Genomic DNA, 115,343 nt, shown 5'->3' with positions numbered 1-115,343 from the left:
TGCCATGGCTTGATTGATATTGCTGAATCGCCGTACGGGTATTATCACCAATGATACCGTCCACTTCGCCAATATCGTAGCCTGCATTTAATAATCCTTGTTGGATATCTTTAGATTGCTGACGGCTAATACCAGGGTCGTCCGTCGGCCAGGCAGTGACAAAGTCGGTTTTGCTGCTGTCTTCACGCGCGATTAAGTCTGATAAGTGGGCAATTGCTAAAGCATAATTTTCTGAAGCGTTATACGAATAAAACGTGTCGAAGTTTTTACCCACCAAGAATGCTGGGCCATCAGTGCCGGCTGGTAATAATAAACCTGCGCTGCCCAAGGTAGAAGGCAGAGGGCTGCCGTTCGCCAATGTCAGCCCTTGATTGCGCCAATGGCTGATAGATTTTTTGTCTTTACGGTTTGATGCGCCCCAAAAACCACTCGGCAGTTTGACTTCATAACCCCATGGCTCGCCGGTACGGTAACCACGTTTGTCCAAAAAGTTGGCAGTAGAGGCGAGCGCATCAGGGACGCTATTAACCAAGTCGCGGCGGCCATCACCATCGAAATCGACAGCCAGTTCTAAAAAGGTACTTGGCATAAACTGCGTTTGCCCAAATGCACCTGCCCATGAGCCGGTCATATCACTAGGTGCGATATCGCCATTTTGCACAATTTTTAGCGCATTGGCATATTCGCCTTGGAAATAGCTTTGGCGACGATCAAAACATGACAGCGTCGCTAAAGATTCAAACAAGGGCTTTTTACCCAATGTCTGACCAAAGTTTGACTCCACGCCCCATACGCCCAGTACATGCTCAGCTTTGACCCCATAGCGCGATTCAATGCGGCGCAAGGTATCTGCCCATTGGTGCTTAGCGCGAATACCATCTTCGACCCGCTCTTTATCTACCAACGAAGACAAATAATCCCAAACGTCCTTTTGAAATTCAGGCTGGTAATTGAGTGACTGAATCACACTAGGGTCAGGCTGGCTTGGACGATAGTTATTAAACGTATAGCTATCGACGCCGCGGAATTTACTAGAGTTTTTTAAACCATCTAAGCACTGTTGAAACTGGCTATTAGATAAGTCTGGTGCTGGTGGTTTGGCCGCTTGCGCAGTACTGGCAAAGCTGAGGCCAACCGCGATGCTAAGTAGCGATAACGTAGAGGTCGAAGAAAAACGCATGGAAATATCCTATAAACATCGAAATAGTCATTGAAAGAGAACAAAGCTGAATTAAGCAGTATGAACTTAGAGTAACCAATCTCAATAGTAAAGAAAAGGTATCGAAGCACTCAGTTACTATAAATTGACGCGAGCGTGAGGTTAGAAGAGGGTTTGGCTATCATGCTTAAGCAAGATTTAGCGCTTTTTCGTGGTTTAGCTCCAGTTAATGAGTAAATGAAGGATTTAATAACCAAACATGTTCAGTTACGGCTAGCTCAGATGCCGCATTAAGGGTTGATGACTGGCTTTCAAGCTCGATAATTTTATAGTCGGCATCATAATACTGCTGTAACTGCTGCTGACTAATCGAAAAAGGCGGGCCGTCTTTTTTACTTTGATCGTAGCTTAGGGTGATTAACAGTTGTGGTGCATGATTGCTAAGCTTAACTATTTGCGCACTATAATCAGCACGCATCGTTGCTGGCAAGGCTATCAATGCTGCTCTATCATAAACAGCATTAATCTCGCCTATATCTGTTGCGCTCAGAGCAAAAATATCTGCTGCCCATAAAGTAATGATTTGCCCAGCTAGCTGACCCTGATAGCGTTTTAAAATAGATTTATCCGTAGCGCTCGTAAATTCAGTGATAGTAGGAATAACCTTTTGTTCAGCAAAGAACGCTTGCACAGCGGTTTCGATAAGCTCGACGCCAACGACATCGTAGCCTGCGTGCGCAAGCCATACCATATCAACCGATTTACCGCACAAAGGTACCAAGACTTGGCCACCGATGGGCACTGCCAGTTCAGAAAAATACTTGATTAGCTGAGGATTGACGTCAGACTTATGAAAGCCAATACGGCCGTCTTGCCAGCGCTGTTGCCAAAATTTAGAATCCATACCTTTATTCCTAACCTATCTATACTTTAGATGTTTGGTATTATCATACCGCTAAACGCAATAAAAAAGCCAAGCGTCTTAACCCTTGGCTTTGATAGCGTATAAAATTCACGTTACCGGTTTAGTTCACCATATACTGACTAAATTCTTTGCGCAATTTGGCAAGTTTCGGCGGAATAGCAAAGTTACAATAAGCTTGACCCGGGTTTCTATTATAGAAGTCTTGATGGGCGTCTTCAGCTTTGTAAAATTCCATAGCGGGATGGACTTCTGTCACCACATTGAGGCCCATGTCGCGTAATTTGTTAATGGTACGGTCGACCGTTGGTTTTTGCGCCTCATCGGTATAGAAAACCACGCTGCGATATTGGCTGCCGACGTCGTTGCCTTGACGATCCATGGTGGTGGGATCATGCGTGGCAAAAAACACATCAAGAACCACTTCTAATGGTACGATAGATTCGTCAAACTCAACCTTGATTACTTCAACGTGTCCGGTATCACCGCCGCAGACCGCTTCGTAGTTGGCAGAAACGGCATCGCCGCCCATATAGCCTGACACCACAGATTGCACGCCTTTTACGGATAAAAATACTGATTCGGTGCACCAAAAGCAGCCACCGCCTAAGATAATGGTTTGCATAATTGTTCCTATTATTATAGATGTTGTCATAGAGATGCGCTAAGTGCTTTATCTGGTTGTAATATTTCATCTTTCAATACTGCTTTTATGTCTCAAGATTACTTTTATAAAGGATTAGCGTTACCTATTTAGCTTAGCAGGGCAACTGGTCGCGATAAGTAACAAACAGTAATGTTATAATGGGCTTTTGCTATCTTTAGCTGTCTTTAAAGCATTGAGTAATGCACTATTTAATTAACGTTTTATTTTTAAAGAATCAAAGTCTCATTATTAAAAAACGAGCCATTATCAAAAAACGACCCACCATCAAAAAACGAGTAACCTCATGAGCCAAACTAAGCCTGCTAACCTGACTAATGACACCGTGAAGCACGATACCTTATTTACCACGCCACTCGATAAAGCGGCGCGTTTTTCTTTTGATGAGCAAGTGGTGGCGTGTTTTCCTGATATGATTCGCCGTAGTGTACCCGGTTATGGTCAAGTGCTGGCGATGTTGCCGATATTCGCTCGTCGTCACTGTAAATACCGCCAGCAAGATGATAGCGGCCAGCGTGTCAGCCGTGTCTATGATTTAGGGTGCTCACTGGGTGCGGCAAGTATGGCGTTGGCAGGCGAGTTTGAGTCGCAAGATTTACAGATTAAGGCGATTGATATCTCACCCGCGATGACCAATGAGGCGAGTACGTTATTAACGGAGAATTATCCGGCGCATACTATTGAAGTCATTACTGCTGATATTCGTGATGTCGAGCTTGAGCCATGCGATATGGTCATTCTGAATCTGACGCTGCAATTTCTGCCCGCTGCCGATAGAGTGGCAGTGCTTGAGAAAATTTATGCTGCATTAAGTGAGGGTGGTATTTTGGTATTGACCGAAAAAACCCATGCTTTTGATGAGCAGTATGATGCATGGTTGGTTGAGCGTTATTATGATTTTAAACGCGCCAATGGTTATACCGAGATGGAAATCAGCGGCAAACGCAATGCCTTAGAAAACGTTTTGATTACCGATACCTTGGATGAGCATCATATGCGTCTAGCGCAAGTTGGCTTTGAGCGTCATTTGACCTGGTTTCAATTTTTAAACTTTGTCTCTATTGTGGCCTTTAAATAATATTTAAACGCGATAGTAATAACGGCTCGACTTTTAATATAAATTTTTACTCTATCTTTTTACCGACATGGCAATCTGTTTTTATGCTTAACGACACCATTATTCTCGCTGAACGCGAATTATATTTAACCTTGCTGTCATTGGCGCAGCAGCAGCCGAGCGCTTATGAGTGGCTGACGCGCTTGCCAACGTGGCTTAATGATATCAAAGATAAAGCCAATTACGCGCACGCGCCCGCTTACCAAGCGTTGGTAGCACGATTGCCAACAGTAGCGGCTGATAAAGTAGATTTGGACAGTGATGTATTAACTATTGCCGCCAATCTCAGCGACTCTGAGCGCAAACAAACCTTAGCGCTACTAAAGCAGCTAATGCCGTGGCGCAAAGGGCCTTTTCAAATTGGTAGTGATAAAGACTGTTCGATATTTATCGATACCGAATGGCATAGCGATTGGAAATGGCAAAGGGTCGCACCGCATTTAGGCACGTTAAAAGGACGACGAATATTAGATGTGGGCGGTGGCTCGGGTTATCACGGTTGGCGAATGGCAGGGGCAGGCGCGGAGACGGTCATCATCATTGACCCATCATGTTTGTTTTATCATCAATTTATGGCGATTCGTCATTTTGTTGGCGCCGCTGATCATTATAAAACGCATTATATCCCTGTACCGCTTGAAGCCTTGCCGGAGCACAGTCAGCTATTCGATACGGTTTTTAGTATGGGCGTGCTCTATCATCGCCAGTCACCGTTTGAGCATTTGCAACAGCTAAAAGGGCAACTGGTTAAAGGTGGCGAGCTGGTGCTTGAAACATTGGTTATCGATGGCGATGCCAATACCGTACTTGTGCCGCACGACCGCTATGCGCAGATGAATAATGTCTATTTTTTGCCATCGGTCGATGCACTTATTGGCTGGCTAGAAAAAGCGGGGTTTAGCGAGGTACGCTGCGTCGATGTAGCGGTTACATCGACTGAGGAGCAGCGCAAAACCGAATGGATGACGTATCATTCATTGGCGGATTTTTTAGACCCTAGTGATGCCAGTAAAACCATCGAAGGGTATCCTGCGCCGAAACGAGCAACCTTAATTGCAAAAAAATAGCGCTGGTTAGTTTGCGGTTGGCAAAGAGAGGTTGGTTAAATAAACCAGCGTTTAAATGCCATCTCTATCAATACTTTTAGGATAAAACCGATAAAACCCGCACCTAAGGCCAAAAACATCCAAAAAGTACCAGCGCGCCCAGCGTTAGACTGTTTTGATAAATCCCAAATGATAAAGAATAAGAAAGCAATAAAAATGGGCAATAAAATATACATGCCCCAACTGGTGACGGTACTAGAAGCAATGGCAAACATGGTTTTGTCCTGTCAATGAAAGTGTAAAGTGCTGCGTTTTCTATGGTCTGTTTTTATATATGGTTATAAATGGCATCAGCATTTATAGCAGTAATAGATTAATGTTGCCATTATAACGCGGAATGAGGTTGCTATAAATGTTTCACCAACGTCAGACAACAGTAACGCTACAATCCGCCTAAATAGACTTGTATTGGCAGCCTATAATAGCCGTTACCTTGTCACTTGCGCATATCTAGTATAATAGCGGTGATTTTAATGCTATTTTTGGTTCAAATAGTGCAATAGCAGCTAAAGGTTGTTATATTTATAGGTTACTTATTTTTTCTGCCTTATCTTATATTACCCCAATTTTTTGTTCATTTATCTGAGTTTATAGTCCTATGTCACAAGCCCAAATCGATACGCTCGCCTCACTGTTTGACAGTGCCATTGAAGTCCTAAAAACGAACGGCGAACTACCGGCTGATTGGCAAAACAACAGCCAAATTACGCGTACTAAAGATACCAGTCATGGTGACTTTGCGAGCAATATCGCCCTAACGGCTGCCAAAGCTGCGAAAGCCAATCCGCGCCAGCTTGCTGAAAAAATCGTCAACGCCTTGCCTGAAAATCAAAATATTCGTCAAGTAGAAATCGCAGGCCCCGGTTTTATCAACGTCTTTTTAAATACCGAAGCCAAATTTGCGGTGTTAGAAGATATCTTTAAGTTGCAAGAACGCTTTGGTTTAAGCAAGCAGTTTAAAGGTCAAAAAATCCAAGTTGAATTTGTCTCGGCCAACCCTACGTCTAGCTTACACGTCGGTCATGGACGCGGCGCTGCCTTTGGCATGAGCGTGGCAAATTTGCTTGAAGCCATCGGTTATGACGTCACGCGTGAGTATTATGTCAATGACGCCGGACGCCAAATGGACATTTTAGCGACCAGTACTTATTTGCGTTATCTAGAGGCCAACGGCGAGGCAGTCACCTTCCCAGTCAATGGCTATCAAGGCGATTATGTCAGTGATATCGCGCAAACGCTAAAAAGCCAGCATGGCGACAGCTACGTTCATAGTTTTGCTGACATTGCAAAGGACGTAGCAGCAGATGCGCAGTTTGAAATAAATAATGATGGCGAAAAAGTACTGCTATCAGGCGATAAAGAAGCCCATATCGACGGACTGATTGCTAATAGTAAAGCCTTGCTTAGTGATGGCTACGAGCTGTTTTTAAATGCGGCATTGAGCAGTATTTTGGCTGATATCAAAGACGACTTAAACGACTTTGGTGTCCGTTATGAGTGCTGGTTTAGCGAAAGATCCATCGATAGCGAGATTGAGCCTGTTTTACAAATCCTCGATGAAAAAGGCTATTTATACGAAAAAGACGGCAATATCTGGTTTAAATCGACTGATTTTGGCGATGAAAAAGACCGTGTGGTACGCCGTGCTAATGGTCAAAGTACCTATTTTGCCTCTGATATCGCTTATCATAAAAACAAGTTCGATCGCGGTTTTGATAAAGTCATTAACGTTTGGGGCGCTGACCATCATGGTTATGTGCCGCGCGTAAAAGCGGCATTGACGGCGCTCGGTATCGATGCCGACCGCCTTGATGTGGTATTGGTACAGTTTGTTGCCTTATGGCGCGGTAGTGAAAAAGTGCAAATGTCATCGCGCTCGGGCAAATTTGTTACCTTACGTGAGCTGCGCCATGAAGTCGGTAACGATGCTGCGCGTTTTTATTACGTCGCTCGTAAGCCTGAAGTTCATGTTGATTTTGACTTGGAGCTGGCCAAATCGCAAAGTAAAGACAACTTGGTTTACTATATTCAGTATGCGCATGCCCGGGTTTGCCGTGTGTTAGAAAAACTAGAAACCAGTGGTCTGCAAGTAGACGATATTACTGGCGCTGAAAAGCAAGCGTTACTAGTCGCACCGAGCGAAGAAGAGTTGATTAAATTATTGGCCGCTTATCCGGCAACCTTGCTACGCTCAGCGACAGGCTATGAACCGCATATCTTAACCAACTATCTAAAAGAGTTGGCGGCGTTATTTCATGGTTGGTATGATGGCAATCGCATCTTGCCGGTCAGCCTAACTTCAGGTGAAACGCCAAGCCAAGATGAGACGGATTTGATGCAAGCGCGTTTACGCTTATCTAAAGCCGTACGTCAAGTATTGGCCAATGGATTGAGCTTATTAGGCTTGTCTGCACCGTCTAGCATGTAGTATAAAGGAAGACGGCTGTAGCCATTATTTGATGATAATTCTTCAATTCTAATCTAATCGACAGTGCTGATTCGATAAAGACAATTCGATAACGATAACTCGACAACGACAGATAATTCAGTAGGGAGAACGAGATCCATGTTAGCCAAAAAACCAAAAGGTGCCACTGAAAAACGCAAAACCAGTAGTGTGTCAGGCTTATTATGGATGTTTGTTGGGGCAGTATTGACGCTCATGATCGGGGTGTTTTTATACCTCTCACCCTTGTTTAACTTTAGTCCTGCGGGCAGCGGTGAGGGCACCGATGCTGATAGACAAGTTCAGCAACGGGTCGATACCGATACCGACAATGGTGATTATGAGTTCTATGATATTTTGCCCAATCAAGAAATGGCGACCATCCCTGATGAGGACTTCGGCGAAGGCAGTAGTAGCCAATCCGGTCAAATCACTGATTTTGAGCCAGATGTAGTCGTCAATCAGCCAGAAAACACCACGCCAAGTAATAATGATGCGGGTAACTTTGGTATTTCTGAGAGCACCACGATTGAGCCTAGTCGTAGCAACAATACGAATAATGCAGCAAACAGCAGTAATGACGACGATATTGTCATCGTCGAAGAAGATGCGACTTATGATGGTACACCAGCTGCCAATAATACAGGCGCGAATACAGGCGCGGCTGCAAACAGAGCTAATACAGCGAACGCTAGCAATGCTAGTATTCAGCCAGCGAAGCCTGCGGCGACTTATATTTTGCAAATCAACAGCTTTGGCGATGCCGATGAAGCAGACCGTCGGCGAGCGCAAGTTCTGATGGCTGGTGTCGATGCTAGAGTGGTGAAAAACACTACCGGTAACGGCCTGCCTATTTATCAGGTGATTTCACGCCCGATGAATAATCGTCAAGCGGTTGCTACTGCCCAGCAGCGCCTGCAAAATAACGGTATTGATTCTATTATCGTTGAGCAGCGCCGTTAAACCTAAAGCATTGATAAAGAAAGCGTCAGAGGACGCTTTTTTTATCCCTTTTTTTTTGATATGTTTTTTAGCTCCTTTCGGCAAACTCAATATAAGAGCATCATGATGACTGTGACTCCTTCAGAAACTGCGCCCGTTGGTATGATGAAAGCTTTTTTTCAAAAGTATTTTATCGATGCTTTTACCGGCATGGCGTTAGGGTTGTTTGTGACCCTTATCGCTGGTCTTATCATCTCGCAAATTGGTGGTTGGTTAAGCCTGCCAGCCTTGGTAGCAGTCGGCAAACTGGCGTCAGTATTAATGGGCGCAGGTATCGGTGTTGGTATCGCCTACTACCTAAAAGCACCAACTTTGGTGATGCTAAGCTGCTTGGTTGCAGGGATGCTTGGCGCGCATTCTGAAGCTTTGATGGCGGGCAATTTATTTATCGCGCAAGAGGCAGGTCCGGCAACTTTCGCTGCGGTGCCCGGTAATCCAATTGGTGCTTATTTGGCTTCAGTATTTGCTTATCGCGCTGGTACTTGGATCGCTGGCAAGACCAAGCTCGATATTTTGCTGATACCTTTAATGGTATGTACGGTGGCACTCATCGTCTGTGCGCTACTTAATCCTCCAGTTGTCGCTACGGTCAACGCCATTGGTCAGGGTATTCAAGCAGCGACTGAATTACAGCCGCTTCTCATGGGTGTCGTGATAGCAGTGGTGGTCGGGATTTTATTGACGCTACCGACCTCAAGCGCGGCTATCTGTATCGCTATTGGACTTGGCGGCTTAGCAGGTGGGGCAGCGGTAGTTGGCTGCGCGGCGCATATGATTGGCTTTGCGGTGGCCAGTTTTAAAGACAACGGCGTCAGTGGTATCATATCCCAAGGACTTGGTACCAGTATGCTACAGATTCCTAATGTCCTTAAAAAACCGCTCGTACTATTGCCTGCTGTGATTGCTAGCGCCATCGTTGGTCCTATCGCAACCGTTGGCTTTGGGCTAGCTTGCACAGCCACTGGCGCTGGTATGGGCACGGCAGGACTGGTTGGGGTGTTTGGCGTCATTGAAGCATCACAAGAAATCATGAGCAGTGCTCAGTTGTGGACGGCGATTATATTATTGATGTTCATTTTACCTGCTCTCATTGCTGGTCTGGTCGCTTACGTGATGCGCCGCCTTGGCTGGTTGGTCGATGGCGATATGAAATTGCCCTAAATGAATAGTAAGGCTAAAGCTAAAGCACGCCAATTTTCCTAACTATTTGTCTTAACTATCTATGATAAAAAAGCCCAGCTATTCAATAACTGGGCTTTTTTATGGTCTAACTCATAAGTTTTTCAATTAACGACGCACATCTTTTGGTGCATCGCCATTTGGCCAATCTTTGTCTTTATTGGCTTTGACAGGGCGCGGCAAATGGGTAAAGTAGGCGGCAATATCGACCGCTTCTTGATCGCTTAGTGTATTGCCCTGACCGAACGGCATTTTACCTTTAATAAAGGCCGCGGCGGTATATGTACGCGCCATGCCTGCGCCATCATTAAAAGACTTGTCGCCTGCGACTGCTGGGTAAAGGTAAGTACCATCATCATTGTATTGACCTTCGCCATCAGCACCGTGGCAAAAGCTGCATTTTTCTGCAAACAGCTTTTTGCCGGTTTCAGGGTTTGGCTCTAACTCTTTATTCACTTTTACAAAACCGCGACCTTCAGGTGATACCCCAAATGGCATATCTTGCGACAACCAGCTCATATAAGACACCATCGCATTCATATCATCTGAATCAAGATCGAGTGCTTTACCATTCATCGAACGCTCAAAACAACCGTTAATACGCTCTTGAATGGTATTGACGCGACCTGCGCGTGAGCGATAAATCGGGTAAATACTTGGCATATTGTTCCAAGGTGCAGCATACGCTTCTGAGCCATTGCCTAGGTGACAGCTGGTACAGTTAAGCTGGTTACCAACGTTATTCGGCAGCTCTTTATAAGTATGGTTGGCAAGCTGTAGACCGCGGCGTACGGCAGCGCCATACTCATCATCTGGAATGGTCGATTCGTCTGGCATCTTAATGGACGGTTTACCGCTTGCAGCATCAGCGCTGCCTGCAGTTATATCATTGGCAGCAGGCATGTTACCTTTTAAGGTGTCTGCACGTGCCTCAAGATCCTTTACGCGTGCTAGGGCTGCTGCCTCTTCAACGCGATCAACTGCCTTAGTTTCACTACTATTATCACAACCTGTGATAACAGTTGCACCAAGAGCAAAGATAGACGCTACTAAAATAGAAGACTTAGTGCGTAAAAACTTTCTCATTGGAATGTCATTATCTTAAAATATAATATATAAAAATCTATCGATGTGTCAATTTAGAAGCAATGATGGCAGAACTTATGCTGTGGTTTAGATAAAAACGACAGCATGACTTTGCGTATACGCTCCACTTTGTTCATCAAAAACTACGGGGTAATCAATCAGTAACATGATGGTATCAAATACAAATACGTAAAGTGATTTTAAATTGAAAATAAAACATAACGTGACAAACCAAGTTAAAGAAAGCTGAAGCGCAAACCACAGTATCTATAGTGAGTGGGAAGTAATATCGATATATCAGCAATACCGTCGCGTTTTTAGGATATTTTGACTATATGTTGTTTTCTACTAAAAAGCGCGTGAATAGCGAAGTATTCATGCGCTTTTTGCTAAGGATGTTTGTTTAATAGTTTAACTTATCGTCGTGTATTTGCCGCTATATTAATGAGTAGTTACCGCTTTACGGTTGGCACTTTTCGCGCGCTTTTTGCCTTTTAATTTACGCGATAATTTGTTGATATCATTGAGTACCTGACCATAACGAGACGGGAATACGCGCTGGACGGCATCCATCATTTTGGCATCGTTGCCAATCAAACAGCGTGGCTGGTTGGTGGCGGCGGCTTGTAAGATAATCCAAGCCGCTGCGCTGGCATCGAATTTTAAAAATTTATTAAAGCTACTGATGGCTTTGCTACCGCTACGCATACCGAGGTCGCTGATACTGTCGTTACCGCGTGCGCTATTGGCAATATTGGTCTTAATACCGCCGGGATGCACACAAGTTGCCGACACGCCGCAGCGCTGAATGTCTAGCTCTTGGCGCAGGCTTTCGGTAAAGCCGCGTACCGCAAATTTACTGGCGTTATAAGCCGATTGTGACGGCTGCGCGGTCAAACCAAACAGGCTTGAGATATTAATGATATGACCATGCTCGTTAAAATGGCGCGCCTTGTTATCTTTTTTACCAGTATTAATTTCGCTTTCTTTGACGCTATTTTTAATCAGGGGTAAAAACGCCTTGGTGCCATAAACCACGCCCCAAAAATTGATATCCATCACCCATTCAAGCTCGCCAATGCTGCTGCCTTCAACGGAAGAGTAGAGCGCCACGCCTGCATTATTAAAGATAAAATTCACTTTACCATGTTCCGCCATCACGCTATCCGCCCACGCTTCGACGGCTTTATTGTCCGAGACGTCGAGTACGGTGGTGGTAACTTTGACATCATAGCCGACCAGTAGCTCCTTGGTCTGCGCCAATTGTTCAGGATTGATATCCGATAACGCCAGATGGCAGCCCATTTTTGCCAAATGCAGGGCAAGCTCGCGTCCCATACCAGAACCTGCACCGGTGATAGCGGCAACATGATTGGCATAGTAAGGGGTAATATCGTGGTCTTGCTGCGAGGAAAAAGGCAGATGTTGGCGTAGAGAGTTTGCTACTGCAGAGACATTGCTAGAAACGTGATTAAGCATGATAAACAGTCCTTTGTATCATTGATTTGAAAAGTGTGGTCGTCGATAAGGATAACGTATCAAAGTCGCTTTACCTTAGCATGATTTCTCCCTTTGGCTGCTATCGATTGATAAACGCAGCTGTCATTTTTAAACAGATTATAATGATAAAATACAGATATAAAAAAGCGCCTGAATAACTATCAGACGCTTTTTAAATCAATAGCCTGTTAAGCATATAGCCCGTCAAACATGATGAAGTGCTTTTATCCAATCATCACTTATGCAATTTTAGGGGTTTTGCCTTCGTTAATCACTTGCTCATCAACCAATACTGTTTTGGCATTTTTCATCGATGGTAGCTCATACATGGTTTCAAGCAGAGCGTTTTCGACGATAGAGCGCAGACCACGCGCACCGGTTTTACGTTCCATGGCTTTTTTGGCAATCGCATCAAGCGCTTCTTTGGTAAACTCAATCTCAGCGCCTTCCATTTCAAACAGATATTTATACTGTTTTACCAAGGCGTTTTTCGGTTCTGTCAAAATCTGTACCAAAGCTTCTTCATCAAGCTCTTGAAGCGCAGCCAATACAGGCAGACGACCAATCAATTCAGGAATGAGACCAAATTTGATTAAATCTTCTGGCTCGACTTGCTGCAATAAATCTGAGCTGCGGCGGCTGTCATCTTTGGAGCTGACATCGGCGTTAAAACCAATACCGCCTTTTTCCGTACGCTGCTGAATGACTTTATCAAGACCGGCAAACGCACCGCCAACGATAATCAAGATATTGCTGGTATCGACTTGGATCAGCTCTTGCTGTGGATGCTTACGACCACCATGTGGCGGGATAGCGGCAACCGTGCCTTCGATAAGTTTCAGCAACGCTTGCTGTACGCCTTCGCCCGACACGTCGCGAGTGATAGAAGGGTTGTCGCCTTTTTTACTGATTTTATCAATCTCATCAATATATATGATGCCTTGCTCAGCTTTGCTAACATCATAGTCGGAGGCTTGCAAGAGCTTTTGCACGATGTTTTCAACATCTTCACCGACATAACCGGCTTCCGTTAACGTCGTCGCATCTGCCATCGCAAACGGCACATCAAGCAAGCGTGCGAGTGTTTGCGCAAGCAAGGTTTTACCAGAACCCGTTGGGCCAATCAGCAAGATATTACTTTTTGCCAACTCAACCATGGCGTCATCAGCGCCGATTTTGGCTTTTTTGCTATCTCTAGCCAACGTTTGGCTGACTTTTAGGCGTTTATAATGGTTATAAACTGCGACCGCTAAGGCTTTTTTCGCCGCATCTTGGCCGATGACATATTCATCAAGCTTGGCACGTAGCTCTTTTGGCGTTGGCAGTTTTTTATTGACCCAAGAGGTATCAATGTCGCTGTCGTCGTCGCCATCTTCGGCGCTATCAGCAATCAGGTCCGTACATAGCTCGATACATTCATTACAGATATTGGCGTCGTCAGCGGCAATCAGCTGCTTTACTTCACTTTTTTCTTTGCCGCAAAACGAACAATGCGGGGTGTTATCTTCTGCCATATACAGGCACTCCTAAAATTTAATGCTTATCAATGTTTTGATTATGGACATCAGCGCCAAAGCGTAGGGCAATGGATATATTCTCACTTACCTTAGCGCATTTAGGCCACTGATGTTTTAAAGTCCTTTAAACGTCTATTATCAAAGCTTATAAAGAAATTAAAGCTTATAAAGAATCAGGGCGACGCTCTAATACTTCGTCAACCAAGCCGTATTCTTTGGCCTCTTTAGCATCTAACCAATAGTCACGCTCAACGTCTTTTTCGATTTTTTCAACCGGTTGACCAGTACGCTCAGCCAAAATCTCGTTCAAGCGAGCACGGGTTTTTAGGATTTCACGCGCATTAATTTCGATATCGGTTGCTTGACCTTGCGCGCCGCCTGAAGGCTGATGAATCATCACGCGCGAGTTGGCTAGGGCATAACGTTTGCCTTTTTCGCCCGCTGCCAGTAAGAATGAGCCCATGCTATACGCGCCGCCCATACAAATGGTTGAGACTTCAGGTTTGATAAAGTTCATGGTATCAAAAATAGCCAAACCTGCACTGACTGAACCGCCTGGCGAGTTGATATATAAATGAATGTCTTTATCAGGGTTTTCTGCTTCTAAAAATAATAGCTGCGCCACGATAAGATTGGCCATGTGGTCTTCAACTTGACCGGTCAAAAAGATAACGCGCTCACGTAATAGGCGTGAGAAAATATCAAACGAGCGTTCACCGCGCGCTGATTGCTCAACCACCATCGGAACCAATGCGGCTTGAGTCGTGCTTTGTACGTTGTCATGCGCACTCATCAACAAATCAAAATGTGGGTTAGCAGTAATGCGATCATAATCTGTCATAGAGATGTCCTGTTTATAAGTCCATAAAATAAAAAATAGAAGCTAGCTGTTGGCTACATTGTTATTGATGATTATCATTGTAAACATTATCGCTTGGTAATAAAACCTACTAGAAAATAAAACCTATTCACGCATACATTTTATTTTATTAAATTAATCCGGCGCCAAAATATACTCAATCAAGCAGATTGGCTCTGCCTGCTAAAATAGTGGCTAATAAATATTGGTCGCCGCTAGAAATAAGTGAGCCAATGGTAACTTTTTTATCACAGCAATAATAACGCTTTAATGTGACAAATGATAAACGACTCCCTATTAATAAGGCGTCTGTGCGCACTTATCAAGGGCAGCATGAATAATCTGTTTATAAAAAATGCTATATTCAAAATATCTTAAAAACGCTACGGTATTGCTGACATCAATTTTTTGTAGTCTCTGTCTGCGCAGGCACAGCAAGCAAGAAAAATTGATATCAGCAGTGTGTGATGTATCAATAGTACTTTTCACTCACTATATTAAGAAAGTAGTTTATAACCAAGCAATAAAAATGCCCTAACAAATGTGTCAGGGCATTTTTATTGCTTGGTATTAAACCAGCCAATATCGACTGGCAAAACGCTAAATTACATTATTACATCGCTTGTTGCTGCTGAGCGGCTAGTAGGTCTTGGTAGCTCACTTCTTTGTCCGTTACTTTGCCTTGCTCGATTAAATAATCGACCACTTGGTCTTCTAGCACTACTGACTCAATGTTAGCGCGTTGCTGCTTATCATTGGTGTAGTATTCTATGACTTCCGCTGGGTCTTCGTAGTTTTCAGCGGCTTCTTTGATAAAGCTTTCAACACGCTCTTGGTCAACTTCTAAGCCTTTGGTGTCGATAACACGAGCAACGATGATGCCAAGACGGGCAGCACGTAGCGCCTGCTCTTCAAACAGCTCATTTGGCAGCATGTCTTTATCGAAACTATCAGCATTAGCACCAAACTGCTGAGAAAAACGTTGCATCATCATGTTGCGTTGACGATCGATTTCTTGCTCTAGCATAGCGTTTGGTACGTCAAACTCGTTCTTTTCTAGTAGCGCATCAAAGGTCGCTTGCTTTACTTGGCTACGCGCGGCATTTTTGATTTCGCGTTCCATGTTTTTACGCACGTCTTCTTTTAATTTCTCAACGCCGCCTTCTTTTACGCCGAATAGCTCTAGGAACTCGTCGTCGATTTCAGGAAGTTTTGATTTTTCAACCAATTTCACATTGATTTTAAATTGTGCTTCTTTACCAGCCAAGTTTTCAGCTTGGTAATCTTCTGGGAAAGTCACATCGATGACTTTTTCTTCGCCCGCTTTCATACCTTTGATGCCATCTTCAAAGCCTGGAATCATCTGATTGCTACCGATAACCAATTTGAAGTCTTCAGCAGAGCCGCCTTCAAATTTTTCGCCGTCGATTGAACCTTCAAAGTCAAAGGTCACTTGGTTGTCTTTGGCCGCTTTACCTTTTTTCTCAACGAACTCTTGACGCTGCTTTTGTAGGTTTTCGATCATGGTGTCAACGTCTTCGTCGCTGACGGTCGCTGTGTGGCGCTCAACTTCGATTTCATCGATACCTTGGACGTCGATTTCTGGGAAGATTTCAACAGTCGCTTGATAAACCAAGAAGTCGTCTTCTAGTTTTACGTCGTCGATGTTTGGCATACCAACAGCACGGATGTCTTCAGATTTGATCGCTTCAAATACAGTATCACGGATCACATCGTTGATGACTTCTTGCTGAATGCCAGCACCGTACTGTGAACGGATATGCGACATCGGTACTTTACCTTTACGGAAACCGTCAATCTTGGCGGTTTTCGCCACTTGGCTGATACGGCCTTCAACTTTGTTTTGAATTTTTTCAACGGGTACTTTAACCGTTAGCTGAGTTTCTTTGTTAGACAGCTTGTTGGTTGTGACTTGTAAATCTGTAGCCATATTCGTTACACCTTTAGGATTAAATAGAAATAGACAACCAGGCTGCAAAATACGCGTGTGCTACTGGTTGCCGTTGGAATAAATAGGGGATATTGCTAGCGCGCGATTTCGCAATCTGTGAGCGTAGCAATCGCTGACGGCACAAAAATATGAAACGCTTTATTCTAAATAAACGCTCTCAGATATCAATATTAACTGCTAATCGCCCGCATAATAACGCTTTTTGCTCAATTATACAGACAAATAACGGCTTTCAACAAAATTTTAAAAGTAGAACAGTATAATCTATCTGTTTATCAAAGTAAAAATTATCTGTTTAATCGCCTCGTCGAGAATTTATAGGTTTAGCTATCATTGTAATAGCCTACTTATTAAAAAATACGCTTATAGCGGCAATTGCGCCATTAACTGCTCAATGGCCTGACCACGATGACTGATGCTGTTTTTGTCCTCAGCGCTAAGACTTGCCGCCGTCGCTTGCAAATCTGGCAACCAAAACAGCGGGTCATAACCAAAGCCACCATCACCATACGGCGTGTCTAAAATCTCGCCGTGCCATAAACCTTGGGCGATAATCGGTAGCGGGTCATCGGCATGACGCACCATGGCCAATACGCAAACAAACACGCCTTTAATGAGGGTGTCTGGCTTGGCTGCACGAATAGGCTGCAAGTCAGCGATAAGCTTGGCGTTGTTTTTGGCGTCATTGCCATGCTCGCCGGCATAGCGGGCAGAGTAGATACCGGGCGCGTTGCCCAATACGGGTACACAAAGCCCTGAATCATCCGCAATCGCCGGCAGGCCACTTGCTCGGCTGGCATGCCGTGCTTTGATAATGGCATTCTCAACGAAGCTCAAACCGTCTTCGATGGCATCAGCGATATCAAGCTGACCTTGCGGGACAATCGTCACAGCCAAATCTGCCGCTGCAAATAAGCGTTTAAACTCAGCAAGTTTGCCTTTATTATTACTGGCAAGCACCCATTGATTGGCGAGCTTTGTTTGCGTTAAATGCTCTTGTGGAGTCAGGTTTGCGCTGCTGGCTTGGGTCATATTTTTTGTCCGTCATTAATTCGCTGATACTGCTATATTCTAGGCTAGCATGAGCTAAATTACCAATTAGCATAACGAATCGTTGATTCATAACATTTGGTAACTGATATTTGTCACCACTCTTGCTATAATAGGCGACAAGCTACAGTGAATTATATCTTATAGCTTGTGAACTTTTAATTAATAATTCTTATAAATATTTATCATGGTTTTTGCCCATTATATATTTATAAGTACATTAACTAATAAGTGATGCGCGCTTAAGATAATTTTAGCATGCAAGCCTTTTGGGTTTACCGCAATATGTTTAGCATATTGAGTAATGACTTTCACTAACAATAAACTAAGCCAATTTAGTCCAATAATTTATAGCGTTGATTTAAGCTATACCTAATACTAATGGCTAAACCAGCAAGGATAAAATAACTATGTCAAATATTACTTTACCAGACCTACCTTATGCAAAAGATGCGCTCGAGCCACATATCAGTGCTGAGACGCTAGAATACCATCATGACAAGCATCATGCCGCTTATGTAAACAAGCTAAATGAATTGCTACCGGGTTCTGGTCTAGAAGACAAAACATTGCCAGAAATCATCGTAGCGACTGCGAAAGATGACAGCAAAAAAACCATGTTTAACCAAGCAGCGCAAGTATGGAACCACACGTTCTACTGGAACTGCATGACACCTGACAATGGTGGCGGCGAACCTACTGGTGATTTGAAAGCGAAAATCGAAGAAGATTTCGGTAGCTATGACAAGTTCCGCGAAGAGTTCAAAAACGCAGCAACTTCACAGTTTGGTTCTGGTTGGGCTTGGCTAGTGGCTGATAAAGTTGGCGGTAAACTATCAATCGCTAAAACTGGCAACGCTGATAACCCATTGGCGCATGGTCAAGTCGCGGTATTGACTTGTGACGTATGGGAACATGCGTACTACATCGATTATCGTAACCGTCGTCCTGACTATGTTGACACCTTCCTAGACAAGCTAGTGAACTGGGACTACGCCAATGCGAAATATAAAGGTCAAGATGCTGGCGTTGAAGAGTAATCTTTAACTTCTAAGTATTTGATTAATAAAAAAGGACGCTGAGAGGCGTCCTTTTTTTTGTGCTATGTTTTAACAGTGTCAGTACAATTCTATTTTATGATGAGTAATTACACTTTCTGCTTAGAACTATCAGCTATTAGATTTTTTATTTCAGGGATTGATAATGTCTTGTCTTTCTTTCTATGGACGACAGAGTGGCAGTTTGCGCATAGAGGGATTAGGTCGGTTTCTGGATCTATTTCTTTAGGTGTTTCAAGTTCTGACACAGGAACTATATGATGAATATGAATAAAGCCTTCTGCATATTCTCCATAAAAATTTCCAAAGTTAAATCCACAGGCAGCACAAGAGTTACCATGAATAGCAATCGCTTGCTTCCTGTATCTAGGATTTCTTTCGTATGTAGTTACATGGCGTTTTAATTTTTTCCCTTCACTAAAAGACTCAAGCGAATCCTGATAGTTTTCTGCAATTTCATCTGAGGTATAAGCCGTCTTTTGCTCTGAAACTTTATTAGGGCTGACTTTAGATATAATAAGATGATAAGTATCTTCGTCGATAGCTCTTACACCGTCGCGCCAGTAATTGGTTTTTCTAGAATCAGGAATTGTTTCTAGGTATTTTGAATTGTCTTTTGCTAAAACTGCCTCTTCAAAGGGTATAAAATCAATAATGGTAGCAAAAAAGTCGTTTTTACTACTTTCTTTGTCGGGATAGGTTTTGCCTATTTTAGCGATAGCGAAATAGTGAGGGGCATCGGATAATCTATTTTTTGAGAAAGATTTATTTTTGAGACCTCCTTTGTAGTAAATAACATTCGTGCCTGGCTCTAAGAATTTTAAATACCTTTTAGGAAAGTGGTAAAGGGCACCAGTTTCATCGGCCCAAGCAGACTCATCGTTTTCAGTTATTATTGTATACACCTTATGTCCTTGTATTATAAATCTAGCCGTAGTATGACCTTTATATGAATAGACCAGTTTTCAATTAGGTTAATAAAATCTGTTATAACACTTCAAACCCAAACTTACTCAACGCTGCCCTCAGCATTGCAATATTATAATAAGCATGCGCATTGACGGTATTTTGGAAGAAGATATAGAGCGTATCAAAGTGCTGACGCTGATTGGCAATCGCTTGCGCCCAGTCCTGCATTTCAGCCTCAGAGTAGCGATAATCATGGCGGTCAGCAGCGCTCATCGCATCCCACCAGTTTAGATTATTGCCATGCATACGCAGATAGCCCGTGCGCTCGGTAAATATCAGCCGTGACGGCGGTAGACCACTTACTTTGGGATAATCGACGCTACACCAAATCAAACCTTGCTCGATAAAGCTATCGACTACTTGCGGCGTGTGCCAGCCATTATGACGAAACTCAACCGCTAACGGATAGTCTTTAAACCAACTCACAAGATTTGCTAAATAAAGACGATGCTCGCGAGTACGATCAAAGCCATGTGGGAATTGTAGTAGTAATGGCGCGAGCGCATTGGCTTCGATAAGTGGCGTTAGAGCAGTAATAAAAGCTTGCGCATGCTCGCTTGTGCCTTTACGCGCATGAGTAAAATCTTGATGCAGTTTGACGGCAAATTTCAATTCACTGTCTGCTTGCACGTAGGCTTTATCAACCATACCGGCAAAGGCTTTTTGTCCGATGGGTGCGTAGAAGGTACTGTTAATCTCCACCGCGCCATATTGCTTGGCGTATTCGCGTAAGAAGTCGGTTTTTTTGGTGCCGGTCGGATACAGCGTACCAAGCAGATCGGTATCGCTATAGCCGCCGGTGCCGAGGTAAATACGCTGAGTAGGGGTACTATCCATGTTGACCACCCTTTATCATTTTTAATGTTTATTGATACGCTTATTTTTTACGTGACCATAGCCATTCAATGAGTGCCAATAAGGCGTTGGTGTTCTTATTAGCGCTTAACTCACGACTATTTAATTCACGATTAAGCGCTGCACGTCCGTCATTAAATAGCGATTGCGCATAGCGGGTCGCTTGCTCGACGCCCATCAGTTTCACATAGGTAGATTTGTCTAACTTTTCATCGCTGCCCGCAGGTTTGCCAAGGGTATCGGTGCTGGTGGTCACATCTAAGATATCGTCTTGGACTTGAAAAGCAAGGCCAATATGCTGCGCGCAATCTTGTAGGGCAATACGCTGCGGCGCCGTCGCACCTGCACAGATACCGCCCATTAACATAGCTGCTTCTATCAATGCACCAGTTTTGTCACGGTGGATGGCTTCCAATTCGTTCTGTGAAATGTTGACGCTGGCTTCGGCATTCAGGTCGAGCATTTGCCCAGAAACCATGCGTCTGGCACGCGGCGCAAATATCGCGATAAGCTGGCTTGCGATAGCAGAGTCATAGGGCGCAAAGGTTGGCAGCTCAGCGGTTAGTACTTCAAAAGCAAGTGTTTGTAGCACGTCACCGGCGAGCAGGGCGGTCGATTCTGCAAAGACGATATGGGCAGTTGGCTGACCACGGCGCAGCTCATCATCGTCCATACAAGGCAAGTCATCATGCACCAGTGAATAGGTATGCAACAGCTCTACCGCCAATGCTGCACGGCGCGCCATATCGTAATCGGAGTCGTTTTCTAGTAGTGATTCTAAATCGCTATTTTGCTGAATTTGCTTAGCTTCTTTATCAGTGCTTTTATCGACATATTCATCAGCCCTATTAATATCGTCATTCGCATTGCTTTGATTGACACTATCAAAGGCACTGGCGACCAATAACGGCCGTACCAATTTACCAGTACCTGTCATCACATAACGGCAGGCATCAAGCAGCGGACTTGGCAGCTCAGCGTAAGCAAATAGCATCTCGATATCTTGCGCCAGTTGCGCGCGCACGGCGCTATGAAATTGCTCAGTATTATTATTAAAGCTCGCAAAAGGCACCGTTGTTGAAACAGTGTTTGAAGCCGTTGTTGAAGACATAGGGCTTGGCATAGAAGTAGAAGCAGGGGAAACAGTCATAATCCAACCATTAATCAGGTGAATAATAAAAATAGCGCTAGTGTAGCATGATAGATTATATTCCTTATGCTACGAGTATTATCAATGACGCATTTTTGGCGGTTTAATGTTAAAAACTGGTGTAAAAAAACCCGTTGAATAGGCGTAATAATGCAACAAACCCTTGTTACCTATTATTGATTTAACTTGGCGGTTAGATGTGTTTTGATAATAAAGGCTAATTCCTATCTTAAATCTTAGTATACAGGCGGACACCTAAAGCACCTTGGCCGCAAGGTAAAGGGTTGGTGTCGACTTAAGAGTGACTTGCGAGTATGGTATTAGCTTGTGACAGTCGGGGGCATAATCCCCTACACTAATTGGCGTGAAAATGGTCTGGCACTTAGCACATAGGTTTTTAGCCTGATTTAAGTGACTCATCATCTCAATGTTCAGTCAGTGTTTATAACATCAGTACCGGTAACAAACGTATATAAATGAAGCGCCGTATTCATATTTGCTATTACCTGATAGCGTTGCAAAAAATGAATACAAACATGAGCGCTGGATAATAAAGACATCTGCACTGCTCATATACTGACTTTTAAAGCAGTATATGAGCAGTGTTATTACTCGTTTTACTAACAATAACTGACTATGACCTTTAATTTTAAAGCTTTTAATTTTAAAACGTAGCTTTCGTTATATAGCAAGGAGTTTCAAATGGTATACCAAGGAAATCGCATTACGGTGACAATGCTAGAGGATGGCATCGCCAACATGCAATACAACGCCGAAAATGAGAGCGTGAACAAGTTTGATGCTGAAACCAATAAGCAATTTGCTGAAGTTGTGACAGCGCTAGAAAAAGCGGATGACGTGAAAGGCTTAATCGTCACCTCAAGCAAAGGCGTATTTATCGCTGGTGCGGACATCACAGAATTCGTCGGTTCATTTAAGAATCCAGAAAACGAAATCAAAGATTGGGTCATTAATATCAATGACGCTTTCAACCGTTTTGAAGACCTGCCATTTCCAAAAGTAGCGGCCATCAATGGCGCCGCGCTTGGTGGTGGTTGTGAGATGACCTTGGTTTGTGAATACCGTGTCATGAGTGACAAAGCCATTATCGGTCTACCAGAAACCCAACTCGGTATCTTCCCAGGTTTTGGTGGTACGGTGCGTAGTACGCGTGTGATTGGTATCGACAATGCCCTTGAGCTAATTGCCACTGGTACGCCAAAAAAACCACTTGATGCGCTAAAATTAGGCTTAGTTGACGCAACCGTGCCTGCCGATGACTTGCAAGATGCCGCCATTGACCTAGTCAAAAAATGTATCTCAGGTGAGCTTGATTGGCAAGCGAAGCGTGAAGAGAAGCTGAATCCTGTAAAGCTAAACCAGCTTGAGCAAGCGATGGCGTTTAACAGTGCCAAAGGTATGATCTTTGCCAAAGCCAATCCTAAGCAGTACCCAGCGCCAGCAATCGCTATCGAAACGATTGAGAAGCACGTCAATTTGCCACGTGATAAAGCAATCGAAGTCGAAGCCACTGGTTTTGCCAAAGCGGCGAAAACCCCACAAGCAGAAAGCCTGGTCGGTCTGTTCTTAAACGATCAATTGGTGAAAAAACTTGCCAAGCAGCACAGCAAAAAAGCACATGAAATCACTGAAGCGGCCGTACTAGGCGCCGGTATCATGGGCGGCGGTATCGCGTATCAGGCAGCCAGCAAAGGCTTGCCAATCATCATGAAAGATATCAAGTCTGAGCAATTAGACCTTGGTATGGGCGAAGCCAGCAAGCTACTTGGCAAAATGGTCGAACGCAAAAAGATGACCCCAGCGAAAATGGGTGAAACCTTAAGCCGTATCCGTCCAACTTTGAACTATGGTGATTTTGCTGAAACTGATATCGTTATCGAAGCAGTCGTAGAAAATCCAAACGTCAAGCGTGCGGTACTAAAAGAAGTTGAAGGTTTGGTTAAAGACGATTGTATCTTAGCGTCAAACACCTCAACAATTTCTATTACTTATTTAGCAGAAGCACTTGCGCGTCCAGAAAACTTCGTTGGTATGCATTTCTTTAACCCAGTACATCGTATGCCACTCGTTGAAGTTATCCGCGGTGAAAAATCATCAGAAGAAGCGATTGCGACTACGGTTGCGCTAGCGTCTAAAATGGGTAAAGTGCCAGTTGTGGTCAATGACTGCCCAGGATTCTTAGTAAACCGTGTATTGTTCCCATACTTTGGTGCCTTTGATTTGCTGCTTAAGCAAGGTGCGGATTTTGCTCATGTCGATAAAGTCATGGAAAAATTCGGCTGGCCAATGGGTCCTGCTTATCTAATCGACGTGGTTGGTTTAGATACGGGCGTACACGGCGCAGAAGTGATGGCAGAAGGTTTCCCTGATCGCATGAAGCCTGATTATAAAGGTGCTATCGAGCATCTATATGAAAACAAACGCTTAGGTCAGAAAAACGGCGTTGGTTTCTATAAATATGAGACTGATAAGCGCGGTAAGCCAAAGAAAGTGGCTGACGAAGCGACTTATGAGCTATTAAAAGCGACCACGGATAGCGACAAGCAAACCTTTGATGATCAAACCATCATCGACCGCACTATGCTGGCGTTCTGTAATGAAACGGTTCGCTGCCTAGAAGACAACATCGTCAGCACGCCATCTGAAGCCGATATGGCGATGATTATGGGCGTTGGTTTCCCGCCATTCCGCGGTGGCCCTTGCCGTTATATCGACCAAATGGGTCTAGATAACTACTTGGCACTATGCGAAAAATATGCGCACCTTGGCAAAGCCTATGAAGCGCCGCAAAAGATTCGCGATATGGCAGCCGCAGGCGAGACTTTTTACGCCACTGCGTAATGGTCGGTCATTACTAGGATGAAGTGCCGTACCCATGCTCGATAAGGTTGTTGATGATTTATTTATTATGAATAATCTTTTACATAAAATATGACGAGCATTGTGGTACTGCCACTGACAATAAAAATTGAAAAGGAAGATAGTATGACAACTTTAAGTCCAAAAGACGTGGTCATCGTAGATGGCGTACGCTCAGCAATGGGTAAATCTAAAAACGGTATGTTCCGCCACGTTCGCGCTGATAGCATTTCTGCTGAATTGGTTCGTGCCTTGGTTGAGCGTAACGACTTTGACCCACGTGACGTTGAAGACATCATCTGGGGCTGTGTAAACCAGACTTTAGAGCAAGGTTTAAACATCGGTCGTAATATCGGCTTGCTAGCTGATATTCCAAAGACTGCTGGCGGCCAAACGGTGAACCGTCTATGCGGCTCATCTATGCAGGCGCTACACACAGCTGCTGCGCAAATTATGACCAACCAAGGTGAAGTATTCATCATCGGTGGTGTTGAGCATATGGGTCACGTTGGCATGATGCATGGCGTTGACTTAAACCCTGAAGCTTCAAAACATTATGCAAAAGCATCAAACATGATGGGCTTGACCGCTGAAATGCTGGGCCGTATGAATAACGTCAGCCGCGAAGAGCAAGACGCCTTTGGTCTTGAGTCGCATCGCCGTGCATGGGCTGCCACCACAGAAGGTCGTTTTGACAATGAAATCATCGGTATCGAAGGGCATGATGCCGCCGGTCGTTTGCAACTATGTACCGTCGACGAAGTGATTCGCCCAGACGCTACGATGGAGCAAATGCAAAAGCTACGTCCAGCCTTTGATCCAAAAGGCGGTACAGTCACTGCAGCAACTTCATCAGCTCTATCTGACGGTGCGTCAGCGATGCTCGTCATGAGCGCGCAAAAAGCCAAAGATTTGGGTCTAAAACCACGTGCGCGTATTCGCAGCATGGCAGTTGCTGGTTGTGATGCGGCTATAATGGGTTATGGTCCAGTTCCTGCGACCCAAAAAGCCCTAAAACGCGCTGGCATGAGCATCGATGATATGCAAACCATCGAGCTTAACGAAGCGTTTGCAGCTCAAGCACTATCGGTACTTAAAGCCTTGAACTTGACCGACAAGCAAGACATCATCAACGTCAATGGTGGCGCAATTGCCCTAGGTCATCCACTCGGTTGTTCTGGTGCTCGTATCACAGTTACTTTGCTAAACGCTATGGAGCAAATGGATACTGAAATCGGTCTTGCCACTATGTGTATCGGTCTAGGTCAAGGTATCGCGACTGTAATTGAGCGTGTTTAAGCGTTTTAATAAATCTTTTTAGTTTTATATCTTTAAAAAAACCCCTAGTCATGAAGACTAGGGGTTTTTGTGTTGGTCAATTAAAAACTGGTTTTATAATATCCTGTTCATAATTGTTAATAAGATTTATCTTCATTGACCCGCTTAGCAAACTATGACTAAATAAGAATAAGAACAATAACGAAAACACCCATGATAAATCTAACATAGCCTTTAATAATAAGGTCAGTCGTACAAGGAGTGTACTATGTCTACCATGATTACCGATCGCACTTATCGTATCGCCCGCGAAAATACCCAAGCGATGATTATCGATATTCAAGAACGCTTGACGCCACATATCTATGACCACGAAAATATCGTCAAAAAAACCGTCACTCTGATTAAGGGTTTGCAAGCGCTCGATATTCCTATCATGCTCAATGAGCAGTATAAAAAGGGACTTGGCGATACCTTGCCTGAAATACGCGATGTATTAGAAGGTGACAATGCCAAAAGCTTTGAGAAAGTGACGTTTAGCGCCTGCGATAACGATGATTCGTGGCATTATTTAGCCCAGCAAAATCGTAGTATCGTTTTATTGTTTGGGGTAGAGGCGCATGTTTGCGTGATGCAAACAGCGCTTGATTTACTCGATAATGGTATGCAGCCCGTGATTATTGGTGATGCGGTCGGCTCACGCTTTCCTTATGATAAAAAGCAAGCGATTCGCCGTATTCGCCGCGCTGGTGGGGTCATTAGCACGGTAGAATCCATTCTGTTTGAATTATGCCGCAGCAGTAAAGACCCAGCGTTTAAAACCATTAGTAATTTGATTAAGTAGCCTAATTAAGCATCATGCTTAAGCAAATTTAATTATTAAAAATAGTTTCTTAATAACTCTCAAAAATAAAATAGCGCTCAATACTATCGGCGCTATTTTTTTATCGAAAAATTATATTGAAGCAAGTTGTTTACGGTTTTTATAACGGCTATCAATGCCGCAGTGCTTAAATATTTACTATAATATCTGCCTTTGCGTGAAAAGACAGCGCTCAAATTTATCAGTTATTTAGAGAGAATCATGACGTTACCCTATTCTAATGGTGTCAACCATACACCGTTGACCGACCCTGCGACTGCTGCAAATATTGATATTGACGATGTAACGCATTTTTTATTAGAGTTGGATGCGCTAAAACGCGTCAATCGGTGCAGTTATGTGACGAAAACAAATCGGTTGGAGAATTCCGCCGAGCACTCTTGGCATTTGGCGATGGCTTGTTGGTCAATTGCTGAACAGTTTGAGATTGATGTTAATCATGAAAAATTGCTGAAGATGGCATTAATACATGACTTGGGAGAAGTTGATGCCGGTGATACATTTTTATTTGCCAATAGTAGAGCTGACGCTCACGCTGGAGAGCGCGAGGGCATCGCTCGATTACGAGCTGAGCGCGGCAATGGTATCAAAAACTTAAGTGAGATTTGGGAAGCGCAAGAAACGGGCAGGAGCAAAGAGGCTGAGCTGCTGAGAGTGATTGATCGAATTTTGCCATTTTTGTTAAATTTAAATACGGGCGGGAAAACATGGAGTGATCATGAGGTGACACGCTCGCAAGTGACTGGCGTCCTAAGATTTATTAAAGACAGCTTTCCGAGTATTCATCAATGGCTATTGGAACAGGTTGAGTATGCGACCGAGCAAGGCTGGCTGATTGATAGATAAGTGGTTAAAAGTTTTTTTTGCCTGTCAGCTGTTTACAAATTACTCATTATCTTCCTGCACTAAAGCCTTTATATTAGGGACAATCACGCAAAGAGACGGTCACATGAAAATAGCTGGTACTTATAAAACATTCGCGAAATCACTGGTTTTTCTTGGCGTACTAAGTTTAGCGCAATTGGCGCAGGCGACCGAGTCTGTTGGTAAGGGCGATAAATTGGCCTATGATGCCAAAAAACAGATAGGTGTGACCACCAGCTATGACCCTACCTATCGTCAGCTGGATTTTCCGCGTGGCGATGTACCGATAGAAACCGGCGTTTGTACCGATGTTGTCGTACGGGCATACCGCCTGCAAAATATCGATTTACAGCAATTGGTCAATCACGATATGAAGTCCAATTGGTCGGCCTATCCAAAGACGTGGGGACTAAAATCAACCGATAAAAATATCGATCATCGCCGTGTGCCGAATCTTGAGGTGTTTTTTGCCCGTCATGGTCAAACATTATCTACCACTGATAAATCTAGCTTTCAAGCCGGTGATATAGTGACGTGGCGGTTGCCAAACGGCAATTTACCGCATATGGGCATCGTTTCTAATAAAGTCGCCGCTGATGGCTCGCCGTTGATTATTCATAACATCGGACGCGGAACGCAAGAAGAAAACATCTTATTTGCGTATCCTATTCACAAGCACTTTCGGTATTAGATTGAATGCGTCTAATAAAAAACCTAGCTAAGCTGAGTGGCTTAACTAGGCTTATACGTAGAGGTTTTTAGGGTCTTTATACAACTGCTATTTATTCGCAACACCCAATAGCTGTCCCATTTTTACCATACTGTTGGCTTGTAAGCTGTCTTGCCAATCGGCTTTTGCGCCTTTTGGTAGAACGACAATCGCCGTTGAGCCTAAATAAAAGCGTCCAAGCTCATCGCCTTTGGCAAAGCTCATATTGTGAACCATTTCTTGGATATCCTCAGTGCGGCTGATTTTTCCCGTCGCGACGGTTTCGATACCAGCGACAATCATCGCTCCAACCATGACCACCGCCGCTTTGCCGTACTCTGTGTCAAATAAACAGACCAAACGCTCATTACGGGCAAATAAATCCGGCACGTTTGCCGCCGTGACATTATTGACAGAAAATAGGGTACCCGGTATATAACGAGTCTTGGTCAAGGTACCCGCAAATGGCATGTGCACGCGGTGATAGTTACTCGGCGCAAGATACACGGTGGCAAAGCTACCATCAGCAAAATAACTGCCATCTTCGCTATCAGCGAGTAGTTGACCGATGTCATAATGACGACCTTTGGCTTGCAGTAATTTATGGTCGCGGATTTGCCCTAATTGCGAGATAACACCATCAGCAGGGCTAACAATTCCATTTGCGCGGCTATCGATGAGACGCGCGTCGTCTTTTAGCTCACGGGTAAAAAAGTCATTAAAGCTTTCATAAGCATTGAAACTTTGGCGCTCGTATTCGTCTAAGCTGACATTGTAAGCTTTGGCAAAGCTACGAATAAACGCACGCTTGACATAAGGGTGGCGGCTGGCTGCTAGACGTCCAGCGACTTTACTCAGCTGCTGCTGCGGTACAAATTGTTGAAGGGTGGCAAATAAATTCATAATAAGGTTACCAAAATAGGGTTCGATGTAATTATTAATAGGCAAGTTAATGGCGGTATTTTATCATGGTCAGGGTATGATTGTATGACCATAAACTGTAAGCGATTTATAAATAAGGAAGGCTGTAAATGAGAGCACTGATACAAAGGGTGGAGCGCGCCAGCGTCACTGTCGATGCGCACTGCGTTGGTGCGATTGAGCATGGAGTCTTGGCTTATATTGGCTTGGGTCATGAGGATAACTTGCAAAGTGCGCAGCGTATGATTGATAAAATCCTCACTTATCGCATTTTTGAAAATGACGATGAGCCTGCTAAGTTTGGTAAATTGGATAAAAATGTCCAGCAGGTAGGCGGCGGTTTATTACTGGTGTCACAATTTACCTTAATGGCAAAAACCGATAAAGGTCGCCGTCCTGACTTTGGCGGGGCGATGGCACCCGATGCTGCAGAGGTATTGTTCGAGCAACTAATTACTTATGCCAAAACCCAACATCCCCATGTAGCAACTGGTGAGTTTGGCGCTGATATGCAAGTGGCGAGTATCAACGATGGGCCGTTAAATTTTATATTGGAAGTTTAAGGTCTTATTTTTAAAAGGGTCAGGTTTTAAAGGCCAAAAATTCAAACGCTAGCTATCAGGCTTTTGCAAAAGTGGATAAGGGTTGACCGCGCTGCCATTGATATAAATCCCATAATGGACGTGCGGCGGCGTACCTTTGGCATTTCCGCTGTCGCCGACGTAACCGATGATATCGCCAGCATTGACCCAGTCGTTCGGGCTGATATCGGCATAATCCTCTAAATGGGCATAATAATGTCCAGCGCCGCCCGGGCCAATGATGACCACCACGCGCCCGCCTAAGCTGTTTTCGCCAACTTTGCTAACGATGCCTTGCGTCGTTGCTTGTATCGGCGTACCTCGCTTGGCAAATATATCTATGCCTTCGTGAGAACGACCTTGGCTACGCGCAGCGCCCCATGTATCCGTTAAGTGTCGTTCGGGCAGTGGGCTAGGTAAGCTATTTTCTGTCGGTAATTCTTGTTGTAATAAACTGAGCTGTTGCCATTTTGCCAGTACAAACGACTGAGTTTGCTTGCTGATACTCGGTAAGAGCTTGTCAAAGACAAATAACAGCATCAGTAACACCGCCGCCTTGATGAATACACTTAGTACACGGCGTAAAAGGTTTGGCTTTTTACTTGGGCTTGGCTGCGGATTATTGCCATCTGCTAGCATTGATATCTCTTTATTTTTTTTGAGTTAACTCTAATGGGTAGTATAAGAGTTAACGTTTCTATTGTTTGTATGCCATTGTTATCTTTAGCTTTTATCCCCATAAATACATTGTTGCTTTTAAAGCTAACCTGTTTTTTAGGTCTATGTAGAAAACTGTTATTGCTACCTATTTTTAAATAACGATGGCCAAATCTTTATGACCGACATTGCGCTGATTATCGATACCGAAACCGACCAAGGCCGTGATCCGCGTCCGATTCAAGTGGCGACGATCAATGTAGCGACAGGATTTGAGTGGATGAAATACTTTAATAGTGGACGCTCGATATCGCCCGTCGTGATTAGAATCCATGGTATCACCGATGACGATGTCGCCGGTCTTGAGCGCTTTGAGCTTGGGCAATTTGAGTTGCCGCAGTACTTGATTGGCCATAATGTGCGCTTTGATTGGCGGGTGATTGGTAGTCCGTCCGCCAAGCTGATATGTACGGTGCGGCTGGCGCGCGTGGCCTTTCCAGAATGGAGCGCTTATGGGCAATCGAAATGTATCGAGCAATTATTAGGTAAAGGCGAGGCAGGTAAAATGACGATTGCCGCTCATGATGCGCTGGGTGATGCGCGCATGTGTTATCTGCTGTATCAGGCCTGCTGCGAGCGCCTAGCAATTGCGCCGACAGATTTTGCCGCAGCACACGCTATCGCCAATAAAGCCAATCCACTGAGCAAAATGCCCTTTGGTAAACATAAAGGCATGCCGATTAAAGACGTGCCAATTAGCTACGTAAAATGGATGCTAGGCAACATTCATAATATGCAGCCGTCGCTGTATTCTGCGTTGACCAAGCGTGTGCAAGCAGAACAAGCAGCAAAAATCACGCAAGACTAAATAGACTTGCGCTTGAAAGGCCTGCGCTTAAACGACTGCCCTAAACAAAACTTATTGCTGCTTGGCTAGCCAATCGACTGCCATTTGCCAAAGCTGCGGGGCTTTAGCATTGGTTTTGCTGCTAAAATAGCGCATATGACCGATACTGTTTAAGCCAAATTCTTCGGGGTCAAAATAGTATTTTTCGACTGGCATTTTGCTGAAGACGCGAATCATATCATCGATATTTTTGCTATTGGCAATCTCATCATCGCTAAAGCCGAGCCACAACGCAGGCATATCAATCTCATCGTAAAAATGGGTATGAATACTTTTACCAAAAGCGGTTTTAATATAGCCTGCGCCATTGCACCACTCGCGCCATTGACGAGCGACGCCGCGTGGTAGTGGCTCTCCCATGCCGATTTTATCCGCTGGCGTATAGCCTAGCGTTAAGTTGGTGAGCGGGATAAAGGCGTCCATAAAACCCATCGCTTTGAGCTTATAAGGCATGTCCATATTTTTAATTTGCCCTGATGAACAAGCGACGTTAAATACTGAGGTAAGCGCCTTATAATTTGGCATCAGACCAATCAGCTGACCGCCAGCGCTATGTCCAATTAAATGATAAGTGGCATCAGTAAATTCGTCTTGTAAGGCATCAAGGACGGCTGGCATGTCATGACGCCCCCAACTGATTAAAGAAGCATCACATTTTGCCAAATCGGTGCTAAGTGATTCGCCGATACCTTCGTTATCAAAGGTTAAGACCCCAAAGCCACTGGCTGCTAAATAAGTGGCAAAATTATGATAGAACTGGCGTTTTATACCAGTAGCCGGCGCGATCATAACCGCGGCTTTCACCTCGTCTGTAGGACGATAAACGGTCGCTGCCAATGCTCGATTGCGCTCAGTCATGATGCTTAGGGTATAAATATCTGTTTGATTGTGCGGATTTTCCATGGTTTAACCTTCATGTATTTTTGTCATTTTTATGAGTAAAAGTTTTTTTATCAATCAGTATTTTGGGTCAATAAAAACGCTTGCTAGGCGCTCAGCGTTTAAAAACCAGCGTTTAATAATCAATATTAAGCGTGCAGTCATTAAGCCGTGATTGGTTGCTTACTTTATAGCCTAGCTGGCGATAACCGCATGATGACTTTGCAGTAACACTGCTTATGGTAAAATAAATCTTAGTGAGGAAGGTAGGCGAAAATGACTTCTAAGTTCTATGAGCAAGCTCGACGTTGTATATTTTGAGCGCTATTTTTCAGCAATATTTTAATTATTATCGATTAAGCAGTATGTATTTTGACCAAATAACACATATCAATAAACTACTATGCATGAATAAACGTGTTTTAATAGCTAAGTATTTAATAAGAACAATGTATATAAAATTAAGGAAACTCTATGCAAATGAAAATTAACAATGACACCTATGAAGTTATTACCAGTCAAGACATTACCAATATTGAAAAAGCTGTGGATAAATCAGCGCTCACCATGCCGCTGGTCGCGGTTTATTGTGGCTCGCGTTTGGGCAATAATGACGTTTATGAGCAGGCAGCGCGTGAGCTTGGTAGTGCGCTTGCCGATAATGGCATGGGTTTGGTCTACGGCGGAGCGAGCATCGGGCTGATGGGCGCAGTCGCTGATGAGGTCATCCGAGGTGGCGCGCAAGCGGTTGGTGTGATTCCAACCTTTATGCTCAAGCACGAAATTGCCCATGAGCAGCTGACCCGCCTGCATTTGACCGATACCATGCACACCCGTAAAACGGTGATGGCAGAGTATGCCGATGCCTTTATTACCTTGCCGGGCGGGCTTGGGACGCTAGAAGAAATCATGGAAATCGCCACCTGGCGTCAGCTATATCAGCACGAAAAACCGATGATTATTCTTAATATTAATGGTTTTTATGACTGTATGATTGAACATTTACAATATACCGCTGAGCAAGGCTTTATGAAGCAACAAGACCTTGAGCGTTTGGTCGTTTGTAATACCATTGACGAGGCGATTGCCATGCTAAAAACCGTCGTAAAAATAGATGACGCCGTTGATACCGAGAAAATGGCGGGAAACTAGCAGCGGTTATCTTTATCAATAACTAAATATAAAAAAGAGAGCAAGGCTAACATTAAGCCTTGCTCTCTTTTTTGCTTTGACTTTATTAACATTTAAATCATTTTAATTAGTCTCATGAATACCATGATTTACGCCCGCCATTGCCAATGGAAAGCCGCGCTCTTGCGCCAAATGACGCGCGACTTTATCAATCGCCACGCTATCATTTTGTGCCAAATACGCCCATTCATGCGCATAACGCTGACGGTTTTCTGGTGCCTCAAAATCAACCAAACCAAGCGTCGTCAATTCATCAACGATTTGATCAGCAGCAATCAGCGTCGATGAGGCTTTGACGTTTTCTGCCCGCGCATAGCGAATATTAGAGTATAAGCTCACATCGGCAACGCGCAGCGTATCGTCTTGCCCCGGTATTTGCTGCCCGCCATAGAGCGCATTGCCAACTGTACGCGCGCTATGAAAGGTTGGGACGAATTCAGCCACGTAATCAATGGCTTGCTGGCTGCGCGCTTGCAGCGGCGCTTTATCCCAACCGTCCTCGATATAATGCAGGTATTGCGATGGCAATTTCGGTTGCGCGCTATTTTTGTTAGAAGCAACCAAACCATCATCAAATAAGGTGATAAATTTACTCATGCCATGTATCTGAAAATAACCATCAGGGTAGGGCGTTAGTTGCGCCATGCCCTCAGGGGTGCCGCGCTCACCATAGACGATGATTTCTGGTATTTGCCCGCCCGTATCGTCCCAATAAGTGATATAAGAGGATTTAAACTCGACCATACGCGTGACTTTGACCCCGACCATATCATCGATGATGCCAGTACGAAAACCACAAGCGTTGATTAAGTAATCAACTTCGATAGAATCCGTTTTGGCTTCAAATTCGGTTTCAGTATCAGAGCGCGCTGCTTGTTGATAATCAATGCGCCATCTGGTCACATGATGGTCAGCATTTGAGCAGTTTTCACAATTGACTGGCATCACTTGCTTCACCTGCGTATCGGTAAACACGTGCGCGTGCTCATAGCCTTCTAATGCCAATTGTGCAGACGCTGCCAAACGGAAGATATTCCAGCCATATTCTTGTACGACAATTAGCGGAAATTTAACCTTGTTTAAATCCAAATACTTAGCAACTGGTATCATCCATTCATCAACCGTGCGCGGCACCGCGACTTGCTCGCGCTCAGATAAGGCAATCAGTTGCTCATGGCTGTAGAGCTGATAGTAGTTTTCAGGTTCGCCGAGTACTTTATTATTAGCATCTTCGGCGATAAGCTCTCGATAAGCGTCGGTTAAGATGTCTAAGCGTGGCAATAAATCCTCAGGCAAACCTTCATCGCGTGTTGGCACCGCAAATACCGTCGGGCGTACATCAATGGTATAAGGATAAAGGCGCAGAATATCGATGCATTGTTTGAGCAGGGCAACGCAATCTTCATCAGGTATTTCACGATATAGATTGCCGCCCGCATGCAAATGACACATCGGCGGCCCATCAATCAGCGAGGTGTTTTTTTCAAATAAATACGTCTCAAGGCCTAATGCCGCAAGGCGAATCGCGATAGTTGCCCCCGCTGTACCACCACCGAGAATACCAACCCGTTTGCTAGCAGGCGCTTGATTGTTCATAACAGAATGAGTCATTGTCGTTGTTATATCCTTAGTCGCATTCCTATATTCAGTTAGTAGGAATGGCTCGGCGTCTTTGTGAAATAATTCGTTGCTAAGTTTCTTTTCTTAAGTTTTTTATATTCGCCGTGCTTATATGTTAAATAACGTGTTTTTCTAATGCGTATGTTTTTTCATGCAAGGCTACCGATATGCGTACAGCGAACCCTAAGTTCAACAGTCATTTTAAACCGCCATAGTCATATTTCTCATTGTGTAGTAATTCTTAATATAGGTGTCTTATTCTACGAAAAAATTACTCAAATTAGCATGGCAAAAACGTAAGTAGATGCATAAGTTTTGTCAAAGGACGGCAAACAAGGAGCGACTAAAACACAGCTTTGTAAAAGCATTTTTAAAAAATTGAAGAGCAAACTTTATTTAATTTGTAAACTTTATGTGCTTTTGTAAATTTATATGATGCGAGAAATAACTGATTTTATGTCTGTGCTATAGTAAAAATACTTATGGTCAGCTTTAAGCCGTTTTTTGCTTTAAGGTATAGGATTGCAGACCACAAGAAACCATATAAAAGAAGCAATTTAAAAAACCACTATTAACAAGGACGTTATTATGAAACATATACTTATGTTATCTGTCATTTCTGGTGCATTAGCGCTTAGCGGCTGTTCTACGTTTAACAATATGCTGGGCAAGGATGATTCTGGCATGCATGAGGTGCAAGCGACCACTAAAAATACCGCTCCAGTTGCCAGTAAAAACGGTATGTTGGTCGATGCAACCAATCATATGACCTTATATACCTTTGATAAAGATTCTATGAATAAATCAGAATGTGGCTCAGCTTGTCTGGTTGCTTGGCCAGCGTTTTTGGCACCAAGTAATGCCAAAGCGTCAGGACAGTTTGCCGCCTTTAAACGTGAAGATGGCAAATATCAATGGGCGATGAATGGTAAACCGTTATACTTTTATGCCAATGATACCAAGGTTGGCGATAAAGATGGCGACAACAAACTTGGCGTTTGGCATATCGTAAAAACCAAATAAGTTTCCATTTTTCCAAAAATAAGTTTTCCATAAAAAAGGCAGCTAGCGTGGCTGCTTTTTTATGATTATTTATGTGGTTTTTTGACTCAGCATAATGGCGTTAAGTCGAGTTCATGGCATGGTTTTATCGTAGAAGCGGCTTGCATCGAGTAGCAAAAACCGTTAAAATCGCGGTTTGATTTTCCCGCTGGGGAAAGGCTAAGTGAGCAGCGGTGTGGTGTTGGGTGCTGGAATAAGCCAGTGACGTAATTGCCAGACTGATAGATGTCCTTAGTGCCTCAGTTACGTATGTGAGCGTGCTTGATAGTCAAAATGCCATTAAGCAAAAGTGCTTTCCATACATCGGACATAGAGAGTTTATTATGCGTAAAGATATCCATCCTAATTACCAAGAAGTTTTGTTCCATGACACCAACGCTGACGTGTTTTTCTTAACTCGCTCAACCGTTAACACCAAAGCCACTCGTGAATACGAAGGTAAAGAATACCCATACTACCCACTTGATATTTCAAGTGCGTCGCATCCATTCTATACTGGCGAACAACGTAAAACCTCTACTGAAGGCCGTGTTGCAAGCTTCAACAAACGCTTTGGTGCGTTTGGTGGCCGTAGTAAGAAAGCGGCTGATTCTGCTGAATAATTTATACTTATGGTGTAAATACATATCGCGAAGCAGTCTTTTGCTAAGCAATAAAAAACCGCTGACTATTCAGCGGTTTTTTTTATCTAAATTTTAATGTTAAGTATTTGCACTACTCAGCTACTTAACTTAGTAGTCGACGAATCTAGCAACTTCACAATCAATTCTGCCACTTGCTGCGCCCAATAGCCATACATCAAACTGCTTGGATGAAAGCCGTCGCTGGCAAACATCACTCTGATATCGATCGGCGTGCCGTTAGAGTGTTCTTCTATCATGCGCGCAAAGTTCGTTGCCATATAAGTGACATTGTCATGAGCGGCACAAATTTGCTGCAAGCTATTATCAAGGATAGCGGCTTTGGCACCAACGAAGTTATTCAATGGCGCAGGTATTGCAGGCATTTGTGCCATCGGCGGTAAGCTTAAAAAAACCAGCTCGCGTACGCCAAATTTACGCTGGGCGATAGCAATGATATTTTCAATCTGCTGTTGCCATTGAGCCGCAGAGACTTTGGAGGTGGTGTCATTAACGCCGACACTTAATACCATCACATCAATAGGTTGGCTCGGTGCAGGCAACACATAAAGCCTGCGCAAAATATCAAAGCTGGTATGACCCGTGGTCGCTTGCAACGACCAGTTTAAGGTATCAAAAGCGCTTTGGATAGCAGGCTGCTCAGTCAAAATAGGTATCAAATGACCAACCAGCGCCTCTTGTTGGGTTTGACTACCGACGCCAGCCGCTGCCGAATCACCAACGACCATCAGGTTCAATATATTATTGCTTTTACCCTTTGAGGTAATAGGCAAGTTATTGAGCTGAACCTGTCCATGACGCTCGCCATTTGGCTCAGGTAGGCGTACGGTATCACGCTTGATTTTGTGCCCTTGATAAAGGTAAACAGGAGCAAGCAGCACGTCCTTGGCAGCAGCGGTTATTTTATTTTGCATTTTTTTAGTAGCTACCATCCTGCACGCTCCCGAATCGTAGTGAGGTTGTCTTCAATAAGTAATTTACCATCGATATATACATCGCGTAGTAGGTTATCTGCAGCTGACGTTAAATTATCCGCTTTAATGGTATCTATGTTGCCTTTGCTATTTTTTATGAGTGCCAAACGGCCTCTTTTTGAGCGTTTTGAGCGACTGGTGACAGGGTCTTTATAGATATCTTTCCATACACCATCGATAGAGATGGCACTGGCTTTCATCGCCCAGCTCATGGTATCGCGATTGACTTGCTGCAATAAGCCGCCGCCCATCCCAAAGGTGATATTGTCGGCGCTAAAGCCTGCGTTTAAGACCACATCGATGATTTTGCTTAAGCTTTGCGGGCTGATACCATCGCCTTGGATAATGCGTACATAGTCGGGCAGCACTTTATAGCCTTTGCTATTGATGGTGGTGCCAAACTTTACCGCCAAACGCTCCAAGGCTTCGCGCACCACTTTTGCCGGATCGCCGCTATCTGGACGGATAACCAAAGTTCCGCCCATATTTTTGACGTCGTCTTTTAGGCTACCGCCCCAAATATTATCAATGGCATTCCATAAATCATAGCTGTCAGATACCACAGAAAAACTTTTACCAGCGCCGCCAAATTGTTCAATCATATTGGCAAAGGCGGCAGTTTCTCCGTCGCGACCCCACGCCGTCATGGTGCTATGCTCAGCAGCAGGGATAGAAAAAGCAGCTATTTCTTTGTCCATGTGATACCAGCGGCTGGCGGCAACCAAGGCCGTCATCGAGTCGGTACCAGCAAAGTTCACCAAATGCGCAAGACTACCAAGGGCGACAGATTCTTGACTAGACGCACCGCGCGAACCAAAATCATGCAAACGGAAAATCAGCGACTCGGTATTGTCGGCAGATTTTTCTAGTGCCTGACGAATGATGCCTTTGCAATAGTGCGAGACGCTAGCGACGGTTGAGGGATACCAAATCGCACGCAGTAGCGCCGTTTCGATATAGCTTGGTAGCCAATAGAACTCAGGGTCAGTATTAATAATTTGGCAGACCACATTGGATGCTGGAACGACGCTGCCTTCAGGAATGGCTTCGATGCGCAGTGGCAGATAGCCGCCATACTTATCGACTAACAGCTCCCAACCGGCACGGTTAAAGGTTAAGCCATGGGCTTGAATGACCGTTTCGGCTTCATCGATATCTTGATGGGTAATCGGCGTGCTAAGGTATTCTTTGATAAAGGCTTGCAAGCCAAAAAATACCACATCGTAGTCACCTTTACGCGCTTCGATATAGCTTGATAGATACTCGCTACCTTTTGGATATTGCACCCAATGGGAGGTTTTATAGCTGTCGCTATTTAAGATTAAATTGTTTAAATTGCTGGTGTACATCACAGAACTCCTCTGCTTTGAGATGCCGCAGCTGTTTTTTAATAACCGCTGCGGCGGTGAGCCATTGCCGTCTATCGGCGCTGGCGTGAAAAAAGGTTAATAAAAATTGCACAGTCGCCTGATAAAAGCCTACAAACCAACCATTTTAGCGATAATCGCATAATGGTCTTCAAACATCATGGTGGCATCAAGCTCAGCGAGTGGCAGCCAAAACGCTTTGGCTGCATCGTCGCCACCTTTGACTTTTGGCAACCCTTTTGGGTCGTTTTTTAGCTGAAAATAAAAAGCTTGGGTAATCGTACGCCCACGCGCTGAGCGATACGGGTCGTCAAAGGTATGCTGACTATGACAAGAGCCGCGTAGCACCGGTTCAGGCACTTTTAAGCGCGTCTCTTCGCGTAGCTCGCGGATACAGGCATCAAAGAGTGTTTCTTTTGGATTCAAAAAACCACCCGGTAATGCCCATAGCCCGCGTCCTGGCATACTGCGGCGTTCAACCAATAAAATATGCCCTGATTGTACGACGAGCGCATCAGCGGTCATAAAGGTCGGTGGATAAGGCGCAGATTCCCATTGTCTTTTATATTTATCGACAAAATCGGCTTCTTCATGCAGGTTTTGATAAATATCGGTCTTTTTAAAGTCATTGAGGACGTTGCGGGTCGACTCAGGGGTGCGCTCAGGCGTTGGCGTGGCACCCATCAGGTAGCTGTCACGAATAGGGGTCGCGGATAAATTGTGATAATTGGGTACAGAAACCGACGCCCAATTTGGGAATAAGGATAAATAATAAGATGAGCTGTCTTTTGAATGACCAATCAGCCCAATATCAGCCTGTAAGTCGCCGGTGACGGATTTGACGCCCGTCTGCACATATTGCAGCCAACGCGTGTCATTGTAGAGTGCATCGTCGAGGCCGACACAGTGAATTCGCGCCGCTTCTGCTGGCAAGTAGGTGTTCTTAATCATCGCCGCCCGTTCATCGACACTAAATGGATTACGCAGACTGCGCGGCAGGTTGGCAGAACCGATCAGCATAATGACGTTATCGGCACGTTTTAATGCTTCATCGACCACTGCCTTATGCCCGCAGTGAAACGGCTGGAAACGTCCAATAAATACCAAATAACGGTAGTCTTTACTGTTATTTTTATCCGAGCTTTTATCCGAACCTTGCTCTGCTGATTCACTCATAACGGCCAACTCCTAACTTACTGCTATTAATTATCAATTTAAAATGTCTCAAAGAGGCTAATACTGACACAGCCTATATCTGGCTGACAAGTATAAAGATGTTTAGTGCCGTGACTTTATCGCTTTAACGAATTTTAGCGCTTGGTTTTTGCGCCATGAATGTTATTTTAAAGGATAATATTTTTATAGATATAAAAGCAAAAACCCTTCTAAAGGCTAGAAAGGTTAAGGTTAGAAAGGTTTTTGCAAACGCTCAAAGCATTAATAATATCAAATCTCAAGTGTTTTGATTTTTTCTAAGCCTTGCTGCTCAATGACGGCGGTCAAACCTTTATCTTCTTCAATACGTTTGACAAAGGTATCAAGGTTTTTATAGTCAGATAGATCGATCTCAAACTTTTTCGCCCACGTTAGGGTGATGTATAAGTAAATATCAGCCGTGGTTTTACTGCCTGTTAGATAATCAGTTTTACCGAGCTGCTCGTTGGGCAGTCTAAGCAAATGGGCGATTTTTTCTTTGGCCTTTTGTTTTAAGCTTTCTTGTGCTGCATCCCCTTCAACAAAGCCATCAGGGCCAAAGAGCGGGGCAAAGGCTTTATGCAGATCCGCATTCAAAAACCCTAGCCAATGCATCAGTTCACCTTTACCAGCTGGTGAGGTATCTGAACCAAATATATTGGCATCGGGATAGGCGGCATCGATATAGACTTGGGTGGCGATGTTTTGAGTAATGATAGTGTCGCCATCGACGATAGCTGGCACCGCGCCTTGCGGATTGATACGTAGATATTCTTCTGATTTGACCGAATCGTGATCTAAAAGCTTAAGCTCGTAATCTGTCCCCGTCCATTCGAGGGCAGTGTGCGGTACAACGGCGCAAGTTCCTGGTATGACATATAACTGCATAAACTACTCCTGTGGATTTATTATAGCGTTCAATCCAGTCTAAACAGCCAATCTGGCCAAGTCAGTTATGTTATGTGAAGTTAGTTTTAGGAGATGTAGTATTATGCTGTTTGCGTCATTTGACCTATTCTAATCTGCAAGTTTACCCTGCATGTTGCGCAATCCATGCCGCCACCGTTGGCCAAATCTCTTTGGCAGCCGTACGACTGTTTAAAATGCGGCTATGGGTATAATCATCCAAGTCACCATGACTTCGCGCGTATTCACGAAAAACGTTAGCAGAGTTTTTGTTGAGCGAGCGATTAAAGTCGTTAAAAAGTGACAGGCAACCTCGAGTTGGCGAGATGAATTTATCACCCTTGGCGCTGATAGCATAAATGGGTACGGTAATATTCGGCATATACTGCCGATAATCAAAAATCGCACTTTCAGGAGTATTTTGCTGGCGAGTGTGGCTATCAAAAGCACTTTTCTGAATACCATTCGCATTTATATCACTTTGTTTAATAAAACTGCTGTGGAAGTTTTTATGCAAATTCCACTCATACCATTGATTCATGGTGTGATGGTTTTCATTGATGGGTCCCAGTTTGAGTTTTCTGGCGGGTATATAGCCAAATAGACGGGTAAACATCTTGGCGGCGACTATTTTAAAATAGTTCTTCAGATTGACGATGGCGCCGTACACTTGGCAAGCAAACATGCTGATGCTATTTATTTTATTGATATACTGCGGATTTTGAATGAGAAACATCGTTAAGCAAGCGCCGCCGCCACTATGGGTGACGCAGTGTAAATTGCTGAGCTTTAATTCGTTAAATAAATAATCAAAAGTGGCGGCAAAATCATAGGTGGCGACAGTTTCGAAATTGAATTGGTCTGTGGGGTTTGAGCTTGCGCCATGAGCGCGCCATTCCATGATATAGCAATGATGTCCAAGCTCAGCTAAGTATTCGGCGATTCTTAAGCAGGTTTTTTTGTCCGAAAAAGTGCCGTGCGTTAAGAAGATATTTTGACCTTGATGCGCATTAACGATAGATAATTGATGGCTTTTTTCATTATCAAAAACTTCCCAAATAGCGATTTGTACGGCATCTTTGGTGGTCACAAAATTTAGATTCTCAGTCAACATACTGCTCTCTCAAAATAGTTAAGATTCTGATATTTATTCTTTTAAAATTTTCATAAGCTCTTTGGTGCATTCTACGCCCGCTAGACTTGATAAGTCTGCACGCCGTCTTTATATACTATGAAGATAAAGGCAGCTTACTATAGGTAAGCCTTATTAAAAATAGCCATCGCTTAAAACCTCAGCGCTTAAAAATCGCTACTGCCAATTCACACTAGCCCAGTCGGAATTATGCGTTAAGTGCGCTATAATAGACACCATAAAGAGCCATAAAGAGCCATAAAGAAGTTTTCATCACGGTCAAAGCATTAAAACGATAAGCCAAAATGATGGTGATTTCATTAGTCCCAACCTCACATAGACGACACAGTAGACGTGGACAATATAACGCTTGTGTCATAACACATAGGAAGCATTATGAGTGAACACAATCCAACTGATACTCAAGTAGATCCTACTGCCGATTACGAGTCAGCATTAGATACTGAGCAAACCGAAGCTAAAAGTAACATTACCATCACTGAAGCGGCGCAAGGGTATTTGGCAGATTTACTGGCGAAGCAAGATACCGATGGTATCGGCGTGCGTATTTTCGTCGAACATCCAGGTACACCGCGTGCCGAATGCTGTATGGCTTATAACCAGCCGGGCGAAGAAGACAGCGCTGATTTAAAACTGACTTATGACGATTTTTCGGCATTTATTGAAGCGGCGTCCGTGCCTTATTTAGAAGATGCGGTGATTGATTATAATAAAGACCGTTTTGGTGGGCAGTTGACGTTCCGTGCGCCAAACTCAAAAGTGCCAAAAGTTGGTGCCGATGCCAGTGTCGAAGAACGTATCAATTATGTCTTACAGTCGGAGATTAATCCAAGCTTGGCCGCTCACGGCGGTGATGTCCAGCTGCTTGAATTGGTTGAAGAAGAAGGCGTTGGTCTGACTGCTATACTGAAATTCGGTGGTGGTTGCCAAGGCTGTTCAGCGGTTGATATGACCTTACGTCAAGGTGTTGAAGTGCAGCTGAAACAACAAATTCCAGAGCTGACGCAAGTCATCGATGAAACCGACCATACACGTACAGAAAACGCTTATTATAAATAGAAAATGACAAGTCGTTATAAAAAATAGCGCCGATATCATCTAAGAATATGCTTATTAGTTTCTTTGTTTATAAAAATTGCTTATGAATATTTGTCATTAAGAGATAAAAAATTTGCTATTCTTTTAATAAAGAAGCTGGGTTATGATTAACTCAGCTTTTTTTATGACTTTTTGTTATAACTAATTTTGATAAAAAAATATGGGTTTAATAACCTATTAATACCCCTGTAAATATCCCATAAAATTTTAGGAGCACCTGATGAGTGACGGACAACCAGCCAAGCACAATACCCAGCGCCTTGAAACCTTAGCGATTCACGCTGGCTATAGCGTCGAGCCAACCACCAAAGCGGTCGCCGTGCCTATTTATCATACCAGCTCGTATGCCTTTGATAATACCCAGCATGGCGCCGATTTATTTGATTTAAAAGTTGCTGGCAACATTTACACCCGTATCATGAATCCGACGACGGCGGTGTTAGAGGAGCGCGTTGCGGCACTTGAAGGCGGTATCGGGGCGTTAGCAGTTGCCTCAGGTATGGCGGCTATCACTTATGCGATTCAAACCATTTGTGAAGCAGGTGATAATATCGTCGCCGTATCGACCTTATATGGCGGCACTTATAATTTATTTGCCCATGCTTTGCCGCGTCAAGGTATCGAAGTCCGTTTTTTTGACCATAAAAACCCTGAAGCGATTCGTGATTTAATTGATGATAAAACCAAAATGGTCTTTGCAGAAAGTATCGGTAATCCACTGGGTAATATCGTCGATATCCAAGCTCTGAGTGACATCGCCCATGAATATGGCGTACCAGTGGTGATTGATAGTACGGTTGCGACGCCAGCGCTGTGCCGTCCATTTGAGTTTGGCGCTGATATCGTCATTCATTCATTGACCAAATACATGAGCGGTACGGGCACCTCAATTGGTGGCGCGATTGTTGATAGCGGAACTTTCCCTTGGGGCGATTATCCTGAGCGCTTCCCATTATTAAACACCCCAGATGAAAGCTATCACGGCGTAAACTTTGTCAAAGACGTCGGCGCAGCGGCCTTTATCGCTCGTGCTCGCGTGGCGCCTTTACGTAATACTGGCGCAGCAATTAGCCCACTCAATGCTTTTGGTATCATGCAAGGGATGGAGACATTGAGCTTGCGTATGGAGCGTCATGTGCAAAACGCGCAAGCGGTTGCTGAATATCTACGCGACCATGACAAAGTTGCTTGGGTAAAATATGCTGGTCTACCTGACCATCCTGAGCATGAGCTTGCGCAAAAATACATGAAGGGCACGCCATCTGCTATTTTAACCTTTGGGGTAAAAGGTGGCCTCGAAGCAGGCGCGCGCTTTATTGATGCGCTGCAACTGATTACGCGCTTGGTCAATATCGGTGATGCTAAGTCGCTCGCTTGTCATCCAGCCACAACCACTCATCGTCAGCTTAACGAGCAAGAGCTAGAAAATGCCGGCGTCAGTGCGGATATGGTTCGTTTATCGATTGGTATTGAGCACATCGAAGATATTAAGGCCGACTTAGAGCAAGCATTGGCTACGGCTTAGTCAAATATAAGATATTGCATACAGAGAAAGCCCATATTGATTTGAGATGGGCTTTTGCTTATTAGATGCTAAAGTTTTGTAGGCAATCCTAAATAAAAGCGCGAAAATATTATAAAGTGCTACTGGTGCAAATTTTCCTTGCTTGCTGTGCGACTTCGTCGCTCCAGAGGCTGCGCAAAATTTATCCCAGCAGCACTATCTTTTATTAGAGGTAAACTAGAAACGCCATCTCAGACACTTAGAAACTTAGATTTTAGCGCTTTAGTAATCAAATAATCCAGCCACTAAACCGTTAAAACGCGGCGCGAGATATCTTGATACTCTTTTGATGCGAGGCGTGGACCAAACTGCTGAATCACTTGGGCGGCGATTTCGCTAGCAAGTTGTCCGCATTCTGGCAAGCTATAATGCTGCGATAAAGCATATAAAAACGCCCCAGAATAGTTATCGCCGGCACCATTGGTATCAATAACATTTACAACAGCTGGCGTAGGAACCTCAAAAATTTCAATCTCTGACTCATCATTTGGCTTATGAGCGATGATAGCGCCATTGGGTCCATCGGTAACGACTGCTGTCTGACAATGCTCAAGTAAGGCTCGCGCCGCCGACTTATGCTGTTTTTTATCGGTGAATAATTTGGCTTCTTCACTATTACAAAATATCACCGCGACTTTATTGCCGAGCATATTAAGCAGGCCTTCTTTGGCAAACTTTACCACGGCAGGATCAGCAAAGCTGACGGCAATTTTGGCGCCATTGATACCAGCTTGTTGGCGTAGTTTGGTCATCGCAGGCTGGATACCTTCGGACATCGCCAAATAACCTTCTAAATATAACCAGCCAGCTTGGGTTAATGCTTCAAAGTCAACGTTATTAGCCGTAATATCGCTTGAGGTGCCAAGGAATGTTTGCATGGTACGCTCACCATCTTCGGTCACTGCTACCACGCATGAGCCAGTCACGCCGCCTGCATGGATGGATTGCGGGGAGGTGGCAACGCCCGCTTCATGCAAGTCTTTTAGGTAAAACTCGCCTTGCTTGTCATCACCGACGCGGCAAGCATAAAAAGGTTTACCGCCTAAGCTTGCAAAGGCATACATTGCATTGGCCGCTGAGCCGCCGCCTGCTTGTTTTGATGGCGCAATGTCGGCCAGTTTAAAATACGCCAATAACTGCTGCTGCTCTTCGAGTCCTGCAAGCGTCATATTGCCTTTGGTCAGGTCGGTTTCTTCTAGCGCTGCATCCGACAGCAGGTATTCGTGGTCAACCAAGGCATTACCTATTGCCATCACATCGTACATACTGTTTCTCTCCTCAATGAATTTACCAGTACTTAATTTACTGACATTTAATTTATCAATACTTAATTTATCAATACTTAATTTATCAATACTTAATTTATCAATACTTAATTTATCAATACTTAATTTATCAATACTTAATTTATCAATACTTAATTTGCTGTTACTTAATCTATGGCTGCTTCGCTTAATTTTTTATAACCACAAACTATGCTGTTTGTAGTTCAAGCAGGCGCTGATAAAGTGCGTTCTTTTTGACGCCTGTGATATCAGCGGCCAAGGCAGCGGCTTTTTTAACCGATAAATCCTCTAATAAACGCTGTAATAATTTATCGTGGATACTGATATCATCATCGTCCTGCGCCATATTTACCCCAGCGACGACCACGACGATTTCACCGCGTTGCTGATTGTCATCAGCTTTGACAAATTCGACCAATTCGCCAAGCGTGCTTTTATGCACGGTCTCAAAGGTTTTGGTCAATTCACGGCAAAACGTCACTTCGCGCTCTGCACCAAAAATAGCTGCCATATCTTCTAAGCTAGCAACAATACGGTGCGGCGCTTCATAAAATATCAAAGTTTCGGTACGTGAATTGAGAGTCGTTAATTGTTTTTGGCGACCGTGGGTTTTGGCTGGTAAAAAACCAATAAAGCTAAAACGGTCTGAGGGCAATCCTGCAACCGATAGCGCAGCAATAGCAGCAGAAGCACCAATAATAGGAGAGACGCGAACACCAGCAGCATGAGCGGCTTGTACCAATTGATAACCGGGATCGCTAATCAGCGGCGTGCCAGCATCACTAATCAAGGCAACCGAATGACCTTGCTGAATCATCTCAATAATTTTGGGGGTTTGAATGGCGCTATTATGTTCATGATACGCCCAAAGCTTATGATGACCTTTTTGTTTAGCAGCGCCATCAGACTCGTTTTCGGCAGCATTTTTATTATGGTAACCCGTTCCTTCTTCGCTATCTTCAACCTTATTGCCTTTGGTATTAATACCAAAATGTGATAAAAGTTTGCCTGAGGTGCGTGTATCTTCACAGGCGATGATGGCAACTTGCTTTAAAACGTCAATTGCGTGCGGTGTCATGTCGCTTAAATTACCAATCGGCGTGGCAACGATATAGAGACAAGCTGGCATCGCGGTAGGGCTAGACATGAAAACCTCGGAGTATTAAGAAATTGTCTTAAGAAAGAGCATTAAAAACGCATATGAAAAGCGATTATGAAAACGCGAAAGTGGTTAGTTTAGCATGATGTGCTATGATAATTCTCAAATGTTCCGCTGACCGATAGCCATGATAATAAAAGCCCGTGATGGTAAATGACAAACCCTTAAACCTAACTTCACCGACCCAGCGTCAAGGCAGCCGTTTTGAGCAGCAAGCGTGTGCGTTTTTGCAAGCGCAAGGCTTGATATTGATTGCGCAAAATTGGCAACAACCAAAAGTGGGTGAGCTCGACTTAATTATGCTAGAAAAAGGGCAGGCGTGGTCGACACTGGTATTTATTGAAGTGCGGCAACGGCAGCGTTCAGGATTTGGTGATGCTGCCCTTAGCGTGACGAAAAGTAAGCAACATAAAATTATCAAAGCGGCGCGCTATTTTTTGCAGCAGCATCCTGAATATAATGACTTCGAGTACCGGTTTGATGTGATAGCCTATGATACTAATGTCAATACTAGTGCCAGTCATAAAAACAAGAGTAGTGAGGTTAAAGAAACGACGTCAAAAAACACTCAACCAGAATGGCTGCAAGGCGCTTTTATCGCGTCAGCGTGGTAAAAGGACTTTACGAATTTAAAATGCTGGAACGTTGATTTGGTTTAAAGGTTAAGCTAAAAAGTAAAATAAATAAAGCATCAAGCTATCGTTACCAAAAGCCTAACCGCCTAGCATAAAATTTCAGTAAAGTAGCGGCATTAAAAACGGTTCATTTAATCATATTCCTATCATTGTCATTATTAAGCATCAGCATAATTAATCGTTTTTATTATCAAGCTTAATTATTATCGAGCTTAGCCATTATCAAGCGTCACCCTATTAATCATTAGTTAATCATCACGCTCTAAGAGGTAAATCATGACACGGATGCATTTGCACACTGCTATTTTTGGTTCATCACGCCGTAAGGCGATTGGCGTTATGCTATTGACCAGCATCGTCGCCACAGGCTGTACCACCAACTATTTGACCAATAGCACAGAAGGAACGTATGGCGTACCGATGACCGAGCGCACTATTCCGCAGCGCCTGCTTGACCGCAGTATCGAGCATACCGTCAAGATTAACGTCTATGGTCTGCAAGAAAATTTGCAGCAAATCAGCCGTATGAGCATTGATAGTTTTAATAGTGAGGTGCTGCTCACCGGTGAGGTGCCAACGCAAGAGATTAAGACAGAAATTGAAAAAGTGGTTGGCTCTATGCCAGACGTCCGTCACGTCTATAATGAGCTGAATGTGAGCGCCTCAAGGGGCTATAGCTCAACCGTTCACGATGGTTATATCACCTCCAAACTACTGGCAAAAATAGCCTCTAGTAATGGCGTAAAAGCCTCGCAAATAAAGGCGGTCACCAATGATGGCGTGGTTTATATTATGGGTCGCATGACGCCGACGCAGCAAAGCCACCTGATTGATATTGCCAATAATACTGTCGGCATTACAGAGCTGGTGCTGCTGACCACCGTCGTTGACGATAGAGGGGTGAAGATAGGCGAGGACGATATCATGTATGAAGAGAATTTAGCCAACCCTACCAGAGGGCCAGCGCTCGATAGTCGAGCAGCGCCTGAGGTCACAAGTGTAGTAGAGCCACCGATTAACGCTACGCCGATTATCGTCGACGAGAATGGCGCGCCCGTTAATTAGCCGTTATTAAGTTGCCACTATCAAGTTGCTATGTTTACCTTTATCAAAAGCCTTGTCTCGCTAATAAACACAAGAAACCTAAACACTCGTAACAGGAACAGAACGTTAAAACCTCAGTCTGCCAGTAAGATATAAAACGTAAAAAGTAGAAGTGTGGCTTTAGCCAAAAACGCGCTAACTAAAATTATAAAAAGTGAAAAAGCCGTGACTCTACTATTGAGTTTTAATCAACTATGACCAAACGACAAGCTTATAATAGGAATACTGGCGATGAAGGATTTAAGTAAAGCAACCGTACAGCTACAGCCTGCACCAAGAAAAAATCGCCTACCTAAACCTATCAGCGTCGGTGTGACGGCAGCATTGGCTGTCGGCGGTATTGCGCTTGCGACTCAGCAAGCACAAGCGTTATCGGCACTGGCTGTTGTGAATGGTATCACCTCAAATGGCGGCGTTGGTGTCAGTAAAAATATCTTGTATGGCGACAAGCCTTTGCAGGATTTAGATATTTATTATCCCAAACCTTTAGCAAAAGCCATGCAGTCAAAAAAAGCGACTGCTGATAACCCAATTAACCACAGTTATCCGATGGTGGTTTTCGTCCATGGCGGCTCGTGGGAAAGCGGCAGTAAAGATGAATACGCCTTTGTTGGTCAGAGTTTGGCACAAGCAGGCTATGTCACGGCAGTGATTAATTATCGTAAAGCGCCTGAGCACGTTTATCCTGATTATGTAGAAGATACGGCGCAGGCCATCGCGTGGAGTTATAAGAATGCCGAAAGTTTACATGCTGACCCCAAGCGCTTGGCGGTGATAGGGCATTCTGCGGGCGCATTTAACGCGGTTGCTGCCGTCGCTAATGAAGACTTTTTAGCGCCGTATGGGGTGAAACCAAGCGATATTGCTGCGGTAATTGGTATTGCAGGGCCTTATAGTTATGACTTTCGTAAATTCAGTAGTGCCAGCGCTTTTGGGGCAAACGCCACGCCCGATAACATCATGCCAGACCGTAATATTAAAGGTGCGCAGCCGCCCTATTTATTATTGTCTGCTGAAAAAGACAAAGTCGTTCATATAAGCAATACCCTTAAAATGACACAGGCGTTAAAAGCGGCAGGCGTTAAGGTTGAAACAGGCGAAATCGCAGGTGCCAGTCATGCCACCAGCATCGGGGCGATGGCGCCACCTTTACGCTGGGTCAATGATGTGCGCGCGCAAGTGCTCAGCTATTTGGATAAAACGCTGCAATAGTTAAAGGCAGTTGTAGAAGACAGTACTGTAAGATGGTCAAACTCTTGTTATAATGGCTAACTTTATATCCACCTATTAAACCTTTAAGGCAGAATATTCTATGAGCATGAACGCTGACGATTTGATTGCATTTTTACAAACTCACTTTCCTGATGCTTTTATTCAAGCTGCCAATCAAGGTACCAAGTTTGATGTACGGGTGGTCGATGCCAGTTTTGAAGGTAAGCGCGCAGTACAACGCCAGCAGTCCGTTTACGCATTGGTCAATGACAAAATTGCTAGCGGTGATATTCATGCGCTTAATATTCAAGCGTTAACGCCTGCCGAATGGGAAGTGCAATCGCAAGGCTAAGCCTTTTTTATGACTAGGATTTGTCGCACCGGCAATGGATATTGCTGGTTTTATCATTTCTGGTTTTTCATATTTTTTATACTTATCGCTAGGTTGTCACCTTTATGGATCAATTTTTAATCACCGGTAGCAGTCGTATCGCAGGGGAAGTCACCATCTCAGGCGCCAAAAATGCCGCTCTGCCGTTACTCGCTGCTATGATTTTAGCCGAGACCCCAACGACGTTACATAATGTGCCATCGCTACAAGATGTGCGCACCTTGATTGAATTGATCGCTGGCATGGGCATTGATATTCAAAAGCAGGGTGACACTGTCGTTTGCGATACCAAGAATATCGACAATTTTTATGCGCCGTATGATTTGGTCAAAACCATGCGCGCCTCGATTTTGGTTTTAGGCCCTTTGCTGGCGCGTTTTGGCGAAGCCGAAGTGTCTTTGCCGGGCGGCTGTGCCATCGGCTCACGTCCTGTCGACCAGCATCTAAAAGCCTTTGAAGCCATGGGTGCTGAGATAAGCGTCGAAAATGGCTATGTCAAAGCCCAAGCGCCAAAAGGCGGCAAGCTTATCGGTTGTAATTTTTCATTCGATATGGTGACGGTTGGCGGTACGGAAAACGTTATTATGGCCGCGGCATTGGCAAAGGGCACGACCGTACTTGGTAACTGTGCGCTTGAACCAGAAGTGGTCGATTTGGCCAATATGCTGGTAGCGATGGGTGCTAAAATCAGCGGTATTGGTACGGCAACCATGACCATCGAAGGCGTTGAGCGCTTGCATGGCTGTGAATATTCGGTCGTACCCGATCGTATCGAAACGGGCTCTTATCTTGCCGGCGCTTTGATGACACGCGGTGATGTGCTGACCAAAAACACTTCAGCACTTTTATTAGCGCCTGTATTAGAAAAATTTGAAGACATGGGAGCGATTATTACCACAGGCGATGATTGGATTCGCGCGCAAATGAAAGGTCGCCCACTACCAGTCAATATTCGTACCCAGCCACATCCGGGTTTTCCAACCGATATGCAAGCGCAGGTCATGGCGATTGCCTGCCTTGCTGACGGTACCAGCACCTTTATCGAAAATATCTTTGAAAATCGCTATATGCACGTGCCGGAACTCAACCGCTTGGGCGCATCCATTCAAGTAGACGGTCATACAGCTGTGGTTAAAGGCGTCGAGCACTTTACTGCGGCGCCAGTGATGGCAACGGATTTGCGCGCGTCGATGTCACTGGTCATGGCGGCGGCTTCTGCTGAAGGCGAGAGCTTGATTGATCGTATTTACCATATTGATCGTGGCTATGAGCACGTCGAAGAAAAACTGCGCGCGCTTGGGGTCAATATCGAGCGTATTAATACCAATGACTAAATTGGTTCACTAACCATTATTATCGCTATAGATACCTAATAAATTAATAACGCCTGTTAAGTAAGGCAACTAACTGTACACGGACACGAGTCATTATGACTGAAGCAAGTAACAGCTTACCAAATGATGGTTTATTAAATGAAGTAAATGAGGCGTTTTCAGGTTTGACACTGGCGCTTTCAAAGGGTCGTATTTTAGAAGAGACGATGCCTTTACTGCGCGCTGCTGGTGTTGAATTGTTAGAAGACCCTGAGGCGTCGCGCAAGCTTATTTTCCCAACTTCTAACCCAAATGTACGCGTGTTAATTTTACGCGCCAGTGACGTGCCAACTTACGTTGAACACGGCGCTGCTGATTTTGGCGTGGCGGGTAAAGATGTGTTACTTGAGCATGGTGCCAATCACGTTTATGAATTGCTCGATTTGCAGATTGCTCAGTGTAAGCTGATGACAGCGGGCGTTAAAGGTGCGCCGCTGCCAAATCGTCGTCTGCGTATCGCGACCAAATACGTCAATGTTGCCCGCGCTTACTTTGCCAGCCAAGGTCAGCAAGTCGATGTGATTAAGCTGTATGGTTCAATGGAGCTTGCGCCATTGGTTGGTCTGGGCGATTTGATTGTTGACGTCGTCGATACGGGTAATACGCTGCGCGCCAATGGACTTGAAGCGCGCGACCATATTTGTGATGTATCGTCACGCCTTATCGTCAATCAAGTCAGCTACAAACGTAAATTTGCCCTGCTTGAGCCGATTTTAGACAGTTTTAAAAATAGTATTGCCAGTGCTTCTTAAATGAGCGTTTATTCAGTATTGATAAAGCTCTGTTATTAAACGCTAGCAATCATTGATAATATCAAGCATGACTATACAAAAATTTAAACCAGTTTGGCGCTCTAGGATAGATATAGCGTGCTAAACTGGTTTTTTTGTATTTGCTTGCTAGAAAATAAAAGCTCAGTATAATCTGAGTGAGATAACTAAGAATAAGTGCAAATAAGCGGAAATAAGCAGACAGACCAAACTTTTCTTATTTGCTCTTTTATCCAAACTATTTTTTTATAGCCGACTTTTATGCTCACCTATAGGATTCAGTCATGCGCCAACTAAGTACCCAAGATGCTGATTTTGACAGTCAATTGATCCAGCTTCTCGCTTTTGAAACCGTCAACGATGTTGAATTATTAAAAACCGTTGACGATATCATTGCAAAGGTACGTCATGGTGGCGACAGTGTGGTACTGACGTTGACCCAAGAGTTTGATCAGCATCCAGCGAAGGCGATACAAGAGTTAGAGCTGTCTAAACAAGCGCTTGCTGATGCGTTTGCCAATCTTGATGATGAGGTAAAAAATGCGTTAATGACGGCAGCGACACGCGTGCAGACATTTCATGAGCGCCAAGTGCAAGAAACTTGGCAATATGAAGATGAGCTTGGCAATCGTTTAGGGCAAAAAGTCACGCCGCTTGATCGTGTCGGTATTTATGTGCCCGGCGGTTTGGCCTCTTATCCGTCTTCGGTATTGATGAATGCAATTCCTGCCAAAGTGGCTGGCGTTGCCGAGGTAATCATGGTCGTGCCAGCGCCAAAGGGCGTGCTCAATCCATTAGTGTTGGCAGCGGCGCATTTGGCACAAGTTGACCGCGTCTTTACCATTGGCGGAGCACAAGCGGTTGCGGCCTTGGCATACGGTACCGAAACCATACCAGCCGTAGATAAAATCACGGGTCCTGGTAATAAATATGTCGCCGCAGCGAAGCGGGCGGTATTTGGTCAAGTTGGGATTGATATGATTGCCGGCCCTTCTGAAGTATTGGTCTATGCAGAAGGCGAGGCGCAAGATCGCGCCGATTGGTTGGCGATGGATTTATTGTCACAAGCGGAGCATGACCGTATCGCCCAAGCTATCTTTGTCACGACAAGTGAACGGCAGCTTGCAGAAGTGGCGGCGGAGATTGAAAAAGCCTTAGCAGAATTGCCAAAAGCTGATATCGCTCGTGATTCACTAAAAAACCGTGGCGCGCTGATTTTGGTCAAAGACCGCGTGGAAGGTATGGCGGTGATTAATCGCGTTGCCCCTGAGCATTTAGAATTGTCAGTTGATAACCCTGATGCACTGCTGAATGAGGTTCGCCATGCGGGCGCTATCTTTATGGGTCGTCATACGCCTGAAGCGATTGGCGATTACTGTGCCGGTCCCAATCACGTGTTGCCAACCTCTGGTACCGCGCGTTTTTCTTCACCGCTCGGTGTTTATGACTTCCAAAAGAAATCTTCGATTATTTATTGTAGTGAAGCGGGTAGTAAACCACTGGCTAAGACCGCAGATATTTTAGCGCAGCGTGAGGACTTAGAAGCCCATGCGCGCTCAGCCCGCTATCGCTATCAAAAAGATAGCTAATAAAACAGTTAGGTAGTTGAGTTTTAATAAGCTAATTTTAATAACCCAATTTTAATATTTACGTTTAATCATTTATGTGGCTAATGAGTAGGATAACTTATGAGTGAGTTAAAGATAGACACCAGACTTTGGTCATCTAAAGCGCGAAATCTGTCACCTTACGTCCCTGGCGAGCAGCCTCAGCATGAAAATTTGTGCAAATTAAATACCAATGAAAACCCATTTCCGCCGTCACCAAAAGTCGGCGAGGCCATCGCAAAAGTCTTAGCACAGCAAGCGGATGAGCTGCGTTTATATCCTGCGCCTGAATCGGATGATTTGCGTGCCGCCTTGGCCGAGTTATATAACCTTGATATCAATCAAGTGTTTGTTGGTAATGGTTCTGATGAAGTATTGGCATTGGTATTTGCCAGCTTTTTCTTAAAAGAGCGCCCTGTTTTAGCGCCTGATATTAGCTATAGTTTTTATCCGGTTTACGCCCATACCTTTGGTATTGAGTTGGTACAAATCGCCCTGGAAGCCGATTTTAGTATCAGCCCTGATGCTTATCGTCAGCCTTGTAGTGGTATCATTATTGCTAACCCAAATGCGCCAACGGGTATGCTGTTATCGCTTGCTGATATTCGTAAACTTGCTGGCGAGCATTCAAACTCAGTGGTTGTGATTGACGAAGCTTATATCGATTTTGCACAGAAACAAGAAAATGATTCAGATGCAGAAGTGTCGGCGATTAGCCTAATCAATGACTGCGATAATATCCTTGTCACGCAAACTTTTTCAAAATCACGCTCGCTTGCCGGTTTACGGGTCGGTATGGCGTTTGGTAATGCCTCGTTAATCGAAGCACTGACGCGTATGAAAAATAGCTTTAATAGCTATCCGCTCGATAAGTTGGCGCAAGCAGGAGCAACCGCTAGTGTCTTAGATGTCGAATATTTTACCCAGACCTGTCAGCAAGTCATTGATTTACGCCGAGCGCTCAGCGCCGAGCTGACGGCACTTGATTATGAGGTGTTACCATCGCACGCTAACTTTGTCTTTGCGCGTCCGAAAAATGGTGATGCTAAAGGTGTGGCGGCTGATTTGCGCGAGCAAGGTATCATTGTGCGTCATTTTGAGAAACCGCGCATCAATGAGTACTTGCGTATTACTGTTGGTACGGCAGCGCAGAATAAGCGTTTGATTGATGCCTTAAAATCGCTACAAACAGAGGCTGAAAGCGTTACTGAGTGATGTTGCTGAGTAATACCTTGTTTAAGATTTACACCTTAATAATATAAAGCCAAAATAACAAGTTATATAAATAAAAGAGCCTGCTAACGTTATGTTAAGCAGGCTTTTTATTGGTTTTTAATTTACCTTTTAGATAAAGCGTAAGTTTCTTGCTTTATATTGTTTTGAGCTAAAACGCCTAACAGGTTGCCGACTTTATCCAAACATTCTTGATATTCAGCATTGCAATCAGAAGCAACCGTGATACCACCGCCTGCCCATAGACTGACTTGACCTGCTTTTCCTAGTTCGTTATTTGTTACATGCCTTGCTTGTAGCGTGCGAATCAAGACATTCCACTGACCGCTACCATCAAAGTTCATATAGCCCAGTGTGCCGCAATACGCACCGCGCGCGGCACCTTCTAACTCTGAGATGATTTCAACAGCGCGTTTTTTTGGTGTACCAGTGATAGAGCCAGCAGGTAAACTGCCAAACAATACTTTGAGCGGATGACTATCTGTCTTTAGCTCAGCGGTGATGGTGCTGACCATATGATGCACATTGCTAAAGCTTTCAATCGCAAATAATTGCGGCACTTTGACGCTGCCAATCTTGGCATATTTACCCAAATCATTGCGCAATAAATCGACAATCATGACGTTTTCGGCACGGTCTTTTTCGCTATCGATTAGCTGCTGTTTATAAGCGTTGTCTTGTGCAGTATTTAACCCACGCGGTATCGTCCCTTTAATGGGCTTGGTGCGTATATGGTGTTTGCCAGTAGTATCGTCTTTATTAAAGGTAAAAAACAGTTCAGGCGAGCAGCTTAACAATTCAAATTGATAATCTTGCGTATCAACGCTTATTTCGTTATCAACATGATTAACCGCTAAATATCCTGCAAACGGCGCTTGGGTATTACGATGTAGGGCAGGTAAGTAATCAATAAGCATCGGTGTAGCATTATCATGAGGACTTTGATTAAAAGAACCTTGCCACGCTTGGGTGAGATTGATTTGATAGCAGTCACCCTGTTGCAGATAGGTTTGCGTTTTATCAAATGCTTGCTGATAATCTCGCTTACTCCATTGGGCTTTTAATAATAAAGGCGTGGTTTTATAGGACGTTTCAAGTGCTGGTTTTTCTAAAGCTTGGTTAGATAATTCCTTATCCAATATATCTAAATATGAGATAAGCGTTTTAACCAGTACGCCTTTTTGTTCGTTATCAGTATCAGTGACGCTGTCTTTTATAGTGAGCTGCCAACTGGTTTGCTCAGCGTTTGGTGTTAGATAAATATCATAATGCCCTAAGGCGGCACAAGGCTGCGCTGCGAGCTCTATTCGCGCGTTTGGGCTAAGCTCAAAAGCGGCAATATCATAACCAATAAAGCCTATTAATCCATGCTGATAACTTGGCTGCTGCTCGATTTCTGTAGTTGAGGACGAGTTATTATCACAAGTATCATCTATGTCATAAGTCTGACTATAAGCAATTAAATCCTCTTGCCAGTCGCTATAACTCATATAGGCGCTAGTAATCGCTTGATCGTTTTTATCATGGCTATCTAAACCACCACGGCAATTTTTTATGACTTTATAGATGTTCGGCTTCTGATTAAGCAATTTAGAATTAGAAAAATAATAAACCGACCAGCTCATTTTTGGTAATAAACCAATCACTGGTCGCCCATCGTTATTCAGCCAAACCAATTGCCAGTTTGCGTTAGGATTTTTTCCATACAAATAACGCTGTAGTTTTGGCAGTAACTCTGCGGCAGACAGATCACCAAAACGCCAGCTAGGTTGAGTAGCTGGCGATGGGGCAGATGCTGTCTGCTCAGCTTTAACAAGCGGTGCTACGAGCATAGTTAGGCGTCAAACTTTTTAATAATAAGAGTGGCGTTAGTACCGCCAAAGCCAAAGCTATTGCTCATAAGCGTTTCAAGCTTAACATCACGCTTCTCAGTAACAATATCAAAGCCTTTGGCAGCAGGGTCCAATTCGGAAATATTGATACTTGGCGCGATAAAGCCTTCTTGCAGCATCAGTAAGCAATAAATCAATTCTTGCGCGCCGACTGCACCCAAGCTATGACCGGTCATGGATTTGGTTGAGCTGATAGCAGGGACTCGACTGACATCGTCACCAAACACTTTGGCAATGGCTTTAAGCTCAGTCACATCCCCTAGCGGTGTACTGGTACCATGGCTATTGATGTAGTCAACACTTTCTAAACCTGCTTCAGCAAGGGCGAGTTGCATACAGCGGACCGCACCTTCACCACTTGGGGCTACCATTTCAGCACCATCGGAGCTGGCGCCATAACCGACGATTTCGGCTAAGATATTGGCACCGCGCGCTTGGGCATGCTCGAGACTTTCGACCACCACCATCGCCCCGCCTGCGGCAATCACAAAGCCATCACGGTTTTTATCATAGGCTCTAGAAGCAAGGGTTGGCGTGTCATTATACTGTGTACTGACCGCACCCATCGCATCAAACATACACGACTGCGTCCAATGTTCCGCTTCACTACCGCCAGCAAGTATCACATCGGCTTTGCCAAGTTGGATAAGTTCGGCGGCATGACCGATACAATGCGTCGACGTTGCGCACGCAGAGCTCAATGAATAAGAAATCCCTTGGATTTTTAACCCCGTTGCAAGTGCCGCTGATACCGAGCTGCCCATGGTTTTTGGTACCGCCATCGCACCGACACCGCGCAAACCTTTTTCGCGCATTGCATCGACGGCATTGACGATGTTTTCAGTTGACGCACCGCCCGAGCTTGCGACCACGCCCACGCGTGGGTTATTGTTAATGGTTTCAAGCGGCAAGCCCGACTGCTCAATGGCGTTTAACGCGCTGACATAAGCGTAAAGACTGGCATCACTAAAAAAACGCTTCAATTTACGGTCAATGCCTGAGGTATCAAGTTCTGCTTGATCAATACTACCGCTAACCTGTGATTTAAAGTTGTGCTCAGCATACGATTCATTGAACGTAATACCTGAGCGCCCTTTTTTAAGAGCATCGGTGACAGTCGCCAAATCATGTCCGATACAAGAGACAATCCCTGCTCCAGTGATAACAACGCGGCGCATATTCTATTCCTTATGAGTAACGATTTTTTGATAATGACCTTTAACAATCGCTTTTAAATACTTATTTGACAGTCATTTTAGTGCGCAAAACCTACAATAGGCTGCTTAAATACTGTTTGATAAATAAAAGTACAACTGTACTTTGAGTGATGGCATATAATAACGTATCGACGGTTTAAAATCTTGGCGTAAGTGTAAAATAACGACAAAATGGTCTTTATTTTTAAGTGGACTTATTATCAAAGCAGGTGAAGTTTTTGGCCGTGTTAAAGTAGCAATGGCAGTAAAATTTTCGTTAACATAGTAAAAATTATTTTTAGCTAAGACATATTTAATATATGCTGACGCTATTTATGGTTTAAAATAAGCGATACTTTTAGATACAAAATTGACGATAGTGATAACATTGTTGGCACTGACAGTTATCGTAAGCGTTGGCTAAAATGGCAGTCAATTTGCAAAGTTCTTATAAAAGGCTCTTATTAAAAGTTCTTATAAATAATATTAATAACAAACATTAATTCATTCATCACATTAAGGATATAAAGATGGCAAAGCCTAGCACACTATTTAAAGGCATCAGCAGCGTTGGTTCTTTTACTCGTGGTAATTTGGAACGCATGGGCGCAATGATTGATAGCGTCAATGCCAAAAGCGGCAAACCGCGCCAATATAAAGCAGTAAATCTCGGCGATGAAGACTATCAGCAGGATTTGTTTCGCGAGCAAACCTTAAAAGCCACCCAGCAGTTATTAGGTACGCGCTTTGCTACTTATGGCAAGTATGCCAAGAAAATAGTGCCAAACAGTCTGTTTGATTCGACGGTCGATGGCGCTTTTGCGCAGATTGCTAAGCTTGCCTCCAATTGGAGTCAGATTGACCTGCCAAATCAGCATCGCTTCGCCAATATTGCAAACTTAGATAATGAGCAGCGTTATGCTCTAGCAACGGATATCGCCAATCAAAACCGCGCTTTGGCGACATTGGGCGGCTTAACAGGATTAGCAGGCCTACCAGGCTTACTTGCTGATACTTTGTGGTTGTTACTTGTCTCATTACGTACCGTTTATCAGCTAGGCGCTATTTATAATAAGCCATTGACTGGTAAGCAAGGCGTCAAAATGGCTTATGAATTACTGGCAAGTGCCGATTTGAGCAAAATGCAAGAAAAGCAGGCTTTATTAGCTGGTATCGGTATTGGTAAAGGCTTGCTTGATAATGCGCAAAGCAATGGTTTGCATAATGAGCTTAAAAACCTTGGTCTGAAAAATAAAAACGTCAATTTTTATGCCGAACAAGTAGATAATATTGCCAGCCAAATTGGCATTAACTTAGATAACATCAACTTATCATGGGTACGCCGCTTTTTACCAGCCACTGCCGTCATCGTTGGTATGCGTTACAACAGTCAGCTGATTGATGAAGTGATTGGCGTGGCGCAAGCGACGTTTGCACCAGAAGCCAAACTTGCTAACCGCGCCATTACCGACGATAGCAGTAGCGAAGCGCAGGTGAAGAAAGATACCGACAGTAATAATGAAGAGCAAAGCCCTAAATCTGACAATGCAAAAAAAGACACAGATAAGGCTAAAGACGATAAGACCAAAGCTGAAAACAACAAATCCAAGGCTGACGACGATAAGTCTAAAGCTGACCAAACAGAAAGCGAAATAAAAGCTACCTCAGAGCCTGTGTCAAAAACTACGGATGAAGAGTCAGTAGATGAAAACTACAAAAAAGCTCAGGCCAGTAAAAAAGATTAACGTTTTAATCTATAGCGGTTTAACTATAATTTACTGTATGAAGGCAGAAGCTGATATAAATCGGCTTATGCCTTTTTTATAAATATGTCTTTTTTATGAAGGGGTTTTAAGGCTAAAAAAGTATCTAAAATTCAAATTTTGCCTTGAAAAATAAATAACCAACTCCATTAATAGGAAACATCGATTTTACCATCTTGCAATGAAACAATTGCTCATCTTAAAATCTGTTGCTTACCGTTAAGTCTGCTACAATCTTTGCTCATGCACATCTATCGAATGTTGTAAAGGACAACCGCTCATAAGTGGTTGAAATAGCAGCAACAACTCTTTATAATACACTGTCCTAAAAATGGGTGTGCCAAAATCTGTCGTTAATGTCAGATTGCTGGCGCATTGGCCCATTTTTTTGTTTTATACCAAACGGGAGAAGGATGCCTTATGGCAACAACTAACCAATTGATTCGTAAAGGTCGCAAAACCATCAAGGAAAAGTCAAAAGTTCCTGCGTTGGAAGCGTGCCCACAACGCCGTGGTGTATGTACTCGCGTATATACTACTACCCCTAAAAAACCTAACTCAGCCATGCGTAAAGTATGTCGTGTACGTTTGACTTCAGGCTATGAAGTATCAAGCTACATCGGCGGTGAAGGTCATAACCTACAAGAGCACAGTGTTGTTCTTATCCGTGGTGGTCGTGTAAAAGATCTACCAGGTGTACGTTATCATACCGTTCGCGGTGCACTTGATTGCGCAGGCGTAAAAGACCGTAAGCAAGGTCGTTCTAAATATGGTGCGAAGAAGCCTAAAGTTTAATAGCTAATTGCTATTAAATAAGCTGATTTGTATCACCCATTAACTGTGCATGGGACTGGTGTTAGCGGTATTTTTAAGTTATTAATTGACGCTATAACATACCGCCATGCAGTAAGGCTGACTGACAACTCGATATAACGCCATCCAATAGTAATTGGTGCGAGCTTGTGAATGTCAGACACTCCTGAAGAAAAGGATTATTATTATGCCAAGACGTCGCGTCGTTGCTGCCCGTGAGATCCTACCGGATCCTAAGTTTGGTAGCCAAACTGTTGCAAAATTCATCAACCATGTCATGAGTCATGGTAAAAAATCTACTGCTGAGCGTATCGTTTATGGTGCTCTTGAGACAGTAGGCCAAAAGCGCAACATCGAAGATCCAGTCGCTTTCTTTGAAGAAGTTTTAGAGAATGTCCGCCCAATGGTCGAAGTAAAAGCTCGCCGTGTTGGTGGTGCAACTTATCAAGTACCAATGGAAGTACGCCCCTCCCGTCGTACTGCCTTGGCTATGCGTTGGTTAGCTGAAGCTGCTGCTAAGCGTTCTGAAAAATCAATGGCTTTGCGTCTTGCAGGCGAATTGAATGATGCTGCTGACGGTAAAGGTAATGCTATGAAAAAGCGTGACGAAGTTCACCGCATGGCAGATGCTAACAAAGCATTCTCTCATTACCGCTTCTAAGCTGGTTTTATTTTTAAAACTGGTTTAAATGCTTAGGATTAACGGTTTCGATCAGTTAATCCTGATATTGTTGATTTATTCTATTGATTGCCGCCATCATTATTGGGTTGTTTAATTTTTCCTCAAAAGCTGAGAAGGTATTAAACAGTTTAGATGGCGGACATCTGTCAAGATGCTGTTTTGTAAGGGATGCTTTTCTATAAAGCCTGCAAAAAATATGCACCGCTTAAAAAAGTCTCCTAAATTTGATGCCGCACTATTCTTAATATTTGCTCTTTTTTTGTCCGTATTTGGCCCAATTAATAGTAAGTAATATAACAAAGTTCATGGTCTCATGGCTTTGTCATAGAGTATGAGGTAGAGACACAACACATTAATATATACACGAATTTCCCTAGGAAAACACTATGGCTCGTAAAACTCCCCTAAAGCGCTATCGCAATATTGGTATCTCAGCGCACATTGATGCTGGTAAGACGACCACTACTGAGCGTGTTTTGTTCTATACCGGTGTTAGCCACAAGCTTGGCGAAACCCATGATGGTGCAGCTACCATGGACTTTATGGAGCAAGAACAAGAGCGCGGTATTACCATTGCTTCTGCGGCGACGACTTGTTTTTGGTCAGGTATGGCAAAGCAGTTCCCTGAACACCGTATCAACATCATTGACACCCCAGGTCACGTTGACTTCACGATTGAAGTTGAGCGTTCTATGCGTGTTCTTGATGGCGCTTGTATGGTTTATTGCGCGGTAGGCGGGGTTCAGCCACAGTCTGAAACCGTATGGCGTCAAGCAAACAAATATAAAGTACCACGCTTAGCGTTCATTAACAAAATGGACCGTGTTGGTGCTGATTTCTACCGTGTGGTAGAACAAATCAAAACTCGTCTAGGCGGCAAGCCAGTACCGTTGGTTATTCCAATTGGTAAAGAAGACGACTTTGAAGGCGTTGTGGATCTTGTGACCATGAAAGCTATCTATTGGGACGAAGCGTCTCAAGGGATGAAGTACGAAGAGCGCGAAATCCCAACTGAACTACAAGAAAAAGCGGAAGAGTACCGTGAGTATCTAGTAGAAAACGCTGCTGAAGCCTCAGAAGAACTCATGAATGAGTATCTTGAAAATGGGGAATTGACGGTAGAGCAGATCAACGACGCTATTCGTCAATTGACCATCAACAACGAAATCATTCCACTTCTTTGTGGTACTGCCTTTAAAAACAAAGGTGTACAAAAGATGTTGGACGCCGTTATTCAGTATCTACCTGCGCCAATGGATGTACCTGCTATCCGCGGTATCCTTGACGACAAAGATGAAACTGAAGGTACGCGTGAAGCCTCTGATGACGCGCCGTTCGCAGCACTAGCGTTCAAAATCATGAACGACAAGTTCGTTGGTAACTTAACCTTCGTTCGTGTGTATTCAGGTGTTCTGAAACAAGGTAGTAGCGTTTATAACCCTGTTAAAATGAAGCGCGAGCGTGTTGGCCGTATCGTTCAGATGATGGCAGATGCTCAGGTAGAGCTACAAGAAATCAGCACGGGTGATATTGCAGCCTTAGTTGGTATGAAAGACGTCACTACTGGTGATACGCTATGTGACGAAAACAACGTCATCACGCTAGAGCGTATGGAATTCCCAGATCCAGTTATCTCTCTAGCTGTTGAACCTAAGACCAAAGCTGACCAAGAAAAAATGTCTATCGCTTTGGGTCGTTTGGCTAAAGAAGATCCATCATTCCGCGTCCATACTGACGAAGAGTCTGGTCAGACCATCATCAGTGGTATGGGTGAGCTGCATCTAGAGATTCTTGTTGACCGTATGAAGCGTGAGTTTAACGTTGAAGCAAACATCGGTGCGCCGCAGGTTGCTTATCGTGAAACCATCCGTAACGTAGTTGAGCAAGAAGGTAAATTCGTACGTCAGACTGGTGGTCGTGGTAAATTCGGTCACGTTTGGTTACGTCTTGAGCCTATGGATCCAGCGGGCGATGTTCTATATGAATTCGCTGAAGAAGTGGTTGGTGGTACAGTACCAAAAGAATTCCACGGTGCAGTCGACAAAGGTATCCAAGAGCGCATGAAAAACGGCGTACTTGCAGGTTACCCAGTTGTTGGCGTTAAAGCGACCTTGTATGATGGTTCTTACCATGATGTTGACTCGGATGAGTTATCATTTAAAATGGCTGGTTCTATTGCATTCCGTAAAGGCTTCATGGCAGCAAACCCAACCCTACTTGAGCCAGTAATGAAAGTAGAAGTTGAAACACCTGAAGACTACATGGGCGATATCATGGGCGATTTAAACCGCCGCCGTGGTATGGTTCAAGGTATGGAAGACTTACCTGGTGGCACTAAGCAGATTCGTGCGGAAGTACCATTAGCAGAAATGTTTGGTTATGCTACGCAAATGCGTTCAATGTCGCAAGGCCGTGCAACCTATTCAATGGAATTCCAAAAGTACGCTGAGATTCCAAAATCAGTTGCAGAATCTATCATCTCTAAATTCAACTCTAAAGATGAAGACGAGTAAATATTACATATTAATAGGACAATATTGAGTTGATTTCTCTATTGTCCGTAGAGATTGCGCCAATAATTGGTTAAAAGACTTGTTATTGGTCGCGATTTTCTTATAATATCTGCACATTGTATGTGCAACCTTTTAACAATTATCTTAATGTGGTCGGTATCTCTTAACTTGCGCATGTTTAGCAGTTAACTACTTGACCCCAAATAAAGAGGAAATACCCATGGCAAAGGCCAAGTTTGAACGCAGCAAGCCACACGTCAACGTCGGTACCATCGGACACGTTGACCACGGTAAAACAACATTAACTGCCGCTATCGCAACCGTAGCCGCAATCACCTCTGGTGGCGAAGCCAAAGACTACGCCGCAATTGATAGCGCACCAGAAGAAAAAGCACGTGGCATCACCATCAACACCTCACACGTAGAATATGACACCCCAACCCGTCACTACGCCCACGTTGATTGCCCAGGTCACGCCGACTATGTTAAAAACATGATCACCGGTGCAGCCCAAATGGACGGCGCAATCCTAGTAGTATCAGCAACTGACGGCCCAATGCCACAAACCCGTGAGCACATCCTGCTATCACGTCAGGTTGGCGTACCGTACATCATCGTCTTCATGAACAAATGTGACCTTGTTGACGACGAAGAATTGCTTGAGCTAGTAGAAATGGAAGTTCGTGAACTTCTAAACGACTATGACTTCCCAGGTGACGACACCCCAATCGTCAAAGGCTCAGCCACCCAAGCCCTTAAAGGCGACGAAGGTCAATACGGCCAACCAGCCGTTGTAGAACTACTAGGCATCCTAGACACCTACATCCCAGAGCCAGAGCGTGACGTTGACAAAGCATTCCTAATGCCAATCGAAGACGTATTCTCAATCTCAGGCCGTGGTACCGTAGTAACCGGTCGTGTTGAATCAGGTATCGTCCGTGTTGGTGACGAAATCGAAATCGTCGGTATCCGTGACACCCAAAAAACCACCTGTACTGGTGTAGAGATGTTCCGTAAACTGCTAGACGAAGGTCGTGCAGGCGAAAACTGTGGCGTACTACTACGTGGTACCAAACGTGAAGACGTACAACGTGGCCAAGTACTAGCCAAGCCAGGTTCAATCACCCCTCACACCAAATTTGACGCCGAAGTATACGTTCTGTCAAAAGAAGAGGGTGGTCGTCACACACCATTCCTAAACGGCTATCGTCCACAGTTCTACTTCCGTACCACTGACGTAACTGGCGCAATCCAATTACAAGACGGTACCGAAATGGTTATGCCTGGTGACAACGTTGAGATGGGCGTAGAGCTTATCCATCCAATCGCTATGGACAAAGGTCTACGCTTCGCAATTCGTGAAGGCGGCCGTACCGTAGGTGCTGGTGTTGTTGCTAACGTCCTTAGCTAAGCATCAAAACCCTAACGCTATTAGAATTATCTAAGCGTTAAGCAGTAAGAAAAAAGCCATCCTTGATTAAGGGTGGCTTTTTTTGTGGGGTATGAATGAGGATAAATATTTAAAAAGACATATAGTAAACATATCCTAAAAACGCGACGATATTGCTGATATCAATTTTTTGTAGCCTCTGTCTGCACAGGCACAGCAAGCAAGAAAAATTGATATCAGCAGTGTGTGATGTATCTATATTACTTTTCACTCATTATAGTAGAAGAGTGGGGCAGACAAAAACCAATCTCACCTTATATGGGTTTATACATGTACCTTAAAAAGCGCTTATTATCTGATTGGTGTCTATTGTAATTCTTAACCGAGCTTGCTATATTAACGCTGCACCTCGTTAGCACCTTGTACGTTTAGTTTTTATTCGTATTAAGTGTTTTCATAGAGAGGCTTAAGAACAGTGATATTAGCGTCGCAGTAGAATTTTATTCCTAAATGCTTGCATTCTATGCTCAATATTGTATAATGCTGTCCTTTACACCCATAGGCGATTGGCTCAATTGGTAGAGCATCGGTCTCCAAAACCGAGGGTTGTAGGTTCGAGTCCTACATCGCCTGCCATCTTCTTATCATATCTTTGTCATACCCCACCATCTCCGAAGTGAGTTCTTTATGAGCAATAATCAAGATAACCTCGAGACTAAGTTATCTGATGCTAAGGCAGTGGCTGGTGGAATGCTGTCCAAAGATAAGGACGTTTCGGCGAACAGTCAAACAACCGCTGTTGAAGTTGCTAAAACTGGTTCAGTTAAAGATGTGGTATTGTGGCTACTTGCCGCAGTAATTTTGATAGGGGCAACCTTAGTCAATCAATACCTACCAGGCTATTGGCAACCTGCCAATGATGTTTGGATGCGTATTGGTATCATCGTTGCTCTAGTTATTATTGCCTTGGTCTGCTTAGCGTTAACGCATCAAGGCCGCGCTTTTAAAATATTATTAAAAGATGCTGCCGTTGAGCTACGCCGAGTCACATGGCCTGGCAAAGATGAAACCTTTCAATACACATGGCAAACGATTGTCATGATTGCTATTGTGGGTTTTTTGGTTTGGTTGTTAGATAACTTTTTTAACTGGTTCGTTGGTATTTTTATTGGTTAATGACGCGTATTAGTGTCCATTAAGCCAGATTTACTTATAACGACTTAACTTTACTGATCAGGAGCGTGATATGCGTTGGTATATTGTCCAAGCGTTTTCAGGATATGAAAAGCAAGTACAACGTTCATTAACTGATCGTATCAATCGTAGTGAATTTGCTGATTCATTCGGCGATGTTTTGGTACCTACCGAAGAAGTCGTTGAAATGAAAGACGGCAAAAAGCGTAAAAGTGAGCGTAAGTTCTTTCCAGGCTATGTATTGATTCAGATGGAAATGAACGACAACACGTGGCATATCGTCAAAGACTGCCCGCGTATTATGGGCTTTGTCGGTGGCACGCCTGAAACGCCAGCACCGATTACGCAAGTAGAAGCCGACCGTATTTTAAACCGTTTAAATCAGACTGAAGCTGACCCACGTCCGAAGACTCTATTTGAGCCAGGCGAAGAGTTGTTGGTTATCGATGGTCCATTTACGGACTTTAAAGGGTTGGTGGAAAAAGTGGATTATGAGAAGTCTAAACTGCATTTAACGGTAAACGTATTTAATCGCCCGACCCAGGTCGAGCTTGAGTTTAGTAAAGTTGAAAAACTAGACTAAACCGGTAAAACATTCATCAACCGGGGAGCTGTTAGTCAATGAGGTGCATACCACATTGATTTGGCGCTATTACCCATTTAGGAGAGTATCATGGCTAAGAAGATTGATGGTTACATCAAACTGCAAGTGCCTGCAGGTAAAGCAAATCCTTCACCACCGATTGGTCCAGCATTGGGTCAAAAAGGCGTGAACATCATGGCGTTCTGTAAAGAATTTAACGCTGCGACCTCAAACCAAGAGCCGGGTCTACCGATTCCTACTGAGATCACCGTATACAGCGATAAATCTTTTACCTTCATCATGAAGTCACCACCAGCTGCATACTTACTACGTAAGGCTGCTGGTATCGCTAAAGGTTCTGGTACACCTAACACCGCTAAAGTCGGTAAAGTTGACCGTGCACAATTAGAAGAAATCGTTAAGACTAAAGATGCAGACTTAACCGCTGCTGGTCTTGATGCTGCTGTCCGTACCATCGCTGGTACTGCACGTTCAATGGGTATTACCGTGGAGGGTGTGTAAATGAGTAAACTTACTAAGCGTCAAAAGCTAATCGCTGAGCGCGTTGAAAACGAAAAATTATACACTCTTGAAGAAGCCGTTCAAATCCTAAACGATTTGCCAGCTCTTAAATTCAAAGAGTCTATCGACATCGCAGTAAACTTGGGCGTTGACCCACGTAAATCTGATCAAGTCGTTCGTGGTGCTACCAACCTACCTGCGGGTACTGGTAAAACCAAACGCGTTGCTGTCTTTGCTCAAGGCGCTGCTGCTGAAGCCGCTAAAGAAGCCGGTGCTGACATCGTTGGTTTTGAAGACCTAGCTGAGCAAATCAAAGCCGGTAATATGGACTTTGATATCGTTATTGCTGCGCCTGACGCGATGCGTGTGGTTGGTCAATTAGGTACTATCCTAGGTCCACGTGGCCTAATGCCTAACCCAAAAGTTGGTACGGTAACGCCTAACGTTGCTGAAGCTGTGACTAATGCGAAAGCGGGTCAAGCACAGTACCGTGTTGATAAAGCGGGTATTATCCATACCACGATCGGTCAAGTTGGCTTTACTGCTGAGCAAGTTATGCAAAACGCTCAAGCATTGCTATCTGATCTTAAACGCGCTAAACCTGCGACGTCTAAAGGTACTTTCATTAAGAAAATTACCTTGTCTAGCACCATGGGCCCAGGTATCTCAATTGATCCTGTTCCATATCGCGTTGCCAAATAATTTTATTGTATAAAAACTGCTCTTTATTCAACGATTTTGAATAAAGCGCCCATATTGTTTTAAAGAATTAGGTCAGCGTAGCAAACGCTTCGCTGTCTAAGACCGTAGGTAGAAAGCGGTTTATTATTACTTGTGATGGTAAGCTGCTTTTGTTAATCGACGACAGGTGAAAATCTTAGTTGTCCTACGCAGACGGTGACCCACCCAGTTGTTGATAAGAGCCAATAGATTGGTATTTATACCAAATTATTACTCGATGTCAGTCTGATAACGGTGCCGTAATCAGTCGTTATGAATGAACTCTTTATGGAGTTTATACATAACGTGTCGTATCAAGTCAGTCGTAGTAAGTTGTTTACATTGTCCAAAACTTCGGTTTTAGAATATTAAATAATGAGCGGATTGATAAGATTAAAGGAGTCAACTTATGGCATTAACGCTAGAGCAAAAACAACAAGTTGTGGCTGAAGTGTCTGAAGTTGCTGCTAATGCTTACTCAGCAGTAGCTGCCGAATATCACGGTATTGGTGTTGCAAAGCTTACTCAGCTGCGCGAACAAGCTCGTGATAAAGGTGTCGTTTTGAAAGTGGTAAAAAATACCCTAGCAAAACGCGCTTTTGAAGGCACTAAGTTTGAGAGCATGTCAGACCGTATGACTGGTCCACTACTTTTGGCTTTCTCTATGGAAGATTTGGGATCTGCCGCTCGAGTCGTTTTCGACTTCAGCAAAGATAACAAAGCTTTAGAGACCAAATTGGTATCAGTCGGTGGTGAAGTTTATGGTCCAGAAGAGCTAGAGCGCGTATCGAAGCTACCAACTCGCGACGAAGCAATCTCTATCCTAATGGCTACTATGAACGCACCAGTGACCAAGCTTGTCCAGACTATGAACGCAGTTCCTGGCAAGTTCGTTCGCACGGTAGCGGCAATCAAAGACGCAAAAGAAGCTGCTTAATTGCTTGTTTTAACGTAACTTTGACATCGCCGATTGCACTTTATTGCCAACCCTATTTAAACATTTGGCAAGCAATCCAAGCGATATTAAAACCAACTAAATTTTATCAGATAACGGAGAGTTCTCATGGCACTATCTAAAGATGATGTGTTAAACGCAATCGCTGAAATGTCAGTAATGGATATCGTTGAGTTAATCAGCGACATGGAAGAAAAATTCGGCGTAACTGCTGCTGTTGCCGCTGCTGCACCTGCTGCTGCTGGTCCTGCTGCTGCCGCTGCTGAAGAAAAAGACGAGTTTGACGTTGTTCTTGCCAGCTTTGGCGAGAAGAAAGTTGGCGTCATTAAAGCAGTACGTGAAGCTACTGGCCTTGGCTTGAAAGAAGCGAAAGATTTGGTTGAAAGCGCTCCAGCTCCAATCAAAGAAGGCGTAAACAAAGCTGAAGCTGAAGAGTTGAAAAAGAAACTTGAAGAAGCTGGTGCAACTATTGAACTAAAATAAGTTCAACTGCTGTAAAAAAAAAGCTGGTAATGCCTTGCATTATCAGCTTTTTTTTATTATAATCCGTAGCTTGACCTTTTGTGTCTGCCAACATACGTATGCAACATCACGGTGGATACCCATCAAAAGGACAGACGATATACATGCAAGCACACTTAGTAGTTATTGAAATCAGTTAACGAGCTAAACGTCGATCGATGTTTGGCATTTTTTTGTGTCTGCATGCTTTTCATTAACACTATAATTTATACTGATTCTAAAAGTCACTGCTTTATAATAAGTCACTGTTTCAAAATTTATAGTTATCTCAGATTTTTAATCTAAACGCTGTTAATTAAATCATCTGGTAAGGTTTTACTGTCAGTATATGCACTGGTAGACGGTAGATATCAGCGACGATATTACTTATGATAGCAGATGATGAGTAGGTTTTTAAAAGAGAAGTAGCAATAGTACTTTAAGTGAATTTACAAAGAGAATCAATAGTATCTAAATGCCAGTCATTGGTCTTAGATACGGTGCAGTGGTTACTCGTAAGTACTACAAAGTTAAAAGGTGCAAGGCATTGAAATTTTTAGTGTTAGCACTCATATAGGCATGCTTAGATGCCGATTTACGCTTAAATAAACTGGATTAATTATGCACTATACGCGTGAATTAATCAGCAGTCATTAAATGAGCATGAATATCCGTTTTATATTATCGTTTACGTTGCCAGGTTTGCATGATATTCATATTAAATAGTATTGATGCAAGTCGGCCGCGCTTTCAATTTGTTTCCACGTTTACTGTAAGGACTCTCGATGGCATATTCTTATACTGAAAAAAAGCGTATTCGCAAAAGTTTTGCTGAATTGCCTACTGTGATGGACATTCCCTATTTGTTGTCTATCCAAGTAGATTCTTATGAGCAATTTTTGCAAGAGCATAAAAAGCCAAAAGCTCGTGAGAATACTGGTTTACAAGCTGCGTTTTCTTCTATTTTTCCAATTGAGAGTCACTCTGGTAACGCAGAGCTACAATTTGTTGAATATTATTTAGGTACGCCTGAGTTTGATGAGCGTGAGTGTATCTTACGTGGTTCGACCTTTGCAGCGCCAATGCGCGTTAAAATCCGTCTGATTATCAAAGATAAAGACAGCAAAGACAAAGACAGCAAAGCGGCGATCAAAGACATCCGTGAGCAAAGTGTCTATATGGGCGAGATGCCATTGATGACGGCTAACGGTACCTTTATTATCAATGGTACTGAGCGTGTGATCGTATCACAGCTACATCGTTCGCCAGGTGTGTTCTTTGATCACGATAAAGGTAAGTCGCATTCAAGTGGTAAAGTGCTTTACAACGCCCGTATCATTCCTTACCGTGGTTCTTGGTTAGACTTTGAATTTGATGCCAAAGATTTGGTTTTCGCGCGTATTGACCGTCGCCGTAAATTGCTTGCGTCTATTATCCTACGCGCTCTAGGCCTAACTACCTCTGAAATCTTAGATTTGTTCTTTGATAAAGTAAAAGTATATAAAGGCGAAGAGCAGTTTGAGATCGATTTGGTTGCTGATCGTCTGCGTGGTGAGATGGCACAGTTTGATATCGTATCACCAGAAGGTGAGGTGATCGTCGAGCAGGGCAAACGTATCAACGCCCGCCGTATCCGTCAGCTTGAAGAAGCGGGTATGACCAAAATTGCGATTCCTGATGAGTATTTATACGAACGCATTTTGGCCGAAGACATCGTTGTCAATGATGAAGTGATTGCGCGTGCCAATACGCTTATTGATCATGAATTATTGGTTAAGTTAAGCTCGTATGAAGCCAGTGATTCTATCAAAGAATTCAGCATTCTATTTACCAACGATATCGATCAAGGCAGTTATATTGCCGATACGCTACGCGCCGATAGCACCTCAAGCCGTGAAGAAGCCTTGATTGAAATTTATAAGGTCATGCGCCCCGGTGAGCCACCAACGGTTGAAACCGCTGAAAAACTGTTTGAAAGCATGTTCTTTAACGCTGACCGTTATGACCTATCAAACGTCGGACGTATGAAGTTTAACCGTCGTTTGGGTCTAGAGTTTGAAGACACTGACGATGCTGATGTACAGCGCGCGCGTAGTGTTTTGACCAATGATGATATCGTTAACGTTCTAAAAGAGTTGATTGAAATTCGTAACGGTCGCGGCGAAGTCGATGATATCGACCATTTAGGTAACCGTCGTATTCGTTCGGTTGGTGAGATGGCTGAAAACCAATTCCGTGTCGGCCTAGTGCGTGTTGAGCGTGCGGTTAAAGAGCGCTTATCATCAGCAGAATCTGACAACTTGTCACCACAAGATTTGATCAACTCAAAGCCTGTAGCGGCAGCAGTGAAAGAATTCTTTGGTTCAAGCCAGTTATCACAGTTTATGGATCAGAACAATCCATTGTCGGAAGTGACGCATAAACGCCGTGTATCAGCGTTAGGACCGGGCGGTTTGACCCGTGAGCGTGCCGGCTTTGAAGTACGTGACGTTCACGATACCCATTATGGCCGCGTCTGTCCGATTGAAACACCTGAAGGTCCAAACATTGGCTTGATTAACTCATTAGCGACTTTTGCTAAAACCAACAGCTTTGGTTTTTTAGAAACGCCATATCGCCGTGTGGTTGACGGTAAAGTAACGGATCAAATCGAATACTTGTCAGCGATTGAAGAAGTCGGTACGGTCATTGCTCAGGCGGATTCGCCAGTAACGGCAGAAGGCGCGCTATCTGATGAAATGGTCAGTGTGCGTAGCTATGGTGAGTTTGTACGTATGCCGCCAGAAAAAGTGACGCATATGGATGTGTCACCAAGCCAGGTGGTGTCGGTTGCCGCCGGTTTGATTCCGTTCCTAGAGCATGACGATGCTAACCGAGCGCTCATGGGCTCGAACATGCAACGTCAGGCTGTTCCTACGTTACGTGCTGATAAGCCATTAGTTGGTACCGGTATGGAGCGTCACGTTGCTCGTGACTCTGGTGTTTGTGTGATCGCGAAGCGTGGCGGTGTGATCGAAGACGTTGATGCGTCGCGTATCGTCGTGCGTGTCAATGAAGATGAAATGGTCGCCGGTGAAGCGGGTATTGATATTTATAACTTGATTAAATACACGCGCTCAAACCAAAACACTTGTATTAACCAACGCATCATTGTAAACCAAGGTGATGAAATTGCTTTTGGTGATATCTTAGCCGATGGTCCGTCAACCGACCTTGGGGAGTTAGCGTTAGGTCAGAACATTCGTATTGCCTTTATGCCTTGGAATGGTTACAACTTCGAAGATTCGATTTTGTTATCTGAAAAAGTGGTCAAAGAAGATCGTTTCACCACCATTCATATTCAAGAATTAACCTGTGTAGCGCGTGATACTAAGCTTGGTACCGAAGAGATTACTGCCGATATTCCAAACGTTGGTGAAGCGGCGTTATCAAGCCTTGATGAAGCAGGTATTGTTTATATCGGTGCTGAAGTTGACGCTGGTGATATCTTAGTTGGTAAAGTCACGCCAAAAGGTGAGACGCAACTGACCCCAGAAGAAAAACTGCTCAGAGCGATCTTTGGTGAAAAAGCCGCTGATGTGAAAGACACCTCATTGCGTGTTCCAACATCAAGCAAAGGTACGGTCATTGACGTCCAAGTCTTTACCCGTGACGGCGTTGAAAAAGATGCGCGTGCTAAAGCGATTGAAAAATCACAACTTGATAGCTACCGTAAAGATTTAAAAGAAGAGCTACGCATCTTTGAAGAAGCGGCTCGTGGCCGTATCGCAAGCTTGCTTGATGGTCAAAAAGTCAGTGGCGGTTCTGGTCTAAAAGCCGGTACAGTCATGGCATTGGCTGACATGAAAGAGATGAGCCTTGAAACCTTGCTTGATATCCAGCCGGTTGAAGAAGAAATCTCTGAGCGTCTTACCCAAATCGCTGATTACTTGGTCGATAAGCAAAAAGACATCGATGTGAAATTTGCAGAGAAAAAACGCAAATTGACCGCTGGTGATGACTTACAGCATGGCGTACAAAAAATCGTTAAAGTATATCTAGCGGTTAAACGCCGTATCCAGCCTGGTGATAAAATGGCCGGTCGTCATGGTAACAAGGGTGTGGTATCGCGCATTATGCCGGTTGAAGACATGCCTTATGACGAACATGGCAATACCGTTGACATCGTCTTGAACCCACTTGGTGTACCATCGCGTATGAACATCGGTCAGGTATTAGAGACGCATTTGGGTATGGCAGCGAAAGGCCTCGGCGAAAAGATTGACGGTATGCTCAAAGCCCAAGCTGCGATTAAAGATTTGCGTGATTTCTTAGATAAAATCTATAACAAAGTAGGCGGTGAGAGCGTTGATCTTGATAGCTTAAGTGATGATGACATCATGGCGCTGGCGGACAACTTACGCGACGGTGTACCAATGGGTACCGCAGTATTTGATGGTGCTCATGAGTATCAAGTCAAAGAATTGCTTGAGCTTGCGGGAATGGATCGCGATGGTCAGCAGACCTTGTATGATGGTCGTACGGGTCAGAAGTTTGACCGTAAAGTAACCGTTGGCTATATGTATATGCTCAAACTTAACCACTTGGTTGATGACAAGATGCATGCGCGTTCTACCGGTTCTTACTCGCTTGTGACGCAGCAGCCGCTTGGTGGTAAAGCCCAGTTTGGTGGTCAGCGCTTCGGTGAGATGGAAGTTTGGGCCCTAGAAGCCTATGGCGCGACTTATACCTTGCAAGAGATGCTAACGGTGAAGTCGGATGACGTTGAAGGCCGTACACGTATGTACAAAAACATCGTCGATGGTGAACAATACATGGATCCAGGTATGCCTGAATCGTTTAACGTATTGACCAAAGAAATCAAATCACTGGGTATTAATATTGAGTTAAAACAAAGCAACTAAAACCAACGCAGGCAAAATAGCTGTTTAACTTAGTTGTCCACTAAAGGCAGTCTGCTTTATTGCTGCTGCTTTTAGTGATTTGTCTCAACCCTATTCATTGCCTTCATTCATCTTAGCCGCGCTCATAGCACGCTGTCAGATGATTATAAAGATAACGGAGAAGCAACTTGAAAGATTTACTCGATATCATGCAAAGCCCTACCGGTAACGGTAACCATGAATTTGACAGTATTCAAATTACGTTGGCCTCACCTGATGTGATCAAATCATGGTCACATGGTGAAGTTAAAAAACCAGAAACGATTAACTATCGTACCTTTAAGCCTGAGCGTGATGGTCTATTCTGTGCCAAAATCTTTGGCCCAGTAAAAGACTTTGAATGTTTATGTGGTAAATACAAGCGCCGTAAGTTCCAAGGCGTTATCTGTGAAAAATGTGGCGTTGAAGTCACGACCGCTAAAGTCCGCCGCGATCGCATGGGTCATATCGACCTAGCCAGTCCTGTTGCGCATATTTGGTTCTTAAAATCTTTACCAAGCCGCATTGGTCTGTTGTTAGATATGACGCTTCGTGATATCGAACGCGTCCTATATTTTGAAAGCTATATCGTCACCGAGCCTGGTCTGACTTCTTTAGAGAAGTATCAGCTGCTTGATGATGAAGATTATTATAAAGCGCTTGAAGAATTTGGCGATGAGTTCACGGCCAAAATGGGTGCTGAAGCGGTTCAAGACCTATTAAAAGACATCGATTTAGATATCGAGATTGATGAGCTGCGTGAAGCCATTCCGCAAACCGGTTCTGAGACTAAACTTAAAAAGATGTCTAAGCGTCTTAAATTATTAGAAGCATTCCGTGATTCTAATAACAAGCCTGAGTGGATGGTAATGAATATCTTACCAGTACTACCACCAGATTTGCGCCCGCTAGTACCACTAGAAGGCGGCCGTTTTGCGACATCAGATCTAAACGATTTATATCGCCGCGTAATTAACCGTAACAACCGTTTAAAGCGTCTATTAGAGCTAAGCGCCCCTGATATCATCGTACGTAACGAAAAACGTATGTTGCAAGAATCAGTCGATGCCTTGCTTGATAACGGTCGCCGTGGTCGTGCGATTACCGGTAGTAATAAGCGCCCATTAAAATCTTTGGCAGATATGATCAAAGGTAAGCAAGGCCGTTTCCGTCAGAACTTACTTGGTAAGCGTGTCGATTACTCTGGTCGTTCGGTTATCGTTGTAGGTCCGACCCTGCGTCTACATCAGTGTGGTCTACCGAAGAAAATGGCACTAGAACTATTCAAGCCATTTACTTATAACAAGCTATTGTCTCATGGTCTAGCGACTACGATTAAAGCTGCCAAAAAGATGGTAGAGCGTGAAGAGCCACAAGTGTGGGATATGCTGGCCATGGTTATCCGTGAGCATCCAGTATTGCTTAACCGTGCACCAACACTTCACCGTTTGGGCTTGCAAGCATTTGAGCCAGTATTGATCGAAGGTAAAGCGATTCAGCTGCATCCTCTCGTTTGTACCGCGTTCAACGCCGACTTTGACGGTGACCAAATGGCGGTACACGTGCCATTGACCCTAGAAGCACAGCTTGAATCACGTGCGTTAATGATGTCGACCAACAATATCTTGTCGCCTGCGAACGGTGATCCAATCATCGTACCATCACAAGACGTTGTACTTGGTTTGTATTACATCAGCCGTTCATCAATCAATGCCAAAGGCGAGGGCATGATCTTTGCCACCGTTAATGAAGCATTGCGTGCGATTGGCTCAAACGATTTGCATGTTAACGCTAAGATTAAAGTGCGTGTAACGGAAACTCATGTCGACGACGAAGGTAATGAGACCAAAGAAGTCAAGATGCAAGATACCGTTGCTGGCCGTTTGTTGATCTGGAACATCATGCCTAAAGGTATGACGTTTGATGAGTGTAACCAAGAGATGACCAAGAAAAATATCTCTAAATTGATCAACTCTTGCTACCGTAAAGTTGGCGTGAAAGAAAGTGTTATGTTCGCTGACCAATTGATGTACCTTGGTTTTGCACAAGCAACCTTATCTGGCGTATCTATCGGTATCGATGATATGGTCATTCCACCGCTGAAAAAACAAATCATCGAAACCGCTGAAGCAGAAGTTCGCGAGATTGAAGATCAATTCGAGCAAGGTTTTGTGACCGCGGGTGAGCGTTATAACAAAGTGGTTGATATCTGGTCGCGTACCAATGATAAAGTCGCTAAAGCGATGATGGATAACTTGGCAACTGATAAAGTTATCAATGCCAAAGGTGAAGAAGACGAGCAGAAATCGTTCAACTCTATCTTTATCATGTCGGATTCTGGTGCTCGTGGTAGTGCCGCTCAGATTCGTCAGTTAGCAGGTATGCGTGGTTTGATGGCAAAACCGGATGGCTCAATTATTGAGACGCCGATTAAGGCCAACTTCCGCGAAGGTTTGACCGTACTGCAGTACTTTATTTCAACGCACGGTGCACGTAAAGGCTTGGCTGATACCGCTCTAAAAACCGCTAACTCAGGTTACTTGACGCGTCGTTTGGTTGACGTAGCGCAAGATTTGGTTATCACTAGCGAAGATTGTGGTACTGAGGAAGGCTTGCTCATGAAGCCGCACATTCAAGGTGGCGAAATCATCGAGAAACTCGGTGAACTAGTCCTTGGTCGTGTGACCGCGCGTGATGTTACTTACAACGATGATGCGTCAAAAGTCTTGATTCCAGCAGGTACCTTAATCGATGAGTATTGGGTAAATGTGCTTGATAACAACGCGATTGATGATATCTGGGTACGTTCGGTCATCACGTGTGATATTGAGCATGGCGTTTGTTCACAGTGTTACGGTCGTGACCTTGCTCGTGGACACAAAGTCAATATCGGCGAGTCAGTCGGTGTTATGGCAGCGCAGTCTATCGGTGAACCTGGTACTCAGTTAACCATGCGTACGTTCCACGTTGGTGGGGCTGCAAGTTCGGCGTCTGTAGACAATAGCATCTCAGCACGTAATGCGGGTCAAGTGCACTTTGAGAACATGAAAACGGTACAACATACCGATGGTCACTTGGTTATCGTATCGCGTTCAGCAGAATTGGCATTGACCGATGAGCTTGGCCGTGAGCGTGAGCGCTATAAAGTACCTTATGGTTCTAGCGTCCTTGTGAAAAACGAAGAGCAGGTCGAAGGCGGTCAAACTATCGCTAAATGGGATCCGCATACGCACCCAATTATCACAGAGTTCGCCGGTACCGCACGCTTTAGTGATATTGTTGATGGTTCGACAGCAACGGTTAAAGTTGATGATGCCACTGGTATGAGCTCGTTTGAAATCCTAGCGACTCGTGACCGTTCAAGTTCAGCCAAAGACTTACGTCCGGCGATTATCTTGAACACTGACGAAGGTAAAGAAGTGGTTTACTTCTTACCAGCTGAAACGATTATTCGTGTCAGCGATGGTGAGAAAGTAGCAGCCGGTTCGATTTTAGGCCGTGTACCACAAGCGTCTTCAGGAACCAAAGATATTACCGGTGGTCTACCACGTGTTGCTGACTTATTTGAAGCGCGTCGTCCGAAAGATCATGCCATCATGGCAGAAATGACGGGTGTCGTCAGCTTCGGTAAAGAGACCAAAGGTAAAAATCGCTTCATTATTACCAATGAAGATGGTGAAGTCCATGAAGAGCTAATCCCGAAATGGCGTCAGATCAACGTCTTCGAAAACGAGACGGTTGCTCGTGGTGAGATTATCGCTGATGGTCCACAAAACCCGCACGATATCTTACGTCTAAAAGGACAAACTGCGCTTGCTGATTATATCGTAAACGAAGTACAGGACGTTTATCGCTTGCAGGGCGTGAAAATCAACGACAAGCACATCGAAGTTATCATTCGTCAGATGCTGCGTAAAGTTGAAGTCACGGACGGTGGTGATTCAAGCTACTTTAAAGGTGATCAGGTTGAGTACGCTGACGTCAAAGCGTTGAATGCGAAACTGGAAGCGGAAGATAAGTTCCCAGTTAAGTATGAGCGTCAATTGCTTGGTATTACCAAAGCAAGTCTGGCAACAGAAAGCTTTATCTCAGCGGCATCGTTCCAGGAGACAACCCGTGTCCTAACGGCGGCAGCTGTGACAGGTAAAGTTGATGAGCTACGCGGTCTAAAAGAGAACGTGGTGGTTGGTCGCTTGATTCCTGCTGGTACTGGTCTTGCTTATCATAAAGCTCGCAAAGAAAAAGCGGAGCAAAAGCTGCAAGATAATGATTTGAATGCAGCGTTTGATATGTCTGCTAGTACCGATAGCACAGACTTTGCAAGCTTTGATGAAGCCTTTGCTCAAGAGCTTAACCAAGGTAATCATTAATCTAGATAACCTTTAATTATTTTTCTCAATAAAAAAGCCAGCCTCAGTTGCTGGCTTTTTTATGGCTTAAAGAAAACAGAGCCTATAAATTATTTTTGTATACCATCACTTTTTTATAATAACTTAAGCAAAACGTACATTGCCATACAGAGGCTTTTTAAATTATTATTAGTAGATTTTGAGCGCGTTATAAAATGATATGACATTTTCAATGACGGTAGCCAATTCAACTATTCACTTCATTGAAGTAATTTATAAACACATAAGGATAAGCGCATGGCAGGTAAGACTCGCGTTGCTAAATACCAAGCTGATCGTACCAATCAAAAATTATATTTTTGTCGTTTGGCCTGTCAAGCAGCTGCTACTACGAGCGATAAACAACTATACCAAGCGCACTGTGAAACCGCTATTTTTCATTTATACGGCGCATATCTTGCTTTTATACAAGAGCTTGGAAATTTTTATGGTTTAACGATGACCGCGCCAACCTTAACAGATATTGAAGAAGCGCTAGGCGCCCGCACGCAAGTATCGCCTGAAGTACAGCGCTTAGAGCAACTTTTACAGCAAGGTTTTTTGGCTGATATAGAGCGTGCCTATCAGCGTTGTTTATATCCAGTGTTACCTGAGAATGTAATAGATGATAAGGTAATAGATGACAGGGTAGGTCGCGGCACAGCAGCACCCGATCTGATTGTTAATGTCGTTACCTTATCAAATCAGTGGTTGCCAGATGAGGCGACCATACGCGAATGGCGTCAGCAATTATTAGAGCTGATCGAACAACTGCGCGCCGGTATGGTTGAGTTTTAAATAAACTCTAGGCTTTTATACACTGTTTAAGTAATAGGGGTGTAATGGACATTTTTCATGCTGGCATAGGGTCTAACGCTATATACTGTCTATATTTGCAAGGAATCAACGCCATGAATCAAAAAACTGCCCTTTTTGTCGTGATAAACACACTAAGAAGACTGTAGTCTCAAGACCATTCAAAGACGCTTAGATAAAGTCAGTACCCAGTATCAAGTTAAACGACCGAATACTGCTAACATCATCATGGACACCACTTACTTTGGTCGCAAGTTTGGTTTAATGGTCTTTATGGACAATACCCCTAGAACCGTACTTTATTACGCGATAGTGAGTCATGAAACCAACAGTGCCTACAAACAAGGAATTGATCATCTAGCGTCTTTAGGCGTTGATATACAAAGCATCACCTGTGATGGTAGACGAGGACTGCGTACTCTATTCACCCGCACCCCTTGCCAGATGTGCCAGTTTCATCAAGTACAAATAGTGACCCGCTACCTCACTCGTCGCCCTAAGAACATAGCAAGTATTGAGCTTAGACGGCTCACTTTAAACTTAACACAGCTTAATAAAGCTGACTTCATAGAGCGCTTAGATCACTGGTATGTGAATCATGAAGCCTATCTCAATGAACGTAGTACCAATGACGATAACAGTAGAACGTGGTACACGCATAAGCGCCTTAGAAGTGCTTATCGTAGTCTCAGAACCAATAGTGATTGGTTATTCACTTATCAAGAATATGGGCATTTAGACATACCAAATACCACCAATTCTCTTGAAGGATTATTCAGCGAGCTCAAGCGACAATTACACAGTCATCACGGTCTAAGTGAGCACCGTAAGTTACGGTTTATTAAAGACTTTCTACTATCAAAATCTCTCAAATAGCATGAATTATGTCCATTAGCGAGTACCTTCTACTTTTTAGCATGAATTTTGTCCATTACACCGTAATAGGCTTTATTTTATAAATAAGTGTTAATAAAAAAGGTCTGGCACAGTGAAATTGTGCCAGACCTTTTCTTTACATCTAAACTAAAACTGCCCCTTATTTATTCGGGCATCGGCGGCATGCGCTCAACCGGTGTGGCTGATAAAGGTTTGTTTTGAGGATTACCGTTATCAGTACGACTTGGTTTTGGTTTTTCAGGAGCGGGTCGATTTTGAATCTGCTCTTCAACTGGCTCAGGGGCAGGTGGCTTACGTTGTTGGGTGGTGGTTTTGACTGGCTTTGCTGATTTGCCATCGTCGGTATCTTCATCTTCAATCTCAGCTGCGCCTTCGTCCATCATTTCTATGATAGTTTGCTTCTGCTTTTTAGATTTGGCACGGTTATTGATAGCCACCCATTGATGAGGGGTGTTCTTTAACTGGGCTTTCATAAAGTCCATCCAAACAGGCAGCGCTGCCACGCCGCCATATTCACGGCGTCCAAGCGTCGATGGCTGATCAAAGCCCATCCAGACGACGGTAGCACTGGTAGGATGAAACCCTGCAAACCATGCATCTTTTGCTTCATTCGTCGTTCCGGTTTTGCCACCAATGTCATCGCGTCCCAACGCTTTCGCCCGCACCGCCGTACCGCGCTGGATAACGTCGCGTAGAATATCGGCCATCTCAAAAGCCACTCGCGGTTTTAAAATACGCGGCGCTTGTTCAGCACGTACATACTGCAAAACTGGCGCTTTTAGGCGATCCGAATCTGGACTTGCATCATAAACTTCTACATCAAATGCTTTGCTATCTTTTAATGGACTGTCTTCTGTAGCATCAGAATCTATACTATTTTCAGCTTTAATATCGCTCTCTGATTTTTTCGACGCCTTATTTTCTTCTTCTACTTTTGCTTCATAATCTTCGATAAGTTTTTTGTTGAGGTCGTCGAGCTGTTCATTAAAACATAACGCGCATGCTTGTTGCGGGTTGGCTTGAAACAGCAGCTTATTATTATAATTATAAATTTGGTCGATAAAATAAGGCTGAATACGATGACCACCATTGGCAAAGGTGGCATAAGCCGTCGCCATTTGTAATGGGGTAGCTTGACCTGTGCCCAATGCTAACGACAAAGTGGTAGGCAGCTTTTCTTTATCGAGTCCAAACTCATCTAATAAATTACGTGCATCGGAGATACCAATGGCTTGTAGCAAGCGAATAGACACTAAGTTACGTGATAAATAAAGTCCACGGCGCAAGGTAATATCGCCTAAAAAACGTTGGTCAGAGTTTTTAGGTTTCCAGTCGCCTACTTGAATCGGACGGTCTGAAACAATGCTGTCTGGGCGGTAGCCTTTTTCTAGGGCCGCGGTATAAACCAGTGGTTTAATCGTTGAGCCAGGCTGGCGCCAGCCTTGTAGGGCGCGGTTAAATTTACTGTGATTAAAATCAAAACCGCCAACCAAGGCTCGTACTGCGCCTGTCTCAGGGTTTAAGGAAACCAAACTGCCTTGTACGTCTGGTATTTGACTCAATTGCCAACTGCCATTGGCGGCTGGTATCAAGCGCACGATGTCATTTTTACTAACAATCTGGCTGGCATTACTCGGAAAATAGCCAATACGGTCGGCAGAGATATATTTACGTGCCCAGCTCATGCCAGACCAATTGACGGTGACGCTTTCACCGGACTGCAGGATTGCTTCAAAACTGCGTGAGTTAACCTTAGTGACTTTCGCCGGCGACATATTGCTATAACGTCGGAATTTTTCCAGCGGTTCACCGTTTGCTTCTGGACCGCGCCAGCCATGACGATGCTCGTAGGCCACAAGCCCCGTCAATATTGCCTTTTCTGCCGCTTTTTGCGCTTCACTATCAACAGTCAAACGCACGCGCCAACCGCCATTCATGACTTGTTCGCCATAGCGCTCGACCAAGGCAGAACGTGTCATCTCTGCCAAATACGGCATGTTCATATCAAGCTTTTCTTGATAAAGGTTGATACCGATAGGGGCGTTGATGGCTTCGTCGTGCTGCTGCTTGGTGATATAACCAAGCTCATGCATACGGCCAATAATCCAGTTGCGGCGGGTGAGGGCGCGACTAGGATTGGCGACAGGATTGTATTTAGAAGGGGCTTTCGGCAAACCTGCAAGCATAGCCATCTCGGCCACCGTCAGGTTCTCAAGTGATTTACTATAGTATTTTTTGGCAGCAGCACGGATACCATAAGCGCCTTCGCCTAGATAGATTTTATTGACATATAAGGTAAGAATGTCGTTCTTACTCAGCTCATCTTCTATTTTACGGGCTAAAAACAGCTCTGTTAATTTACGATTTAATGTACGTTCAGGGCTTAAAAAATAGTTTTTAGCGACCTGCATAGTAATGGTAGAGCCGCCGGTTTGACTTTCATCGTCGGTTACCACTTCGGTCACGGCGCGACCAAGTCCTTTAATACTGATACCGCTATGCTGAAAAAATGTTGCGTCTTCTGCCGCCAAAAAGGCATGGGTTAGGCCTTCAGGGATTTCGTCAAACGTAACCGGCAGCGATAGACGATTGCCATACTGGCCAATTAGCTTATCGTCACTACTATAAATCTGTAAAGGCATCTCAAGATTGGCGGTTTTAATCTCTTGGGTACTGGGCAAGGTTGGCGCTAAATACATCGCCATACCATAAAAACCAATCGGTACAGCAAGCGCTAAAATGAGCGCTAACGCTAAGCAGGCAATGAAAAGCCCCACCAAAAAGTGAATGAGACGAGCGGTAGCATTTTTTTTGGTCATAATCAGGCTTATCAATTAAAATTTGCAACAGGTAGGAGATTATACCTTGAACAAAATAGGCAGGTAATAATAAATGTGTAAGTGTGGCTTAATAAGTAGTCTAAATGCTTGATAAACAATCTAAATGCTTGAATCTATCTATTAAGTAAAGTATTGTACTAAATTATTACAAATAACTATCAGAATGTACACTTAATATAAGGTATAGAGTTTGTGAGGCTATTTACTTCTAAAAGTCGGCATTTGATTGGTGTGGATATTTGCGCCACGTCAGTAAAGCTGGTCGACATTCAGCGCCAACAAGGTATCTTTCATTTAAAGTCTTACGGTATCGAAGCGCTACCAGAAGGCGTAGTCGTCGACAAACTCATCGTAGACACTGAGGCCGTAGGTAATACTATAGCAAGCCTAGCACGGCGTTGCCAAGCTGCGGGCAGTAATGCGGCAACTGCTGTATCAGGTTCTGCTGTGATTACCAAAATTATTGATATGGATATGGTGCTTAACGATGTCGAGCGTGAAGCGCAGATTCGTTTGGATGCCGATCAATATATTCCTTATCCATTAGAAGATGTAAATTTAGATTTTGAAGTACTAGGGCGTGTCTTCAATTCAATCGATGGACATCTAAATGGGCTAAAAATGGCTAAATTTTGCCAAACTTCATCAAATAGCTAGGTAATATCCCGATATTAACGGCGCTATTTTCCTTGTTTGACTGCAATTTATCTCATTTTTATCACCATTTTTAAAATGAAGACACGCCCTAGTCGTCCGGTGGTTAATCAAGTAGTTACCAATGACCCAGTCCAAGATGTATTAAATGGCAACGCAGCTATCACCACTACTGCGGTAGTGACGCCAATTGTTGAAAGCAGTAGCGTTGCCGTTGCGCCAATTAAAACCAAAGTAGTGAAAACTCAAGCAGTTGCAACACAGGCACCTGCTGATACGATGGTAGTGCGCGTCAATCCTTTATTAAGCCCACAGCTTGCGGCCTCACAAGTGAGTAAGCAATATAGTTATGATGGTTTAACGGCGGTTAATTTCACCAAAGGCAATGACGGTGGCGGTAACGTGAGTATTGCGCTTGCCAATGAAGCTATTCCAGTAGACGTGCAGCGCCAAGGTAATAAGTTGGTGGTGCGTTTAACGGGTAGCACGGTACCGAGAAACTTGCTGCGCCGCTTGAATGTGAATAGCGGTCTGGTTGATAGTATTGATACCAAAAACCAAGGGCAAAATGGTGTGATCACTATTAATGTCAAAGAAGATTTTGAATATCAGGCTTACCAGTCAGGCAATCAATTAAACATCAATATCAGAAAGCCTGAGCTACTACGCGAGCCGACATTAGAAGAAAAAGTCTATACCGGCGAAGCATTATCGATGGAGTTTCAAGACGTCGAAATCCGTAGTGTTTTAGATATATTGGCCCAGTTTACAGAAATGAATATTGTGGCGAGTGACTCGGTGGCGGGCAACATCACTTTGCGCTTTGCGCTTTGCGCTTGATTAATGTCCCGTGGGATCAAGCGTTAGATATCATTCTAAAAAGTAAGAATCTTGGCAAACGTGAAAACGGTAATGTGATTTTGGTCGCACCTTCGACTGAGCTTGCAGAACAAGAAGCGCGTGAGCTTGAAGCGCAGCAAGCGGTTGAGTCTTATGCACCGCTACGCACGGAATACATTCGCTTAAGCTATGCTAAGGCAGCAGATGTATTGACGCTGATTTCTCAAGGCAGTGGTTCAACAGGTAGCAGCGGCAGTAGTAGTAACACCGGCAACGCAAACTCTGTCGATAACAATACCTTGTTGTCTAACCGTGGTACGGTAACGGTTGATGAGCGTACCAATACCTTGATTATCAAAGACGTTGCTGAAAGCATCGAAAATATTCATAAGCTGATTGGTAAAATTGATATTCCAGTCCGTCAAGTAATGATTGAAGCGCGTATCGTTAGCGCAACCGATAGCTTTAGTAAAGAGATTGGCGTGCGTTGGGGGATTTTATCAAACGGCGCTGCCAATAACCGTAACTTGTTAGTCGGTGGTAGCAATCAGACGCTATGGGATTTAAAAGACTTTGATGTAGAGACGACGACCGTCAATGGTCAAACAGTTTCTTATCCTAAGTATGACATCAGCCGTCCTGATAACTTAAACGTTGATTTAGGGGTTGCCAACCCAGCGGGTAGGATTGCTTTTGGACTTCTTAGCATGTCAGATGTGATGCTCGATCTTGAATTATCGGCCCTACAAGCAGATAACCGCGGTGAAGTGATTTCGACGCCAAAGATTTTGACCGCTGATAAACAAACGGCGGTGGTGTGTCAAAAAGTATGCTGATTAAAACTTGAACAATTTTTGAAGCCTTGAAAGCCCTATAGAATCAGAGAACTTAGCATAGATTTCTTATTGACTTCTATCGCCAGCATACTTTTTAGAACACCACCCAAACGGCAAAAGTATCTTCTGGTACGCAAATTCCTTATCAAGAAGCCTCGGCCAGTGGCGCGACTACCACCAGCTTTAAAGAAGCGGCATTGAGCTTGGAAGCCACGCCAAACATTACCCCAGACGGTAAAATTGGTTTGCAGCTGCTTATCACCAATGGCACACCGACTATTATTAACAATCAGGTCGCGATTGCTGAAGATTCTATTTCAACCAATGTTATTGTGGAAGATGGGCAAACCGTTGTACTGGGCGGCGTCTTTAAAAACCGTACTAACAATGAGGTATCTAAAGTACCTTTCTTAGGCGACTTACCTTATGTTGGTCGTGCGTTCCGCAAGGATGTACGTAACAATGCAAAAGAAGAGCTATTGATCTTTGTCACGCCAAAATTGATTAATGATGGTACTAGTCGCCTAAATTAATCTAGCGTTTCATTGTTTTATAATAGAAAAAAGCAAGCAGCAACGCTTGCTTTTTTTATGGCTGATTTTCGTAATTGCATAGATTTTACTGACAATAATCAATACACGTTACTAGCCAGAATATCCATGACGTTGTATCATACCTAATTTAGCTGAGTGCGTATTATGGTTGAGGAATTACCGTCGGTATTTCTAGTGGGGCCGATGGGAGCGGGCAAGACCACCATTGGCAGATTGCTTGCTAAGCAGTTAGGGCGCTCGTTTGTAGACAGTGATTGGTATATCGAGTCGCAAACTGGGGCTGATATTGCTTGGATATTCGCCAAAGAAGGCGAAGCGGGCTTTCGCGAACGGGAGACGCGCGCCATTGATGAGCTGACGCAGCAAACACAAATTGTCTTAGCAACCGGCGGCGGTGCGGTAATGGCCGCTGAAAACCGAGCATTTCTTCATGAACGCGGTATCGTTGTCTATCTTAATGCGCCAGTGGACGTACAAATGGCGCGTACGGCCAAAGATAAGTCGCGACCACTATTACAACAACCGAATCCTAGAAAAATATTGCAAGATTTATACAGCGCCCGCGACCCCTTATATCGGCAAGTGGCGCATATTATCATGGCGACCGGCCATACCTATCCGCGTTATATGGTCAATCAGCTATTACAGCAACTCGAAGCCTTTTGCCAAACTTCAGCTATGAGTTCAACACGCGCAGAAGATGAATAATAAAAAATAAAATTTCGTTGGCAAACTATAAAAACATTTATTAAAAACCCGCTAAATTTAACTCAATCCTCATACTTAAGGAGATTTTCATGGCAACGCCACTGTTTCATGCCATCCTAACAGTACAGACGCAAAGTCATGATTATCCTATTGTTATTACTGAAGATAGTAATGCCATTAGTCCTAAAAAAATCAGCATGGCCAGTCAAATCGCGACTTATATTACCGGTCGTCAAGTCCTTATCGTGACTAATGAGACGGTTGCGCCTTTATATTTAAAGGCTCTACAGGATGAGCTTGAAGCGCAGTTTACGGTCAAGGTTTGTGTGCTGCCAGATGGTGAGCAGTATAAAAACCAGACCAGTATCAATCAGATTTATGATGCGCTAATGGCAGAGCACTTTAACCGCGATGTGACTTTAATCGCGCTTGGTGGCGGCGTCGTTGGCGACATGACAGGATTTGCCGCGGCAAGTTTTATGCGCGGGGTCAATTTTATTCAAATCCCAACCACCTTGTTATCACAGGTGGATTCGAGCGTCGGCGGCAAGACCGGCATCAATCATCCGCAAGGTAAAAACATGATTGGCGCATTTTGGCAGCCGCAAATGGTGCTTGCTGATATGCGTACGCTAAAAACCTTGCCCGCGCGTGAGTTGTCGGCAGGCTTGGCAGAAGTCATCAAGTACGCGCTGATTATGGATGTGGATTTTTTGACGTGGCTTGAGCACAATCTGCCAGCGATGATGGCGTTAGATTTAGCCGTACTTGGCGAGGCGGTAAAGCGCTGCTGTCAGTATAAAGCTGATATCGTCGCACAAGACGAAAGAGAGTCCGGCGTACGCGCTTTGTTAAACTTCGGTCATACTTTTGGCCATGTGATTGAAACCCATCAAGGCTACGGCAATTGGCTACATGGCGAGGCGGTCGCCGCTGGCATGGTACAAGCGGCTGAGCTGTCGCAAAAAATCGGCTGGTTAACAACTGCGGACGTTGAGCGTATTAAACGCGTACTTACCTTGGCAAATTTGCCGATTACGTCGCCCGCTATTGACGTACAAACGGCATTAGGTTTGATGGGTCATGATAAAAAAGTCAAACACGGACAAATCCGCCTTATTTTGTTAAAATCATTGGGTGAGGCGGTATTGACCAATGATTTTGATGCCAAGCTTTTGACCGAAGTTTTGTCGCAGCATCAATAGTACAAGCTCGTGAAGTATTCAGTAGGTAAGTTGCACGTTTAATTTATCAGTTAATATATAATCGTTAAACGCTTAGAATAATCATTTCAGCCATTTTTAGCTACGATATATTTCGACAATCTTGAGCATTATTTTTTTAAGACCATTATTATATCAAACTCTTTTATAAGTATCTTTTTATAAGTACCCTTTTTCCAAGGACCTCTCCATGGCAGCATCACGCTCGACGACTCGCACAGCTGGGCAGAAATATCGCCGTCAAGCACTGATTTGGTTGATAGCAACCCTGCTATTGGGCGTGTTTACCGCCTTAGTTTGGATGTTTAGTCAAACGCCAGCGATGGGTGCTAAGATTGAGAATGAGCCCATATCAGCGCCACAAGCCTCAACCGCTGAGCTTGAGCAGCCGCTAAAGATTGAATCTTTGCATGAGCTCGATACTGACGTGCAGCCGATTAGTTTTGATACCACGGTTAAAGACTTACGCAGCTATCCTGATGAGTTCAAAGACAAGCGTTATCTGCTCGCTAACAAAGGCAAATGGACCGTGCAGGTGATGAATGTCGCTGAAAATGATGTGATTGTCAGCTATTTAGAAAGCCGAGAAGATCGCGATAAGTTCGCTTATTTCCGCTACCTCGATGAAAATGAGCAGGTACGTTATATGCTGACTTATGGGCTGATGAGCAGTCCACAAGAGGCGGTCGGTGCCGCGAAATTGATAGATTTTAAACTACCTGCAAATGTACGCGTCTTACCTGAAGAGATCAATCGTTACGTCAGTATCATCGATAATTATGAACGTCCAGATCCGGTTAAGGATTTGAGCACCAAGCGCACGCGCAATGTAAACTTGCGCCCAACCAAACGCGAAGTACCAGTACGTCAACAGACACAAACGTCTGATGACAGTAATGGCCAAATGGCAAATAATAATGCCAATCGCGGCGCACAAGATGGCGCTAATGAAAGCATACGTCAGTCAGCTGATACTTCTGACACTTTGACTGTCAATGAAGAGCGGACGGTCGAGATCGAAGGGCAACCAACGACCACGCAATCCTCTACAGATACTAACCGTAAGCCTGAAGCAACCACTGGTAATGCAACAAATAATGGTTCAGGTAATAATAACGCACCGAAAAAACCGCCGGTGGTTGAAGCGCCTAAACCACCGAGCGCCAATGCAAATAGTAACGCCGCCAATAAAAATACCAACGCTGCTGGCAAAAACCCCAATGCCAACGCAGCTGGTAAAAACCCCAATGCTAATGCTAACGCCTCAAAAGGCAATAATGACAGCATCAAAGAGCTTATTGAGGAAAAAAGTAACTAATCTTATTGAACATGCCGTTTTATAAACGCTCCTGTCGTATTTTATGGCGGGGGCTTTTTTGTGAACGATTTATTCACTATTAAAAAAGCTTAGTAACGCTAATAAAAGCGGCTTTGAATAAGTAATTATTCTCAATAGTTAGTCATTAATGCGTCATTGATAATATATTTTTTTACAAAATCTAGAGTATGAGTTGACAGAAAAGACTAGATTTTTTAGTCATCATTAACTAAGATAACTGAGGGCGACGTTCTGTATAGTTATCGTAAACTGTTATTTAAACCCTCGATATTGTCGTTTCAAGCGCTGCTACTTGCTACCTATTTAAGCTTATCGCAAGTGGCGCAACTCCTCACTTTATCCCGATTGGGATTGTTAAGGCGCTTGAATATAGAGCGTCTCATATTCATATTTAACGGCGGTTTAACCTATTCATCGCCAATTTATCCATAACTTTCTTATCAGCTGCTTTGCTTATTGTCTCTTAAAGAAGTTAAGGCGTCACCGTTTTTATTAACGTTTACGCCGCTCATATTGAGTTTTTAACCGCTAAAACAGACATAAAAGTAAGCAGAGTCCGATAAGGGTTTAGGTATAAATGCTTTAGCGTTAACGTTAAATCAGTAGCTGCGATGGTTATAAAATAAAGAGAGTCGTGATAAGTATTTTTATCACCCTCAAAACGCTTGCATTATTTTCTCCGCTTGCGCTTTATTAATCCGCTTATGTGAATATATTCAGCCCGTTCTGCCCGCGGAGTTTGGTTGCTACTTCATATTGAAAGTATAGGCCGTCCGCTCACTCAAAAGGACAAGCTATGTCAATGATTTCTTCCTCTACGCATTTGGCGGCGCCAGATGACTTCTCTGATAATTGTGGCTTTGGTTTGATAGCTCATATCGAGGGCCAAGCCAGTCACGATTTGGTAAAAACGGCCATTCATAGTCTAAGCTGTATGACCCATCGCGGCGGCGTTGCCGCTGATGGTAAAACGGGCGATGGCTGCGGTTTATTGCTGGCAACGCCGACGGTATTTTTTAGCGATATCGCCGCTGAGCAAGGCTTTACCCTGACAGCCGATTTTGCCGTTGGCATGGTGTTTGTCAGTTTGGATGAGACAAAAGCGCAGTATAGTCAGCAGGTGCTTAATGAAGAGATTGCCGCCCAAGGGTTAGCAGTGGCGGGCTGGCGCGATGTGCCGCTTGATTTAAGTATCGTTGGTGAGATTGGGCGTCAGACATTACCTGGTTTTCAGCAAGTATTTGTCAATGCGCCAGACGAGATAGCGGCCGATGACTTTAACCGCAAATTATTTGTCGCCCGTAAAAAAGCCGAGCAGCGTCTGCTTGATGACGAGCTGTTTTATGTATGCTCATTAAACTGTCAGACCATTATTTATAAGGGTTTGGTCATGCCATCAGACCTGCCAGCGTTCTTTTTAGACTTACAAGATACGCGTTTGGCCTCGCATATCGTGGTCTTCCATCAGCGTTTTTCAACCAATACCTTGCCGCGTTGGCCCCTAGCACAGCCTTTTCGCTATCTGGCGCACAATGGTGAGCTTAATACCATCACCGGCAACCGTAGCTGGTCTGAAGCGCGCACGCCAAAATTAAAATCTGATAAATTGCCCAATTTAAGCGAACTAACGCCATTGGTTAATAGCACCGGCTCAGACTCATCAAGCTTAGATAATATGCTAGAGGTGCTGATGTCGGGCGGTATGAGTTTATTCCACTCGATGTCGATTCTAGTACCACCCGCTTGGCAAAATGTCGATAGCATGGATATGGACTTGCGCGCGTTTTATGAGTTTTACTCGCAGCATATGGAGGCGTGGGACGGCCCAGCAGGGCTAGTGATTCAAGACGGTCGCTATGCGGTCTGTATGCTTGACCGTAATGGTCTGCGGCCGTCGCGTTGGGTGACCACCAAGAACGGCTATATCACGGTGGCCTCAGAAGTCGGCGTTTGGGATTATGCGCCAAAAGATGTGCTTGCTAAAGGGCGCGTTGGGCCCGGTCAGATGTTAGTTATCGATACCATGACTGGTCAAATTATGGATACCAAAGCGATTGCGACGTTACTGAAAAAAGCACATCCGTATCGTAAATGGCTGCGCGAAGAAGCGACGCGTATTCGTGATGATGAGCGCTTAGAAGAAACGCTTGCCGCCCAAGCCTGCCGCGGTGAGCCGCTAAAAGCTTTGCAAAAAATGTATCACATCACCAATGAAGAGCGTACAGAAATCATCCGTCCTAATGCTGAAAACGCGCAAGAGCCAGTTGGTTCGATGGGTGATGATACGCCAATGGCTGTGCTGTCGCAGCAAATTCGCCATGTTGGTGATTTCTTCCGTCAACAGTTTGCACAGGTGACCAATCCACCGATTGATCCGCTGCGTGAAGCTATTGTCATGTCGTTACAGACTTGCCTTGGTGCTGAGACCAATGTGTTTGCACCATCAGCACGTGACGCGCATCGTATTATCTTATCGTCGCCGGTTTTATCAGCCAGTAAAATGCAGCAGCTTGAAAACTTGGCTGATCCGGCGTTTCAAATGGCGCGTATCGACTTAAACTGCGATGCCAATCTTGAGCTAGCAGCCGCCATCAAAGCCATCTGTGAGCAAGTGGCAAGCAGCATTCGTGCGGGTTTTACTTTGATTGTGTTGTCTGATAAGAATATCGCCGCCGACAAACTACCGGCCAACGCCATTATGGTCACTGGTGCGGTGCATCATTATCTGATTGCCCAAGGTATTCGTACCGATGCCAATTTAATTATCGAGACTGGTCTGGCACGCGATTCACATCATGTGGCGGTACTAATCGGCTTTGGCGCGACTTGTGTGTATCCATATCTGGCCTATGACGTCATCGATGATTTGGTGGCGACGGGTGAGCTGCTTGGCGATCCGATTCAAGCGCGGGTCAATTTCCGTAAAGGCTTGGATAAAGGGCTGCTAAAAATCTTATCAAAAATGGGTATCTCTACCATTGTCTCTTACCGCGGCGCGCAATTATTTGAAGCGGTGGGGCTTTCTGAAGAAGTGGTAAACCTGTGTTTCAAAGGCGTACAAAGTCGTATTAAGGGCGCTACTTTTGCTGATTTGGCTGCCGACCAAGCGCAATTGGCGGCCAATGCCTTTAAACGCCGTGCGCCACTTGATCAAGGTGGCTTATTAAAATTTGTCTTTAATAAAGAATACCATGCCTTTAATCCTGACGTGATTAACAGCCTACATACTGCCGTACGTACGGGTGATTATGTCAATTATCGTAACTATGCTAATTTGGTTAATAGCCGTCCGGTCGCCACTTTGCGAGATTTATTACAGCTTAAAACCGACAATCCGCTTGAAGTAGACGAGGTTGAAGATATCTCAGCCATTTTGTCGCGTTTTGACTCTGCAGGCATGTCGTTAGGCGCATTGTCGCCAGAAGCGCATGAAGCCATCGCTATTGCTATGAATACCATCGGTGGTCGTTCAAACTCTGGTGAAGGCGGCGAAGATCCTGTGCGTTATGGCACGCTACGTAATTCAAAAATCAAGCAAATTGCCTCAGGTCGCTTTGGGGTCACACCGGCGTATCTGCGTTCGGCAGAAGTGCTGCAAATTAAGGTTGCTCAAGGGGCGAAACCGGGTGAAGGTGGTCAGCTGCCAGGCGGTAAGGTCAATGCTTTGATTGCGCGACTGCGTTATTCAGTGCCGGGTGTGACGCTCATATCACCGCCGCCGCATCATGATATTTATTCGATTGAGGATCTGGCGCAGCTTATTTTTGATCTCAAGCAAGTCAATCCTGATGCCTTAGTTTCGGTCAAGTTAGTCTCGCGTCCAGGCGTTGGTACGATTGCGACGGGTGTGGCAAAAGCTTACGCTGATTTGATTACCATCTCAGGTTATGACGGCGGTACGGCAGCATCGCCACTTTCGTCCATCCATCATGCTGGCTCGCCGTGGGAGCTGGGGCTTGCTGAAACGCATCAATCGCTACGGGTCAACGGCTTGCGTGATAAAGTTCGTATTCAAACCGATGGCGGTCTAAAAACGGGTCTTGATGTGGTCAAAGCCGCAATTCTTGGGGCAGAAAGCTTTGGTTTTGGCACCACGCCGATGATTGCTGTTGGCTGTAAATACTTGCGGATTTGCCATCTTAATAACTGTCCAACCGGCGTTGCCACCCAAAAAGCCCAGCTACGTGATGAGCATTTCATCGGTGAAGCGGAAATGCTGATTAACTTCTTTAAATTTGTCGCAACCGAAACGCGTGAATGGCTTGCCGCTCTCGGTGTACGCAGTATGGAAGAGCTGGTCGGACGCACTGATTTGCTTGACGTATTAGAAGGCAATACCGATAAGCAGCGTCATTTGGATTTAACGCCGTTGTTATTTAGTCATCCAGCCAGTAGTGGCAAAGCGCAAACTTGTCAGGTGGCGCGCAATGAGCCGTTTGATAAAGGCTTGCTTGCTGAGCAAATGATTAACGATATGCTGCTGAGTATCCGTCAAGGGAACGGCGGCGATTTCAGCTATGCCATCGGCAACTGTGATCGTTCTATTGGCGCGCGTATCTCTGGCGAGATTGCGCAGGTCTGGGGCAACCTTGGTATGAGTGATAGGCCCATTAAGCTGCATCTAAACGGCACCGCAGGTCAGAGTTTGGGGGTCTGGAATGCAGGCGGTTTGCATATTGAGCTAGAAGGCGATGCCAATGACTATGTTGGTAAAGGCATGGCGGGCGGTGAGATTGTCATTTATCCACCGCAAGATTCAAGTTTCACCACGCATGAAACCGCCATTATCGGCAATACTTGTTTGTATGGCGCAACTGGTGGCAAGTTGTATGCGGCGGGTACAGCAGGTGAGCGTTTCGGCGTACGTAATTCGGGTGCTCATGCGGTTATCGAAGGCACGGGCGACCATTGCTGCGAGTATATGACCGGCGGCATCATTACTGTCCTTGGGCGTACGGGGCTGAATTTCGGCGCAGGCATGACCGGCGGCTTTGCTTATGTCCTCGATATGGATGGTGACTTTTTCGATCGCTGTAATCATGAACTGATTGATTTAAACCGTATCTCAAGCGAGCAAATGGAAGGTCATCGTATTTACTTGCAACAAGTGATTGAAACTCATGTTGACAAAACGGGCAGTGCGTGGGGACAAACCATCTTAGCGGACTTTGAGCATTACGCGCGTAAGTTCTATTTGGTAAAACCCAAAGCGGCAAACGTTGCGACCCTGCTTAAAACCACGACGGCTGACCCACAATAAATTGGCTTGGTCAATGATAGGTTTACAAGCAGTTTAATTCATAGGTTTTAAGCAGGTAAATGACAACCTCTATTCGTAAATTTGCCTCATTTAGGCTGCAGATATTGGCTGTCGTTACCCACTATAAAAGAGACAATACCATGGCAAAACGCTTAGAAAATAGTTTTCAGTTTTTAGATGTACCGCGCCTTGAGCCAATCAAAAAAGATATCGTTACGCGCTCAACAGAGTTTGTAGAAATTTATCAGCCGTTCGATAGCGAATCAGTAGCGCAGCAATCGCACCGCTGTCTTGAGTGCGGCAATCCATACTGCGAGTGGAAATGTCCGGTACATAATTACATTCCCAACTGGCTTAAATTAGCGGCAGAAGGACAAATATTTCAGGCAGCAGAATTGTGTCATCAAACCAATACTTTGCCTGAAGTTTGTGGCCGTGTTTGTCCGCAAGACCGTTTGTGTGAAGGCGCTTGTACGCTAAACGATGGCTTTGGCGCGGTCACCATCGGCAATGTTGAGAAGTATATCAATGACACCGCTTTTGCCCTTGGCTGGCGTCCTGATATGTCCGAGGTGGTTTGGACGGATAAAAAAGTCGCTATTATTGGCGCAGGACCTGCAGGACTGGGCTGCGCCGATATCTTAGTCAGAAATGGGGTCAAACCTGTTATCTTCGATAAGCGTCCTGAGATTGGCGGTTTATTAACCTTTGGTATTCCAGAGTTTAAAATGGAAAAAGATGTCATGCGCAATCGCCGTGTCATTTTTGAAGGCATGGGCATGGAGTTTCGTTTAGAGACCGAAATCGGTAGCGATGTCAGTATTGACGAGCTGCTAAGCGAGTACGATGCGGTATTTATGGGCATGGGCACTTATTCTTATATGCGCGGCGGCTTTGCAGGCGAAGAGCTAGAAGGCGTCTACGATGCGCTAGATTATCTGATAGCTAACGTCAATCGCTGCAATGACTGGGAAAAAAATCCAGCAGACTATATCGATTTAAAAGGTAAAAAAGTAGTGGTATTAGGCGGCGGTGACACGGCGATGGACTGTAACCGTAGCAGTGTGCGTCAAGGCGCGCAGCAAGTGGTTTGCGCTTATCGCCGTGACGAAGAAAATATGCCCGGCTCTCGCCGTGAGGTGGTCAATGCACGCGAAGAGGGCGTTGAGTTTTTATTCAACCGTCAACCGACCGAAATCATTGGCTTAAATGGCAAGGTAAACGCGGTCAAGGTAATTACCACGCATCTGGGCGCGCCTGACAGTCATGGGCGCCGCCACCCTGAGCCTATCCCTAACTCAGAAGAAATCATACCGTGTGATGCGGTTATTCTGGCCTTTGGTTTCCGTCCTAGCCCGGCCGATTGGTTTGCCAGTCAGCAAGTCACAATGGACGGCTCGGGTCGAGTGGTCGCCGCCGAAAAACAAACCTTTAAATTCCAAACCAGTAACCCAAAAATATTTGCCGGTGGCGATATGGTGCGCGGCTCTGATTTGGTGGTGACGGCGATTTGGGAAGGTCGTGAAGCGGCAGAAGGTATTTTAGATTTCTTAGAAGTCTAGCTTTTAGAAGTCTAGTATTTGGCTATTGGTAGTTATCAATAGCCAAATCCAAATATGCTTTTTCATCATTTTTAAAATGAGGACACGCCCTTGCATGTTTATAACTATAACGTTGACGTCTTTTATCTTTACGGGAGAAAAGGCGTTATTTTTTTGATAATTGCTTTATGAATGGTTAAGCTAGCAGTTATCATTTAAGCTACTTTTTATTTATCCATTATAAGAGACGCCCTGCGTGAAACCGACTTTTTGGCAACGATTTACCGCGCCGTTTGTAGAGCCTTACGCCCGCTATCAGCATGCCGATGTTTTGCATGCCATACGTTTGGGCGTGGCCGTGCTTATTGCCCTGTTGTTAAATGAGTTTACCCACTTGCCACATGGCGAGTGGACGACCATCACCGTGTTTGTGATATTGGGATTATTGCAATATCAAGGAGCGATTTATACCAAGGCTAAAGAGCGCATACTCGGCACTTTGCTCGGCGTGGTGGTCGGGCTGAGCTTTTTATGGTTGATTCAAGATACGGGCGGCTGGCTATGGTTATACTATGGGCTGATTGGTATTATCAGCGGTATTATTGGCTACGTAGCGGTTAAGCAGTTGGGCTATATCGGGCTGCTAACGGGTATTACCATGCTGATGATTGTCTCAAGCCCCGACCATAGTGATATCACCCAAGACGGTCTGTATCGCGCCATTAATATTTTACTTGGCGCAGGGGTTGCGGTCGCTGCGACCTTGATTTTACCGCTGAAATCAACGCTAATGTGGCGGTTTTTATTGGCCAGTAACCTTGAAACCTGCGGTAATTTATACACTGGAGTGGGCAATCATATTGATGCCGAGATTTTAGTACCAAAACCCTTTAAATATAGTAAGGCGACCAGTTCAGCCAGTATTATTTACCCAAAAAATCCGGCTGTACCAGATACGCCAGTCAATAAAGCCTTGGTCAAAGCGCTGCAAAAAATCAATAAGCGCCTGCTTGCCGTGCGCCCGCATATCGCCGCCACAGCGAGCGAATCTGGCATTGATAAAGAAACGCTAGAGACCATTCAGCGTACCCATCGCAATATTATTGGTACGATTGATTTATTATTAAGTGCGGCGCCGCGCTTGGCAAATATCGAAATTGACGATGAAAACCATATTTTACTGATTCATTATCAGCACGAATTAACCCAAGCGATGCAGCATATGGCGGCGGTATTACGCAGTCCAAATGATGAAGTGTTTCGCCCGATTACGCGCATTGCGGTATCAGAATATCCAAGTGTGGAAAACTTAGGCTTTGAGTGGCAAGGCTATTTTTGGCTCACCCAAACGCTGCAAGTGCAGTTACAGCGTCTTAGTGAATTATTGCAAACCACCAAACCGCAATGGTTTGCTGCCTCTGGGTTGCGCTATCAGCGCCGCGAGCAGCGCCGTATCGAGCATAAAGGCAGCGAAACCGATTTGCACTTATAAATAAAAGCCAAATAAAAAATAGCAACCAAATAAAAGACAAATAAAAAACGCTGACTCTATAAAGTCAGCGTTTTTTGGATAGATAATAGGCATCTAAAACAGCAATTAATAAATGTGTATTAACTTACAGAATTAACGCCCTGTTTTAAGCTTATCCCAATACTGCTGATAAACTTGCAACGCTTCATCACCGACATCTTTTTGAAACTCCGCTTTTGCCAATACTTCTTTGCTTGGATAAATGGTTGGATTGTTGCGCACCTCTTCTGGCATCAGCTCACGCGCGGCCATATTCGGCGAGGCGTAACCAATCTCTTCACTGACGATTTTAGAGTTCTCAGGACGCAGTAAATAATCAATAAATTTGTGCGCCGCGTCGACTTGTTTGGCGTTTTTTGGAATAACAAAGTTATCCATCCAAAGAATAGCCCCTTCAGTTGGATATTTATACACCAAGCTAGTCAAGCCTTCGTTATTGGCGATGATGGCTTCACCATTCCAGCTCATACCAACCGTGGTTTCGCCTTCCATATAGGGCATGCGCGAGGCGTCCGAGTTGAAGGTTTTTACATTTGGCATCAAGGTCGTTAGCTTCTCGTAAGCGGCTTTGATTTCCTCAGGATTTTTACTATTACCTGAATAGCCAAGGGTCAATAGCGCCATGCCAAACACTTCGCGCATGTCATTCATTAGCATCACTTGACCTTTATACTCAGGACGCCATAAGTCATTCCAGCTATTTACGGTGGCAGGATCGACCGCTTCGCCATTGATGGCAAGGCCGGTGCTGCCCCACATATAAGGAATCGAGTATTTATTTTCTGGGTCAACCTTGGTATTGGTAAAGGAGGTATCAAGATTTCTAAAGTTGCTTAATTTGGATTTATCAAGCTCTTGTAGCAGTCCTTCTTTGGCCATTTTTTCCACATAATACGTCGATGGAATCGCTAAATCGTATTGGCTGGAATCATCAAGCAATTTAAGCTTAGCGTACATCGCTTCGTTCGAGTCAAAAGTGGTGTAATTGACCCGAATGCCGGTCTCTTTAGTAAAACCATCTAGGATTTCTTGCGGCATATATTCCGACCAGTTATACAGGTTTAACGTTTCTGCACTGGGCGCAGCGCCATCGGTAGCGGCATTATCTGATTTACTACAGCTCACAAGTACGAGCCCAACTGCCACGGCTAATAAGGCTTTTGGAAGCATGTGAGCGCTACGAGCGGCAGCACGCGACGATGATAAATGAGTCAAAATATCTCTCCTAAAATAAGAATGGTGCAAAGCAAGAAAACCCGTAAAACAGGCACGATGCTAAATTTACAGCTATGTAAACCATTATGGCTATGATTGCGCATAATTTAAAGGGCAATCGTACTTAGCGTTTTACTAGTATCGTTACAGCTCAGGCGATTAAAAATAATATGCCAAATGATCATAAATGATGACAAATGCCGATTTTTATCATGCTTGATTTAATAATAGCCTTTTATAGAATAAACAGATTTACCATAGCATCGTAGTCGAAAAGGCGACATGATAGGCGCGTTTTATGCCACTATAGTTGCCGTATAAGACTTTAAACAATAAAAATAAGACAATTTTACCCAATTTGAGTGAATTAAAAGAGGAAGACAATGAATAATCGTGTACGCGCTGGGATAGTGATGGCTTTGATTGGCATCATAGGTTTTATGATGGTATTTAATTCGGGCTCGCCAACCCCAATCGTGAATTGGCCAGTTGAAACCTATCTGGGTTTGGCATTTACCATTGGCTGGTTAAGCCACGTACCAAATTGGCTGGCTTATGTGCTCGCAGCGTTGGTAATTATTTTAATCATCGTCGGATTTTATAAAGTCGGTAGCTGGCTTTATGGTTTAATGGCTAAGCGTCGTTAAATAGCGTCGTTAAACTTTGTTAGGACGTGCTCTTCTTTTAAAAATGAGGACACGCCTTAGATAAATAGCGGTTTTTATAAACTATTTATCAAGACGCTATATGAAATTGCTCGAGTACCGACTGGATGCCGCGCTCTTCAATCGTACCCGTGACAAAATCCGCGCGCTCAATCAACGCAGGCTGGGCATCGCCCATCGCTACTGCATAGCCGACCAAATCAAACATCTCTAAGTCATTCATGCCATCGCCAAACGCCATGCATTCAGTTGCATCTACGCCATAATAGCGACAGACGTCTTTGATACCGCGCGCTTTAGAGGCGTTTGCGGGCAGGATGTCTGCGCCAATATGATGCCAATGTACCAGTTTTAAATCGTCCTGTGCAAAGTCGATATCTTGCATTTTATCGAATTGATTGTTAAAAAACACTGAGCATTGATAAACAGGGTTTGATTGATAATAGAGTGGATCCACGATAGAGTTGGGCGTTTTGGCATTAAAATCACGCAAACGCTCATTTTCGTCTGACCAAGCAATGTGCGTCGCCGAGTCAAACTTATGAATCAGCTGACTGGTTTGGCATAACTGCACAATTTTGTCCGCTTGCTCAGCAGACAATGGATAATGGCTAATCAAGCCTTTATTATCAAAACTATATTGTCCATTCATACAAATGATGGCATCTAAGACATCCGCTTCGAGCAAAGCTAAAATATCCGCTGGCAATATCGCTTTAGAGCGTCCGGTCGAAATCACCAGTTTAATATCAGTTTTGGCCAGCGCCTCAAGCGTCGCTTGGTTGTGCGTAGCGATGATGCCATTACGGCTGAGCGTGTCATCAATGTCAAAAAATATCACTTTCGGCACTGGTAACGCCTGATTGATACTGGCTGGCGCCTTATCTACAATAAACATGAGTATCCTTTATATTTAAAAAACGACTATTTAGGTATTTAAAGCTAGTATAAAAAGTCGTTGAGATTTGCTGAATAGTCTCAAGGGTTATGACTGATAATATAATTTGAATTTATGGATAAGTATGCATTTTACAGGGCTGAAAATACAGTAATAGAGTGATTATGGCTAATTTATGTATCATCTTTACTGCGTTGTTTGCCTTTGATATTTAAGATGCGCTTGCTAGCAAACAGTTGATTTTCTAATTTTTGGCTTTGTAACTGCATCAGACTTTGGTGGATGCAACCGATTTACTCTCGCAGCATCTGACCGATGAGGAAGATTTAGTGATTCCGATTTTGGGGTTGAGGCAGGGTTAGGGAGTAACTTATAACTTTTTCCATTATAAGTCTTGGTTTGGGTCGTCTTTGTGATTAATAAACCAAGAGTGTATTTACGATAGCTATAAGCCTAAGAAATCACGATAGGTGATAGAAAATTGGTCAAAATGCAAAAACCTTATTGATTATTTTTTATAATAAAGTGTATCTTAGCTTAAATAAGCTTTTTATAAATAAGGTTCCTTATGGACACAACGACAAGTCATACCTTTGAAGGGAAAAAAAGGAATGGCGAGCATATTCTTATCAATATGACATATGTCGCCAAAAATATTGACCTAGATTCGGGAATCGAGCTGACTCGTGCATTTGAGTATTGGCGAAGATATTTTGAAGAAAACAATATCGTTTCCGCTTTGGTCATTAGCGAAGGTTATTTCGTTCAAAGTTTTCAAGGGACAAGGCCTGCTATCAATATTGCCTTAGGGAAAATACTTGACAAGCATTCAACCATTTCTCCTAATATTGTTAATATAGAGGAAATTGAATCACGTCAATGGAATGGGTTTTTAGTTAAATATCTAACATCAAGCGTTGAAGATGAAGAATATGCCCTAAAAAGCTTCTCAGCAGGTTCTGACTATAATCCCTATTAATGACAAGTACTCAGATTGAAAGCTTTTTGACAGCAGTTTTTAAAGATACCGAGTCCAGCAATTTTTAGATGAGTTCCCCATTATAACTAGCGTAAAAAAGCCGTCTATACATTGTTTAGGCGGCTTTTTAATAAGAGTAAGTTTTGTTTCACATGTCTATAATGTGTGCTGACTTAGTGATAAGGTAAAGCCCTGGTTGATGCTCGTAACATCTAACTTATAAGAACACATTAGTCATTCGTATTGTGGGGTTAAGGCTAGGGCTACTCTAAATTATTGATAAAAGGAATAATACTGTTTTTTGAAGCCGATATAACGCTAAATTGTTTGTACTTTAGATTATTATATTGATTGTTAATAACTTCCTTCCTATACCACCATACAAATTGTTGAGGAATAATTAACTCTCTATCTTCATCACGACTTTCCAATTTTGGATATTCATTTAGATTAACAACCAAGTTAGGGTGGTTCTGTTCAATTGATTCAAATAGAATTGAAACATCGATAACTTTGGATAAGCTTTTATAGGCAGCTTCGTCAAAACCTTCTTTACTTGTAGTTCCATTCGTAAGGCTTGTTAAAGTAGGAACGTAATCGTTAAGGATTCGATAAACAGTTGATGGGTCGGAGCTAACTAATGACTTTACATAATCATTCAAACGGTTTTTGTCCACATATTCACTTAATATCCAGAAAATACGTGATACTAAGTCGGGGTTTTCAGAAGTGGTGTCAATAGACTCAATCTCAGAAAAGATTTTGTTTCCTAGGTGTTCACCTAACTCTTTTCTTTCTTCCAAGCTAAAACAGTTAGGTTTAGGGTTTTCATTTTCGCTATGATACAGCCATCTGTATAATTCAGTTTTGTATTCAAGTGTTGGGGCATTATCAAGCGCAAGTTTAGCAATTTTTATTTGTTCATTTTTATCGGTACTAATTATCATATCTGCTATTAAAACTACAGATTGAACAAGAGGATTAAAAGACAAAAAGGTTCTACTATCAGGAATAATATCGCCAACTTGCGCTACAGATAAAATAATTGGCTGATATCTCCCACTATTCCAGTCAACTTGGCTACGTAATTTTTGTATTACCTTTTCAGCATTCTTAGGTGTTATAAAGTCCTTAAGAGGATTATCTTGATAATTATAAGGCTCACTCCAGTTGTTTATATTCTGCAATGCCTGGGTAACTGCTACGTCAGATACATCACTAGGTGATACTGAGTAACCAAAGTATCTGGAAAAATAATTTTTTGAACATATCTTTTGGTTGTCATTCCAAATTTTATGTGAGTCGCCTGCGTAGTGCATTTTTCCATACACAGCTTGTAACTTAGGGAAAAGACTTTTTAATAATTCTTTCAAATCTTCTTTATTACTTGATGTAGTTGTACTTAGTGCATTGTCAATTAGTATTTTAATAAGATCTTTGTCAGCATCATAAGATGAGCCACTACTTGTAGGAAACGTTCCAGAAAATAGCTTTTCATTATCCCTGATAGATTCGTATAGCCTAGGGTAGAAAGCTCTAATGCCTTCTATCAGCATCAAATCCACAGGATTGACCTCACCTTTTAAAATAGGTAAAGAGAATGTCAGGATATTGCCATAAAGTTTGGCTTTTCTGGGTGTAGTAATGCAGCTATCAAATGCAGAGACAAAATTGCGAGCAAAATCTTGAGCTTGCTCTTCAGTTAGTTGAATGTTGGCTAATTCAAGAGCTGTATCCACTCCTTGAAAACAAAAACTTCTTAAAGTTTGTTTATCAATATGTGGTAAATGCAATGGCACTTGAATAATTTTTTCTAGAAACGCTTCGCCCGAGTTTCCTTGAGAGGTCGAATATCTATCTTGTAAAGATGAAGCGACAATATCTTTATCAAACGCAAGAATGTACGAGGTATACTTAAAGTCTGCTGTCAATTTTACTAGACGAAACAAGGCATGAATTTCCGTCTTATCTAACCTATCTACATCATCAATCAATATTAATACACGCTTTTGAGAATCTTTTAGAAGCGCTTCAGTTCTACTCTTGAAATCGTTTATGTCAGGCATTGAGATATAAGAAGATACTATATCGCCTACTACAGGCATACCAGCTGCACTAGACATAGGTTTTAATATCTTATTACCAATATCTTTAAGTCTATCTTCTCTTGTTGCTAACTTAGTGTCCAAAGCATCCGCTATTTGGTTGAAAAACCCCATTAAAAGTTGATCCTCAGTGCCAAATCGCCATGGATTAAATTTTATGCATATAACATCATCGTTTGTATTAAGAGATTGTTCAATAAAGTTGAGAACTGAGGTTTTACCATCGCCCCATCTGCCATAAAGACCAATTACGATACTGCTTGGGTCACGACGACTAGCAATTACTTGTGCTACTCGTTCAGAAAACTTCCAACGAGAGAATATATCTTCAACTTTAGTAGTAACTGGAGCGTCGGACGAGTAGTTTTCAGTTGTCATTTCAATCCTTAATAAACTGAGCTGTAGTCAAAATAGGTGCTTTAATTCCAGATTGTAGGTTTCGCTATCGTTCCACCTACGCTACTGAACCAAATCAAACTATCCAACTTCAACACTCGTCACATTCTGAAAGCCTCTTGGCAGCTGACCGCCGCGATTACCACGAGTGCCCGTATAATTGGCCAAATCATTAGGCTTTAGCGTCACGTGGCGTTTGCCAGCGGTGATGACTAGGCTGTCTTGCTGACTGAGTGGCGTGATAGCAAGTACTTCTTCACCGTCTTTTAATTTGATCAGCTTATTACCTTTACCACGAGCCTGTTCAGGCAAATCTTCAAGCGCAAATATCAATAGATAGCCTGCATTGGTTACGACAGCGAGATGGTCAGGTGTGGCTGTTACCGCTTCACTATTATCGCCATTAGCTTCTGCATTAGCATCGATCTGCGCAACAGGTAGCAAGCGGCTATCAGTTGCTAGGTTGATGATGTTTTTACCCGCTTTTTGATTGCTATCGAGATTGCCAACGGTGTTGATAAAACCATAACCTGCTGAACTTGCGAGGACGATACGTTGGTTATTATCGCCCGTTAATAACTGCTCAAAGCTGGCGCCTGCTGGCGGTTTGAGTACGCTGGTCAGCGGATCGCCTTGACCACGAGCAGAGGCGAGGCTATGGGCGTCGATACTATAGCTGCGTCCAGTGCTGTCGAGTACGTAAATTCTTTCATTGGATTTAGCACGTACATGCGCTTGATAGCTATCACCTGAGCGGTAAGTCATGCTGGCAGCATCGACGTCATGACCTTTGGCAGCGCGAATCCAGCCTGCTTTCGATAGGATGGCGGTGACAGGCTCGCTTGGTACGAGGTCAGACTCTTTTAACGCTTGCGCTTCTTCACGTTCTGCCAATTGCGATACGCGCTCGTTGCCGTGTTCCTTCATGTCGGCGCTAAGCTCGTCAATCATCAGATTGGTCAGGCTGTCTGGATTGTTCAAGTATTCTTGAATGATGGCACGTTCGGCAGCCAGTTCATCTTGCTCGCGGCGCAGCTCAATCTCTTCTAGTCTTGCCAGCTGGCGCAGTCGAATATCCAAGATAGCATTGGCTTGGATTTCAGTCAGATCATAGCCTTGCATCAATGATAATTTTGGGTCGTCTTCTTCACGAATAATACGAATGACTTCATCGATATTCAGATAAGCAATCAGCAAGCCGGCGAGGATATGTAAGCGTTTATCAATTTTGTCGAGGCGATATTGCAGACGGCGCGTGACCACAGAGCGGCGACAGACGAGCCATTCTTCAAGGATTTCTTTGAGGTTTTTGACCTGCGGCTTACCATTTAAGCCAATCATATTCATGTTGACGCGGTAATTACTCTCAAGGTCAGTACTGGCAAATAAATGGCTCATGACACGCTCGACATCGACGCGCGATGAACGTAGTTCAAGTACGATACGGCAAGCGTTTTCGTGGTCTGATTCGTCATGGATATCCGTTACCCATGGCAACTTTTTATCCATCATGAGTTTAGCGATTTGCTCTTGAATTTTATTGCCTGACACTTGATAAGGGAGCGCGTCGATGATGACTAAATTCTTCTCTTTTGGGTCAATATGAAAAGTGGCGCGCATTTTATAACTGCCGCGTCCGCTTTCATACATCGCCTGCAAGTCTTTTTTACTGGTGATGATTTCAGCAGGGGTTGGCAAATCCGGTGCGGGTATCGATTGGGTCAATTGCTTCACGGATAAATCAGGGTTTTTTAGCAAGCGAATTGCCGCCCGTACCACTTCATTAAGGTTATGGGGCGGAATATCGGTCGCCATACCGACGGCGATACCCGTTGTACCATTCAATAAAATATTGGGTAGGCGCGCGGGCAGGGTGACCGGCTCTTGCATGGTGCCATCAAAGTTATCTTGCCAATCGACCGTGCCTTGACCAAGCTCGGCAAGCAAGGTATTGGCATAAGCCGACATCTTGGCTTCGGTATAACGCATGGCAGCAAAGGATTTGGGATCATCGGGACTACCCCAGTTACCTTGACCTGTAATCAGCGGATAGCGATAACTAAACGGCTGTGCCATCAGTACCATCGCCTCATAACAGGCGCTATCGCCATGCGGATGATATTTACCCAGTACGTCACCGACCGTACGCGCGGATTTTTTGGCTTTGGCAGACGATTTTAGCCCAAGCTCGCTCATTGCATAAACGATACGGCGCTGCACAGGTTTTAGACCGTCAGCGATATTGGGCAATGCCCGATCCATGATGACGTACATGGCGTAGTTGAGATAGGCTTGCTCGGTGAATTCCGCCACGGAGCGGGTATCCATCGGTTCATTAGGAATAATAGGGTCAATGGTATCAATAACATCGGACATAAAATAGGGTTCGCTTTTGATTCTTAAAAGAGGTTTTTAATCAGTCTATATAGGCAGTCCACTATAAAATAAGCACAGAGCTACTGGTATTAATTTTGCGCAGCCTCTGTCTGCGTAGGCACAGCAAGCAAGGAAAATGAATACCAGTAGCGCGTTATAATACTTGTACTAAGTTGATTTAGGACTGACTGTATCGATAAAATAGGGAAAAATAAGATAGTGCTATCGTAAAGGATATTGGCAAAATTAAAAAGGGATAAGTCAGAATAGACGACAGGACGTGACGCGCTTGATATAACAGCTTTAATATCAAATATTGAGAATGAAGTATTGAGCAAAATAGAAATTTGACGGTTTCATAATTTTAGAAATGGTGGAAAATAGTGAAAAAACTGATAAATTTTTTAATAACAAATAAAAGTTTATTATATAAATAGTCGTAATTATAGCCAATTTTAGTATTTAAGTCACTGATATTAATAAAGATAGATATCGTCAAGTAAGTTTAAGAACTCAAGTTTCAATCTTTTGTATTGAGTAGTTTGTATAAAGTGTGTATGTTAATCAACAAAGGGCTATTTACCGCTATATTGTTGATCCTTCGCCATATTTTATATCGTCAGCCGCCGCCATTACTTACGTTATATCAATGGTTGGTTGTACGGCGATGTTAGATATGTTTGACCTTTTCGATTATGGATGGATTGATACCAGCACACTATTATTAGGAGCAGTAAGATTATGGAAAATCAAGGTAACGTAATTCGTCGCGATGACAAACCGTGGGTAAAAACTTACGAAAAACTTGGCATCCAATACGATATTGATATGCCGCCCGCCAACACTTCTTTGATCGATATCCTCGAACAGAATTTCGTTACCCATGCAGGTCGTACCGCTTTTGTGTGCATGGATGTGACACTTTCTTATGAAGATTTAGACCGTTATAGCAAACAAATTGCCGCGTATCTACAGTCGCTTGGTTTACAAAAAGGCGATAAAGTAGCGGTTATGATGCCCAATATCTTGCAGCTACCGGTTGCTGTATTAGGGGTGTTACGCGCTGGCATGACCTTGGTCAATGTTAATCCACTTTATACCACCAAAGAGCTTGAGCATCAGTTAAAAGACTCTGATACCAAAGTGCTATTCATCCTAGAAAACTTTGCCAAAACCTATCAAGACATCGGTAAAGACTTGGTTGATCACGTCGTCATTACCTCGATGGGCGATTTGATGAGCCCGTTAAAAGGCTTTATCGTGAATGCAGTCGTGCGCCATGTCAAAAAACTGGTGCCTGATTATAAGGTTAACGGTAGCGTAAACTTTAAAAAAGCACTTAATAAATTGTCTGTCAAAAACTATAAACGCCCAACCAATATCGGTCTTGATGACGTGGCGGTCCTACAATATACAGGTGGAACCACAGGTGTTGCCAAGGGCGCGATGCTGACGCACGGCAACTTGGTCGCCAACCTTATTCAATGTGATACTTATCTTGGCGATGCGTTTGATAAGTTCCAAGAGCGTAACGAGCAGCCGGTTATTATGACCGCCTTGCCGCTGTATCATATTTTCTCATTTACCGTTTGCGGTATGTACGGTTTATATAGAGGTTGTATCGGCTTATTGGTACCAAATCCACGTGATGGCGCAAGCTTAATCAAGGCTTATAAGGACTATCCACCGGCGTTTTTCCCAGCGGTCAACACGCTGTTTAACGCGCTTGCCAACAGCGAAGCCTTTCAAGCATTGGACCATAGCAAGCTTGAGATGTCGATGGGCGGCGGCATGGCAGTATTAAAAGACACCGCGGCTAAGTGGGAAAAAATAACCGGCAATATTATCGTCCAAGGTTATGGCTTATCAGAGACATCTCCTGTCGCGTCGGCAAACCCGCAAGGTACCGGCGAGTTCTCAGGAAATATCGGTCTACCGATGCCAGCGACTGACATGGCCATTTTGGACGAAGAAGGTAATGAGTTGCCAATTGGTGAGCGCGGCGAAATCTGTGTTCGTGGTCCGCAGGTTATGAAGGGCTACTGGAAACGCGAAGACGCGACGGCTGAGGTCATGACGGCGGATGGCTATTTCCGTACCGGCGATATCGGCGTGATGAATGAAGAAGGTTACTTTAAGATTGTCGATCGCAAAAAGAATATGATTTTGGTCTCAGGCTTTAACGTTTATCCAAACGAAGTAGAAGATGTGATGTCTGGTCATCCAAAGATTTTGGAATGCGGCGTTATCGGTATCGACGATGAAAAAAGCGGCGAAGTGCCGAAGATTTTTGTTGTGCGTAGTGATAGTAGCCTGACCGAAGAGGAAGTGCTTGCTTATGCCAAAGAAAACCTCACCGGTTATAAGCGTCCTCGTTATGTTGAATTTATCGACGAGCTGCCAAAGTCTAACGTCGGTAAGATTTTACATAAAGACTTACGCGCCCTAGAAGAAAAGAAACACGCTTAAACCGTTTCATATAATAAATAACCTAATACCAAATTTAGCGGGCTTTTTATAGCGCTTTATCAATACTGAGCATTGATAAAAATATCTTGATATTTGATAGGCGAATGGTGAAAGATGATAAGGTCTTATGCAAATGACCTTATCATCTTTTTTGTTTTTCTATAAGGGTTTGCTAGTATTCATAGAGAACTGGGCGCAAAACTGCTATAGTTCTTGCCCATAAATACTCTATTTAACAGGTGTATTTGACGATAAATGTAGAATATTATCGTCATAAATACCCTTAGACATGCTCTATATGTCTCGAGATTTTTAACTTAAAAGTTTGTGAATGACAAATTCTCTTGAATAAGCAGTTTCTTATGTTATAAGACTTCTTATTCACAAGTTTTTGCTTTTATAACTCAGTGATTGTAAACCACGGTGATTCTATTTAATAAATTTTGATAGCAACTTACTAACAGTAATATTTAGGGAAGATTATGACGGACAGTACCAATAAAGAAGCCAAAAACCATAACGCTGCGGCAGATAGTCAATCAATGGTTGAAAATACCTTTCCTACCATGCCGACGATAGATAGCGACAGTCCGTGGTTAGGCGCGTATGAGCGCTATGGCATCAATGCAACCATCGATATGCCAGAAGACAATACGTCTTTACTGGAAGTGTTCGAACGTAATTTTAGCCGTTATGGGCAAAAACCTGCTTATATTTGCATGGGTTCATCAATCACCTTTAAGCAATTAGATTTATACAGCCGCCAAATCGCCAGTTATTTGCAGTCATTAGGATTGGTCAAAGGTGACAAAGTTGCCGTTATGATGCCCAACATCTTGCAGTATCCTATTGTGATGCTCGGTATCATCCGCGCTGGCATGATTTTGGTCAACGTTAACCCGCTATATACCAGTCGCGAGTTGTCGCATCAGCTAAACGATAGCGGTGCCAAAGCGTTATTTATCGTTGAGAATTTTGCCAAAACTTACCAAGAAGCCGAAGACAAAGGTCAAGTGCAGCACGTTATCGTCTGTAAATTGGGCGATATGCTTGGTTTGGTCAAAGGCACCGTCGTCAATCTTGTTGCGCGCCACGTGAAAAAAATGATTCCGGCTTACCGCTTGCCCGGTAGCACGAGCTTCAAACACGCGTTAAATGCTGTCTCTGCGAGTAAATATAAGCGTCCTGATTTAAACTTAAGCGATGTCGCTTTATTACAATATACCGGCGGTACCACCGGTGTTGCCAAAGGCGCGATGCTGTCACACGGCAACTTAGTCGCCAACATGCTCCAAATCAGTGTCTTAATGAATAGCGCCTTCAACGACGATGTCGATGCCGATGACGTGATTTTGACCGCGCTGCCGCTATACCATGTGTTCTCGTTTATGGTTTGCGGTATGTACGGCATGTATCAAGGTTATGCTGGCTTGCTGATTCCAAATCCGCGTGATTTGGATGGCTTGATTAAAGAGATGGCGAAATATAAACCGGCATTTATCCCGGCGGTAAATACCTTATTTAACGGTTTGGTGCATAAAGAAGGTTTTGCTGATTTAGATTTCTCTAATCTGAAAGCCTCGATTGGCGGCGGTATGTCGGTCTTGCCAAGCGTGGCAAAAGAGTGGCATAAAATCACTGGCTTGCCCATCGTTGAAGGGTACGGTTTGTCGGAAACCTCACCAGTAGTGGCCTTTAACCCGATGACCATCTCTGAATTTACCGGTAAAATTGGTATTCCTGCTTCTAGCACCGACATTATTTTAATCGATGATGATGAAAATGAAGTTGCACTCGGCGACCGCGGCGAAATCTGTGTCAAAGGGCCACAGGTGATGATTGGTTATCAAAACCGCCCACAAGAAACGGCTGAAACCTTTACCGCCAAAGGTTTTTTGAAAACGGGCGATATCGGTATCATGGACGAAAAAGGCTTTATCAAAATCGTTGATCGCAAAAAAGATATGATTTTGGTGTCAGGCTTTAACGTCTATCCAAATGAAATCGAAGAAGCCATGAGTGAGCATCCGAATGTGGTAGAATGCGGCGTTATCGGCATTCCTAACGATGAGCGCGGCGAAGATCCTAAGCTGTTTGTAGTCAAAAAAGGCGAGGTAACCGAGCAAGAGCTGATTGATTTTGGCAAAAAGCAATTAACTGGTTATAAGCGTCCGCGTCATATTCAGTTCGTGGATGAATTACCAAAATCAAACGTCGGTAAAATCCTGCGTAAAGAATTGCGTAAGATGGAAGGGTTAGAATAAGGTTGGCAGCAGACCTTTAACACTAAACTTTTGGCATCAAACTTTTAGCACTAAATCTTGCGAAAGTAGCGGCGTAATAGCTTGGTGATTCTTGCTATTGCGCCGCTGCCACGTTAGGATAACGTCATCTTTTCGTCTGCCAACATAGCTGTTGACGTCGCGACGACCCTATTATTTTATAACGCTTTATCACTTTGATTTTATAACATCGTACTAGGAAATTTTATGCGTATTGATAACCGTGAGCTTAACCAACTTCGCTCGATCAGCTTTGAGCGCCATTACACGAAGCATGCTGAAGGTTCAGTATTGGTCAGCTTTGGCGATACCAAAGTACTATGCACCGCGAGCGTGGAGACGGGCGTACCGCGCTGGCTCAAAGGTAAAGGCAAAGGCTGGGTTACTGCCGAATACGGCATGCTACCGCGTGCGACCAATACTCGTAATCAGCGCGAAGCGGCTCGCGGTAAACAGTCAGGGCGCACGCAAGAAATCCAGCGTTTGATCGGTCGCAGCTTACGAGCGATGATTGATTTGGGTAAACTTGGCGAAAATACCATCTATCTTGATTGTGATGTATTACAAGCGGATGGCGGCACGCGTACCGCCAGTGTGACGGGCGCGGCGATTGCCCTTATCGATGCATTAGAGAGCCTACAAAAAGCCAAAAAACTAAAAGCTGATCCGTTAATTGGTTTGGTCGCTGCGGTATCGGTTGGTATGAAAGATGGCGAAGCGTATTTGGACTTAAACTACGAAGAAGACGCCAGCTGTGATACCGATTTAAACGTGGTAATGACCCAAAAAGGTGAGTTTATCGAACTACAGGGTACGGCAGAAGAAAAACCTTTTACCCGCGCACAAGCAGACGCTATGCTTATCCTTGCCGAAAAAGGTATCGCTGAGCTGATCGATATGCAAAAAACAGCATTAGGTTGGTAAATCTCTAAGCGTATTTTTAAGGTTTATTATTTCAATTTTTAACTATCCACTGCTCTTAAACAGGTATTCATGCATGCTAAAGCTGACCGATGACGGCGCCAAAATCACCTTGCAAGGTCAGTCGCCCGCAGCCGATAATGGGCTGTTTTGGTTTGGCACTGCATTGTTGGTTGGAGCGGTGGCGGTCGCTTTGGCAATGAGCTTGCTATCTGAGCGCTTAGCAATTGGTGCTTTGGCACTATTGATTATTGGTAGTTTTATTTTTAATCGGCAGCGCCAGCAGCGTAAAAAAACCATGAGCGGCGTTATTAGTAGCGGCGTCTTGTGGGTGCGCGATGGCGAGTTGGTACATGACCATCAAGGTAAACGCGCGCATATCCATCTGACCGATGGCGACAAAATTAACTTAATTGGCGAGCAGCTACAAATTGTCGACTGTGATGACATTCGTAAATATCTAATCAGTGGCTTTGATAATATCCAAGAAGCAACCGCGACCAAAGCCATCTTACAAGGTCAGGCTTTGAGCAAACGCCATGCCAATATAAAAATGAGCGATGAGTAAATTATTGATTAGCTTTTATCCTTTGGTCTGTTTTTCTATAAATAGTCTACAATCTGATAATAGCTAAGTATTCTTTCTGAATCTCCGTTCATATTTCTAAAGCCGATGTCTTTCTAAAAACCATATTTTTATAAAAACCAAGCCTCGTTTTACCACTTATCCTCAATTTCATACCTTTTATCGCTTATCTAAAAGCAATAGTACTTGCAGATTCCTGTACAAATGGTTTATAAGTAGGGTTGAAAAATTTATCTTATTTATCGTTAATATGCTTATTGATACCAGCTTATAAAGACCAAACTTTGTGAATGGTCAAAGCTCAAGCTAAGTCATCAATAATATGTCGCCAAGGAGTTGGTCATGTCGCGTTTGTCCTTTTGGTCAATCACAACGTCGAGCAGTGCATTATTATTTACCTTTGTTACAGTTTTTCCGGTCAACCAAGCAAATGCCGATAGCATGAGCGCCCTGATTGCACAAAAATCAGCTCAACCTAATTATAGCGCCCGATATACCCCAACGTACTCAGCGGTTCCTCCTGCCAAAATCACGACGCGATCTACCATTCAACGCGCTAGCAATGCTGCTAGCTATCGCGCGAATGCGAGCAGCGCGCAACCAAGTTATACGACTAATAGCGCGTCTAATACCTCGTATGCTAACCAAAATGCTTATATCGGTAACGCCCAAAGCAATTACCGCTATCCGGCAGTCCAACGCCAAGCGCCAACCGTTCTGCCGGCATTTCTATCGGGCAGTTATGACAATGTCGATAGCGAATATTTGCCGCTACTCAGTAATGCTGAAACCCAAAGTAGTCGGGCGGCGCGGGAAGTCATCAGCACCGCGCGCAAGATGGCGCTCAATGAGCGGACGATTATTAAAGGTGGCTGCTGGGATTATCTCAATGCGGTATTTAATCGAGCAGGGGTGAGCCGTAATACCATCCATAAAGGCACCTACGGACAAGGCCCTTATGCCAATAGCAGTGAGATAGAAGTCGGTGATTGGCTCTACTATATCAATCACGGCTACAATGGCGTCGAGCACAGCGGGCTATTTGTTGGCTGGGTCGATGAGCGTGCCAAGCAAGCATTGATACTTAGCTATGCTGGTGAAAATCGCCGTGAGCCTGCGCGCTACCGTGTTTATGATTTAAGCAATGTCTATCAAATCATGCGGCCAAATGTTTAATAGCGTTAATTTGAGATAACAAGACTTAAAAAAAGCGTCCGTTACTTATTAAAGTAATAAACCGTCCAACATTTGGGGGTCAGTTCATAACGGACGCTTTTTTTTGAGTTTCAGACTCAAGATAAAAATACTTTTAAGGTAAGTCAGCTTTACTTTCCATTATTTTAAAAAGGTTTTACCACCACTAAAATGACAATGAAAATTAACGCAAATACGGGGATTTCATTAAACCAGCGCCAAAATTTATGTGTTTTATAATGCGGATTATCAATCAGCTTTTTGCGATAAAATCCGCAAGCGCCATGATAACCTGATAGCAGTACCACCAATAGTAGTTTTACGTGTAGCCAGCCCTGAGTTTTATACACATCCCAGCCCATTCCCAACATCCATAAACCAAACAACCAAGTGGCTATCATCGATGGCGTCATGATACCGCGATAGAGCTTTCGCTCCATAATGGCAAAGCGCTCGTAGCTGATGCTATCGTCA

Annotated in this window: 90 protein-coding genes and 1 tRNA gene (2 of these 91 only partly in view); 59 read left to right on the top strand and 32 right to left on the bottom strand. The window is 43.9% G+C overall.

All coding sequences use genetic code 11. The features are described 5' to 3' along the window. From AB8P72_RS12010 to msrA, 3 genes are all read right to left on the bottom strand, one after another. A protein-coding gene (locus AB8P72_RS12010) for a lytic murein transglycosylase (RefSeq protein ID WP_068406970.1) crosses the window boundary here: on the bottom strand, positions 1-1,180 show its 5' portion. It extends 314 nt beyond the left edge of the window; the window shows 1,180 of its 1,494 coding nt (coding positions 1-1,180); the start codon lies at positions 1,178-1,180; the stop codon falls past the left edge of the window. Between the two features lie 205 nt (positions 1,181-1,385). Continuing rightward, positions 1,386-2,063, bottom strand: a complete 678-nt coding sequence (tmpT, locus tag AB8P72_RS12005) for a thiopurine S-methyltransferase (protein WP_068406972.1) — start codon at positions 2,061-2,063, stop codon at positions 1,386-1,388. 121 nt (positions 2,064-2,184) lie between these two features. Further along, on the bottom strand, positions 2,185-2,706 hold the full coding sequence (msrA, locus tag AB8P72_RS12000) for a peptide-methionine (S)-S-oxide reductase MsrA (RefSeq protein WP_068406975.1): 522 nt from the start codon (positions 2,704-2,706) through the stop codon (positions 2,185-2,187). 325 nt (positions 2,707-3,031) lie between these two features. Here msrA and cmoA point away from each other — a divergent pair, with 325 nt between their 5' ends. Together cmoA and cmoB are read left to right on the top strand one after the other, a co-directional pair. Then, on the top strand, positions 3,032-3,823 hold the full coding sequence (gene cmoA, locus AB8P72_RS11995) for a carboxy-S-adenosyl-L-methionine synthase CmoA (RefSeq protein WP_068406978.1): 792 nt from the start codon (positions 3,032-3,034) through the stop codon (positions 3,821-3,823). A gap of 83 nt (positions 3,824-3,906) precedes the next feature. Further along, entirely contained in the window at positions 3,907-4,929 is a 1,023-nt protein-coding gene (gene cmoB, locus AB8P72_RS11990; RefSeq protein WP_068406981.1) for a tRNA 5-methoxyuridine(34)/uridine 5-oxyacetic acid(34) synthase CmoB, read from the top strand. A gap of 35 nt (positions 4,930-4,964) precedes the next feature. Here the strand turns inward: cmoB and AB8P72_RS11985 are convergent, their stop codons facing one another. Then, on the bottom strand, positions 4,965-5,183 hold the full coding sequence (locus AB8P72_RS11985; protein WP_068406984.1) for a DUF2788 domain-containing protein: 219 nt from the start codon (positions 5,181-5,183) through the stop codon (positions 4,965-4,967). A gap of 383 nt (positions 5,184-5,566) precedes the next feature. Here AB8P72_RS11985 and argS point away from each other — a divergent pair, with 383 nt between their 5' ends. The 3 genes from argS (at position 5,567) to AB8P72_RS11970 (ending at position 9,577) form a co-directional block, all read left to right on the top strand. Beyond that, entirely contained in the window at positions 5,567-7,396 is a 1,830-nt protein-coding gene (gene argS / locus AB8P72_RS11980; RefSeq protein ID WP_369957798.1) for an arginine--tRNA ligase, read from the top strand. A 138-nt stretch (positions 7,397-7,534) separates the two neighbouring features. Continuing rightward, positions 7,535-8,377, top strand: coding sequence for an SPOR domain-containing protein (locus AB8P72_RS11975; RefSeq protein ID WP_068406989.1), 843 nt, complete (start codon positions 7,535-7,537; stop codon positions 8,375-8,377). Between the two features lie 102 nt (positions 8,378-8,479). Next, entirely contained in the window at positions 8,480-9,577 is a 1,098-nt protein-coding gene (locus tag AB8P72_RS11970) for a PTS transporter subunit IIC (protein WP_226928940.1), read from the top strand. 126 nt (positions 9,578-9,703) lie between these two features. Here AB8P72_RS11970 and AB8P72_RS11965 read toward each other — a convergent pair whose 3' ends face one another. From AB8P72_RS11965 to rdgB, 6 genes are all read right to left on the bottom strand, one after another. Beyond that, entirely contained in the window at positions 9,704-10,681 is a 978-nt protein-coding gene (locus AB8P72_RS11965) for a c-type cytochrome (RefSeq protein WP_068407785.1), read from the bottom strand. 441 nt (positions 10,682-11,122) lie between these two features. Next, the gene (locus tag AB8P72_RS11960; RefSeq protein ID WP_369958295.1) at positions 11,123-12,019 is read right to left on the bottom strand and encodes an SDR family NAD(P)-dependent oxidoreductase; all 897 of its coding nucleotides are present in this window, start codon (positions 12,017-12,019) and stop codon (positions 11,123-11,125) included. A 401-nt stretch (positions 12,020-12,420) separates the two neighbouring features. After that, a complete protein-coding gene (gene clpX, locus AB8P72_RS11955; RefSeq protein ID WP_068407781.1) occupies positions 12,421-13,695 on the bottom strand; it encodes an ATP-dependent protease ATP-binding subunit ClpX in 1,275 nt (424 codons plus the stop codon). A 166-nt stretch (positions 13,696-13,861) separates the two neighbouring features. Continuing rightward, the gene (gene clpP, locus AB8P72_RS11950; RefSeq protein WP_369811329.1) at positions 13,862-14,539 is read right to left on the bottom strand and encodes an ATP-dependent Clp endopeptidase proteolytic subunit ClpP; all 678 of its coding nucleotides are present in this window, start codon (positions 14,537-14,539) and stop codon (positions 13,862-13,864) included. Positions 14,540-15,170: 631 nt separating this feature from the next. Next, the gene (tig, locus tag AB8P72_RS11945) at positions 15,171-16,508 is read right to left on the bottom strand and encodes a trigger factor (protein WP_144297796.1); all 1,338 of its coding nucleotides are present in this window, start codon (positions 16,506-16,508) and stop codon (positions 15,171-15,173) included. 384 nt (positions 16,509-16,892) lie between these two features. Then, the gene (gene rdgB / locus AB8P72_RS11940) at positions 16,893-17,561 is read right to left on the bottom strand and encodes an RdgB/HAM1 family non-canonical purine NTP pyrophosphatase (protein WP_369957797.1); all 669 of its coding nucleotides are present in this window, start codon (positions 17,559-17,561) and stop codon (positions 16,893-16,895) included. Between the two features lie 428 nt (positions 17,562-17,989). Here rdgB and AB8P72_RS11935 point away from each other — a divergent pair, with 428 nt between their 5' ends. Then, complete coding sequence (locus AB8P72_RS11935) at positions 17,990-18,619, top strand: superoxide dismutase (RefSeq protein ID WP_201592395.1); 630 nt, start codon at positions 17,990-17,992, stop codon at positions 18,617-18,619. 107 nt (positions 18,620-18,726) lie between these two features. Here the strand turns inward: AB8P72_RS11935 and AB8P72_RS11930 are convergent, their stop codons facing one another. From AB8P72_RS11930 to AB8P72_RS11920, 3 genes are all read right to left on the bottom strand, one after another. Then, positions 18,727-19,542: an HNH endonuclease gene (locus tag AB8P72_RS11930; RefSeq protein WP_369957796.1), complete on the bottom strand. Its 816-nt coding sequence runs from the start codon at positions 19,540-19,542 to the stop codon at positions 18,727-18,729. Between the two features lie 82 nt (positions 19,543-19,624). Beyond that, positions 19,625-20,443, bottom strand: a complete 819-nt coding sequence (locus tag AB8P72_RS11925) for a DUF72 domain-containing protein (RefSeq protein WP_369957795.1) — start codon at positions 20,441-20,443, stop codon at positions 19,625-19,627. A gap of 40 nt (positions 20,444-20,483) precedes the next feature. Further along, on the bottom strand, positions 20,484-21,611 hold the full coding sequence (locus tag AB8P72_RS11920) for a polyprenyl synthetase family protein (RefSeq protein ID WP_369957794.1): 1,128 nt from the start codon (positions 21,609-21,611) through the stop codon (positions 20,484-20,486). A gap of 702 nt (positions 21,612-22,313) precedes the next feature. Between AB8P72_RS11920 and fadB the strand changes: the two genes are divergently transcribed. The 5 genes from fadB (at position 22,314) to AB8P72_RS11895 (ending at position 28,207) form a co-directional block, all read left to right on the top strand. Next, complete coding sequence (fadB, locus tag AB8P72_RS11915) at positions 22,314-24,473, top strand: fatty acid oxidation complex subunit alpha FadB (protein WP_198328592.1); 2,160 nt, start codon at positions 22,314-22,316, stop codon at positions 24,471-24,473. 144 nt (positions 24,474-24,617) lie between these two features. Next, complete coding sequence (fadA, locus tag AB8P72_RS11910; protein ID WP_198328602.1) at positions 24,618-25,790, top strand: acetyl-CoA C-acyltransferase FadA; 1,173 nt, start codon at positions 24,618-24,620, stop codon at positions 25,788-25,790. A gap of 247 nt (positions 25,791-26,037) precedes the next feature. Continuing rightward, on the top strand, positions 26,038-26,613 hold the full coding sequence (locus AB8P72_RS11905; RefSeq protein ID WP_191691966.1) for an isochorismatase family protein: 576 nt from the start codon (positions 26,038-26,040) through the stop codon (positions 26,611-26,613). A gap of 240 nt (positions 26,614-26,853) precedes the next feature. After that, the gene (locus tag AB8P72_RS11900) at positions 26,854-27,498 is read left to right on the top strand and encodes an HD family hydrolase (RefSeq protein WP_198328604.1); all 645 of its coding nucleotides are present in this window, start codon (positions 26,854-26,856) and stop codon (positions 27,496-27,498) included. 103 nt (positions 27,499-27,601) lie between these two features. Then, positions 27,602-28,207 carry a DUF1287 domain-containing protein gene (locus AB8P72_RS11895; RefSeq protein WP_198328606.1) on the top strand — a complete coding sequence of 202 codons (606 nt, stop codon included), beginning with the start codon at positions 27,602-27,604 and terminating at the stop codon, positions 28,205-28,207. 87 nt (positions 28,208-28,294) lie between these two features. On the opposite strand, the gene asd is transcribed toward AB8P72_RS11895, so the two are convergent. Beyond that, the gene (asd, locus tag AB8P72_RS11890; RefSeq protein WP_144297787.1) at positions 28,295-29,128 is read right to left on the bottom strand and encodes an archaetidylserine decarboxylase; all 834 of its coding nucleotides are present in this window, start codon (positions 29,126-29,128) and stop codon (positions 28,295-28,297) included. 128 nt (positions 29,129-29,256) lie between these two features. Between asd and dtd the strand changes: the two genes are divergently transcribed. Further along, positions 29,257-29,709 (top strand): D-aminoacyl-tRNA deacylase, encoded by a 453-nt coding sequence (dtd, locus tag AB8P72_RS11885; RefSeq protein ID WP_198328609.1) that lies wholly within the window; start codon positions 29,257-29,259, stop codon positions 29,707-29,709. Between the two features lie 48 nt (positions 29,710-29,757). Here dtd and AB8P72_RS11880 read toward each other — a convergent pair whose 3' ends face one another. Continuing rightward, entirely contained in the window at positions 29,758-30,366 is a 609-nt protein-coding gene (locus AB8P72_RS11880; protein ID WP_198328611.1) for a M23 family metallopeptidase, read from the bottom strand. Between the two features lie 196 nt (positions 30,367-30,562). On the opposite strand from AB8P72_RS11880, the gene AB8P72_RS11875 reads away from it, so the two are divergent. After that, positions 30,563-31,252, top strand: a complete 690-nt coding sequence (locus tag AB8P72_RS11875) for a putative quorum-sensing-regulated virulence factor (RefSeq protein WP_198328613.1) — start codon at positions 30,563-30,565, stop codon at positions 31,250-31,252. A gap of 51 nt (positions 31,253-31,303) precedes the next feature. Here AB8P72_RS11875 and AB8P72_RS11870 read toward each other — a convergent pair whose 3' ends face one another. After that, positions 31,304-32,194 carry an alpha/beta fold hydrolase gene (locus AB8P72_RS11870; protein WP_198328615.1) on the bottom strand — a complete coding sequence of 297 codons (891 nt, stop codon included), beginning with the start codon at positions 32,192-32,194 and terminating at the stop codon, positions 31,304-31,306. 450 nt (positions 32,195-32,644) lie between these two features. Here AB8P72_RS11870 and AB8P72_RS11865 point away from each other — a divergent pair, with 450 nt between their 5' ends. After that, positions 32,645-33,322: a TIGR00730 family Rossman fold protein gene (locus tag AB8P72_RS11865; protein ID WP_198328617.1), complete on the top strand. Its 678-nt coding sequence runs from the start codon at positions 32,645-32,647 to the stop codon at positions 33,320-33,322. Between the two features lie 102 nt (positions 33,323-33,424). Here the strand turns inward: AB8P72_RS11865 and AB8P72_RS11860 are convergent, their stop codons facing one another. Beyond that, positions 33,425-34,972, bottom strand: coding sequence for an FAD-dependent oxidoreductase (locus AB8P72_RS11860; protein ID WP_306495298.1), 1,548 nt, complete (start codon positions 34,970-34,972; stop codon positions 33,425-33,427). Positions 34,973-35,569: 597 nt separating this feature from the next. Between AB8P72_RS11860 and AB8P72_RS11855 the strand changes: the two genes are divergently transcribed. Continuing rightward, entirely contained in the window at positions 35,570-36,004 is a 435-nt protein-coding gene (locus AB8P72_RS11855) for a hypothetical protein (protein ID WP_068405150.1), read from the top strand. Between the two features lie 362 nt (positions 36,005-36,366). Then, on the top strand, positions 36,367-36,645 hold the full coding sequence (locus AB8P72_RS11850) for a type B 50S ribosomal protein L31 (RefSeq protein ID WP_068405148.1): 279 nt from the start codon (positions 36,367-36,369) through the stop codon (positions 36,643-36,645). Between the two features lie 116 nt (positions 36,646-36,761). Here AB8P72_RS11850 and AB8P72_RS11845 read toward each other — a convergent pair whose 3' ends face one another. From AB8P72_RS11845 to AB8P72_RS11825, 5 genes are all read right to left on the bottom strand, one after another. Next, a complete protein-coding gene (locus tag AB8P72_RS11845) occupies positions 36,762-37,616 on the bottom strand; it encodes an SGNH/GDSL hydrolase family protein (protein WP_068405146.1) in 855 nt (284 codons plus the stop codon). Beyond that, entirely contained in the window at positions 37,610-39,007 is a 1,398-nt protein-coding gene (locus AB8P72_RS11840; RefSeq protein WP_102076943.1) for a nicotinate phosphoribosyltransferase, read from the bottom strand. Before AB8P72_RS11840 ends, AB8P72_RS11845 begins: the two co-directional genes overlap by 7 nt. Before the next feature lie 129 nt (positions 39,008-39,136). Continuing rightward, on the bottom strand, positions 39,137-40,201 hold the full coding sequence (locus tag AB8P72_RS11835; protein WP_198328621.1) for a bifunctional nicotinamide-nucleotide adenylyltransferase/Nudix hydroxylase: 1,065 nt from the start codon (positions 40,199-40,201) through the stop codon (positions 39,137-39,139). A 270-nt stretch (positions 40,202-40,471) separates the two neighbouring features. Next, positions 40,472-41,107, bottom strand: a complete 636-nt coding sequence (locus AB8P72_RS11830; protein ID WP_198328622.1) for a glutathione S-transferase family protein — start codon at positions 41,105-41,107, stop codon at positions 40,472-40,474. Positions 41,108-41,249: 142 nt separating this feature from the next. Further along, positions 41,250-42,239 (bottom strand): alpha/beta fold hydrolase, encoded by a 990-nt coding sequence (locus AB8P72_RS11825; RefSeq protein ID WP_198328623.1) that lies wholly within the window; start codon positions 42,237-42,239, stop codon positions 41,250-41,252. Positions 42,240-42,653: 414 nt separating this feature from the next. Between AB8P72_RS11825 and nfuA the strand changes: the two genes are divergently transcribed. Next, positions 42,654-43,337, top strand: coding sequence for a Fe-S biogenesis protein NfuA (gene nfuA, locus AB8P72_RS11820; protein WP_068405139.1), 684 nt, complete (start codon positions 42,654-42,656; stop codon positions 43,335-43,337). A gap of 259 nt (positions 43,338-43,596) precedes the next feature. After that, the gene (locus AB8P72_RS11815; RefSeq protein WP_369957793.1) at positions 43,597-44,901 is read left to right on the top strand and encodes an O-acetylhomoserine aminocarboxypropyltransferase/cysteine synthase family protein; all 1,305 of its coding nucleotides are present in this window, start codon (positions 43,597-43,599) and stop codon (positions 44,899-44,901) included. 284 nt (positions 44,902-45,185) lie between these two features. Here AB8P72_RS11815 and AB8P72_RS11810 read toward each other — a convergent pair whose 3' ends face one another. Both AB8P72_RS11810 and rsmI read right to left on the bottom strand, forming a co-directional pair. Then, positions 45,186-46,205, bottom strand: coding sequence for an adenosine kinase (locus AB8P72_RS11810; RefSeq protein ID WP_305935758.1), 1,020 nt, complete (start codon positions 46,203-46,205; stop codon positions 45,186-45,188). A gap of 208 nt (positions 46,206-46,413) precedes the next feature. Continuing rightward, positions 46,414-47,373, bottom strand: a complete 960-nt coding sequence (gene rsmI, locus AB8P72_RS11805; protein ID WP_198328629.1) for a 16S rRNA (cytidine(1402)-2'-O)-methyltransferase — start codon at positions 47,371-47,373, stop codon at positions 46,414-46,416. A gap of 158 nt (positions 47,374-47,531) precedes the next feature. Here rsmI and AB8P72_RS11800 point away from each other — a divergent pair, with 158 nt between their 5' ends. From AB8P72_RS11800 to hisC, 8 genes are all read left to right on the top strand, one after another. Then, entirely contained in the window at positions 47,532-47,999 is a 468-nt protein-coding gene (locus AB8P72_RS11800; RefSeq protein ID WP_198328630.1) for a YraN family protein, read from the top strand. Between the two features lie 297 nt (positions 48,000-48,296). Further along, positions 48,297-49,085: a BON domain-containing protein gene (locus AB8P72_RS11795; RefSeq protein WP_238060236.1), complete on the top strand. Its 789-nt coding sequence runs from the start codon at positions 48,297-48,299 to the stop codon at positions 49,083-49,085. 270 nt (positions 49,086-49,355) lie between these two features. Next, complete coding sequence (locus AB8P72_RS11790; protein ID WP_193030577.1) at positions 49,356-50,336, top strand: alpha/beta hydrolase; 981 nt, start codon at positions 49,356-49,358, stop codon at positions 50,334-50,336. Between the two features lie 100 nt (positions 50,337-50,436). Beyond that, entirely contained in the window at positions 50,437-50,688 is a 252-nt protein-coding gene (locus AB8P72_RS11785; protein ID WP_082894293.1) for a BolA family protein, read from the top strand. 104 nt (positions 50,689-50,792) lie between these two features. Further along, the gene (gene murA, locus AB8P72_RS11780) at positions 50,793-52,061 is read left to right on the top strand and encodes a UDP-N-acetylglucosamine 1-carboxyvinyltransferase (RefSeq protein WP_193030575.1); all 1,269 of its coding nucleotides are present in this window, start codon (positions 50,793-50,795) and stop codon (positions 52,059-52,061) included. Between the two features lie 95 nt (positions 52,062-52,156). Then, positions 52,157-52,852, top strand: a complete 696-nt coding sequence (gene hisG, locus AB8P72_RS11775) for an ATP phosphoribosyltransferase (protein ID WP_102077686.1) — start codon at positions 52,157-52,159, stop codon at positions 52,850-52,852. A 302-nt stretch (positions 52,853-53,154) separates the two neighbouring features. Continuing rightward, complete coding sequence (gene hisD / locus AB8P72_RS11770) at positions 53,155-54,459, top strand: histidinol dehydrogenase (protein ID WP_193030573.1); 1,305 nt, start codon at positions 53,155-53,157, stop codon at positions 54,457-54,459. A gap of 99 nt (positions 54,460-54,558) precedes the next feature. Continuing rightward, positions 54,559-55,692, top strand: coding sequence for a histidinol-phosphate transaminase (hisC, locus tag AB8P72_RS11765; protein WP_193030571.1), 1,134 nt, complete (start codon positions 54,559-54,561; stop codon positions 55,690-55,692). A gap of 122 nt (positions 55,693-55,814) precedes the next feature. Here the strand turns inward: hisC and AB8P72_RS11760 are convergent, their stop codons facing one another. Both AB8P72_RS11760 and AB8P72_RS11755 read right to left on the bottom strand, forming a co-directional pair. Beyond that, positions 55,815-57,542 carry an anthranilate synthase component I family protein gene (locus AB8P72_RS11760; RefSeq protein WP_193030569.1) on the bottom strand — a complete coding sequence of 576 codons (1,728 nt, stop codon included), beginning with the start codon at positions 57,540-57,542 and terminating at the stop codon, positions 55,815-55,817. Positions 57,543-57,544: 2 nt separating this feature from the next. After that, positions 57,545-58,780: a beta-ketoacyl-ACP synthase II gene (locus AB8P72_RS11755; protein WP_193030567.1), complete on the bottom strand. Its 1,236-nt coding sequence runs from the start codon at positions 58,778-58,780 to the stop codon at positions 57,545-57,547. Between the two features lie 548 nt (positions 58,781-59,328). Between AB8P72_RS11755 and AB8P72_RS11750 the strand changes: the two genes are divergently transcribed. From AB8P72_RS11750 to AB8P72_RS11675, 16 genes are all read left to right on the top strand, one after another. Further along, entirely contained in the window at positions 59,329-60,543 is a 1,215-nt protein-coding gene (locus tag AB8P72_RS11750; RefSeq protein WP_193030565.1) for an EcsC family protein, read from the top strand. 438 nt (positions 60,544-60,981) lie between these two features. Continuing rightward, the gene (rpsL, locus tag AB8P72_RS11745; protein WP_011281154.1) at positions 60,982-61,356 is read left to right on the top strand and encodes a 30S ribosomal protein S12; all 375 of its coding nucleotides are present in this window, start codon (positions 60,982-60,984) and stop codon (positions 61,354-61,356) included. Between the two features lie 205 nt (positions 61,357-61,561). Continuing rightward, positions 61,562-62,035 (top strand): 30S ribosomal protein S7, encoded by a 474-nt coding sequence (gene rpsG / locus AB8P72_RS11740; protein WP_068405119.1) that lies wholly within the window; start codon positions 61,562-61,564, stop codon positions 62,033-62,035. A 407-nt stretch (positions 62,036-62,442) separates the two neighbouring features. Then, positions 62,443-64,569, top strand: coding sequence for an elongation factor G (gene fusA, locus AB8P72_RS11735; RefSeq protein ID WP_193030563.1), 2,127 nt, complete (start codon positions 62,443-62,445; stop codon positions 64,567-64,569). Between the two features lie 220 nt (positions 64,570-64,789). Further along, the gene (gene tuf, locus AB8P72_RS11730) at positions 64,790-65,980 is read left to right on the top strand and encodes an elongation factor Tu (RefSeq protein WP_068404023.1); all 1,191 of its coding nucleotides are present in this window, start codon (positions 64,790-64,792) and stop codon (positions 65,978-65,980) included. 539 nt (positions 65,981-66,519) lie between these two features. Beyond that, a tRNA-Trp gene (locus AB8P72_RS11725) sits at positions 66,520-66,595 on the top strand. A gap of 51 nt (positions 66,596-66,646) precedes the next feature. Next, positions 66,647-67,135 carry a preprotein translocase subunit SecE gene (secE, locus tag AB8P72_RS11720; RefSeq protein ID WP_369957792.1) on the top strand — a complete coding sequence of 163 codons (489 nt, stop codon included), beginning with the start codon at positions 66,647-66,649 and terminating at the stop codon, positions 67,133-67,135. A gap of 70 nt (positions 67,136-67,205) precedes the next feature. After that, entirely contained in the window at positions 67,206-67,736 is a 531-nt protein-coding gene (gene nusG, locus AB8P72_RS11715; protein WP_068405079.1) for a transcription termination/antitermination protein NusG, read from the top strand. A gap of 90 nt (positions 67,737-67,826) precedes the next feature. Then, on the top strand, positions 67,827-68,258 hold the full coding sequence (gene rplK, locus AB8P72_RS11710) for a 50S ribosomal protein L11 (RefSeq protein WP_068405081.1): 432 nt from the start codon (positions 67,827-67,829) through the stop codon (positions 68,256-68,258). Next, a complete protein-coding gene (rplA, locus tag AB8P72_RS11705) occupies positions 68,259-68,960 on the top strand; it encodes a 50S ribosomal protein L1 (protein WP_068405082.1) in 702 nt (233 codons plus the stop codon). It begins immediately after the preceding gene. A gap of 427 nt (positions 68,961-69,387) precedes the next feature. Beyond that, positions 69,388-69,915 carry a 50S ribosomal protein L10 gene (rplJ, locus tag AB8P72_RS11700; RefSeq protein WP_025652244.1) on the top strand — a complete coding sequence of 176 codons (528 nt, stop codon included), beginning with the start codon at positions 69,388-69,390 and terminating at the stop codon, positions 69,913-69,915. Positions 69,916-70,041: 126 nt separating this feature from the next. Beyond that, entirely contained in the window at positions 70,042-70,416 is a 375-nt protein-coding gene (gene rplL / locus AB8P72_RS11695) for a 50S ribosomal protein L7/L12 (protein WP_068405083.1), read from the top strand. An 803-nt stretch (positions 70,417-71,219) separates the two neighbouring features. Then, positions 71,220-75,338: a DNA-directed RNA polymerase subunit beta gene (rpoB, locus tag AB8P72_RS11690; protein WP_068405086.1), complete on the top strand. Its 4,119-nt coding sequence runs from the start codon at positions 71,220-71,222 to the stop codon at positions 75,336-75,338. A gap of 167 nt (positions 75,339-75,505) precedes the next feature. Further along, the gene (gene rpoC / locus AB8P72_RS11685) at positions 75,506-79,726 is read left to right on the top strand and encodes a DNA-directed RNA polymerase subunit beta' (protein WP_102077692.1); all 4,221 of its coding nucleotides are present in this window, start codon (positions 75,506-75,508) and stop codon (positions 79,724-79,726) included. 276 nt (positions 79,727-80,002) lie between these two features. Further along, on the top strand, positions 80,003-80,542 hold the full coding sequence (locus tag AB8P72_RS11680; RefSeq protein ID WP_238060092.1) for a DUF6586 family protein: 540 nt from the start codon (positions 80,003-80,005) through the stop codon (positions 80,540-80,542). Between the two features lie 246 nt (positions 80,543-80,788). Continuing rightward, positions 80,789-81,436, top strand: a complete 648-nt coding sequence (locus tag AB8P72_RS11675) for a hypothetical protein (protein WP_238060093.1) — start codon at positions 80,789-80,791, stop codon at positions 81,434-81,436. Positions 81,437-81,600: 164 nt separating this feature from the next. Here AB8P72_RS11675 and AB8P72_RS11670 read toward each other — a convergent pair whose 3' ends face one another. Beyond that, entirely contained in the window at positions 81,601-84,276 is a 2,676-nt protein-coding gene (locus tag AB8P72_RS11670; RefSeq protein WP_369957791.1) for a penicillin-binding protein 1A, read from the bottom strand. A 213-nt stretch (positions 84,277-84,489) separates the two neighbouring features. Here AB8P72_RS11670 and pilM point away from each other — a divergent pair, with 213 nt between their 5' ends. From pilM to AB8P72_RS11620, 10 genes are all read left to right on the top strand, one after another. Next, complete coding sequence (gene pilM / locus AB8P72_RS11665; RefSeq protein ID WP_369957790.1) at positions 84,490-84,954, top strand: type IV pilus biogenesis protein PilM; 465 nt, start codon at positions 84,490-84,492, stop codon at positions 84,952-84,954. A gap of 75 nt (positions 84,955-85,029) precedes the next feature. Continuing rightward, positions 85,030-85,791 carry an AMIN domain-containing protein gene (locus tag AB8P72_RS11660; protein WP_369957789.1) on the top strand — a complete coding sequence of 254 codons (762 nt, stop codon included), beginning with the start codon at positions 85,030-85,032 and terminating at the stop codon, positions 85,789-85,791. Beyond that, the gene (locus AB8P72_RS11655; RefSeq protein ID WP_369957788.1) at positions 85,788-86,627 is read left to right on the top strand and encodes a secretin N-terminal domain-containing protein; all 840 of its coding nucleotides are present in this window, start codon (positions 85,788-85,790) and stop codon (positions 86,625-86,627) included. Before AB8P72_RS11660 ends, AB8P72_RS11655 begins: the two co-directional genes overlap by 4 nt. 137 nt (positions 86,628-86,764) lie before the next feature. Beyond that, the gene (locus tag AB8P72_RS11650; RefSeq protein ID WP_369958294.1) at positions 86,765-87,160 is read left to right on the top strand and encodes a hypothetical protein; all 396 of its coding nucleotides are present in this window, start codon (positions 86,765-86,767) and stop codon (positions 87,158-87,160) included. Between the two features lie 165 nt (positions 87,161-87,325). Next, complete coding sequence (aroK, locus tag AB8P72_RS11645) at positions 87,326-87,889, top strand: shikimate kinase AroK (RefSeq protein ID WP_369957787.1); 564 nt, start codon at positions 87,326-87,328, stop codon at positions 87,887-87,889. Positions 87,890-87,978: 89 nt separating this feature from the next. Next, the gene (gene aroB / locus AB8P72_RS11640; protein ID WP_369957786.1) at positions 87,979-89,094 is read left to right on the top strand and encodes a 3-dehydroquinate synthase; all 1,116 of its coding nucleotides are present in this window, start codon (positions 87,979-87,981) and stop codon (positions 89,092-89,094) included. Positions 89,095-89,302: 208 nt separating this feature from the next. Continuing rightward, positions 89,303-90,430 carry a hypothetical protein gene (locus tag AB8P72_RS11635; RefSeq protein ID WP_201541128.1) on the top strand — a complete coding sequence of 376 codons (1,128 nt, stop codon included), beginning with the start codon at positions 89,303-89,305 and terminating at the stop codon, positions 90,428-90,430. Between the two features lie 817 nt (positions 90,431-91,247). Next, positions 91,248-95,711 carry a glutamate synthase large subunit gene (gene gltB / locus AB8P72_RS11630; protein WP_369957785.1) on the top strand — a complete coding sequence of 1,488 codons (4,464 nt, stop codon included), beginning with the start codon at positions 91,248-91,250 and terminating at the stop codon, positions 95,709-95,711. Positions 95,712-95,851: 140 nt separating this feature from the next. Then, positions 95,852-97,273 (top strand): FAD-dependent oxidoreductase, encoded by a 1,422-nt coding sequence (locus AB8P72_RS11625; protein WP_369958293.1) that lies wholly within the window; start codon positions 95,852-95,854, stop codon positions 97,271-97,273. 235 nt (positions 97,274-97,508) lie between these two features. Further along, entirely contained in the window at positions 97,509-98,744 is a 1,236-nt protein-coding gene (locus tag AB8P72_RS11620; RefSeq protein ID WP_144297933.1) for an FUSC family protein, read from the top strand. A 132-nt stretch (positions 98,745-98,876) separates the two neighbouring features. On the opposite strand, the gene AB8P72_RS11615 is transcribed toward AB8P72_RS11620, so the two are convergent. Further along, a complete protein-coding gene (locus tag AB8P72_RS11615) occupies positions 98,877-99,998 on the bottom strand; it encodes a PotD/PotF family extracellular solute-binding protein (RefSeq protein ID WP_369957784.1) in 1,122 nt (373 codons plus the stop codon). A gap of 383 nt (positions 99,999-100,381) precedes the next feature. Between AB8P72_RS11615 and AB8P72_RS11610 the strand changes: the two genes are divergently transcribed. Continuing rightward, positions 100,382-100,645: a hypothetical protein gene (locus AB8P72_RS11610; protein ID WP_191690240.1), complete on the top strand. Its 264-nt coding sequence runs from the start codon at positions 100,382-100,384 to the stop codon at positions 100,643-100,645. Positions 100,646-100,733: 88 nt separating this feature from the next. On the opposite strand, the gene AB8P72_RS11605 is transcribed toward AB8P72_RS11610, so the two are convergent. Then, positions 100,734-101,561 (bottom strand): Cof-type HAD-IIB family hydrolase, encoded by an 828-nt coding sequence (locus AB8P72_RS11605; RefSeq protein ID WP_200663839.1) that lies wholly within the window; start codon positions 101,559-101,561, stop codon positions 100,734-100,736. A 568-nt stretch (positions 101,562-102,129) separates the two neighbouring features. Between AB8P72_RS11605 and AB8P72_RS11600 the strand changes: the two genes are divergently transcribed. Beyond that, complete coding sequence (locus AB8P72_RS11600) at positions 102,130-102,540, top strand: hypothetical protein (RefSeq protein WP_369957783.1); 411 nt, start codon at positions 102,130-102,132, stop codon at positions 102,538-102,540. Between the two features lie 263 nt (positions 102,541-102,803). On the opposite strand, the gene AB8P72_RS11595 is transcribed toward AB8P72_RS11600, so the two are convergent. Next, positions 102,804-105,023, bottom strand: coding sequence for a P-loop NTPase fold protein (locus tag AB8P72_RS11595; protein WP_369957782.1), 2,220 nt, complete (start codon positions 105,021-105,023; stop codon positions 102,804-102,806). A 99-nt stretch (positions 105,024-105,122) separates the two neighbouring features. Further along, positions 105,123-107,417: a DNA topoisomerase IV subunit A gene (gene parC, locus AB8P72_RS11590; protein WP_369957781.1), complete on the bottom strand. Its 2,295-nt coding sequence runs from the start codon at positions 107,415-107,417 to the stop codon at positions 105,123-105,125. A 741-nt stretch (positions 107,418-108,158) separates the two neighbouring features. Between parC and AB8P72_RS11585 the strand changes: the two genes are divergently transcribed. The 5 genes from AB8P72_RS11585 (at position 108,159) to AB8P72_RS11565 (ending at position 114,851) form a co-directional block, all read left to right on the top strand. Then, positions 108,159-109,886 carry an AMP-binding protein gene (locus AB8P72_RS11585; protein ID WP_191690247.1) on the top strand — a complete coding sequence of 576 codons (1,728 nt, stop codon included), beginning with the start codon at positions 108,159-108,161 and terminating at the stop codon, positions 109,884-109,886. Between the two features lie 542 nt (positions 109,887-110,428). Beyond that, a complete protein-coding gene (locus AB8P72_RS11580) occupies positions 110,429-112,150 on the top strand; it encodes an AMP-binding protein (RefSeq protein WP_369811293.1) in 1,722 nt (573 codons plus the stop codon). Positions 112,151-112,375: 225 nt separating this feature from the next. Beyond that, positions 112,376-113,092 carry a ribonuclease PH gene (gene rph / locus AB8P72_RS11575; protein ID WP_198328718.1) on the top strand — a complete coding sequence of 239 codons (717 nt, stop codon included), beginning with the start codon at positions 112,376-112,378 and terminating at the stop codon, positions 113,090-113,092. Between the two features lie 73 nt (positions 113,093-113,165). Beyond that, positions 113,166-113,657, top strand: coding sequence for a hypothetical protein (locus tag AB8P72_RS11570; RefSeq protein WP_198328717.1), 492 nt, complete (start codon positions 113,166-113,168; stop codon positions 113,655-113,657). Between the two features lie 360 nt (positions 113,658-114,017). Next, entirely contained in the window at positions 114,018-114,851 is an 834-nt protein-coding gene (locus AB8P72_RS11565; RefSeq protein WP_198328716.1) for a hypothetical protein, read from the top strand. A 164-nt stretch (positions 114,852-115,015) separates the two neighbouring features. Here AB8P72_RS11565 and hemJ read toward each other — a convergent pair whose 3' ends face one another. Next, positions 115,016-115,343, bottom strand: partial view of a protoporphyrinogen oxidase HemJ gene (hemJ, locus tag AB8P72_RS11560; protein WP_198328727.1) — the 3' portion only. It continues 107 nt past the right edge of the window; only the last 328 of its 435 coding nucleotides appear in the window; its start codon lies off the right edge, out of view — the gene reads right to left on this strand; the stop codon is at positions 115,016-115,018.

Origin of the sequence: Psychrobacter sp. CLB018, from assembly GCF_041222815.1 — a bacterium.
In the GTDB taxonomy this organism is placed as follows: domain Bacteria; phylum Pseudomonadota; class Gammaproteobacteria; order Pseudomonadales; family Moraxellaceae; genus Psychrobacter; species Psychrobacter faecalis.
Note: the sequence above shows the minus strand (reverse complement) of the source record. Positions and strands in the feature narration are given on the sequence as shown.

Bases quoted from the DNA above. Each gene is read 5' to 3' on its own strand.
- parC (WP_369957781.1), bottom strand. From the start codon at position 107,417: ATGTCCGATGTTATTGATACCATTGACCCTATTATTCCTAATGAACCG.
- hisD (WP_193030573.1), top strand. From the start codon at position 53,155: ATGCGCCAACTAAGTACCCAAGATGCTGATTTTGACAGTCAATTGATC.
- dtd (WP_198328609.1), top strand. From the start codon at position 29,257: ATGAGAGCACTGATACAAAGGGTGGAGCGCGCCAGCGTCACTGTCGAT.
- AB8P72_RS11585 (WP_191690247.1), top strand. From the start codon at position 108,159: ATGGAAAATCAAGGTAACGTAATTCGTCGCGATGACAAACCGTGGGTA.
- rplK (WP_068405081.1), top strand. From the start codon at position 67,827: ATGGCTAAGAAGATTGATGGTTACATCAAACTGCAAGTGCCTGCAGGT.
- rdgB (WP_369957797.1), bottom strand. From the start codon at position 17,561: ATGACCCAAGCCAGCAGCGCAAACCTGACTCCACAAGAGCATTTAACG.
- msrA (WP_068406975.1), bottom strand. From the start codon at position 2,706: ATGCAAACCATTATCTTAGGCGGTGGCTGCTTTTGGTGCACCGAATCA.
- AB8P72_RS11975 (WP_068406989.1), top strand. From the start codon at position 7,535: ATGTTAGCCAAAAAACCAAAAGGTGCCACTGAAAAACGCAAAACCAGT.
- AB8P72_RS11870 (WP_198328615.1), bottom strand. From the start codon at position 32,194: ATGGAAAATCCGCACAATCAAACAGATATTTATACCCTAAGCATCATG.
- cmoB (WP_068406981.1), top strand. From the start codon at position 3,907: ATGCTTAACGACACCATTATTCTCGCTGAACGCGAATTATATTTAACC.
- AB8P72_RS11920 (WP_369957794.1), bottom strand. From the start codon at position 21,611: ATGACTGTTTCCCCTGCTTCTACTTCTATGCCAAGCCCTATGTCTTCA.
- AB8P72_RS11795 (WP_238060236.1), top strand. From the start codon at position 48,297: ATGACACGGATGCATTTGCACACTGCTATTTTTGGTTCATCACGCCGT.
- AB8P72_RS11810 (WP_305935758.1), bottom strand. From the start codon at position 46,205: ATGTACGATGTGATGGCAATAGGTAATGCCTTGGTTGACCACGAATAC.
- AB8P72_RS11660 (WP_369957789.1), top strand. From the start codon at position 85,030: ATGAAGACACGCCCTAGTCGTCCGGTGGTTAATCAAGTAGTTACCAAT.
- AB8P72_RS11675 (WP_238060093.1), top strand. From the start codon at position 80,789: ATGGACACCACTTACTTTGGTCGCAAGTTTGGTTTAATGGTCTTTATG.
- AB8P72_RS11680 (WP_238060092.1), top strand. From the start codon at position 80,003: ATGGCAGGTAAGACTCGCGTTGCTAAATACCAAGCTGATCGTACCAAT.
- tig (WP_144297796.1), bottom strand. From the start codon at position 16,508: ATGGCTACAGATTTACAAGTCACAACCAACAAGCTGTCTAACAAAGAA.
- AB8P72_RS11900 (WP_198328604.1), top strand. From the start codon at position 26,854: ATGACGTTACCCTATTCTAATGGTGTCAACCATACACCGTTGACCGAC.
- fadB (WP_198328592.1), top strand. From the start codon at position 22,314: ATGGTATACCAAGGAAATCGCATTACGGTGACAATGCTAGAGGATGGC.
- AB8P72_RS11875 (WP_198328613.1), top strand. From the start codon at position 30,563: ATGACCGACATTGCGCTGATTATCGATACCGAAACCGACCAAGGCCGT.
- nfuA (WP_068405139.1), top strand. From the start codon at position 42,654: ATGAGTGAACACAATCCAACTGATACTCAAGTAGATCCTACTGCCGAT.
- AB8P72_RS11880 (WP_198328611.1), bottom strand. From the start codon at position 30,366: ATGCTAGCAGATGGCAATAATCCGCAGCCAAGCCCAAGTAAAAAGCCA.
- AB8P72_RS11840 (WP_102076943.1), bottom strand. From the start codon at position 39,007: ATGTACACCAGCAATTTAAACAATTTAATCTTAAATAGCGACAGCTAT.
- AB8P72_RS11750 (WP_193030565.1), top strand. From the start codon at position 59,329: ATGGCAAAGCCTAGCACACTATTTAAAGGCATCAGCAGCGTTGGTTCT.
- hisG (WP_102077686.1), top strand. From the start codon at position 52,157: ATGACTGAAGCAAGTAACAGCTTACCAAATGATGGTTTATTAAATGAA.
- cmoA (WP_068406978.1), top strand. From the start codon at position 3,032: ATGAGCCAAACTAAGCCTGCTAACCTGACTAATGACACCGTGAAGCAC.
- rpsG (WP_068405119.1), top strand. From the start codon at position 61,562: ATGCCAAGACGTCGCGTCGTTGCTGCCCGTGAGATCCTACCGGATCCT.
- AB8P72_RS11970 (WP_226928940.1), top strand. From the start codon at position 8,480: ATGATGACTGTGACTCCTTCAGAAACTGCGCCCGTTGGTATGATGAAA.
- AB8P72_RS11895 (WP_198328606.1), top strand. From the start codon at position 27,602: ATGAAAATAGCTGGTACTTATAAAACATTCGCGAAATCACTGGTTTTT.
- AB8P72_RS11845 (WP_068405146.1), bottom strand. From the start codon at position 37,616: ATGGTAGCTACTAAAAAAATGCAAAATAAAATAACCGCTGCTGCCAAG.
- rplJ (WP_025652244.1), top strand. From the start codon at position 69,388: ATGGCATTAACGCTAGAGCAAAAACAACAAGTTGTGGCTGAAGTGTCT.
- AB8P72_RS11935 (WP_201592395.1), top strand. From the start codon at position 17,990: ATGTCAAATATTACTTTACCAGACCTACCTTATGCAAAAGATGCGCTC.
- rplA (WP_068405082.1), top strand. From the start codon at position 68,259: ATGAGTAAACTTACTAAGCGTCAAAAGCTAATCGCTGAGCGCGTTGAA.
- AB8P72_RS11815 (WP_369957793.1), top strand. From the start codon at position 43,597: ATGAGTGACGGACAACCAGCCAAGCACAATACCCAGCGCCTTGAAACC.
- aroB (WP_369957786.1), top strand. From the start codon at position 87,979: ATGGCAACGCCACTGTTTCATGCCATCCTAACAGTACAGACGCAAAGT.
- AB8P72_RS11610 (WP_191690240.1), top strand. From the start codon at position 100,382: ATGAATAATCGTGTACGCGCTGGGATAGTGATGGCTTTGATTGGCATC.
- rpoB (WP_068405086.1), top strand. From the start codon at position 71,220: ATGGCATATTCTTATACTGAAAAAAAGCGTATTCGCAAAAGTTTTGCT.
- hisC (WP_193030571.1), top strand. From the start codon at position 54,559: ATGAGTGAGTTAAAGATAGACACCAGACTTTGGTCATCTAAAGCGCGA.
- fusA (WP_193030563.1), top strand. From the start codon at position 62,443: ATGGCTCGTAAAACTCCCCTAAAGCGCTATCGCAATATTGGTATCTCA.
- AB8P72_RS11570 (WP_198328717.1), top strand. From the start codon at position 113,166: ATGCTAAAGCTGACCGATGACGGCGCCAAAATCACCTTGCAAGGTCAG.
- AB8P72_RS11835 (WP_198328621.1), bottom strand. From the start codon at position 40,201: ATGAGTGAATCAGCAGAGCAAGGTTCGGATAAAAGCTCGGATAAAAAT.
- AB8P72_RS11860 (WP_306495298.1), bottom strand. From the start codon at position 34,972: ATGACTCATTCTGTTATGAACAATCAAGCGCCTGCTAGCAAACGGGTT.
- AB8P72_RS11760 (WP_193030569.1), bottom strand. From the start codon at position 57,542: ATGCTCGTAGCACCGCTTGTTAAAGCTGAGCAGACAGCATCTGCCCCA.
- clpX (WP_068407781.1), bottom strand. From the start codon at position 13,695: ATGGCAGAAGATAACACCCCGCATTGTTCGTTTTGCGGCAAAGAAAAA.
- AB8P72_RS11670 (WP_369957791.1), bottom strand. From the start codon at position 84,276: ATGACCAAAAAAAATGCTACCGCTCGTCTCATTCACTTTTTGGTGGGG.
- AB8P72_RS11605 (WP_200663839.1), bottom strand. From the start codon at position 101,561: ATGTTTATTGTAGATAAGGCGCCAGCCAGTATCAATCAGGCGTTACCA.
- AB8P72_RS11580 (WP_369811293.1), top strand. From the start codon at position 110,429: ATGGTTGAAAATACCTTTCCTACCATGCCGACGATAGATAGCGACAGT.
- fadA (WP_198328602.1), top strand. From the start codon at position 24,618: ATGACAACTTTAAGTCCAAAAGACGTGGTCATCGTAGATGGCGTACGC.
- AB8P72_RS11790 (WP_193030577.1), top strand. From the start codon at position 49,356: ATGAAGGATTTAAGTAAAGCAACCGTACAGCTACAGCCTGCACCAAGA.
- rpsL (WP_011281154.1), top strand. From the start codon at position 60,982: ATGGCAACAACTAACCAATTGATTCGTAAAGGTCGCAAAACCATCAAG.
- AB8P72_RS11965 (WP_068407785.1), bottom strand. From the start codon at position 10,681: ATGAGAAAGTTTTTACGCACTAAGTCTTCTATTTTAGTAGCGTCTATC.
- gltB (WP_369957785.1), top strand. From the start codon at position 91,248: ATGTCAATGATTTCTTCCTCTACGCATTTGGCGGCGCCAGATGACTTC.
- rplL (WP_068405083.1), top strand. From the start codon at position 70,042: ATGGCACTATCTAAAGATGATGTGTTAAACGCAATCGCTGAAATGTCA.
- AB8P72_RS11850 (WP_068405148.1), top strand. From the start codon at position 36,367: ATGCGTAAAGATATCCATCCTAATTACCAAGAAGTTTTGTTCCATGAC.
- AB8P72_RS11625 (WP_369958293.1), top strand. From the start codon at position 95,852: ATGGCAAAACGCTTAGAAAATAGTTTTCAGTTTTTAGATGTACCGCGC.
- rph (WP_198328718.1), top strand. From the start codon at position 112,376: ATGCGTATTGATAACCGTGAGCTTAACCAACTTCGCTCGATCAGCTTT.
- nusG (WP_068405079.1), top strand. From the start codon at position 67,206: ATGCGTTGGTATATTGTCCAAGCGTTTTCAGGATATGAAAAGCAAGTA.
- AB8P72_RS11925 (WP_369957795.1), bottom strand. From the start codon at position 20,443: ATGGATAGTACCCCTACTCAGCGTATTTACCTCGGCACCGGCGGCTAT.
- tuf (WP_068404023.1), top strand. From the start codon at position 64,790: ATGGCAAAGGCCAAGTTTGAACGCAGCAAGCCACACGTCAACGTCGGT.
- AB8P72_RS11595 (WP_369957782.1), bottom strand. From the start codon at position 105,023: ATGACAACTGAAAACTACTCGTCCGACGCTCCAGTTACTACTAAAGTT.
- AB8P72_RS11755 (WP_193030567.1), bottom strand. From the start codon at position 58,780: ATGCGCCGCGTTGTTATCACTGGAGCAGGGATTGTCTCTTGTATCGGA.
- AB8P72_RS11635 (WP_201541128.1), top strand. From the start codon at position 89,303: ATGGCAGCATCACGCTCGACGACTCGCACAGCTGGGCAGAAATATCGC.
- AB8P72_RS11785 (WP_082894293.1), top strand. From the start codon at position 50,437: ATGAGCATGAACGCTGACGATTTGATTGCATTTTTACAAACTCACTTT.
- AB8P72_RS11905 (WP_191691966.1), top strand. From the start codon at position 26,038: ATGTCTACCATGATTACCGATCGCACTTATCGTATCGCCCGCGAAAAT.
- AB8P72_RS11960 (WP_369958295.1), bottom strand. From the start codon at position 12,019: ATGGGACGCGAGCTTGCCCTGCATTTGGCAAAAATGGGCTGCCATCTG.
- AB8P72_RS11855 (WP_068405150.1), top strand. From the start codon at position 35,570: ATGAAACATATACTTATGTTATCTGTCATTTCTGGTGCATTAGCGCTT.
- AB8P72_RS11830 (WP_198328622.1), bottom strand. From the start codon at position 41,107: ATGCAGTTATATGTCATACCAGGAACTTGCGCCGTTGTACCGCACACT.
- AB8P72_RS11565 (WP_198328716.1), top strand. From the start codon at position 114,018: ATGTCGCGTTTGTCCTTTTGGTCAATCACAACGTCGAGCAGTGCATTA.
- rsmI (WP_198328629.1), bottom strand. From the start codon at position 47,373: ATGTCTAGCCCTACCGCGATGCCAGCTTGTCTCTATATCGTTGCCACG.
- AB8P72_RS11600 (WP_369957783.1), top strand. From the start codon at position 102,130: ATGGACACAACGACAAGTCATACCTTTGAAGGGAAAAAAAGGAATGGC.
- AB8P72_RS11985 (WP_068406984.1), bottom strand. From the start codon at position 5,183: ATGTTTGCCATTGCTTCTAGTACCGTCACCAGTTGGGGCATGTATATT.
- secE (WP_369957792.1), top strand. From the start codon at position 66,647: ATGAGCAATAATCAAGATAACCTCGAGACTAAGTTATCTGATGCTAAG.
- AB8P72_RS11825 (WP_198328623.1), bottom strand. From the start codon at position 42,239: ATGTTGACTGAGAATCTAAATTTTGTGACCACCAAAGATGCCGTACAA.
- tmpT (WP_068406972.1), bottom strand. From the start codon at position 2,063: ATGGATTCTAAATTTTGGCAACAGCGCTGGCAAGACGGCCGTATTGGC.
- AB8P72_RS11800 (WP_198328630.1), top strand. From the start codon at position 47,532: ATGGTAAATGACAAACCCTTAAACCTAACTTCACCGACCCAGCGTCAA.
- argS (WP_369957798.1), top strand. From the start codon at position 5,567: ATGTCACAAGCCCAAATCGATACGCTCGCCTCACTGTTTGACAGTGCC.
- clpP (WP_369811329.1), bottom strand. From the start codon at position 14,539: ATGACAGATTATGATCGCATTACTGCTAACCCACATTTTGATTTGTTG.
- murA (WP_193030575.1), top strand. From the start codon at position 50,793: ATGGATCAATTTTTAATCACCGGTAGCAGTCGTATCGCAGGGGAAGTC.
- aroK (WP_369957787.1), top strand. From the start codon at position 87,326: ATGGTTGAGGAATTACCGTCGGTATTTCTAGTGGGGCCGATGGGAGCG.
- asd (WP_144297787.1), bottom strand. From the start codon at position 29,128: ATGAATTTATTTGCCACCCTTCAACAATTTGTACCGCAGCAGCAGCTG.
- AB8P72_RS11865 (WP_198328617.1), top strand. From the start codon at position 32,645: ATGCAAATGAAAATTAACAATGACACCTATGAAGTTATTACCAGTCAA.